The following is a 113,531-nucleotide window of genomic DNA, read 5'->3' on the forward strand; positions in this document are numbered from 1 at the left end:
CGCTGTCCGAGCTGGGGATACTCGGAGCCGTCCGGAGCCGCGGAGCCATGATCAAAGCAGGCGCCCTTCGCAGGCCCTCCGGAGAACCCCTGCTGTCCATGGAAGGCAAGGGACTGCTAGGAGTATCCCGGCCCGAACTCCTGCGGCTCCTGGATATGGCGGTACCTCGCTCAGTCCGCCGGGAAATGGGCAGAGTGGATCACCTCCCAGGTGCTGCCGGATTGACCGTGGGCGCAGATGGAGTCAACAGCATTGTTCGGCGAAACATCCGGGGTCGGCAAAGCTCAGCAAAGCCCACCCCGTTCCTGGCCGTCCGGGGAGTCATTCCCGGAACCCCGCTCCCACAGGACATCGGCGAATACTGGGGCCGTGGTCAGATATTCGGTCTGGCACCGGCCGGAGGCGGAAGCAACTGGTACGCCTCCTTCCGCTCAGACCTGGGGTCGGAAAGGATAGAAGTGGCGGAGGCCCTTGAAGTGACACGAAGCCGGTATGCAAACCACTCGCGCGCTGTACAGGATGTACTCGCTACTGCCACCCCGGAAAACTCACTTGCCCAGCGCATCTGGATCTCTCCGCCCCTGGCCCGATACGCGCAAGGAAACGCAGTGCTGGTAGGGGACGCCGCCCACGCCATGACCCCCAACCTGGGGCGGGGTGCCTGCGAAGCGCTGATCGATGCAGTGACACTGGGCAAACTGCTGAACGAGCTGCCTAAGGAAAAGGCGCTTGCCGCCTATGGCAGGAAGAGGGTCATGCGCACACAACTACTTCGGATAGCTTCATCCCTCATGGGGAGTGTCGCACTTGCGCAGGGTGCGCAACCCCTGCGCGACGTCTTGCTCAAACAGGTGGGAAAGCGTGTGTCGGGAGCCCGGGAAAGGGCTGAAACTTCGAAGTAGGTTTTGTCGGAGCGTCGGCGTAAACTGGGTTTATTCGAACATACTTTCGAATATGGTTTCCCGGCGTAAGAGGTGAAGATGTGGGGCTGTTCAGTGAATCAGTAAGTGTTAGCTGCACGGACACAGGCCAGCCGCAGGAAGTCCAATGGAAAGGCACGCAGTACACAGTCACCAACGAACCCGTGCGCTGGTACGAGCGACGCCAATGGTGGCTTGAAGAAAGCCGCGCACCCCTGGGGCACGGAGCGGGCCTGGTTGACCACGAGATCTGGCGGGTACAACTCCTACCCACAGCTGAGCCGGAACCCAACCGCTCCATCACCCTGGACCTCGTCCGGCACCTGGGCAGCGGACGCTGGAGACTCCTGCGAATCCACGACGCCGCACCATCACGCGCCGTAGAACCCGAAGAAGCAGCGTGAACCTTGAGCTTTACCCACCTGCACGTCTCCACAGCCTTTAGCGCACACTACGGGGTCTCCTGGCCTGAAGAACTTGCCCAAACAGCAGCAGCAGACGGAGCCACAGCGCTCGCCTGCACAGACCGTGACGGCCTGTACGGCACCATCAAACACCTCAAAGCATGCATGGACGCAGGAATCGACCCCATCATAGGGGTAGACCTGGCAGTGTTCGACGACGACGGCGACCACCGCACCCAAGTCGCGGGCCGCGTCGTCGTACTCGCCCACGGAAACAACAACGGCGCCGGATACAGGGCACTGTGCCGCCTCATATCCGACGCCCACGCCCGCACGTCAGGGAAAGCCGGGGGAGCGGTCCCCGCTGCAGTAACACGCAGCGAACTCGCCTCAAGAACCCTTGACCCCAAAACCCTCAAACCAGTCCTGACCGTACTCATAGGACCCGACTCGGACGTAGGCCGAGCCTTGGGCGGCCGCAAATACCTCAGACCAAGAACCCTCTTCAAACAATGGATCGACGCCATGCCCGCCGGAACCATGGTGGCCGAAGTCGTCTCCCACCTCAGCGCCCCGGGAGAACCACTCAGCACAGCCCACGCAGTGCGCATGCTCAAACTCGCGCTCGAATACAACATCCCCGCAATCCTCAGCAACGCCGTCCGCTACTGCGCCCAGGACGGCGCCGCCACCGCAGACGTACTCGACTCCGCACGCACCCTAAAATCCCTTCCGGAACTCTCCGCAGAACCCCTTCTACAACCCACAGGGCAGGGCTGGCTGAAGACGCCGCAGCAAATGCTCCAACTCGGCAAAGAAATCATGAACGCGGCAGGCCAAGGAAAAGCCGACCTCACCAAACTCCTCTCAAACACCGAGGCGCTCGCCAACAAATGCCGCATCGATCCCATCCTCGACATGGGTTGGAAGAAGCCTGTAGTCCCTGAAGCTTCCATCATCGGCATCGACGCAGACCCCATGGTGGAACTCACCCAACGCTGCGAAGCAGGAATCAACAGACGGTTCCCAGGCATCAAAGCGGAGGCAGAAAAACAGCTGCGCTCGCGGTTGGAGCATGAGCTGGGAATCATCTGTCGGCTTCGCTTTGCCTCCTACTTCCTCACCGTGGCTGAAGTATCAAGGATGATCCTCGATATGGGTGTACGCGTAGCCGCCAGGGGATCCGGCGCATCAAGTCTGGTCAATTACCTGATAGATATCAGCCAGGTTGACCCGATACGCCACGACCTCATTTTCGAACGTTTTCTCTCCGGTCGGCGGTCGACCCTCCCTGACATCGACATTGATGTGGAAAGTGCTGAGAGGCACAACGTCTACCGAAAGATTTTTGACCGCTTCGGGGCAGAACGCGTCACCCTGATGAGCATGCAGAACGGGTACAGGGCTCGTGGTGCCGTGCGGGATGCAGGGATGGCCCTGGGGATGCCGGAGCAAGAAGTCGGTGAGATTGCCAAGCAACTGTGGAGATTCTCTGCACGCAAATTCCGTGAAGCTCTGGTGGAGAAGCCCGAGCTTCGGGATTTTGCCGGTCGGGTGGAACGGGGAGCCTTGGAGGAGAACCAGCAGCTGGACCTGTTGGTGGATCTTACCGAAAGGCTGGATCGGCTGCCCCGGCACATTTCAATGCATCCCTGCGGAGTGATTTTGGGAGATGCCACGCTCCTGGATAGAACCCCCGTTCAACCCAGCGGTTTGGGTCTGCCCATGAGCCAGTTCGATAAACACGACATGGATCCCATGGGAATGCTCAAGCTGGATGTTTTGGGAGTCCGGATGCAGAGCGCCATGGCATTTGCGGTCCGGGAAGTGATTCGGCTTCATCCTTCCAAAGCTGAAGTCGTCGCAGCAGGAAAGCACCCGGTGGAGCCGGGTGGAAATGGTCCTGACTACATTGCTCCTGACGGCAGGATTGACCTCAATGCCGTCCCCTTCGAAGATGAGCCCACCTATGAACTGATCCGCAGTACCCACACACTTGGTTGCTTCCAGATTGAATCACCGGGACAGCGTGAACTCATTGGCAAGATGGCTCCCCGGGAATTCAACGACCTCATCATCGACATCTCACTTTTCAGGCCTGGACCCATGAAGTCGGACATGGTGAGGCCCTTCCTGGAGCATCGGCACGGCTTTGCTCCTGAGATTTATCCCCACGCGGACCTCAAACCAGTCCTCCAGGAAACCCACGGGGTGACGGTTTTCCATGAGCAGATCCTGAGGACCTTCCACGTCATGACCGATTGCGGTTTGGACAGGGCTGACGAGTTTCGTCGCGCCTTGGGCGACGAAGTGCATGAACCAGGAGTAGAGAAGTACTTCCGACGTGAAGCAATTAAGAAATACTCCCCCGAAGTGGTGGATAAAGTCTGGGGGACCCTGAAGGCTTTCGGCAGTTTTGGCTTCTGTAAAGCCCACGGCGCTGCTTTTGCCGTACCTACCTATCAGTCGGCCTGGCTCAAGGCCCATCATCCCGAGGCCTTCCTGGCCGGGTTGTGGGAACACGATCCCGGGATGTATCCCAAGCGACTCTTGGTCGCTGAAGCGCGCCGGCTGGGCATCCCCATCCTGCCTTTGGATATCAACAGGAGCCAGGCTGAATACCGGGTAGAGAAGATCCAGCATGGCCCGGATCAGGGCAAGTTGGGCATCCGGTTAAGCCTGACAGGCATTTATGGGCTTTCCGGAGCAGAACTGAAGCGGATCGTTGCCGGGCAACCTTACGATTCCCTGGCAGACTTGCGGGCGCGGGCCAGGGTAAGCAAGCCGAACATCAAGAGACTGGCCCAGCTGGGCGCCTTTGATGCTCTGCATAAGGATTCCGGTGGAAAAGCGAACCGTGCTGACCTGGTGCACCATTTGCAGGCACTCCAAAGCAGCCCCTCCAAGAAAGCTCCCGATGTCATTGAAGGGCAGCTGTCATTTGCCCTGGGGGATGTTGAACTGAGGAACCTTTCTCCAGATCTTCCCGAGCCAACCATGGTGGACAACGTCAGGGCAGAACTTGACCTTATGGCGGTGGATGTCAGCGAACACTTGATGGAAAGCCATCGCCCGCTCTTGGACAAACTGGGTGTCACCACAGCCAATAAACTCCTGGGCTTACGCAACGGAACCGAAGTCCTGGTGGCAGGGGTCCGGATTGCCACCCAAACCCCACCAATGCGAGGCGGACGGCGCGTGGTCTTCATCAGTATCGATGACGGCACCGGTTGCGTGGACTCAGTCTTCTTCCATGAGGCCCAGGAAGAATCCGGGCCTCTGCTGTTTGGCACCCGCCTGCTGCTGATCCGGGGAACCACCAGAAGGACCGGGCCCAAAGGAATCAGCCTCAGTGCCAGCAAAGCCTGGGACCTCAGCCGCTCCGAAGCGCTGCCTTATGCCGAACTACTTCCTGCCGAAGTGGGACTACCTGATGAATACACCCACCGTGGGCCGCTTCACGGTATCTCCAGGCACCTTGCCATCACTGGTCTGGGAAGCTGAACCCGGAGCAGAAACCTGCCTTGACCAGCCCTATCCGGCCACGGCGCGCTGCTTTGGCCGCCTTCGCTGAAGCGGATACGATTGACGGTGGCTGGCTGTGGTCCCCGTACGCCACAAGCTATGAAGCCTTAACTATGAATAGGAGACACCCGTGTCAGATGCCCAACAGATCACCCTCATCGTCGATGGCGAAGAGACCAAGGTGACGGAAGGGACTACCGGCGCGGAACTCTTCTTCGAGCGCCGCGACGTCGTTGTAGCCCGTGTCAACGGCGTGCTTAAGGACCTTGACCAGGTTCTCACCGAGGGCGCCGACGTCCAGGGTGTCACCATCGATTCCCCTGATGGACTCAACGTTCTCCGCCACTCCACAGCCCACGTCATGGCGCAGGCTGTGCAGCAGTTGCGCCCCGACGCCAAACTCGGCATCGGCCCCTACATCACTGACGGCTTCTACTTCGACTTCGACGTCGCTGAGCCGTTCACCCCGGAAGACCTGCGCACGCTGGAAAAGATGATGCAAAAAATCATCAACCAGAACCAGAAATTCGTGCGTCGTGTCGTCACCGAGGACGAAGCCCGCCAAGCCATGGCCAACGAGCCCTACAAGCTGGAGCTGTTGGGCAAGAAGAACGACGCTGGCGACGCAGCCGAAGGCGTCAACGTCGAGGTCGGCGCAGGAGACATCACGATCTACGACAATGTGGATCGCAAGAGCGGCGAGAGCATCTGGTGCGATCTTTGCCGCGGCCCCCACCTGCAAAACACCAAAATCATCTCCAACGCCTTCGCCCTGACACGCTCCTCCGCGGCATACTGGCTCGGCAACCAGAACAACCAGCAGCTGCAGCGCATTTACGGCACGGCGTGGCCCACCAAGGAAGCCCTCAAGGCGTACCAGGAACGCATTGCTGAAGCCGAGCGTCGCGATCACCGCAAGCTCGGCGTGGAACTTGATCTCTTCTCCTTCCCCGATGAACTGGGCTCGGGCCTTCCTGTGTTCCACCCCAAGGGCGGCATCATTCGAAAGGCCATGGAGGACTATTCCCGCCAGCGGCACGTGGACGCCGGTTACGAGTTCGTCTACACCCCCCACATCACCAAGGGGCACCTCTACGAAGTTTCCGGGCACCTTGACTGGTACAAGGACGGTATGTTCCCCGCGATGCAGGTGGACGCCGAATTCAACGAGGACGGCACCGTGCGGAAGCCGGCTCAGGATTACTACCTGAAGCCGATGAACTGCCCCATGCACAACCTGATTTTCCGCTCCCGGGGCCGGTCCTACCGTGAACTTCCGCTGCGCCTGTTCGAATTCGGTGCTGTGTACCGGTACGAGAAGTCCGGCGTAGTGCACGGGCTGACTCGCGTCCGCGGCATGACACAGGATGATGCCCACATCTACTGCACCCGCGAGCAGATGAAGGACGAGCTCACCACCACACTGAACTTTGTGCTGGGCCTTCTCAAGGACTACGGCTTGGATGACTTCTACCTGGAGCTCTCCACAAAGAACGAAGAGAAGTTCGTTGGTGACGACGCCGCCTGGGAGGAAGCCACGCGCACTCTTTCCGAGGTGGCCGCGGCCTCCGGTCTGGAACTCGTTCCGGATCCGGGCGGAGCAGCATTCTATGGCCCCAAGATCTCCGTCCAGGCAAAGGATGCCCTGGGCAGGACCTGGCAGATGTCCACCATTCAACTGGACTTCAACCTGCCGGAGCGTTTTGAACTGGAGTACCAGGCTGCCGACGGCACGCGCCAGCGTCCTGTCATGATCCACCGGGCACTGTTCGGTTCAGTGGAACGCTTCATGGGCGTGCTCACCGAGCACTACGCCGGAGCTTTTCCGGCATGGCTCGCACCTGTCCAGGTAGTGGGCATTCCTGTGGCCGAAACCTTCAACGACTACATGTTCGACGTCGTGGGCCAGCTCAAGGCAGCGGGCATCCGTGCCGAGGTGGACATTTCCTCGGACCGGTTCCCCAAGAAAATCCGCACAGCCAGCAAGGACAAGATCCCGTTCGTCCTGATTGCGGGTGGTGAGGATGCCGAGGCCGGTGCAGTGTCGTTCCGTTTCCGGGATGGCAGCCAGGACAACGGCGTGCCCGTGGCCGAGGCGGTCCGCAGGATCGTTGACGCCGTCAAGAACCGCGAGAGCTGACGGAACGGACACATTGACGGTGCAGGAGAACACAGGTGCGGCGAATGGCCTTCCAGGTGACGCCGACGTAACCGATGACTTCGGATTGGCGGGCGTGCCGGACGCGTTTCAGCGCCTGTGGACTCCGCACCGGATGGCCTACATCAAGGGCGGGCAGGATCAATTCAAGAACAAGGATGACTGCCCGTTCTGTGTAGGACCCACCCGATCAGATGAGGAATCCCTGATCGTCTACCGGGGACGGACTTGTTATGTCGTCCTCAACCTGTTCCCCTACAATCCCGGTCACCTGCTGATCTGCCCTTACCGGCACGTCCCCGACTACACGGACATCACCGTGGAGGAAACGGCCGAGTTCGCCGAACTTACACAGACAGCCATGCGCGTGCTACGGAAGGTTTCGAATCCGAGCGGCTTCAACCTGGGCATGAACCAAGGCGTCACCGGCGGTGCCGGCATTGCCGCGCATCTCCACCAGCACGTGGTTCCGCGCTGGGGCGGGGACGGAAACTTCTTCCCCATCATCGCCCAGACCAAGGCCATAACGCAGACACTCGATGAGGTCCGAAAGCTTGTGGCTGAAGCCTGGCCGGGGGAGTCGAATGCTCAATAGGCATGCGCGCGGCTTCTTCACTTCACTCTTTACTCCTTTAGCGCGTTGGCTCCTCAGGATCGGGGTGTCTCCGGACGCCGTGACCATTGCAGGAACGGCAGGGGTGATATTGGGCGGGCTCGTCCTCTACCCGCTGGGTTTCTTATGGTGGGGCTCAGTGGTGGTCGCATTCTTCGCCTTCTCGGACGTAGTGGACGGAATCATGGCGAGGCTGCAGGGCCGCAGCGGTGGCTGGGGTAACTTCCTGGATTCCACCCTGGACAGGCTCGCCGATGGCGCGATCTTCGCAGGCCTCACCATCTGGTTTTTCACTGGAGGCGAGGATCCTGCAATTGCTACTGCCGCCGTCGTCTGTTTGGTCCTTGGCATGGTCGTTTCGTATGCTCGGGCCAAGGCGGAGTCCCTGGGCTACCAAGCCAGTGTTGGGATTGCCGAACGCGCAGAACGGTTGGCGTCCGTGCTGCTCATAACCGCGCTCACGGGATTAGGCCTCCCACCCGTAGTGTTATTCGGGACCTTGATCCTCCTGGCGCTGGCGAGTGTGATAACCATCGTCCAGCGGATGTCCACCGTACGGCGGCAAGCAATGGCCGAAGCCGGCGGCCCAGCTGCAGCGTAACGCTTGAGAGTCATAGCTCCCAGGGGAACTGGCAACCGACCAAAGTCACTCCTGCGCAGTTGTGCACCTGACCTACCACAGCCTGCTTTGGTGCGCTCCAAGGCAGTAATGAATGTACTGCCGGCAGGCAAGGTGCGACTACTATTACTAGTACTTGGTCACCTTGACCTGAAACCCGGTGTGCGCTGATTGCGGTCGTGTGGCTGCGCGCGCTTCCGGCAAGAAGGTCGTTTATCTACCCATAGGGGTTTTTGTGTCTACACCAGATGTAAGCAACGAAGCCGGTTCGTCCGCGAACAGCGTCACGGGCAGCAGCCGCGTCAAGCGGGGCATGGCGGAGATGCTCAAGGGCGGCGTCATCATGGACGTCGTCAACGTCGAGCAGGCCCGCATCGCCGAGGATGCCGGTGCCGTCGCTGTCATGGCGCTCGAGCGCGTCCCGGCCGATATCCGCGCCCAGGGCGGCGTCTCCCGCATGTCCGATCCTGACATGATCGATGCGATCATCGCCGCCGTGTCCATCCCGGTCATGGCCAAAGCCCGCATCGGCCACTTCGTTGAGGCCCAGGTCCTGCAGTCCCTCGGTGTGGACTACATCGACGAGTCCGAGGTCCTGACCCCGGCCGACTACATCAACCACATCGACAAGTGGAACTTCACGGTTCCCTTTGTTTGTGGTGCCACCAACCTCGGTGAGGCCCTGCGCCGCATCAACGAGGGCGCGGCCATGATCCGGTCCAAGGGTGAAGCCGGTACCGGCGATGTTTCCAACGCCACCGGCCACATGCGCAAGATCCGCTCGGAGATCGCCAAGCTCGCAGCCCTTCCCGAGGACGAGCTCTACGTTGCGGCCAAAGAGTTGCAGGCCCCGTACGAGTTGGTCAAGGAAGTTGCCGCTACCGGCAAGCTTCCCGTGGTGTTGTTCACTGCCGGTGGCATCGCGACCCCGGCCGACGCTGCAATGATGATGCAGCTCGGCGCCGACGGTGTGTTCGTTGGTTCGGGTATCTTCAAGTCCGGTAACCCCGCAGAGCGTGCTGCCGCCGTCGTGAAGGCAACTACGTTCCACGACGACCCGGATGTCATTGCCAAGGTCTCCCGGGGCCTGGGCGAAGCCATGGTGGGCATCAACGTGGACGATATCCCGCAGCCGCACCGCCTCGCAGAGCGCGGCTGGTAAACAGCAAGAGAATTACGACGTCGGGCCGGTCACCTCCAAGGTGACCGGCCCGACGTCGTTCTAGTCCAATCCTCGGCGCTTCAAAAGGGGCTCCAGCTCTGCCTCGCGGCCTCGGAAGGCGCGGAACGACTCCAAGGGGTCTCGGCTGTTGCCCCGTGAGAGCAGCTCGGAACGGAAGTGATCGCCGTTCGCTCGTGTCAGGCCACCGTTTTCCCTGAACCACTCCACGGTGTCGGCGTCCAGCACCTCGCTCCAAATGTAGGAGTAATATCCCGCTGCGTAACCCGCGCCGGCGAAGATGTGCTGGAAATAGCCCGTCCGGTACCTCGGAGGAATCAGAGGATGAGCGATGGCTGCGTCCGCCAAGGCTTTGGCCTCGAACGCGAGAACATCGTCCGGTACCTCCGACTCGGAAATCACGTGCCATGCCAGGTCAAGGAGCGCAGCCCCCAGATATTCGGTCGTGGCGAATCCCTCTCCCCACAGCAGTGACTCGTTTAGTTTGTCCACTGTGTCCTGGGGGAGGACTTCGCCCGTGGAGTGATGGCGCGCGTAATTGGCCAGTACCTCGGGCCACATGATCCACATCTCGTTGACCTGGGATGGGTACTCCACAAAATCCCGCGGTACGGACGTTCCGGAGAACCGGGGGTAAGTAACATCCGAAAACAGGCCGTGCAGTGCGTGGCCGAACTCATGGAAAACGGTACGGACCTCGTCCAGGGACAACAGTGCGGGCTCACCCGGAGCCGGTTTGGTGATGTTGAGGTTGTTGATCACCACGGACCGCGTTCCCAGTAGGCCGGACTGTTCCACCAGGGAATTCATCCAGGCACCTCCGCGCTTTGATTCACGAGTGTAGTAGTCGCCCAGGAACAGGCCGAGCCCGGAGCCGTCCTCATCATGGACCTCCCAAATGCGGACATCCGGGTGATAGCCTTCCACGTCGCTCCGCTCATGGAAAGTCACACCGAAGAGCTGCGTTGCCGCATGGAAGACGCCGTCGTTGAGGACAGTTTCTAGGCTGAAATAGGGGCGGAGGGCCTGCTCGTCCACCTGGAATCTCTCCTTGCGAACCCGGGCAGAATAATATGCCCAATCCCAAGGCTCCAGTTCATGACCCGCGGCTTCCGCTAACGCTTTCGCCTCCGATTGGGCATTTCGCACAGCGGCCGGCGCCAGTCGGCCCAGCATCGCCTGTACTTCACTGAAACCGGGAGCAGTCTGCTGGTCAACCACCAGCTCAGCGAAGTTGGCAAAACCCAAGAGAGCTGCTTTCTCTGCCCGCAACCGGACCGTAGCCTTCACCAAGTCACGAACGTCCAAGGCTCCGCCATCAGTGCCGCGTGCCAGGGACGCTTCGTAAAGCCGACGGCGGATGGCCCGGTTCTCCAAGGAGGCCAGGGCGGGCTGGTTGCCGGGCTGGATCAGGGTCAGCAAGTACTTGCCGTCATGACCGGCAATTTTCGCTGCTTCAGCGGCGCCGGTGATCAATTCAGGTTGCAGACCGGCGAGCTCATCAGCCTCGGTAAGCAGCAAAGCAGCGGACTTCATGGCTTCCTTGACGCGCTGACCAAACTCGGTCCCCAATCGGGACAGCTCGGCGTTCACTTCGCGCAGGCGTTGTTGCCCCGCGTCATCGAGCTGTATTCCGGACTGCCGGAACTCCTTCAGGTACTCCTGCACTAAGCGGGACGACTCCGTATCAAGGCCGGCGGTTTCGATCGCGGCGAATCGCTCGTAGAGCCCGCGGTTCATGTAAACAGCGTCTTGATGTGCTGTGAACTTGGGGGACAACTGTGTCTCCAAGGCTTTGATGGCATCGGAAGCATCGGCAGAAACCAGGGTGAAGAACGCTGCCGCGGCCCTATTGAGGAGAAGTCCGGACCGCTCCATGGCCACGGCTGTGTTTTCCAAGGTGGCCAGCTCAGAATTGTCCACAATCCTGGAAATTTCGCTGAGATGCTCGGACAAACCTGCCTCTACGGCCTCGGCGTAGTGCTCTGCCGAGATGCCGGCGAAGGGAGGAAGCCCGTAGGGCAGAGCGCTGGGGCTCAAGAGTGGGTTGGTCATGAAGTGACTCTTTCACGTAAGAATCGTGTCCTCAAGAGCGGCACGCCCGGATCCCCAAGGCTTCCGCCGTATGATGAAATTCATGGGCAAAATCACATTTTCCGTGGGACGGTTCCGTCCTCACAAAGCGGCACTCTTGCTGAGCGGCATGGCTTTGGCCTTGTCTCTGAGCGCCTGCGGTGCTCTTGCAGAAAACAATGACGCTGACGACCCCAGCAGCGCTGCTCCGGCCCCGGCCGCCGAGTCGCCAAGCCCAACCCGCACCCCCGCACCAAACCCCACCCCGGGCAAGGGGCCCGCTTGTCCGGAACTCCGCTGTACTTCCATCACGGTGACAGGGGACATGTTGGTTCACACCCAGCTCTGGCAACAAGCGAGAGCTGACGCAGCGGCGTCGGGACAGACTGGATATACCTTCGTTCCTCTTCTCGAAGGGCAGCGACGCTATATCCGCAACAGCGACCTCGCCATCTGCCATCAGGAAACCCCCGTTGCTACACCGGAAGGGCCCTTCTCTGCCTACCCGTCTTTCAACGTGCCGCCGCAGATCATCACGGCTTCCAAGGATGTGGGTTACAAGGCTTGCACCACGGCCAGCAATCACACCATTGACCGTGGAACCGAAGGTTTGCTCCGGACTCTGGACGCCCTGGACGCAGCGGGCCTGAAGCACACAGGTTCGTACCGGACGGAGGCGGCATCCAAGGAGATACTCATGCTCCAGACGGACGCTGCCAAAGTGGCCGTCATCATTGGAACCTATGGCCACAATGGTCAGATCCCCGAATACCCTTGGCTGGTTGACGAGCTGGATCCGGCGGCCATGATCGCGAAGGCAAAACAGGCCAAGACACTTGGGGCTGACATCGTGCTGGGCGTCATGCACGCCGGCGACGAGTACGCCAGTGAAGCCAACGCCCAGCAGCAGGAGGTTGCGCACGCGTTGGTGGACAGTGGCCAGTTCAGTATGATCTACGGGCACCACACGCACTCGGTGTTGCCGATCGAAAATTACAAGGGCACGTGGATTGTCTACGGTCTGGGCAACGGCGTCACTGAATTGTCGCCGTGGTACGTCCTGAACAACGAAGGGCTGTTGGTGAGGGCGCAATTCAGCCAAAACAGTTCGGGGATATGGACTGCTTCGGACCTCGCCTGGGCTCCGTCAGTAATCGTTAGGGATCCGTACCGTTGGTGCTCCGTGGCCAGCGACGCACCGCAGGGAGTCTGCGCCACCCCTGCGGCGGACGCTGAGACTCATCAGCGAACCAAAGAAGTGGTTGAGTCCATGGGCGCAGCCACCGCAGGCGCACATGAACTGCTGATCACCAAGGAAAAGTAGCGCCTACCGCGGCCGGCGGGCGGCGTGTTCGCGCGCAAGTCGGGCATAACCGTCGTCGGGCGTTCCCGGCACGAAACTGCCGAACTTGCGTTCGGCCGCCGTGCGAATCAGGAAGTCGGCAATGGCCGGGTTCTTTGGGAGCAGGGAACCATGCAGGTAGCTCGCTACAACGTTGTTGTAGCGGGCGCCCTCGTGCCCGTCCTTGCTGTTGTTGCCGGCGCCCTTGGTCACGGTCCCCAGTGGCTCGACGCCGGGGCCCAAAGTAGTCTGCCCGCTGTGGTTCTCGTAGCCAAGGATGTCGCCAAACTCGGTGGACTTCATGGTCACGTTGCCGATGAGTCGCTCATCAGTACCGTGGGTTTCGACGTCAAGGATGCCGATGCCAGGAATGACCGGACCCGTGCTGGTCTTGAAGAACTTCCCGAAAAGCTGGTAAAGCCCACAGATCACCAGCATGGGAGCGCCTTCGTCCGCCAGCTGCTTTAACTGGCCGGCGCGCGATTGGAGGTCGTTCTGAATGACCAGCTGGCCGCTGTCCTGCCCGCCTCCGCCCACAATGATGTCGACGTCGTCCGGGAACTCGTCACCCACGTTGTACTCGAGCAACTCCGGCGTGTAGCCATGCCACTTGATCCGTTGCTTGAGGACCAGGGCGTTGCCCCAGTCACCGTAGATGTTCATTTCGCGCGGGTAGAGCTGGAGCACGCGGATTGTTCCCTTGCTGGACTGTTTGTCCGGCGTGGGATGGCTGTCCGCCGTGGGCTGTGCTTCCGAAGTCATGAGACCACCTCAACTATGGTGATTTTGGCCAGCTCGCGACGAATGGCGAGCATGGAAGTGTACGTGCAGAAGACGCGCTTGGGCTTGCCCCGCGAACCGTCGATGAAGGCCCGCAGTGCTGCGGTGATGTCCGGTTCAACCACTCCGAAGTGAACATCGTCGTACTGAAGTCGGAGCGCCATGTCGTAGGCGCGCACGCCCGTAAGAACTTCCACGCCGTCTTCGCGCAGGGAATCAAACTCAACATCCCACAGCCAGGACATGTCCCTGCCATCGGCGTAGTTGTCGTTGATGGCGATCATGGTGGCGTACCCGCCGGCGGGGAAGGACTTCAGCCCGAGCCGGAAACCGCTGGGGTTCTTCACGAGCACCAACTCCAGGGGCTGTCCATCCACTGTGAGGCTTTCGCCCCGGCCGAAAGCGGGAGCAACTTCCCCCAACGCCTTCACGAGCTTGGGTGTATCAACGGGGCCGGTTCCCAGTATGGACCTCGCCAGCGACAAAGCCGCCGCTGCATTGAAGATGTTATAGACGCCGCGCAGCTTCATCGATGTGGTGACGGTCTCCCCGTCGAACTCAAAGTCGGCGTCCTGGGCACCTACCCGTCGGAGCACGACGTCGGCAGCCGGCAGGTCTACATCCTCACCGGTCTCTGCGGCAACAGAGGTCCCTGACGGGGACGGGCCGATAGCCGTGGTGCGCATTTCGTCGTCGTTGGGGAACGTGCTCCGCAAGGATTCGTCGAGGCCGAAGTACCGGACTTCAGGGTGGTGAACGGCCTCAAGGGTGTTGATGGCGGTGGCAATCCGGGCGACGCGGGGGTCTTCCCGGTTGAGGACAACGGTGGCGGTGGTCTTGGAGGCGATGTGTTCCAGCAGCCGGGCGGTCTTGTCAATTTCACCGAAGCGGTCCAACTGGTCCCGCAGGACGTTCAACAGGAGGCTGAATCGCGGCTCCACTTTGTTGACGAAATGCACAGCGTGGGCTTCGTCCAATTCCAAAATGGCGATGTCCGCATCGAGCTTTCCACGCCAATCCACATCCCCCAGAAGGGAAGCAGCCACACCACGGGTGAAGTTGCTGCCGCTGCGGTTGGTGAAGACTTTCAGGCCCTGGCTTTCAAGGAGTTCCACCACCATCTTTGTGGTGGTGGTCTTGCCGTTGGTGCCGCTGACCACGGCAACGCCAAGGGGGAGCGAAGCCAGCGTTCGCTGCATGAAGCCGGGATCGATTTTCTCAACCACCAAGCCGGGAAAAGCTGAGCCTCCGCCCCGGAGTCGGGACAGTGTGCGGACCAGCTTGCCGAGGGGAACGCTGAAGGAAAGCATGCTCTGTAATATATCCCAGTCAGGGCATGGAACCCCGACCGGGCGTGTGGGCTTGGTAACCGCGGGCAGCGTCACGACGGCCTTGGGCCACTATGATGGTCGAATGACCAACCCCCTTTCTGACGCTCCGTCACGCGTGGGTTCAGGACTCCGGATCGGCGTGCTGGCTCTCCAGGGCGACTTCCGCGAGCATATTCACGCTGTAGAGGCCGCTGGCGCCACCGGCGTGGGCATACGCCGCCCTTCAGAGCTCGACGACATCGACGGCCTGATCATCCCCGGCGGCGAATCCACCACCATTGACAAACTCTCCCGGATCTTCGAAGTCCGTGATCCCCTCCAAAAGCGCATCGCCGAGGGCCTGCCGGTTTACGGCTCCTGTGCCGGCATGATCCTGTTGGCCAACGAAATCGCAGACCCTGCAACTGACCTGGACGGAAATCCGCAGCAGACTTTTGGTGGGCTGGATATCACTGTCCGCAGGAATGCTTTTGGACGGCAACGGGAGTCCTTCGAAACCGACCTCGATTTCAAAAGTCTCGATTTCAGTGCAGGGGAATCCGGCGTGGATCCCGTTCACGCAGTGTTCATTAGAGGTCCTTGGGTGGAGCGTGTAGGTCCGGGTGTGGAAGTCCTTGCCCAGGTTGACCCCGACCACGCCAGCCACACGGCTACTTTGCATGGAGTGGCTAGAATTGTTGCAGTGCGTTCCGGCCAGCTGCTGGCCACCTCCTTCCACCCGGAAGTGACGGGAGAGAAACGTGTGCATGAACTCTTTATTCGAATGATCAGAGGAGAAGCGTAAAGCATGTCAGGCCACTCCAAATGGGCGACCACCAAGCACAAGAAAGCCATCATTGACGGCAGGCGTGCAAAGTCGTTCGCGAAACTGATCAAGAACATCGAAGTTGCTGCCCGCATGGGTGGTCCGGACCTCGCCGGCAACCCTGGACTTGAACTTGCCGTCACCAAGGCCAAGAAAACTTCGGTTCCCAATGACAACATCGACCGCGCCATCAAACGTGGGGCAGGCCTCACCGGTGAAGTGGTGGACTACACCGAGATCATGTACGAGGCCCGCGGTCCCCAGGGTTCGGCCTTGTTGATCGAATGTCTGACCGACAATAAGAACCGCGCTGCATCCGAGGTGCGCCTTGCAATCTCCCGCAACGGAGGCACTATTGCCGATCCCGGTTCCGTGAGCTATCTTTTCGCCCGCAAGGGTGTTGTTGTCCTGCCCAAGAATGGCCTCAGCGAAGACGACATCCTGATGGCGGTGCTGGAAGCCGGAGCCGAAGAAGTCAAGGACAGCAGTGAGAACTGGGAAATCCACTCCGAGCCCTCTGATCTTCAGGCCATCCGCGACGCCCTGAAAGAAGCGGGCATCGACTACGACACCGATGAAGCCGAATTCGTTCCCTCCATGCAGGTTGACCTGGATGTTGACGGCGCCAAGAAGTTCATGAAGCTCGTGGATGCCTTGGAAGACCTGGACGACGTCCAGAACGTCTACAGCAATGCGGACCTCAGCGAGGAAGTTCAGGCTGCCCTCGACGCCGAATAGTCGGCCACGGCGCAGCGCGTCATTTTGACACTCAGCAGCTTCACAGCCACCAGGAAGGCCCGGACTTGACTCTTCGCGTATTGGGAGTCGATCCGGGCCTTACCCGTTGCGGCATAGGTGTGGTGGATATAGAAAAGAACCGCAGGGCCACCATGGTGGCCGTTGGGGTGGTGGGCACCTCTGCTGAACTGACTTTGGACAAACGCCTGCTGGTCATTGCCCAAGCCATCGACGAATGGCTGGACCTGCACAAGCCGGACGTCGTCGCCGTCGAACGTGTCTTCTCACAGATGAACGTCAGCACGGTGATGGGTGTAGCCCAGGCGTCCGGCGTGGTGATCGTGGCGGCCGCACGGCGCGGCATCCCCGTCGCGTTGCACACACCTTCGGAGGTCAAGGCGGCTGTCACAGGCAGCGGCACAGCCAACAAGGACGCCGTGACCAAGCTGGTGACCAAGATTCTGCGCCTGGATGCGCCGCCCAAGCCGGCTGATGCCGCGGACGCTCTTGCGCTTGCCCTGACCCACGCATGGCGCGTGGGCAGTGGAATGGGCTCAGCTGGTGGCGCCAGCAGCAACGGCGGTCCCACTCCCGCCCAAAAAGCATGGGCCGAAGCCGAAGCGAAAGCGCGCCGGAAACGGTGATTGTCAGCTCCCCTTGCTAGGGTATTCGTAGATATGTTCGGATAGTCCGCTTTAGCCGCAGTATTACGGCTACGGAGCAGACAGTATTTCAGGAGCCGGGTCTTGATCAGTTTTCTCCGTGGAACCGTAGCCCACGTTGGTTTGTCCACCGCTGTAATCGACCTCAACGGTGCGGGAATGAGCGTTTTCGCCACGCCGCAGACCTTGAGCCACCTCAAAACAGGAACTGAAGCCAAGCTCTTCACGTCCATGATCGTCCGCGAAGATTCCCTGACGCTGTTCGGTTTCGCGGACGACGACGAACGCGAAGTCTTCGACGTCCTGCTCAGCGTCAGCGGGGTAGGGCCACGTCTGGCCTTGGCCGTCCTGGCCGTGCATGAACCGGAAGCCATTCGGGTGGCGGCGCACACCGGTGACAGCAAGACGTTCACCAAGGTGCCGGGGATCGGTCCCAAGGTAGCCGGCCGGATTGTCCTTGAACTGGCCGGAAAGTTGGTTCCCCACGGAACCGGTGCCGGCGCTGCTCCCGCTGCAGCCCCGAACGCCGAATGGAAGCCGCAGGTTGTCGCAGCCATGACCAGCCTGGGCTGGTCCGAGAAGGACGCCAACGGCAGCATCGACAAAGCCATGGCCGACTCACCGGACCTTGTGGACGCTGGTAACGTGGCTCAAATTCTCCGGGCCACTCTTCGCTGGCTTGGCCAGGACGGGGCGCGCGCAGGTAACCGTGTAGGCAGCCGTGGCTGAGCAGTCACTCGTCAGCGGGGGAGAGGAACCGGAAGAGCGGGTCATTGAAGCTGCTCTCCGTCCCAAGAACCTGCATGATTTCGTGGGGCAGCACCGGGTCCGCAAGCAACTTGCCCTGGTGCTTGAGGCTTCAAAAATGCGTGGTCGCAGCGCCGATCACGTGCTGATGTCCGGGCCTCCAGGTCTCGGTAAGACCACCCTTGCCATGATCATTGCAGCGGAAATGAACGCGCCACTGCGTATCAGCAGCGGGCCGGCCATCCAGCACGCGGGGGATCTGGCCGCCATCCTCTCCTCGCTCTCGGAGGGCGAGGTCCTCTTCCTTGATGAAATACACCGCATGTCCAGGCCGGCGGAAGAAATGCTGTACATGGCCATGGAGGACTTCCGCGTGGACATCGTGGTGGGAAAAGGCGCTGGTGCAACTGCCATTCCTTTGGAACTGCCCCCTTTCACGCTGGTGGGAGCCACAACCCGCGCCGGACTTCTTCCGGGTCCGTTGCGGGACCGGTTCGGCTTCACCGGGCACCTTGAGTTCTATTCAGTGACAGAACTCGAACTTGTCCTCCGGCGCTCTGCTGGTCTTCTGGACCTGAAGGTCAATTCTGCGGGCTTCACGGAGATAGCCGGCCGGTCCAGGGGAACGCCGCGTATTGCCAACAGGCTCCTGCGTCGTGTCCGTGACTGGGCTCTGGTTCATGGCATTGATCAAATCGATGCACGTTCGGCCTCAGCGGCCCTGGATATGTATGAAGTAGACGAACGCGGCCTGGACAGGCTTGACCGCTCCGTTCTTGAAGCCCTCATCACTAAGTTCAACGGCGGCCCGGTGGGCTTGTCCACGTTGGCCATTGCCGTGGGTGAGGAACCCGAAACGGTGGAGACCGTCGCTGAGCCGTTTTTGGTCCGCGAAGGACTACTGGGACGCACACCGCGGGGGCGGATCGCCATGGCATCCGCTTGGACCCACCTTGGCTATGCGGTCCCGGCCGGAGTCTTCGGTCAGGAGACACTGGCCCTGTTCGGTGAGGACGAAAACCACGCCGAAAGTGTGGATACCGTCGGTTAACACCCTCTGTTCAGCTTTTCCCACTAGACTGGTATGACGCTCGGCACGTTCGAGTCCTTGATCCATGCCCGCTCTGCGGATCTGCCAGGGACGTTGCCGTGAACCAAAACGTAAGTACAGAACGGAACTTCCCTGTGGATCCAATGACCATATTGCTGTTCGTCATGCTTGGACTCTTTGTCTTCATGATGTTCCGCCGCAACAAGAAGACCCAGAAGCAGCAGGCTGAAATGCAGTCAAAGTTCGCTCCGGGCGTCGACGTCATGACCAGCTTCGGTCTCTTTGGCCGCATCGTGTCCATCGACGAAGCCGAGAACAAAGTCGTCATTGAACTTTCGCCGGGTAACCAGGCAACGGTTCACCGTCAGGCTGTCACCAAGGTGGTCGAGACCACCCCCGAGGAAGCACCGGTTGTTCCGGACGACGCATCTTCCCTGACCGCCGCGCAGACCGAAGCTCCTGCCGCCGTCGAGACCCCGGAAGAAACCATCGCGCGCCTCAACAAAGAGGACAAGAAGGACATCTAGCACCGTCAGTCGCGGCGACACCGCGCAAGGCAACTTCTACGGCAGCGGAAAGCCGCCGGCAGACGCTTACCAGCGTCGGCCGGCGGCTGTCCGGCGATAACAGGAAGATCGATAATGGCAAGGACCGGCCCCAAAAACTCAGCCCGCAGGGTGCTGACCTGGCTTGGAGCAATTTTCGTTGTATTAACCGCTGTCTTGGCTGGCGGAGTGGTAACTGGCCACGCCAGTTGGGCTCCCAAGCTTGCTCTGGACCTTGAAGGCGGAACCCAGATGATCCTGGCTCCCCGGGTAGAGGGCTCCAGCGAGATCAATGAGGAGCAACTCAACCAGGCTGTCGCCATCATCCGGCAGCGTGTGGATGGCTCCGGTGTTGCCGAAGCCGAAATCAGCACTCAGTCGGGCCGGAACGTTGTGGTCAGCCTTCCGGGAACGCCTTCCAAGGAGACCCGCGACCTCATTCAGGCCTCGGCCGACATGAACTTCCGCCCCGTCATCACTTATGGTGACCCGGCAGCTGTACCGGCCGAGCAGCGCACCCCTGAGGATCAGCTCCCCAAGCCCACCGCGCAGCCCACAAACGCCAGCGACATCAACTGGGTCACCGCGGACATCGTCAAGGAATTCGAAGCGCTCGACTGTGTGAATCCGTCGCCGGAAAAGCGCGATCGTTCGGATCCCGCCAAACCGTTGGTGACCTGCGAGGCGGCCACGGACAAGACCCCGGCCATCAAGTACATCCTCGGGCCTGTTGAGGTCAAGGGCCAGGACATCAGCGATTCCACCTTCACCCAGGTTCAGGGTGCCCAGGGGTCAGTGACCAATACCTGGGGCGTGAACATCGTTTTCAACTCGGATGCCACGGCAAAGTTCAAGGCCGTAACCGAACGCCTTAACCAGTTCTACGCTGCGGCTCAGGCCCAAGGTACTGATGATCCCAAGTCGCAGTTCGCTATCGTGCTGGACGACAAAGTGCTTTCCGCCCCGCGCGCGCTGGCTGTCATTACTGATGGCAAGCCCCAGATCACGGGTAACTTCACCCAGGCGTCTGCGAAGGCCCTCTCCGATCAGCTCCGATACGGCGCACTGCCCATCAGCTTTGAGATCCAATCACAAGAGCAGATTTCCGCGACGCTTGGTGGCGACCAACTTCGCCTCGGGCTGCTGGCAGGCATGATCGGCTTGTTGCTCGTAGTTGTCTACTCACTCTTCCAATACCGTGCCCTTGGCCTGGTGACCATCGCATCCCTTGTAGTTGCTGGTGTGCTGACCTATTTGGCGATTGCCATCCTCGGGTGGACGGAAAACTACCGTCTCTCCCTGGCTGGTGTGGCCGGTCTGATTGTGGCCATCGGCCAGACTGCGGACTCGTTCATTGTTTACTTCGAACGCATCAGGGATGAGCTGCGAGAGGGGCGTGGACTGGTTTCTGCCGTGGAGAACGGCTGGAAGCGGGCCAAGCGTACAGTGCTGGCCTCGAAGGCCGTCAACCTTCTGGCGGCGCTTGTCCTTTACTTCGTGGCTGTTGGCAACGTCCGCGGTTTTGCCTTCACCCTCGGCCTGACCGCCTTGGCTGACCTCCTGGTGGTGTTCATGTTTACGCACCCCATGCTGCAGGTTTTGGGGCGCACCAAGTTCTTCGGCGAAGGACACCGCTTCTCGGGGCTTTCCCCTGACCGTCTAGGCGCGGTTCCGCTTTACCGTGGCGCTGGCCGGCTTCGCACGCCCGCCGAAAAGCCCGCAGTGGTTCGCCCTCGGAACACTGGTGCGGCTGCCGAAGCCGAACGTCGCATGACCATCGCCGAGAGGCGCCTCGCCGAGAAGGGCCAGCTCACTGGTCCTTCGAACGGCACCAAGGAGGAGAAGTAATGACCACGAGCTTCGCAACCTTCGGCCATGAGCTCTACACGGGCAAGCGATCGTACAACTTCGTAAAGTCGAAGAAGATCTGGTTCATCATCGCGGCGGTCGCCGTGGCGCTCTCCATCCTGGTTCCCGTCGCCAAGGGCGGCTTCAACCTCGGTATTGAGTTCCGTGGCGGTTCGGAATTCACTGTTTCAAACGTGAGCACCACTGATGCCGCCCTCGGTGAAAAGGCCGTGCATGATGTGGTGCCGGGAGCCATCCCGCGTGTAGCAAACGTGGCAGGCAACACCATGCGCATTCAAACGGACCAGTTGACCGATGACGAGACGAACCGCATCAAGGATGGCCTCACCAGCGCCTATGGGGTGACGGAGAACGAGGTGACGTCCAACTTCGTGGGACCAACCTGGGGCCAGGATGTCACCCGTCAAGCCCTCATTGGCCTGGTGGTCTTTGTAGGGTTGGCAGCTGTCCTGATGGCGCTGTACTTCCGAACCTGGAAAATGTCGTTGTCGGCACTTGTTGGCATGCTCGTCACCATGTTCACCACGGCGGGTGTCTACGCCCTGAGCGATTTTGAAGTCACGCCGTCGGCGATCATCGGCTTCCTGACCGTGCTCAGCTACTCGCTGTATGACACCGTGGTGGTTTTCGACAAGATCCGTGAAAATACCTCGGACATTTCCACGTCCACACGCCGCACGTTCGGCGAAGAAGTCAACCTTGCTGTCAACCAAACCCTGGTCCGCTCCATCAACACCATGATGGTAGCCATCCTCCCGGTTGCAGCAATCCTCTTCATTGGTGCCGGTCTCTTGGGTGCTGGAACGCTGCGGGATCTTTCCCTGGCTCTGTTCGTGGGCATCCTCATTGGCACTGCAGCCACGATTTTCATCGCGGCACCGCTGTACGCATGGTTGCGACAGAGCGAACCTGACCTGGTGAAGCAAGCCAAGAGGGTTGCCCATCGCAGGACTGAAGCCGCAGTTCAGGGCTGAGCAGCCCCGCAATTTTGCCTTGAGCCGGCCTCCGCACCTGTGCGGAGGCCGGCTCTTTGACTTGCCTGTGTCATCGTCATGTGCTGCCCGGTTGCAGAAGCATTCACCTGCGGGAATAGACTGGGAGAATTAAATCGGTTGTGAGGGGTACTTCTGTGGAAGAACGTGCGACGTCGGCACCACCGGCGGGCGGGGATGACAGCCCCAAGGCTGTGGCAGGTCCGGCAACGAGTGTGCCCGGACGGACTGCAGCTGCGGTTCCGGTCGATGCTCCCGGCGTGCGTCCCACCTTCCCCGGACGGAGGGAACGCACCCGTTCCCGCCTTGCCCGCCTGACGGGCCGGGGCATTGCTCCGTACTCTCCCATTCTGGAACCACTGCTGCGTACAGTGAGGGCGAACAATCCCAAAGAGGACTTCGATCTGATTCAGCGCGCCTTCGCGGTGGCAGAGCAGAGCCACCAGGGGCAAAAGCGCAAGAGCGGTGATCCTTACATCACCCACCCGGTGGCAGTGGCCACCATCCTGGCTGAACTCGGCATGACCGGGACAACGCTGGCGGCCGCCCTGCTGCACGACACCGTGGAGGATACCCCGTACACCCTGGCTGACCTGACGCGGGATTTCGGCCCCGAAGTTGCCATGTTGGTGGATGGCGTCACCAAGTTGGACAAGGTCAGTTTCGGTGAGGCTGCCCAGTCGGAGACAGTTCGCAAGATGGTCGTCGCGATGGCCAAGGACATCCGCGTACTGATGATCAAGCTGGCGGACCGCCTTCATAACGCGCGCACCTGGCGCTTCGTTTCTGCGGAGTCTTCATCGCGCAAGGCCCGCGAAACGCTGGAGATCTTCGCACCACTGGCCCATCGCTTGGGTATGAACACCATCAAGTGGGAACTGGAAGACCTTTCCTTTGCAGCGCTCTACCCCAAGGTGTACGAGGAAATCGTGCGCATGGTGGGAGACCGCACGCCTGAGCGGGAAAAGAGCCTCAGCGTTATCCGCAACCAGATCGCGGATGACCTTCGGACGGCTCGAATCAAGGCGACCATCACAGGTCGGCCCAAGCACTATTACTCGATTTATCAGAAGATGATTGTCCGCGATAAGGACTTCGACGACATCAACGACCTCATGGGCGTGCGGGTGCTGGTGGATTCGGTGCGTGACTGTTATGCAGCACTGGGGACCCTGCATTCGCGGTGGAACCCGCTTCCGGGCCGGTTCAAAGATTACATCGCCATGCCCAAGTTCAACATGTATCAATCCCTGCATACCACCGTGATTGGCCCCGGCGGCAAGCCCGTGGAGATCCAGATCCGCACCCATGAGATGCACCGCCGGGCCGAGTACGGCGTGGCCGCCCACTGGAAGTACAAGGACCAGCCCAACCGGACCGCGCAAGGTCCGGGCAGCCCGCGTGACGGGGACATGGGGTGGCTGCGGTCGCTGGTTGACTGGCAACAGGAGACCTCCGATCCCGGAGAGTTCCTGGACTCACTTCGCTACGAGATCAACGCCCGGGAAGTCTTTGTTTTCACCCCGAAGGGCGAGGTCATGGCCCTTCCGGCAGGGTCAACGCCTGTGGACTTCGCGTACGCCGTGCACACTGAGGTGGGCCACAGAACCATTGGCGCCCGGGTCAACGGCAAGCTGGTTCCGCTCAACAGCGAACTGAACCATGGCGACTGGGTTGAAATTTTCACCTCCAAGGCAGAAGGCGCAGGCCCAAGCCAGGACTGGCAACACTTCGTCAAATCGGCCCGTGCGCGCAATAAGATCCGCCAGTGGTTCACCAAGGAACGCCGCGAAGAAGCGATTGAGCGCGGCAAGGACATGCTGACCAGGGCCATGCGCAAGCAGAACCTGCCACTGCAGCGCCTGATGACCCACGACGCCTTGTCAGCCGTGGCAGAGGACTTCCATTACGTTGACATCTCCGGGCTGTATGCAGGTGTCGGTGACGGGCACACGTCAGCCCAATCCGTCATGGAAAAGCTCGTTGAACACTTGGGCGGCCATGAAACGCCCGACGATGACCTCGATGAAGTCAGTATCCCCACCCAGGTTGCGAAGTCGAAGTTCTCGGATTCCGGCGTCATCGTCCGGGGCGTGGGTGACGTCTGGGTCAAGCTGGCGCGGTGCTGCACACCGGTACCGCCGGACCCCATTCTGGGCTTCGTCACCCGCGGTTCTGGAGTTTCCGTCCACCGGACGGACTGCACCAACGTCGCGGGTCTGCGTGACCAGCCGGACAGAATTGTTGACGTTGAGTGGGCGCCTACCCAGTCCAGTGTCTTCCTGGTGGAAATTCAGGTGGAAGCGTTGGACCGGAAGTCCCTGCTTTCCGACGTGACCCGTATTTTGTCCGAAAACCATGTCAACATCCTTGCCGCATCTGTTCACACGTCCAGTGACAGGGTTGCGATCTCGAAATTTGCCTTCGAGATGGGTGATCCCAAGTACCTGCACCACGTCTTGAATGCGGTCCGGCGGATCGACGGTGTGTTCGACGTCTACCGCACTACTGGAAACCGCCGGCGCAGCTAACAAGGGACTCAGCTAAGAAGGGTCTCATCTAGAGCTCTGATGAGACCAGCTGCGCCAAGGTGGCCAAGGCGCGTCTCTTGTGAGGGACCCGTGGGGCGGCTTCGACGGCCAGAACGAGCAACCGGAGCTTGATGCCGAGCTCCTCCCGTGCCAAGAGACGCCTTAGCGCCGGCAGAGCGCGATTAGTTTCAACGTGGAGAGCGATGTCAGCTGCGGTACGGAGCGGGCTGCTGACCAGCATTCCTCCGAGGCTGACAACGTCCATTTGACCTAGCCGGACTTCGTGCAGGCTGCACGGCGTGGTTCCCCGCAGGCTGGAGATGCGGTGTTTCGCATCAACCAGCAGCGACAAGTGCTCGGGTGGTTTGGCGCAACCGTAGATCCATGCTGCCGTGAGCCGTCCGGCGACCACCTTGGTCCGGATTCGTTCCGGGACTGTCAGGGCCGCTGCGCGGGCTCTAAGGCGGTGGGTGATAGCCATACCGGGTGAGGCGTAACTCTTCCCGTACAGGGGCAGCAGGATGCCATCGAATGCCATGCCCTGCAGTTCGTTCCACGAAAAGACGCGGCTGGGGGAGTAGAGCTCGGATATGACCGGCTCCTGCAAGTGGGGGGCGGTGACAGCGGGGACCATTCATCGATCATTCCGTGTGGCCGCCCTACGAGTACAGGCCCCGCCGGGTTATGTGGATAACCCGGACGGAGCCTGTAGGAAACTGCTTACTCAGAAACCCTAAGCGAGGTCACTGGCGGAGCGTTGGATCTGGTCGAGCCATGCTTGACGCGCTTCCAGGGCTTCACGGGCGGCCTTAATGCGGCGCTGGTCACCAGCCTTTTCAGCCTTCTCCAGGTCTTCCTTGAGGCCTGCGATTGCGGACTCGAGCTGTGACAAGGCACTGTTGGTGCGGGCCTTGGTTTCCGGATTGCTCCGGCGCCACTTCTCTTCCTCAGCTTCACGGACCGCATCTTCAACCTTGCGAAGCCCGGCTTCGATCCTGCCCATATCGGCCCGGGGAACCTTGCCGGCATCTTCCCAACGATCCCTGATGGACTGGAGGGCCTTCTTTGCGGCGTTGAGATCGTTGATGGGCAGGAGCGCCTGTGCCTCAGCCACCAGCTGTTCCTTCACGGCCAGGTTCGCCGTGTATTCCTGGTCGATCTGGTCGTTGGCAACCTGACGGTTGCTGAAGAAGACGTCTTGGGCAGCGCGGAAGCGGCCCCACAGTGCATCATCATCCTTGCGGCTCGCACGCGGAGTGGTCTTCCACTGGTCCATCAGCCTGCGGTACTCACCCGCAGCGAACCCCCAGTCCGTGGAGGTGGAGAGCGCTTCAGCTTCAGCAATCAGGGCTTCCTTGGCGGACTTTGCAGCGGAGTTGTTGCTGTCCAGCTGGGAGAAGTAGGCGCGGCGGTGACGATCAAATACCGTCCGAGCCGAACGGAAACGCTTCCACAGCGCGTCTTCGTTGCTACGACCGAGCCTGACCCCGCTCTTTTGCGCGGCCTTCCATGTTTCAAACAGCTCGTTCATTCGTGCGCTGGAGGTCTTCCACTGGATCTGAGCGGGGTCCTGGCCGGCAATGGTCTCAGCTTCGGCAACAATCGCTTCGCGTGCCGCAAGTTCGTTGGCGCGCACCGCCTCATGGGCGGCCTTCTCCGACTTTTCCAGCTCAACGATCTGGGTTGACAGGGCGTCCAGGCGGGCCTCGGCAGCACGGATGTCGCCCACCATGTTGCGCTCCGAGAGCTGCTCACGCAGGTGGGTTACTGTCTTTTGCATGTCCGTGGCAGGAGCCTTGGACTCCACACGGTGTTCCAGGAGAACTACCTGCGCGATGACGTCGTCGAACTTGCGGGCAAAGTAGCCAAGTGCCTCGTCGGCGCTGACGCCCGGGTACTGACCAACAGCGATCTCTTCACCGTCCAGCGTCAGGAAGACATGGCCATCACCTTCGGCGCGTCCCCATTTGGCTGCCTCGGCGAGTGAAGCCGCCGAAACCGCAGGTGCGGCAGGAACGACGGCGGCGGGAGCCTTGGGGCGGGCCGCGAAGGCTGCGGGTGAAGGCGCTGCTGACGGCGTCGGACGCGGCGCAACCGGTGATGCGGGCTCTGCGGCCGTTTCCTCCCTGACTTCCCCTGCAGCAGGCGAGGCCTCTTCTGCCTGAGCTGCCCCGTTTGCTGGCGTTGCATCGTTGGCTGGTGCTGCCTCGTGGGCCGGAGCATTCTCCTCCGGAGCCGGCGCGCCGGAACCGTTGTTGCCGGTTGCCTCGACTGCTTCTTCGTTGGCCACTACTACTGTTTCGTCGGATTTCTGACTGTCTGTCACCGCTAAAAGTCTTTCGCTTGGAGGGAACTGCTCAGGTAATGCACCCCGGGCCGGGCCTGGAGCTGGTTACTTCAGAGAAAACGAGTCTATCGTGACAGGTGCCACAGGGGCGCCGTCGCTGGTGTTTTCACCGGGTTTAAGGCCTGCTGCCGCAATGTTGGCAACGACGTCCAAGCCACTGGTCACCTTACCCACCACGGTGTACCCGCCGGCCGTATCAGCCGGAATGGTGGTGTCCTTGTAGACGATGAAGAATTGGTGCCCGTTGCCGTAAGCGTTGTTGCCGGTACGTGCCACGGCAATCGTCCCTGCAGCGTACTTGTTGTCCGCGGGAGTATTTTCCAGCGGCCCCCACCGGTAATTTGCGTCATCGGCTCCGTCTTCGGACTTGGCGCCGCATTGGAGGAGGCCGAAAGTTTCGGAAGTGGTCAACCGGTGGCAGGTCGCGCCGTTGTAGTAGCCGGCGTCGCTGAGGGACTTGAACACGGCGGCGGCCTGCGGTGCTGCGGTTCCGTTCAGTTCAATGCCGAGAACGCCGCTGTTCAATGCGAGCTCGCCAGTGAAAGTTTTACCGGCAGCCGTTTCAGGACCGGGTATGTCGGCGCTGTTCGATGCGGCCGGAGAAGCGGAAGGCGAACTGAGCCCTGCTTCGGCAGCGGCGAACTCCGCCTCGGTGGGATTGGAGCTGAAAACGGTCAATTGCAGCACTACGGCCAGGACCACTGCCACACCGGCTGCACTCGCGGCGATGGTGTTGTCCCTTTTGCGTCGCTTGCCCTGTTCCTGCCGCAGGGCACGCTTGGCTTCCATTTGCCTGATGCGCCGTTTCGCTTCGCGGTCATCCCGCGACCTTGTTGCCAAGAGTCCTCCTGATTGTGTCCACTTTCGAAGGCTGCCGACAGGAACCCGGCATGCTGCATTAGATGTGCACGCGCGGAAAGCATAAACTGGCTGCCGCACATAGTTTATGCATGACCGGCTGGACGCCCGCCCTGTAAACGCCGAAAGGGCGTTTAAAGCTGCGGTGCGATGCCAGCGTCAGCTTTCTTCGAGGAGACTTTCCACCATGGCACGTACCGCCTCCCTGTCCGGATTCCCCGAGTGGCTTCCCCAGGAGCGGTTGGTGGAGCTCCATGTGCTGGATACGCTCCGGAAGACGTTTGAACTGCACGGCTTCTCTTCCATCGAGACACGTGCTGTTGAAACCGTGGGCCAACTGCTGCGCAAAGGCGAGATCGACAAAGAGGTCTATGGTCTCAGCAGGCTCCAGGACGACGAAGGTGAGGACGCAAAATCGGACAAGTCCGACCCCAACGCCTTGGCCCTCCACTTCGACCTGACTGTTCCTTTCGCCCGCTATGTGGTGGAGAACGCCGGCTACCTGGCGTTTCCGTTCCGCCGGTATCAGATTCAGAAGGTATGGCGGGGTGAGCGACCGCAGGAAGGCCGGGCACGTGAGTTCACCCAGGCGGACATCGATGTTGTGGGCGACGGCGAACTGCCGTTCCGTTACGACGTCGAAATCGCGTTGGTCATCGCCGAGGCCCTCAGTGCCTTGCCCATCCCGGACTTCCGGCTTCGGATCAATAACCGCAAGCTGGCCGAAGGCTTCTACCGCGGCATTGGGCTTAGCGACACAGCCGGGGTGCTGCGCAGCATCGATAAATTGGAGAAGATCGGCCCCGCGAAGGTAGCCGAACTGCTTAAGAGCGAGCTCGCGGCCACGGACGAACAGGCCGGTCTTGCCCTTGAACTTGCATCGATCCGTACCGAGGACGCCTCGTTTGTGGACCGGGTCCGCGCACTTGGAGTGAAGGATGATCTCCTGGAAGAAGGCCTGAACGAACTTGAGCAGGTCATCCAAGCCGCAGTTCTGCGCGCTCCCGGCAAGGTCATCGCGGACCTCAGCATCGCCCGCGGCCTGGACTACTACACCGGGACCGTGGTTGAAACGGTGCTCGTGGGCCACGAGCAGCTGGGTTCCATTTGTTCTGGAGGCCGCTATGACGCGCTGGCGAGCAAGGGCAACCGCAAGTTCCCCGGCGTCGGCCTTTCCATTGGCGTAACCCGCCTTGTGTCCCGCATCCTCAGCCAGGAACTGGCCGCCGCATCGCGTTCAGTGCCCACGGCGGTATTGATCGCCCTGAACTCGGACGACAGTTGGTCTGCCGCGCAGGACATTGCAGCCCAGTTGCGCGGCCGGGGTGTTGCCACGGAAGTTGCAGCCAAAGCCGAGAAATTCGGAAAACAGATTAAGTTTGCCGATCGTCGCGGTATCCCTTTTGTGTGGTTTACCGATGACGATGGCAAGCACCAGGTCAAGGACATTCGTTCAGGCGTACAAGTTGATGCCGATCCCGCCAGCTGGATGCCTGCTGACGAGGATTTGCACGTCCGGGTCACCACCACCGGCTAGGGTCCAACGATTGATCCCTGGTTGTGGCGGGAGCCGTGGCCGGGGCAGGTAAACTCGGACGGGATCGTCTTTGCAACGATCCCTCTATATTTCATGCTGAAAGGAATGCTGTGCTGCGCACACATGACCTCGGATCTCTTCGCTCCGAGCACATTGGACAAACCGTTACCCTGGCCGGCTGGGTGGGCCGCCGCCGTGATCACGGTGGCGTTGCATTCGTTGACCTGCGGGATGCGTCCGGTGTAGCCCAGGTGGTGGTCCGTGAAGAAGAGGTCTTCCACGGCCTGCGGAACGAGTACGTCCTGCAGGTGACGGGAACGGTCAACAAGCGTCCCGAAGGCAACGAGAACCCCGCACTGGCCACCGGTGAGATTGAAGTCATGGCGGACAAGGTGGTCATCCTCAACACCTCCGACCCCCTGCCGTTCCAGATTGACGAACACGTGGAGGTTGGCGAGGAAGCCCGTCTCAAGCATCGCTACCTTGACCTCCGCCGCCCCGGCCCCGCCCGCAACATGCGTTTGCGGTCGGAGGCAAACCGCGTGGCACGCGAACTCCTTCACCAGCGTGGCTACGTCGAAATCGAGACTCCCACGCTCACACGTTCGACGCCGGAAGGCGCCCGGGACTTCGTTGTTCCGGCACGTCTTGCCCCGGGTTCCTGGTACGCGCTCCCGCAGTCGCCGCAGCTTTTCAAGCAGCTCCTTCAGGTGGGCGGCTTTGAGAAGTACTACCAGATTGCCCGTTGCTACCGCGATGAGGATTTCCGCGCGGACCGCCAGCCGGAATTCACTCAGCTGGACATCGAAGCCAGCTTCGTCGATCAGGACGATGTCATTGAGCTCGGCGAGGCAATCGTCAAGGCGCTGTGGCAGCTGATCGACGTCGAGATCCCCACGCCGATCCGCCGCATGACGTACCTGGATGCAATGGCAAAGTACGGCTCGGACAAACCGGACCTGCGTTTCGGTGTTGAACTCACCGAACTCACGGAGTTCTTCAAGGACACCAACTTCGGTGTGTTCAAGGCGCCGTACGTTGGCGCCGTTGTGATGCCCGGTGGTGCTTCCCAGCCGCGCCGTACCTTGGACGGCTGGCAGGAGTTTGCCAAGCAGCGCGGACACAAGGGCCTGGCTTATGTCCTCTTCAAGGAAGATGGCGAGCTCGCTGGCCCCGTTGCCAAGAACCTCACGGATGAAGAGCGCGCTGGCCTTGCTGACGCTGTCGGCGCCAAGCCCGGCGATTGCATCTTCTTCGCCGCTGGGGAGAAGTCCGCGGCGCGCGCCCTGCTGGGTGCTGCCCGTGTTGAAATCGGCCACCGTACCGGCCTGATCGATCCCAAGGACTGGGCGTTCGTCTGGATCGTGGACGCTCCCATGTTCGAGCCCGCAGCCGCAGCTGTCGCCTCCGGTGACGTTGCAGTGGGCGCCGGGCAGTGGACGGCAGTGCACCACGCCTTCACCTCACCCAAGCCTGAGTTTATGGACACGTTCGATCAGGACCCCGAATCGGCATTGTCTTACGCTTACGACATCGTGTGCAACGGCAACGAGATCGGCGGCGGCTCCATCCGTATCCATGAGCGCGAGGTACAGGAACGTGTCTTCCAGCTCATGGGCCTGGACAAGGAAGACGCCGAAACGAAGTTCGGCTTCCTGCTGGAAGGCTTCAAGTACGGCGCGCCCCCGCACGGCGGAATGGCCCTGGGCTGGGATCGCGTGGTTGCACTGCTTGCCGGCGTGGAGTCCATCCGCGACGTCATTGCTTTCCCGAAGTCGGGCAACGGCTACGACCCCCTGACGGCTGCACCGGCACCGATCACGCCCCAGCAGCGCAAGGAAGCAGGCGTCGACTTCAAACCGGAGTCCAAGCCCGCAGGCAAGCCGGAAACCAAGTCCGAATAAAGCAGTAAGCGGCAGTCAAAGGCTCTTCACCACAGTGGAGGGCCTTTGGCGTCCCCGCTGTCGAACCCTCCTGTCAATGAAAGGTGCTGCTGAATGGTGGAGCAGGCATTCCTGGAATCGCTCATGGACAACGCCTGGCCTGCGCTTGAGCGTAAGGATGTAGGGGAGTGGGTCCTGCGTGCTTCGGGCGGAGTGACCCAGAGGGCTAATTCCGTATGGCCCCGCAACCCGACCGGCTCTCTGGAGGGTAGCCAGGGCATCATGCGAGCTGTGCGTACAGCAGCGGAGTGGTATCGGCTTCGCCGGCTTCCGCTGATCTTCCAAGTCTTCGACGACCCCCGCAGCACGGCCCTCAATGCCGTGCTTGATGAGCAGGGCTTCACGAGGCAGTCGGCAACAAAGATCATGGTCCGTGGCGGGGAGGGCCTGCCGGTTGGCACCTCAGGCCGAGATGTTGAAGTAGCCGATGAACCGTCTGAGGAATGGCTACGCGTGTGGTGGTCCGTCGACGGCCGTGGAGGCGACGCTGAACTGTCGGTCGCTCACAATATGCTCTCCGCCTGCCCATCGCTGTACGCGATGGTGAGGGACGACGACGGCGTCCCGGCCGCCGTCGGGCGCCTCGCTTTGGTGGATGGCTGGGGCGGAATCTACACCATGGCGACGTCGACAGAGCACCGAAGGCGCGGATACGGGACCGAGGTTCTGGCGGCGTTGTTGAATGCCGGTGCCCATCAAGGTCTTGAGGGATTCTGGCTGCTGGTTACCGAGGCCAATCACGGGGCGCAGCAACTCTACTCGCGAGCTGGTTTCACCGACCACGGCAGCTACCTGTACCGGCAGGCATCCCTGAGGCGTGCGCCCAGCGGCTGTTAGCCCAGAACTGCCGAACCACGGTTCGCAGGCCAAGGACTACTGGTCCAGCCGGCTGTCAGGCGGGCGGATCAGTCACCGTGATGCGTACGGCGCAGGCATCGGCAGCGGCCTTCGCCAGCACTGCAGTCTTTGGAGCTTGAACGTCCAGGAAGGCCAAGCGCGCCCGCCCGGACAAAGCCCTCAGCACCGGTTGGGCAAGAACCTGATCCACCAGCACGCGGTCGCCGCCCGGGACGATGTACTCAACGCGGTGGTCATTGAAGATCCGCGCAGCGTGCTCTGCTGTGGCCTTGGCTTCGAGGAATCGATTGCCGCTCTTCGAAGCGAGGATCGTGCTGCCGCTGGCAGCGGCTACGGCGTAACCGCCCTTGCGAACCAGCAGCAGGCCAAGCCCTCTTTCCTGGTTTGCCAGGGAAGCCAAGCGGTCCACTCCAGTCCTTCCCCCGCCAGGACGTCCATCGGCCGGCCACGGTGCTTTCAAGAGGGCGGTTGCTCCATTGGCTGCCCGCAAAAGAAGCCCGTCGTGGTCGAAGTCTTCCCGAACCGGTCCATGGCTTAACGCAAACCGGTCCACCCAACCTTGCAACCTGGCCGCGGGTACCAAAGCGGTCCGGTTGCCGGAACTCTGATGAGGGGCAGATGCTCGGCGATCCACGTCGATGTCTCCTTTGCTGGAACTATGAGTAGCCTATCCATGTGGAAGATCTCTTTGGTGCCGGTGCAGTTGATGACGACGAGTCCGAGGATCTGCCCGCGTCAGGGGGTCCTTCCGATGCCCACTGGATGGCTTCCCAGCGGAGTCCGCTCGCCGTAAGAATGCGACCCCGGTCCTTGGACGAGGTAGTGGGGCAGCAGCACCTGCTGGGGCAGGGTTCGCCGTTGAGGCAGCTGGCTGCCGGTGCTGAAGCTGCCGGCCCCGCGGGCCCAAGTTCGGTTATCCTTTGGGGTCCGCCCGGCACCGGAAAGACGACGCTCGCCCATGTCATCGCTCGCGGGCCGGGACGTAAGTTCGTTGAATTGTCGGCAATTACCGCCGGCGTCAAGGATGTTCGTCGCGTCATGGACGAGGCTTTGACTGCCCGCGACCTGTACAAGAAGACCACCGTCCTTTTCCTCGACGAGATCCATCGCTTCAACAAGGCCCAACAGGACGCCCTGCTCCCTGGTGTGGAGAACCGCTGGGTGGTGCTGGTGGCTGCCACCACGGAGAACCCGTCCTTCTCCGTGGTGTCGCCACTCCTGTCCCGCTCGCTCCTGCTCACCCTGAAGCCGCTCACCGATGACGACATTTCGGGTCTGCTTCAGCGGGCGGTGGCCGACGCGCGTGGTCTCGCCGGCCGTGTGGAGCTGAGCCCTGAGGCGTTGGACCATCTGGTCCGGCTATCCGGAGGAGACGCCCGGAGGGCTCTTACAGCATTGGAAGCCGCTGCCGGCGTCGCCTTCGGTGACTCCGCCGCCGTCGATATTATCGACGCCGATGCCGTAGAGCCCGTAGAGGACGGTGAACCCGAGGACGGCGAAACCGGACTTGCGAATGACGGCCTTCCTGACGCTCCCGTAGTGGTGGAACTCCGCCATACTGAGCGTGCGTTGGATGCTGCGGCCGTCCGCTACGACCGCGCCGGCGACCAGCACTACGATGTGGCCAGTGCGTTCATCAAGTCCATTCGGGGCTCTGACGTGGATGCGGCCCTGCATTATTTGGCGCGGATGCTTGAGGCCGGGGAGGACCCAAGGTTCGTTGCGCGGCGGATCGTGATCTCCGCTGCGGAAGATATTGGAATGGCCGATCCCACGGCGTTGCAGACCGCGGTGGCAGCTGCCCAGGCAGTGCAATTGATCGGCATGCCGGAGGGGCGGATCGTGCTGGCCGAAGCTGTGGTCCACCTGGCCACCGCGCCCAAGTCCAACGCGGCGTACATGGGTTTGAACAAAGCCGTGGCAGATGTTCGTGCCGGATTCGGGGGCGGCATCCCCATGCACCTCCGTGACGCGCACTACCCGGGCGCAAAGCAACTGGGTCACGGGAAGAGCTATAAGTACGCCCATGATGAACCGCACGGTGTGGCAACCCAGCAGTATCCCCCGGATGACCTGGTGGGTAAGGACTATTACCAGCCCACTAATAACGGAGCTGAACGTGATATTGCCGCCAGGCTGGAACGGCTCCGCAAGATCGTGCGGGGGGAGTAGCACCCCGATCACGCCGGCTGCGGATGCCAGCCCTGCCCATGGTAGGATTGATCCTTGTCTGGCATGGCCTGACGCACAATCCCACTGAAGATTCCTTCAATAGTGCTGTGCGCCTGGGCTAGTAGCAAGAGGTAGCGGTTGGCCGATGCTCTCCCTGATGGAGGCCAGTAACACTGACACACCGCAGTAATTGGAAGGACACAAGTGGCTAACAACACTCGTGCTCGCCGTACCGCACGCCTTTCGCGTGCACTCGGCATTGCTCTGACCCCCAAGGCCGCCAAGTACATGGAGCGCCGCCCGTACGGCCCCGGCGAGCATGGCCGTGCCCGCAAGAAGCAGGACTCCGACTACGCCGTACGTCTGCGCGAAAAGCAGCGTCTGCGCGCCCAGTACGGCATCCGCGAAGCCCAGATGACCCGTGCCTTCGAAGAAGCACGCCGCACCAAGGGCCTGACCGGTGAAAACCTGGTTGAGCTCCTCGAAATGCGTTTGGACGCCCTCGTGCTCCGTGCAGGCTTCGCCCGCACCATCGCACAGGCCCGCCAGCTGGTTGTGCACCGCCACATCATGGTTGACGGCATCCGCGTGGACCGCCCGTCCTTCCGCGTTGGCGAAGGCCAGCTGATCCACGTTCACAGCCGCTCCGAGGTTATGCCCCCGTTCCAGGTGGCTGCCGCTGGTGCACACGCGCTCAACAACGTGCCGGCATACCTGGACGTCAAGATTGACGCCCTCCAGGCCCGCCTGGTTCGTCGCCCGAAGCGCTCCGAGGTCCCCGTGATCTGTGAAGAGCAGCTCGTCGTCGAATTCTACGCTCGCTAAATTTCAGCAGCGCATACAAAGAAGCCCGTGGCACACGCCGCGGGCTTCTTTGTATGTAAGGTACCGGTCCAATATAGGTAAGGTACTTGGGGAGGCCTTGCCCAGAGCCGGGAACCGGCTGGTGCGGGGCAGCAAAACGATCCAAGGAGAAGAGTTCTATGTCTGGTGGCGACATCGCCGGCCTCATCGCAGCAGGAGTGTTCGCGCTCCTCGTCCTGCTTTTGGCCGTGCCCATTTTGAAGCTGGGCGGCGTTTTTGACGAGGTGCGGACCTCCATCCGTTCCATCAGCGATGGCGCCACGCCCCTGATGGATGAAGTGACTGCAACAGTCACCACCACCAACCAGCAGCTGAAGAAGGTTGACGGCATCGCCTCCAACGTCTCCGACGCGTCGGCCAACATCTCCGCGTTGTCCTCGCTTGTTGCAGCCACGGTGGGCTCGCCGTTGATCAAGGTGGCCGCCTTCAGCTACGGCGTCCGTTCTGCGTTCGCTGGACGCCGCACACCCTCCTCCGGCCGCCGCAGCCGCTGACCCATCCAGCCGCTGACCCAACCTGCCGCTGAACTACAGGGAGACCTCATGAAAAGAATTGTGTGGATGGGCATTGGCGTCGCCATCGGCGTCATTGCCTTCCGTAAGATCACCGAAGCCCAAGCAAATTTTGGACCGGAAGGGCTGAACCGAGCTGTTGGCCGGATGGCTGATGGTCTGTTCGACTTTGCCGACGCCGTGCGTACGGGAACACACCAACGCGAAGAGGAATTGCGGGCGGCGTTGGGTATCGACGACGCCGTAGCCTCACGGCGCTAGCGGGAACGGTTCGCCCCCGCGCCCTCAACAGGGCAGAATGGAAAGCTGCGGAACGGCACCAGCCGGTACCGCGCACATCGTGTGCAGTGAATTGAGAAGGGTAAGTAATCAGCTAATGAAGTCGCAGGAGATCACCAAACGCTGGGTGGACTTTTTTGTCAACAAGGGCCACACCGCCGTTCCCTCCGCGTCGCTCGTTTCCAGCGACCCGTCACTTCTCTTCACTGTGGCCGGAATGGTGCCTTTCATTCCCTACCTCACCGCGCGCGAAGAGCCTCCCTACAGCCGTGCTACGAGCGTCCAGAAGTGCATCCGCACCGGAGACATCGAAGAAGTAGGCAAGACTGCCCGCCATGGCACGTTCTTCCAGATGTGCGGCAACTTTTCCTTTGGAGACTACTTCAAGGAAGACGCCATCAAGTTTGCTTTCGAGCTGCTCACCACAAGCGTTGACGACGGCGGTTACGGACTTCCGGCCGAGCGCCTCTGGGTGACGGTCTACGAAGAGGACGACGAAGCCAAAGAGCTGTGGCTCAAGAACACCGGCATTCCCGCTGAGCGAATTCAGCGCATGGGCAAGGCTGACAACTACTGGTCCACCGGTCAGCCCGGCCCTGCAGGTCCCTGCTCCGAGATCTATTATGACCGCGGCCCTGCCTACGGCATTGAAGGCGGCCCCCTGGCCGACGAGACCCGCTACATCGAAATCTGGAACCTCGTGTTCATGCAGTACCAGATCGAGAACGTTCGCTCCAAGGTGGACTTTGACATCGTGGGTGAACTGCCGCAGAAGAACATCGACACCGGCCTTGGCATGGAGCGTCTTGCGATGATCCTCCAAGGTGTTGAAAACATGTACGAGACCGATCAGGTCCGTCCTGTGATCGACAAAGCAGCTGAACTGTCCGGACGCGAGTACACCTCGGCTGAGTCACCGGAAGATCCGCATCACACGGACGATGTCCGCATGCGTGTTGTTGGCGACCACATTCGTTCTGCCTTGATGCTCATTGCCGATGGCGTGGCACCGTCCAACGAAGGCCGTGGCTATGTGCTGCGCCGCCTGATCCGACGCGCTGTCCGCGCCATGCGCCTGCTCGGCGTCGAAAAAGCCTGCCTGCCTGACCTGCTACCCGCCTCCCGCGACGCCATGAAGGGCGTCTATCCGGTGGTGGAGACCGACTTTGCCCGCATCAGCCGTATTGCCTACGCCGAAGAAAAGGCGTTCCTGCGCACTATTGCTTCCGGTACGGCCCGTCTGGAAGATGCTGTAGCCGAGTCGAAGGCTGCCGGCGTTCCACTTTCCGGTGCGGACGCCTTTGCCCTGCACGACACGTACGGCTTCCCGATCGATCTCACCTTGGAAATGGCTGAAGAAGCCGGCCTCAAAGTGGACGAGGCAGGCTTCCGCGCTCTCATGCTCGAGCAGCGCCAGCGTGCCCAGGCCGATGCGAAGGGCAAGAAGGGCGGCCACGCCGACCTCAGCGCATACCAGGAGCTCCTGGGTAAGGGCGAAACAGTCTTCACCGGATACAGCGAACTTGAGGGCGAAGCAAAGGTCCGGGGCATCGTCAGCGGCGGCCGGCCGGTGGCGCACGCGTCCACCGGCGACGAAATTGAATTGGTCCTCAACGAAACTCCGTTCTATGCAGAAGCCGGCGGCCAGTCCGCTGATACCGGCCTCATCACCGGCGACGGCTTCGTCGTGGAAGTTCTGGACGTACAGCGCCCCATCAAGGGCCTTAGCGTTCACAAGGCGATTGTCCGTGAAGGTGAGATCGCAACCGAAGCGTTGGTGCGCGCCGCCGTCGACCGTGAACGCCGTCATGCCGCCGAGCAGGCCCACACGGGCACTCACATTGTGCATGCTGCGTTGCACCAGATCCTGGGCCCGGAAGCTACACAGCGCGGTTCGTACAACAAGGCCGGATATCTTCGCTTTGACTTTGCCTGGGGCGAAGGCCTCAGCACGGCTACGCGCTCCGAAATCGAAGAGGTCTCCAACATCGCCATCCGGAACAACTTCCGGGTGGACACCAAGGTCATGGGGCTCGCTGAGGCCAAGGCGTTGGGCGCCATGGCACTCTTCGGCGAAAACTACGGCAGCGAAGTACGTGTGGTGGAGATCGACGGCGCGTGGTCCCGTGAATTGTGCGGTGGCACCCACGTGGCCAACACGTCCCTGATCGGCAGTCTCTCCTTGTTGGGCGAACAGTCTGTTGGCTCGGGAAACCGCCGTGTTGAGGCCTTTGTTGGCTTGGACGCATTCCGTCACCTGGCAGCCGAACGAGCCCTGGTTTCGGAGCTCACGGATCTTTTGAAGGTTCCGTCCGGACAACTTGCCGACCGTATTTCCAGCACCCTGAACAAGCTCAAGGCCACGGAGAAGGAGCTTGATCGACTCCGCAAAGAGCAGCTCGCAGCAGCGGCCGCCACCCTGGTGGGTACTGCCAGGGATGCTGCCGGTGTGCGGGTTGTAGCCCACGACGCCGGTCAGGTGGGGGGAGCTGATGATCTTCGCAACCTTGCACTCGATCTCCGCAACCGCCTGGGATCGGAAGCTTCTGCGGTGGCCGTTGCAGGTGTCAGCAATGACCGTCCCGTCATCCTGATCGCCACCAACGAGGCTGCCCGCGAAGCAGGCGTAAAGGCCGGAGCGCTGGTGCGTTTGGCTGCAGGAATCCTCGGCGGCGGCGGTGGCGGCAAGGACGACGTTGCCCAAGGTGGCGGCACCGACGCTGGGAAGGTCTCTGAGGCCCTCACAGCGGTGGTGGATGCGATTGCCAAGCGCTGACGGTGAATTCCAGTTCTGACAATGACGTCTACCCCCGCGGCATCAAGCTGGGGGTAGACGTCGGTACCGTTCGGGTGGGTCTGGCCATCTGCGATCCGGACGGGATCCTGGCCACACCGTTCAAGACCGTGGGGCGTGACAGCAAGAAAAACTCCGATGTGCGGGTAGTGGTCAAGCACGCTGTTGAACTGCCGGCGGTACAGATTTTTGTGGGTCTTCCCCGCACCATGAAGGGCGAGGAAAGAGCGTCCGCGCAAATGGCCATGGACTACGCGGACCTTCTTACCAGCGAGCTTCAACGCGTAGGTTTGGACGTTCCCGTAAACCTCGTCGATGAACGACTTTCAACTGTTACGGCACACCGCAACCTGCACGAAGCTGGCATGAGCAGCAGGAACCACCGTAAAGTAGTTGATCAGGTTGCCGCTGCTGGAATACTGCAGCACGCAATCGACATGCAAAAAGCCAGAGGAACGGATGTTGGCCGCCGAGTGCAGGCACCGGCGCAGTCCGAAAAACCCAGCAGTGCCCCAACGCTGCGGGCTGCCTCCGGCCGTGAATCCGATTCTTCTAAGAGGGGACTGCAATTGTGAGCCCGGTCAACAACGACCCCTCCAGCGGTACCGCCGGCGGCGGTATGCCGCTCACCCGCAAAGAGCTGCGGGCGCGTGAACGATTCCTTGCCACGCAGAACCACAACGTGGTGCCCGTTCCCGAAGCCACTCCGGGGGAGGCAGCTCCCTCCGAAACTGGTGAGCCGGAATTGCCCCGACCGGTCCCGGCGGTTCAGCAAGCGGCATCGGTCCAACCTGCCGGGCGTCCTGCGCCCGTAGCGCCGCCGACGCCCGTGGCACCCCCGACGCCCGTGGCACCCCCAACACCCGTGGCACCCCCAACACCTGTCGCGTCCCCAACGTCCGCAGCCACCAAGACGCAACCCGAGGTACCGGCCGATGAGGCTGATGAGGCCTCGGTTTCCGCGACAGAAGCGCATGGAGAGCCGGAGGGCCACCATCGGGGCCCGCATGAACATGAAGAGCATGAGCATGAGCGTGAGGGCCACTCCCACGCGGCCAATGAGCACGCCGCCAGTGAGCATCCTGTTGTTGAGCACGGCGAGGTTGATCACGGAGATACTCCGGACGGTCATATCCGCCCCGATGATCTCCATCATGGTGAGATGGAGCACGAATCTGTTTCCGCAGTTCATCCCGAGGCGCCCGCCGACGGTCATGAGTACGCGGAGCACGATGTTCACTACCAACTCGGCATCCATGACGAACTCCACAATGACGTTCTTCTTCATGATGAGCATCCTCACCACCTCATTGCCCCTGCAGCCAGTCCGGCGTCCAAGGCCGCCGCTAAGAAGGCCCGCCGCCGTCGTCGAGTCCTGGCCCTTCTGATCACACTGGGCGTCTTCGTCGCCGCCATCGCCATCGGTGCCCAGTTCCTCAAGCCCCTGTTGGGCATGGACAAAATTTCCGACTACCCCGGTCCGGGGACGGGGTCGGTGACCATCACGGTGCCCGAGGGGTCCGGCCCCAAGGCCGTAGCCAACGATCTTGTTGCGAACCGTGTGGTGGCTGATTCCGATACTTTCGTTAAGGAGTTCGTCAACGAAGGCGGTGAACTGTCGCCAGGCTCCTTCACTTTCCGCACCGAGATGAAGACTTCAGATGCTGTGGCTGTCCTTGTGAACAAGGATGCATCCAAGGTGATGTACTTTGCGCTGAGCGCCGGGCTGCGTATCAATGAATCGTTGGAGGCCATCTCCAAGGGTTCGGGTATTCCGATGCAAGAGCTCAACGCCCTGAACCAGGCACCGGGTCAGTTCGGTGTTCCGGCCAAGGCCAAGAACCTCGAAGGCTTCCTGGCCCCGGGCGAGTATCGGTTCGAGCTCGGTACGTCCGCCAAGGCCATCATTCAGAAGTTGGTGACCACCACCCTTGATGAACTCAAGGCCCAAGGAGTTACTGACCCCGCAAAGCAGTACGACACCGTAACCATCGCCAGTATTGTTCAGGCTGAAGGTGGCCAGGCAGACTACGGAAACGTAGCTGGAGCAATCTACAACAGGCTTAAGCCGAACAACGTGGAGACCAGCGGACTGATCCAGTCCGACGCCACGGTGACGTACGGCCTGGGCAAGAAGTCGTTCCACCTCACTGAGGAAGAAAAGGCCGATAAGTCCAACCCCTACAACACCTACGCCAACGTGGGGCTGCCGGTGGGGCCCATTGGCTCGCCGGGCAAGACGGCGATTGATGCTGCTGCCAAACCCACACAGAACGAGTACCTCTACTGGGTGACCATCAATCTGGATACCAAGGAGACCAAGTTCTCCAAGACGCTGGCTGAGCACAACACTTACGTTGAGCAGTACAACGCGTGGTGCCTGGCCAATGCGGGACGGTGTGTGTGAGTCGTCGTGCCGCAGTCCTGGGGCACCCGATTTCACATTCGAAGTCTCCGGCACTGCACTCTGCTGCTTACGCCAAGTTGGGCGTGGATATCGACTACTCCGCGATCGACGTCACTGTGGACCGGCTTCCTGCCTTCATGGATTCCCTCCGTGGTGACGACGCCTGGTGCGGCCTTTCGGTTACCATGCCGTTGAAGTCGGCCATGGTCAAGGAAGTCGATGATGTACGCGGCGCGGGCGCCCACCTTGGCGTCATCAACACGGTGGTATTCGAGCACGACGCCGGGCAGGTTCGTCGGGTGGGTTACAACACCGATGTTGCAGGCATCGTGGAGGCAGTGCGGTACGCAGGTGTGGTTGCCGCACCCCACGCGGCCATCCTCGGCGGAGGCGGCACCTCGGCTGCGGCTGTCGCCGCAGCACAGGAACTCGGTGCCCGCCACGTTGACGTTTTCGTTCGCGACGCCGGACGTGCCGGTGATGCGCAAGCCGCAGCTGCCGCCGTCGGAATTTCCCTCACCGTCCGGCCTTTGACGGAAGCTGCAACCGCTGTGGCCGGGACGGATCTGGTGATTTCCACGTTTCCACCTCGTGCCGCCGATTCCCTGGCGGAGGAGCTGGCATCGCTGCCGCGCACCGGCGCCGGTGTGCTATTGGATGTCGCCTACGATCCTTGGCCCAGCCGCCTGGCGGAAGTCTGGCACGGTCAAGGGGGAGCCGTGGTCCCGGGCTTGGAGATGCTGATGTACCAGGCGGCCGAGCAGATCAGGCGCTTTAGCGGCTGTGATGTCGACGCCGCCGTCATAGATGTGATGTGCGACTCAGTCGGGCTTCCCCGGCGAGTGTTCTAGACGCCCTACATGGCAGGATTGGTTATATGTTGCGTTGGTTGACTGCCGGTGAATCCCATGGTCCGGCCCTGATCGGAATTGTTGAAGGCGTGCCTGCCGGTGTTGAACTCACCAGCGGGCAGATTCGTGATGCGCTGGCGCGTCGCCGCCTTGGCTATGGACGTGGTGCCCGCATGAAGTTTGAGCAGGACGAAGTCACCATCATGGGTGGCGTACGCCATGGGCTTACCCAAGGCGGCCCTGTGGCCATTCAGGTTGGAAACACGGAGTGGCCCAAGTGGGAGCAGATTATGTCTGCTGACCCCGTAGATCCTGAAGTCCTTGCCGATCAAGCCCGCAATGCACCCTTGACCCGTCCGCGTCCGGGGCACGCCGATTTCACGGGCATGCAGAAATACGGGTTCGACGAAGCCCGTCCGGTTCTCGAACGTGCCAGTGCACGTGAAACGGCCACACGCGTGGCTCTTGGTACCGTTGCCGCCCAGTTCCTTAAGCAACTGGGCATCGAGTTGGTAAGCCATACTGTTTCCATTGCCAGCGTGACCGTCCCCGAGGGCAGGCCGTTGCCGATGCCCCGGGATGTCATAGCCCTCGACGCCGACCCCTTGCGTTGCTTCGACCGTGAGACCTCGAACGCGATGGTGGCCGAGGTGGATGCCGCCCACAAAGAAGGCGAAACGCTGGGTGGCGTGGTAGAGGTACTGGCTTACGGGCTTCCGCCGGGACTGGGCAGCTACGTCCACTGGGATCGTCGTCTCGACTCCCGCCTGGCGGCCGCGCTCATGGGTATCCAGGCCATCAAGGGCGTAGAAGTAGGCGATGGCTTCCTTACGGCGGCTCGCCGTGGATCTGCGGCCCATGACGAGATCCTCAAGGATGAGAACGGCAAGATCGTTCGCCAGACCAACCGGGCCGGTGGCATCGAAGGCGGCATGAGCATTGGTGAAGTCCTTCGTGTCCGGGCTGCAATGAAGCCCATTGCCACAGTTCCGCGTGCGTTGCGCACTATCGACGTAAGTACCGGTGAGCCTGCCAAGGCACACCACCAGCGCTCAGACGTTTGTGCGGTTCCCGCAGCCGGTGTGGTGGCTGAAGCCATGGTCGCGTTGGTTCTGGCAGAGGCTGTCGCCGAGAAGTTTGGCGGGGACTCGGTGGCCGAGACCCAGCGCAACCTGCAGGCCTACCTTGAAAGCATCCCGGCCACCTTGGACTCGGTCGGCCGGTAGTGGTCCGCGCTATCCCGGATGGCCGGCCCGTTGTTCTGGTTGGCCCCATGGCCGTCGGGAAATCGGCCATAGGCCAGCAGTTGGCCCACCAGCTCCATCTGCCCTTTGTGGACACTGATGCAGTGGTGGTTGCTGCCCACGGCAGCATTGCCGATATTTTTGCCGGCAGGGGTGAACACGCCTTCCGCGAGATTGAGGCGCGGGCTGTAGCCAAGGCCATTGAGTCTGCGAAGGTCGACCCGGCCATTATTTCCCTCGGTGGAGGAGCGGTGCTTGACTCCGGCACCCAGCAATTGTTGGGGGAGTGCACTGTGGTCTACCTGGAGTGCGATGCAGAAACCGTCGCGGACAGAATTGCGCGGAACACCGGGCGGCCCTTGCTGCAGGGTGACGCCATGACCCGCTGGGGGGCGTTGTTTGCCACCCGGCGTCCGGTCTATGAGCGACTTGCGGACATTGTCATGGACGTCCGTTCCGGATCCGTGGCGGAAATCGGCCTCCATTTGGAGGAGCGGCTGCTCCAGCATGCAGCCTTGAAAGAGGAAGTTGAAAAGTGAGCAACGAAGCAACTGTCATCAAGGTGACCGGCCAGTCCGTTAATGAAGACTACGACGTCGTTGTGGGCCGCGGCCTGTTGGACACCCTGCCGACCAGGCTTGGCGAACGTGTCCGACGCGTTCTGGTGATCCACCCGCGGGCTCTTCGCCTGACTGGCGATACTGTGCGCGACGAGCTCGAAGCTGCAGGCTTCACGGCGCTCACGGCGGAAATTCCGGATGCGGAAGAAGGCAAGCACATTCAGGTGGCAGCCTTCTGCTGGCAGGTGCTTGGCCAGAACGATTTCACGCGATCCGATGCCATCGTGGCAGTCGGCGGCGGGGCAGTAACGGATCTCGCCGGCTTTGTGGCAGCTACATGGCTTCGCGGGGTCAAAGTCATCCACATGCCCACAAGCCTGCTGGGCATGGTGGATGCATCTGTAGGTGGAAAGACCGGCATCAATACTGCCGAGGGCAAGAACCTGGTGGGCTCCTTCCACCCGCCGGCCGCTGTCCTGGCTGACCTTGACACGCTTCAGACCCTGCCTAAGAACGAGCTCATTTCCGGAATGGCTGAGGTCATCAAGTGCGGTTTCATCGCTGATCCGGCCATCCTGGATCTCGTCGAAAAGAACACCGACGCCGTGATGGACCCGGGATCGGATGTTGTCCGCGAGCTCATTGAACGCGCCATTTCCGTGAAGGCTGATGTCGTCTCCCAGGACCTCAAGGAATCAGGCCTCCGCGAAATCCTGAACTACGGGCATACTCTGGGCCATGCCATTGAACTCGTGGAACGTTACTCCTGGCGTCACGGTGCCGCAGTTTCTGTGGGAATGATGTTTGCTGCCGAGTTGTCCCGAAGCGTGGGCCGTTTGTCCGATGCTGACGCGGACCGGCACCGCACCATTCTGGAAGGCCTCGGTTTGCCCACCACATACCGCAAGGATCGCTGGCAGGGCCTTCTCGACGGGATGCGCCGGGACAAGAAGTCACGCGGTGATCTCCTTCGGTTTGTTGTCCTGGACGGGGTGGCCAAGCCGGGAATCCTCGAAGTCCCTGACACCTCGCTCCTGTTTGCTGCCTACCAGGAGATCGCATCATGACCGTCACTCTTCGTGAAGGCGTCAGCGACTGGCCCACCGCCGGGTTCCCGGGAGTCCGGATGAACCCGGACACTTTGCTTCCCGTGGTTGTCAACGAGGAAGTCATGGAGTCCGCACTTGCGGCATCCGAAGACCCGGCGGATCGGATCATGGCGCTCTTGCTGGACAACCAACCCAAAGAGGCGGCTGAGCTCCTGGCCGAGGCCCGTTATAAAGATCCGGAGTCTTTCCGGTTGAGGATTTTCGAGGCCGAAGTCCATCGGGCAACCAACCGCTTGGATCGTGCTGTCCAGTTGTTCAAGCACCTGCTGCAGGATGTCCAGGGCAGCCCTAAGGAAGCAATTGTTCACCAATACCTGGGCCGGGCATACTTCGTCAGCGGTAACGCCCTAGCCGCGTCCGAGGAATTCGCCAGAGCCTTGGACCTGCGCGTGGCCATGGCTGCTGATGCTGCGCTGATCTACTCCTCCGCTGTTGCCCTCCAAAGGGCCCGGAACGTCCTGGAACTCGCTTCCTGAGGCCCTGTGGAACATTCCCCGCAAGCCTTTGAAGTATTTGCCGGTAGAATGGTTCTTGGATTTTTGATAAATACGCGCTGGCGGGCCGATTGGTACGCCTGCTTGGCATAGATAGCTGGCAGCCAGCACCAGTGCGATAACCAGAGGATACGAGTGGCAACCACAAACGACATCAAGAACGGGACCGTACTGAAGCTCGAGGGCCAGCTCTGGAACATCATCGAGTTCCAGCACGTCAAGCCTGGCAAGGGCGGTGCCTTCGTCCGCACCAAGATGCGCAACGTCATGTCCGGCAAGGTGGTCGACAAGACCTTCAACGCCGGCCTGAAGATTGAAACCGCTACGGTTGACCGCCGCGATTACCAGTACCTGTACCAGGACGGCGAAGACTTTGTCTTCATGGACACCCAGGACTACGACCAAATCACTGTGTCCGGTGCCACCGTGGGCGATGCCACCAACTTCATGCTCGAGAACCAGATGGTCAACATTGCCATCCACGAGGGCACGCCGCTGTACATCGAATTGCCCCCGAGCGTTGTCCTCGAAATCACCTACACGGAGCCGGGCCTTCAGGGCGACCGCTCTTCGGCAGGCACCAAGCCGGCAACCGTTGAGACCGGCTACGAAATCCAGGTTCCGCTGTTCGTTGAGCAGGGCACCAGGGTCAAGGTTGACACCCGGGATGGCAGCTACTTGGGTCGGGTCAACGACTAGTGAGCGCACGCGGTAAAGCCCGTAGCAGGGCGCTTGAAGTACTTTTCGAGGCGGAGCAACGTTCCGTTTCGGCTTTCGACGCGATGACAGCGCGCCGGGAGAAGACCGATCTTGTTATCAATCCCTACACGGTGGAAATCGTCGAGGGTGTTGTTTCCATGCAGGCAACCATCGACGAGTTCCTGCAGACGTATGCCCAAAGCTGGACGCTGGAGCGGATGCCTTCGGTTGACCGCATCATTCTCCGCATCGGTGCGTGGGAACTTCTCTACAATGACGAAGTTCCGGACGGCGTAGCTGTCAGCGAAGCTGTAGCTCTCGCAAAGACCATGTCTACGGACGAATCGCCCGCCTTCATCAATGGGCTGCTTGGCCGCCTGCAGAAGCTCAAGCCGTCGCTCCTGGCTTAGGCATGTTTTGCCGCCGGATGTAGCCGCCTGAAATTAAGAAGGACCCGTATCCACTGGATGCGGGTCCTTCTACGTTATTGGAGCACTGCTGCCCTGAGTGAGGGGATGCTCCTGAGAAGTTCGAGCTCGTCATGCTGATGGACGTGGACGTCGCGGCCGCTGAGAATCCGTTGCCGGGTAAATGCCAGTGTGGTGGCCCCTTTGATGAAGGATTTCATGTTGCTGCCTCGCCCGCGGGAAGATGCCCAGCGAATAGCGTGTCGTCGGCCTCGCGAGGTAGCCAACATCTCCACTTCTGCCGGAGTGAACCAGCCTGCGCGGGCATATTCGAGGAGTCGTTGCCGGGTGAGTTTTCCTTCAGCGACCCTGAGGAGGATGATTCCCACCGCTGCCACGAGGAAGATCGGGACCTGGACCACGAAGTATTCCACCAGGAAGTTCTGACCCATGCTGTTCCATCGGTTATGCAGGAAAATTGCGGGCAGCAAGCCGATGAAAAAGGCCAGGAGTGCATAGCCCGTGTGCCATTTTCGGGCGGCGAAGCCCATGATCAGTCCGGTTGTCCCCGTGAAAATTGCATGCGCGAATGGCGACATCACACCACGGAGGATGAAGATCCGGACCAAGTCAGTGCCTGGATCAGTGGACGAGGCTATTTCCCTTCCGAAGTAGAGAATGTTCTCCGTAAAGGCGAAGCCTGCGGCGATGGTGAAGGCGAACACCACCCCATCAACGGGTCCGTCAAAGTACTTGCGTGCTGCCAGTATCAGGACCAACAGTCCGAGCGACTTGGTGAATTCCTCCACGATGGGGGCTTGGACCGTTGCCATGAAGTAAGTGAAGGCTTCTTCGCTGGAGGTGGGGGCGGCGAGGGCGAAGAGCGGCTGGATGAGCAGTGTCCCGGCAATGGAAACCGCGGCACCCCACGTGAAAGCGAACCACAGGAGCCTCTTTGGTTCGGGTTCCCAGCGGTCGATCAGGCGTACCGTCAGGAGCACCACGGAGAGCGGAATCAAGGAGGCAATGAAGCCGATCACAAAACCGGTGATGCCGGTGTTGCCCAGCAGAAACGGCACCACCAGGAACATGCTGCCGAGAACCAGCACTGTTGCCCCGACGAGCAGGGGAAGCGTCCCCCAGGTTCGGCGTGCTTGCGGCGCTGGTGGCATGGCCCAGGTTTGGCGGGGGAGAGTTGCAGGATTGCCCGGGGCCGGCTGGTAGTTCCCGGGCTGGACGCGGCCGATCCACGTGGGGTTGGCGCCAGGCTCCAGGTAAGGCCGCGGATATGGTTGCCCGCCGGGTTGGCCGTGGTGGTTCATGGTCATGGGCAAGAGCCTATTCCACGGCACGGACTGTGAGCTTAAACTCACCAGCTGCGGCTGCCTCGGATGAGTTGGGAAAGGGGTGCTGTGGTAGCTTTGAAAAGCAAATATTCCTTTTTTAATTCCGTCCCGTGAGGCGGGGAAAGGGGAGACGAGCGATGACTGAAGTCACTTCAGGGCACGTGCCGTCGCGGGTTGTTCTCAATCAGGCGGACATTGATCGTGCGCTCACTCGTATCGCCCACGAGATCCTTGAAGCCAACAAAGGATCCCAGGATTTGGTCCTGTTGGGCATTCCCAGCCGCGGCTATCCATTGGCCGTGCGGCTTGCCAGGAAGATCGCAGCAGCCGACCCCACGGTTAACGCCGAAGCCATGGTGGGCCAACTGGACGTCACCATGTTCCGTGACGATCTTTCCCACCAGCCCACGCGGCCCCCGCGACACACCCGGCTCCCGTTGTCAGGCATCGATAACAAAGTTGTTGTCCTGATTGACGACGTCCTGTATTCGGGGCGGACCATTCGCGCTGCTCTGGATGCCCTGGTTGATCTTGGCCGCCCGCGGATTGTCCGCCTTGCTGTGCTTGTGGACAGGGGACACCGCGAGCTTCCCATCCGGGCAGATCACGTGGGAAAGAACCTGCCCACTTCCTCATCGGAAAAGGTCCGGGTCCACCTCGAGGAGATCGACTCCGTGGACGGCGTCCCCGTCAACGAGGTAGTTATTGAGGCTGGCAAGTGAAACATCTCCTTTCCACCGAAAACCTCAGTCTTTTCGATGCCATCCGTGTGCTGGACACGGCCGAGGAAATGTCCGTGGTCGGCGAGCGTGAGGTAAAGAAACTCCCGGCGCTGCGCGGCCGGACCGTGGTGAACCTCTTCTTCGAGGACTCCACCCGTACCCGCATCTCCTTCGAGGCAGCAGCCAAGCGACTCTCAGCTGATGTCATCAACTTTGCCGCCAAAGGATCCTCGGTATCCAAGGGAGAGTCCCTCAAGGACACGGCGCAAACACTGGCAGCCATGGGCGCGGACGCTGTCGTGATCCGGCACTGGGCCTCCGGCGCGCCGCACCGGCTTGCTGCTACGGACTGGATAGACGCAGCGGTCATCAACGCCGGCGACGGGACCCATGAGCACCCCACCCAGGCCCTGCTGGACGCTTTCACCATGCGTAGGCATTGGTCGCAGGTCAACGGCACTGAGTCCACGGGGGCAGACCTCAAAGGCATGCGGGTAGCGATTGCCGGCGATGTCCTGCACTCGCGCGTTGCCCGTTCCAATGTCTGGCTGCTCAAGACCCTTGGCGCCGAGGTCACGCTCGTGGCGCCACCCACGCTGCTGCCCATCGGCGTCGAGCGCTGGCCTTGCAAGGTCAGTTACAACCTGGATGAGACGCTGGAAGCCGGCACCGACGCCATGATGATGCTGCGCGTCCAGGGTGAGCGCATGAACGCCTCGTTCTTCCCTTCAACCCGCGAGTATTCGCGCCGGTGGGGTTTCGACGACGCACGGCTCCGCGCGCTGGATGACCTCGGCATGAAGGACACCATCATCATGCACCCAGGCCCCATGAACCGGGGCTTGGAGATTTCATCGGCAGCCGCCGATTCGCCGCGTTCAACTGTTCTCGCTCAGGTGCGAAACGGTGTCTCGGTCCGCATGGCGGCCCTGTACCTGCTGCTCTCCGGTGATTCCCGTGAAGCCGCCCCCAACGTAAGCCTGTCCAGCAAGGAGACCAACTGATGGCCGAGAACACCTACCTGATTCGTGGGGCCGCCATCCTCGGCGGCGAAGCTGAAGACCTCTTGATCCGTGACGGCGTCATTGAAGCACGCGGCAAGGACCTTTCCGCGGACGACGCAACTGTGATCGACGCCCAGGGCCTCGTTGCACTGCCAGGCATGGTGGACGTTCACACGCACTTGCGCGAACCCGGCCGCGAAGACGCCGAAACGGTGGAGACCGGCACCCGCGCGGCTGCCCTGGGTGGTTTCACCGCTGTCCACGCCATGGCCAACAGCAACCCGGTGGCTGACACAGCCGGAGTCGTCGAGCAGGTTCACAGCCTGGGTCGTGCATCCGGGTGGGTGGATGTCCGGCCAGTGGGTGCCGTCACCGTGGGTTTGGCGGGACAGCAGCTGGCAGAACTGGGCGCAATGGCGGACTCCCGCGCCCAAGTCCGGATGTTCTCCGATGACGGCATCTGCGTCCACGATCCCGTCCTGATGCGCCGTGCCTTGGAATACGTCAAAGCGTTCGACGGCGTGGTGGCCCAGCACGCGCAGGAGCCCCGCCTTACCGCCGGTGCGCAGATGAATGAAGGCGCAGTGTCCGCAGTACTTGGACTCACCGGCTGGCCGGCTGTTGCCGAGGAAAGCATCATTGCCCGCGATGTTCTGCTGGCCCAGCACGTGGGTTCCCGCCTTCACGTTTGCCACGTCTCCACGGCAGGATCCGTGGAAATCGTGCGATGGGCCAAGGCGCGGGGGATCAACGTTACTGCCGAGGTCACTCCGCATCACCTCCTGCTCACTGATGAACTGGTCCGCAGCTACGACCCCGTCTACAAGGTCAACCCCCCGCTGCGCACCGATGCCGACGTTCAGGCGCTGAGGGAGGGCCTGGCCGATGGCACCATCGACGTCGTGGGAACCGACCACGCCCCGCACCCCAGCGAACACAAGGAATGTGAATGGGCGCAGGCTGCCATGGGCATGACCGGTCTTGAAACCGCACTGTCCGTGGTGCAGGAGACCATGATCGAAACCGGCCTCATGACCTGGGCTGATTTCGCCAGGGTGACCTCGTTCACGCCTGCAGTCATTGGGCGCGTCGTTGATCAGGGCCGCCCGCTGGAGGTTGGCGAACCTGCCAATGTCATCTTGGTGGACCCGGCTGCGCGTTGGACCGTTGACCCGCATAAAATGGCAACCATGGGCCGCAATTCACCGTTCAAGGGCAAGGAGCTGCCCGGATCCGTGGTGGCAACCTTCTTCAAAGGCCACCCCACGGTCCTCGACGGTCAGCTCAACACGCCTTACAGGTACCCGGCAGTCAGCAGCAACTAATGGACAACCAAACTCTGACCGTGCTCATCACGGTGCCGCTGATCGTCGTCGTCCTCGCGATGATCTGGCTGGGCTGGCGGAACCGGCTGAGGCGACAAGCCGACGTCGAACGCCTCCCGGAGGTGCCCGAACAGCTGACGCCGGCCGCAGTGGTCGCAGATGGCCAGTACGTGGCCACCACCACGGCGGGCGACTGGCTGGACCGGATAGCAGTCCAAGGCCTCGGTATCCGGACCAACGCGGAATTGAGCATTCACGCTGAAGGCGCACTGTTCGACCGTTCCGGTGCAGCCCCGGTATTCATCCCGCGCTCCGCACTGGTCGATAGCCGCGAAACCAACGGCATGGCCGGAAAATTCGTCGAAAAGGACGGACTCCTGGTTATCAACTGGAAGCTGGGCTCCCGTGAACTCGACACCGGATTCCGCTCCAGGCACGCAACCGACAAGCAGCTCCTCCTCGATGCCCTCCAAGAATTGATCTCCGCAGCCCCTCAGGCAGATGCCGATAGTGGAAAGTAATAAAGTGACGGATAGTAACGCAGCCACCACCCCCGCCCCCTCAGCAGCAGTACTCGTGCTCGAAGACGGCCGCATGTTCCGCGGCCGTAGCTATGGAGCCCAGGGAACCGCCCTGGGTGAGGCAGTCTTCGCCACCGGCATGACCGGCTACCAGGAGACCATCACCGATCCCTCCTACGCCCGCCAGCTGGTGGTCCAAACTGCTCCGCACATCGGGAACACAGGCGTCAACAGCGAAGACGCTGAATCCCGCCGAATCTGGGTGGCCGGGTACATTGTGCGCGACGCCGCGCGCCGACCCTCCAACTGGCGCTCCGAGCGCAGCCTCGATGAAGAATTGGTGGAGCAGGGAATCGTCGGCATCCAAGGCGTAGACACCCGTGCCATCACCCGCCACCTTCGCGAGCACAAGACCATGCGTGCAGGTATTTTCTCCGGTGAGGCCGCACAGGCCACCGACAAGGAACTCCTGAACGCTGTCCTGGCTAGTGCCCCCATGGAAGGCGCAGCGCTGGCTGAGGAAGTCTCCATTGACCAGGCCTACGTCGTGGAACCCAAGGACCACGGCTGGGAAGGCGAGCCGCGCTTCTCCATCGCGGCCGTTGACCTGGGCATCAAGGCGATGACACCCGTCCGCTTTGCAGAGCGTGGGGTGCGCGTGCACGTCCTGCCCGCAACCTCCACCCTGGAGGACGTCAACGCAGTCAAGCCGGACGGCTTCTTCATGTCCAACGGACCCGGTGACCCCGCCACGGCAGACCACCAGGTCTCGTTGCTGCGCTCGGTATTGGACGAGAAACTTCCGTACTTCGGCATCTGCTTCGGTAACCAGATCCTGGGCCGCGCCTTGGGCTTCGGCACCTACAAGCTCCGTTACGGCCACCGTGGCATCAATCAGCCCGTCATGGACCGCCGGACCGGCAAGGTGGAAATTACCTCGCAGAACCACGGCTTCGCCGTTGACGCGCCGCTGAACGGTTCCACCGTGGCGCCGGAGGAGCGCTTCGGCCGTGTTGAAGTCAGCCACGTTTCGTTGAACGACGACGTCGTCGAAGGACTCGCCTGCCTCGACATCCCCGCTTTCTCGGTCCAGTACCACCCTGAAGCCGCGGCCGGACCCCACGATGCCGCTTACCTCTTCGACCGCTTCATCGACCTCATGGCCGACACCAAGTCCAAGGCCACAGGCGCCAACTCCACCGATTCCAAGACTGAGGACAAGAAGTAATGCCCAAGCGTACAGATCTCAAGAGCGTCCTTGTCATCGGTTCCGGCCCCATTGTGATCGGCCAGGCGGCCGAATTCGACTACTCCGGTACACAGGCGCTTCGCGTCCTGAAGGAGGAGGGCCTGCGGGTCATCCTCGTGAACTCCAACCCGGCCACCATCATGACGGACCCCGAGTTCGCTGATGCCACCTACGTTGAGCCCATCACTCCCGAGGTGGTGGAAAAGATCATCGCCAAGGAGCGTCCGGACGCCATCCTGCCCACCTTGGGTGGCCAGACCGCGCTCAACACGGCTATCGCACTGGACAAGAACGGTGTGCTGGAGAAGTACAACGTGGAACTCATCGGCGCCAACATTGCCGCGATCGAACTCGGTGAAGACCGCGAGAAGTTCAAGGGCGTGGTGGAGCGTTGTGGCGCAGAATCTGCACGCAGCCACATCATCCACACCATGGACGAGGCCTTCGCTGCTGCGGAGGACCTCGGCTACCCGATGGTGGTCCGCCCGTCCTTCACCATGGGCGGCCTGGGCTCGGGCCTGGCGTACAACGAGGAAGACCTCCGCCGCATCGTCGGCCAAGGCCTCCAGTACAGCCCCACCACCGAGGTCCTGCTCGAAGAGAGCATCCTGGGCTGGAAGGAATACGAGCTGGAGATGATGCGCGACAAGAACGACAACGTCGTTGTGGTGTGCTCCATCGAGAACTTCGACCCCGTGGGTGTCCACACCGGTGACTCCATTACGGTTGCTCCGGCGTTGACCCTGACGGACCGCGAGTACCAGAAGCTGCGCGATGTTTCCATCGCCGTAATCCGCGAAGTCGGTGTGGACACCGGCGGCTGCAACATCCAGTTCGCCATTGATCCCGCCACAGGCCGTGTAGTGGTCATCGAGATGAACCCGCGCGTATCCCGGTCCTCCGCGCTGGCGTCCAAGGCAACCGGCTTTGCTATTGCCAAGATCGCCACGAAGCTGTCCCTGGGTTACACCTTGGACGAAATCCCGAACGACATCACGCAGAAGACGCCCGCCTCGTTCGAGCCCACCTTGGACTACGTGGTGGTGAAGGTTCCGCGCTTTGCTTTCGAAAAGTTCCCGGCAGCGGATAACACCCTGACTACCACCATGAAGTCCGTTGGCGAAGCCATGGCCATGGGCCGCAACTTTACCGAAGCCCTGCAGAAGGCTCTCCGTTCCTTGGAGCAGAAGGGCTCGCAGCTCGACTTCAGCTCCGTGCCGGAGTACGAGGTTGCCGAGCTCATCGAGAAGGCCAAGCGCCCCACAACGGACCGCCTGCACCAGGTGCAGCGGGCAATGCTGGGCGGTGCCACGGTGGAAGACCTTTTCGAAGCAACAAAGATCGATCCTTGGTTCCTGGACCAGCTGCAGCTCCTCAACGAGACCGCGCAGGAGATCCGCAAGGCCGGCGTGCTCACGGAGGAAATGCTGCGGAACGCCAAGCGCCATGGTTTCTCCGATGAGCAGATCGGTGCGCTGACGCACAACAACGAAGCTGTCGTCCGCGGCGTCCGCCAGGCCCTGGGCATCCGTCCGGTCTACAAGACAGTGGATACCTGTGCCGCCGAGTTCGCCGCCTACACTCCGTACCACTACTCGTCCTATGACGAGGAAGATGAGGTAGGCCTGCACGCCAAGCCCTCCGTCATCATCCTTGGCTCGGGGCCGAACCGCATTGGCCAGGGCATCGAGTTCGACTACTCCTGCGTCCATGCCTCCATGGCGCTGCGCAAGGCCGGCTACGAGACCGTCATGGTCAACTGCAACCCGGAGACCGTCTCCACGGACTACGACGTCTCCACGCGCCTCTATTTCGAGCCGCTGACCCTTGAGGACGTCCTCGAGGTCATCGCCGCTGAAGAGCGCACCGGTGGCGTCATGGGCGTCTTCGTGCAGCTTGGCGGTCAGACCCCGTTGAAGCTGGCGCAGCAGCTGGCCGACGCCGGCGTTCCGATTTTGGGCACTTCGCCAGAAGCGATCGATCTGGCGGAGCACCGCGGCGCGTTCGCCCGTGTCCTGGATGAAGCCGGACTGACCTCCCCGAAGAACGGCACCGCCGTATCCTTCGAGGACGCCAAGAAGATCGCCGACGAAATCGGCTACCCGGTGCTGGTCCGTCCGTCTTACGTCCTCGGCGGCCGCGGCATGGAAATCGTCTACGACGAAGCAAACCTCTCCCGTTATATCGCCAACGCCACGGAAATCACCACGGACCACCCGGTGCTGATCGACCGCTTCCTTGAGGACGCCGTCGAAATTGACGTTGATGCTCTCTTCGACGGCACTGACATGTACCTCGGTGGCATCATGGAGCACATCGAAGAAGCCGGGATCCATTCCGGTGACTCTGCTTGCGTGCTTCCCCCGATCACCCTGGGCAACAACGTGATAGAGCGGGTGCGCACGGCGACCCGAGCCATTGCCGAAGGTGTGGGCGTCCGGGGCCTCATCAACATCCAGTTCGCACTGGCCTCTGATGTCCTGTACGTCCTTGAAGCCAACCCGCGTGCTTCGCGCACCGTTCCGTTCGTCTCCAAGGCAACGGGTGTGCAAATGGCCAAGGCGGCAGCGCTCATCGGCACGGGGGTGACCATTAACCAGCTCCGCGGCGCCTACAAGATGCTGCCGGAAACCGGTGACGGCTCCACCCTGCCGCTGGACGCCCCGGTTGCTGTCAAGGAGGCAGTCCTTCCGTTCAGCCGCTTCCGTACTCCTGAAGGCAAGGTTGTGGACTCCCTGCTCGGCCCGGAAATGCGCTCCACCGGTGAAGTCATGGGCATCGACAAGCACTTTGACACGGCGTTCGCCAAGAGCCAGGCAGCGGCAAACAACGCCCTGCCCACCGAAGGCAAGATTTTCGTCTCAGTAGCCAACCGCGACAAGCGCTCGGTGATCATGGGCGTCAAGCGCCTCTCGGACCTGGGCTTCGAGATCGTCTCCACCGGAGGCACGGCTGACGTGCTGCGCCGCAACGGCATCCAGGCGACTCCGGTACGCAAGGTTGCCGAGGGCAGCAGCGCAGAGGGCGAAGGCACCATTGCTGATCTGGTCATCGCGGGCGAGATCGACATGGTCTTCAACACGCCCTCCGGTGGCGAGGCCCGCAGCGACGGATACGAACTCCGTGCCGCTGCCACGTCCATCGGCATTCCCTGCATCACCACCGTTGCCGAGTTCAACGCCGCCGTGCAGGCCATTGAGGCCTTGCGCACCTACGAATGGTCTGTGACCAGCCTGCAGGAGCATGCGGCCAACCTCGCGGCAGCAAAGGAAGCAGCCAGTGCCTGAGTCTGCTTCACCACAGCAGGAGCAGCAGCCGGCCCGGGAGTCTTTTGGCTCCCGGCTGGCTGCGGCCATGGCGGCCCGCGGTCCGCTCTGTGTCGGTATCGACCCCCACCCGCAGCTCTTGGCTGAATGGGGTTTAAACGACGACGTCGCCGGCCTGGAGCGCTTCTCGCTGACAGTGGTGGAGGCCGTGGCTTCACTCGCTGCCGCGGTCAAGCCGCAGGTGGCGCTCTACGAGCGACACGGCTCGGCCGGAATGGCTGTTCTGGAACGCACCCTCGCCGCCTCCGCGGAGGCGGGCGTGCTCAGCATCGCCGACGCCAAGCGTGGGGATATCGGCTCCACCATGGCGGCTTACGCGGATGCATGGCTGCGGGATGGTTCGTCCTTGGCTGCGGACTCGGTGACCCTGAGCCCGTACCTTGGCTTTGAGTCCCTGCGCCCGGCTTTGGATCTTGCTGCGCAGTACGGCAGGGGAGTGTTCGTGCTTGCACTGACATCGAATCCGGAAGGAAAGTCTGTCCAGCACGTCGGCGGAAGCGATTCCGTTGCGCGCAGGATTGTGGCCGCAACTGCAGCTGAAAACCAGCGGTACCAGGGCACTCTTGGTTCTGTGGGTTTGGTTGTTGGCGCCACCATCGGTTCCGCGCTGGAGGATCTTGGCATCGACCTTGCCCCGGTCCGTGGAGCTATCCTGGCCCCGGGCCTCGGCGCCCAGGGCGCTACTCCTGCTGATCTTCGAGCGACTTTCGGCGCCGCCTACCCCAGCGTCCTGGCGACCTCCAGCCGTAGGATCCTGGCTGCTGGTCCGTCTTTGGCGGGCCTGCGTGCCGCTACAGAAGAGACGCTGGGCGGGCTTCGCTCGGAGTAAGTTGCCCACCCTCATTGCGCAACCGGGCCCCCTGCCGGTAGGTTCAGGATCAGTCCGCGTGATCTGGATCACAATCGCGATCTGACAGGGGTTTGGCAGTGGGCCTTAAAGAGCTGACACCGCAGGAGCGTTCCGATGCGCTTGAGAAGGCTGCCAAGGCGCGGGCCGTGCGTGCCGCCGCCAAGGAAAGACTCAAGCGCGGGGAGGTTAGCGTAGCGGAGCTCATTTCTTCCGGTACCACCGATGAAGCCATTGCGCGCATGAGGGTAGTGGAGTTGTTGGAGGCCCTGCCCGGCATCGGGCCCGTCAGGGCTGCCGGGATCATGGCGGAGATCGGCATTGCGGGATCCCGGCGCATCAGGGGGTTGGGAATTCACCAGGCCCGGGCGCTGGTAGATTTTATGGATACCCAGCAAAGCGTTTGACGCATCTCCCCGAAGGAATCCGTGAGCAAGAAACCCGGACTGACTGTCCTTGCAGGCCCCACTGCCGTTGGCAAGGGAACCGTATCCACCTACATCAGGGACAACTATCCGGAGGTTTGGCTCTCAGTCTCGGCAACAACCCGGGCTGCGCGTCCGGGCGAAAAGGACGGGGTTCACTACTTCTTCAAGTCCGCCGAGGAGTTTGACTCCCTTGTAGCTGAGGGTGAGCTGCTGGAGTGGGCCGTGGTACATGGCCGAAACCGCTACGGGACCCTCCGCAGCACCGTGGATGCCGCTATCGCCGACGGAAAGTCGGTACTTCTTGAGATTGACCTCCAAGGTGCGCGACAGGTCAAAGCTGCCGTCCCGGACGCGAATTTCGTGTTCCTGGCACCACCCAGCTGGGACGAAATGGTGCGCCGCCTGGTGGGTCGCGGCACCGAAACTCCCGAGGAACAGCAGCGCAGGCTGGGAACCGCTAAACTGGAACTTGCTGCTGAACCGGAGTTTGACCACACCGTCATCAATGACGACGTTCGCCGGGCAGCGGACGAGCTTGTTTCACTCATGGGGCTTACCCCGCACCAGCGCTAAAGCGCTTGCATTTGTTGGCCCGCTAAAATTTGGAGAATTCGTGTCCACGAACCTTGAAGGCATCATCAACCCGCCGATCGATTCGCTGCTTGAGGCTGCTGATTCCAAGTACGGCCTGGTCATCTTCGGCGCCAAGCGCGCCCGCCAGATCAATGCCTACTACGCACAGCTGCACGAGGGCCTGTTCGAGTACGTTGGCCCGTTGGTTGACACCAAGCTGAATGAGAAGTCGTTGTCCATCGCGCTGCGCGAGATCAACGAAGGCCTGCTGGTTTCCACGCCGATCGAGCCCGCAGAATAACAAAGACTGCCTGTTGACGGAGGTCACGTGCGCATAGTCCTCGGAGTCGGGGGAGGGATCGCAGCCTATAAGGTTGCATCGCTCCTCCGGCTTTTTACTGAAGCCGGTCACAAGGTGTCGGTCATCCCCACGGATGCCGCTACCCGATTCGTCGGTGTGGCCACCTGGGAAGCCCTTTCCGGCAACCCTGTGAGCAACAGCGTCTTCGACGACGTCGAGAAGGTCAACCATGTCCGCCTGGGGCATGAGGCGGACCTGATCGTGGTTGCTCCTGCCACCGCCGATCTCCTGGCCAAGGCAGCTACCGGACAAGCAGGCGACCTCCTCACCAACACGCTCCTCATGGCCAACGGGCCGGTTCTGTTTGCTCCTGCCATGCACACGGAAATGTGGCAGCACGCCGCAACCCAAACCAACGTTGAGACGTTGCGGAGCCGTGGCGTGACGGTGCTCGAGCCTGCTTCCGGTCGCCTGACGGGAGCCGACTCGGGTCCGGGCCGTCTGCCCGAACCGGAAGCCATTTTTGCTGCCGCCATGGCTTTGGCTGAGGCTTCTACGGATGACGAACCGGACGCAGCACCAGCCGCGCACACATCCTTGGCTGGACGTACGGTCAGCATCTCCGCCGGTGGCACCCGGGAAGCGTTGGACCCGGTCCGGTTCCTGGGCAACCGCTCCTCCGGCAAACAGGGCGCAGCTTTGGCCGCGGCGGCTTTGGCTGCCGGAGCAACAGTTCGGTTCCTTGCTGCGCACATGGACGTCCAGCCGCCTGCCGGCGTCGAGCTTGTCCGCGTTGAATCAGCCTTGGAACTGCGCGAGGCTGCGCTAAAAGCTGCAGTGGACTCCGACGTCGTTATTATGGCTGCTGCCGTCGCGGACTTCCGTCCGGCAGAGGTCTCGGACACCAAGATCAAGAAGGTCGACGGCGAGGACGCACCTGTGGTGCGGTTGATCCGGAACCCGGACATTCTGCACGAGCTGGTGGAGCGTCGCAATGCCGGCGGTGGCCAGCAGTTGATTGTCGGTTTCGCAGCCGAAACGGGCGACGCCCAAGGCGACGTCCTGGAACATGCAGCGGCCAAGCTCAAGCGCAAGGGCTGCGACCTCCTGGTGGTGAACCAAGTGGGCATTGGCCGTGTTTTCGGCCTAGATGAGAACTCAGTGGTCATTCTCTCCGGTCACGGAGCCGCAGCTGAATCGGCCGCCGGCTCAAAGGCCGACGTCGCGGCTGCTGTGATTGATCGGGTGGGCGCCGAACTCACGCGGGTCTTCCCGGCCACGTAACTGAGCCCACACACCCGAATTCTTAGCAAAGGGACACACGGCAGATGCCGCCGTCCCGCAACCCAGTAAGGTGGTCGAGTGACTTTACCGCTGCACCATGAACACCATGGCACCCCGTCCAAGCTCCGGCTCTTCACCTCCGAATCGGTCACTGAAGGGCACCCGGACAAGATCTGCGACCAAATCAGCGACGCCATTTTGGACGCTCTGCTGGCTGCTGATCCTGAATCCCGGGTCGCTGTTGAAACCATGGCCACTACGGGCTTGGTGCACGTGGCTGGTGAGGTTACTACCGATGCCTACGTGGAGATTCCGCAGATTGTCCGCGAGACGATCCTGGGCATTGGCTATGACTCGTCCGCAAATGGATTCGACGGCGCCCGCTGTGGTGTGTCGGTGTCCATCGGCCAACAGTCCAACGACATCGCCGGTGGCGTATTCAACTCACTTGAGGCCCGTGAAGGCCGGCAAGAGGACGACTACGACCTCCAGGGCGCCGGCGATCAGGGAATCATGTTTGGCTATGCCAGCGATGAGACGGCGTCTTACATGCCTACCCCCATCTGGCTCGCCCACCGTTTGTCCGAACGCCTTACTGAGGTCCGCAAGAACGGCGAGTTGGCTTACCTTCGCCCGGACGGCAAGACACAGGTCACCGTAGGTTACGACGGCGATCGGCCGGTTTCCGTGGAAACTGTGGTCATCTCCAGCCAGCACGCTGAAGAGGCCAGCCTTGAGCAGCTTCGCGCGGACTTGGCCAGCTACGTGATCGACCCCGTCATGTCAGCCTCCAACCTGGATATCTCACACACCGCAAACATCCTCAACCCTGCAGGCGCCTTCGTCATCGGCGGTCCCGTAGGGGACGCCGGGCTCACAGGACGCAAGATCATCGTGGACACTTACGGGGGATTTTCCCGCCACGGCGGTGGCGCATTCTCCGGTAAGGATCCGTCCAAGGTGGACCGTTCAGCGGCTTATGCCATGCGCTGGGTCGCCAAGAACGTGGTGGCCGCCGGACTGGCCAAGCGGGCTGAGATTCAAATTGCCTACGCCATCGGCCAGGCACGCCCGGTTGGAACGTACGTTGAGACCTTCGGCACGGAAACCGTTGATCCGGCCCGCATTAGCGAAGCCATCGATGAACTGTTCGACCTTCGTCCGCGCGCCATCATTGATGCGCTTGATCTCAAACGGCCCATTTACGCAAAGACGGCGGCCCACGGTCACTTTGGTCGCGACGACCCCGATTTCACGTGGGAACGCCTGGACCGGGTGGCCGACCTGAAGGAATACTTCAACGCCTGACCCTTGGACACCGGTTGGGCGGCGGACGCATCAACCCTGCGTTGTTGTAATGTCAGTGGCCCATGATTGGCTGGTGCCAGAGAGATGCCCGCGGCGGGTCAATCCCGCTGCGGGCATTCCAGGTTAAGAATGCGTGGTGCTTTTCCGCGCCAGAGGTGGAGGTGAAGTGCTTGGCAGGTCACGATGCCCAGCCGTCGTTGCTGCAGGGCTTTCCGGATCGCGCGCCGATCAACGGTCCGCCACTTGCGGCTGAAAATCCGGTGGCGAGGGTGGTGCTCGAGTCGTCCCTGCCCCATTTGGACCGGCCATTCGACTACAGCGTTCCAGCTGAACTCGCGGAGGTGGCTGCGCCCGGCGTCCGGGTTAAGGTCAAATTCAACGGCCAGGAGCTCAACGGCTACATCATTGAAAGGCGCGCAGACTCGGATGCTGCGGCACCGCTGAGCACCCTGCACAAAGTGGTCTCACCGGTTGCGGTCCTCACCCCGGCCGCTATGGAGTTGGCCGGTACCGTAGCTGCCCGGTACGCCGGAACCCTCAGCGATGTCCTTCGAACGGCAATTCCTCCGCGGGTGGCCAAGGTGGAGAAGGAGCTGCTGGCCGGAGAGTTGGACGCGGGTGTTGTTGACCTGAAACCGGACACGGATGCCCGCGCGTGGGCTTCTTACGGCAATGGCGAGCCGTATCTGCAGCACCTCGCTAACGGCGGTTCCCCCAAAGCTGTCCTCACTGCTCTCCAGGGATTCGGCCCTGATGGTTGGCCGGCCCTGGTAGCTTCGGCCGTTGCCACGGTTCGTTCTTCGGGACGCGGCGCGGTGGTGGTGGTGCCGGACTATCGTGATCTTGAGCAGTTGGAAAGGGCGCTGGGCAATGTCCTGCCCGCATCCGACGTTGCCCGGCTAACGGCCGATGACGGACAAACTCCCCGCTACAGGAACTTTCTCAGGCTTCTTAGCGGTGCGGCGGGAGTAGCGATCGGCACTCGCTCGGCGGCCTATGCTCCGGTTCGCGATCTTGGTCTGGTGATCTGCTGGGACGACGGCGACGACCTCCACATCGAGCAACGGGCTCCTTATGCGCACACCAGGGAAGTCCTGCTGTTGCGCGCCGAGCAGGAGAACGCTGCTTGTCTCATGGCCTCGCACAACCGAAGCACCGAACTCCAACGCCTTGTTGAGATGCAGTGGGCAGTTCCGATTGAAGCACCGCGAAGTACTGTCCGCGCCACAACGCCCAGGCTTCTCAACACCGCCGACAGTTTCGAACAAGAACGTGACCCACTGGCGCGTATTGCGCGTTTGCCGGGTGCGGCGTGGCGGGCAGCCAAAGAGGGCCTGGAGCGGGGTCCTGTCCTGGTCCAGGTGGCCCGGGCCGGATATGCCCCGTCTTTAGTGTGCGAGACATGCCGCGAATTGGCGCGCTGCAACGCCTGCCAGGGGCCTCTGGCCGTGTCCAGCAGTTCGGCCATGCCCGCTTGCCGGTGGTGCTCCACGCCCGCGCCGCAATGGCGCTGCGCTCACTGCAGCGGAACACGACTGCGCCGGGGAGCGGCAGGCGTCATGCGGACGGCAGAGGAGTTGGGGCGGGCTTTCCCGGGCAAAGCGGTGGTGACCTCTTCCGGTGAACACATCAAGGCAACTGTTTCTGATGCTCCCGCCCTGGTGGTCGCTACGGTGGGCGCTGAGCCTGTTGCACCAAACGGTTACGCGGCAGCCCTGTTACTGGACGGCAACTCGTTGCTCCGGCGCGAGAACCTGCGCGCAGGGGAGGACACTGTCCGCCGGTGGTTCAACGCCGCATCCCTCGTGAAGCCGGCCAGCCAAGGTGGACTCGTGGTCATTACAGCCGACGATACCGCGGCTACGGGAGCACTGTTGCGGTGGGATGCTGCCGGCTTCGCCTCACGTGAACTGGCGCTTCGAAAGGAATTGCAGCTGCCCCCGGCAGTCCGCGTGGCTTCCGTGACCGGTTCCAGGGCCGACGTCGTGCATTTCAGCGACGCTCTGGAGGCCAGCGCCGCGCTGGGCTCGGTAGCAAAGCTCCGCAAAGCCGGGCCCGCGCCGGTTCAGTTGTTCGGCGGTGCCCAATCGTCAGCCGCTGATATCGATGCAGAGGTCAGGACGCTCTACTTCATTCCTTACGCAGACGCTGCGGAGACCACCCGTGCCATGCGGGCTGTGAAGGTGGCCAGTGCCGCCAAGCGCACGTCGGGCCCGGTGCAGTTGCGGATGGACGGAGTAGACGTCCTCTGACCCTGGCTGTGCCCTCGGCTACGCCTTTCGTCGACGCTGAGACACCACTTCTTCGGCTGCGGCAAGGAGCTGCCGTGCCGATTCGTCCCAGTTGAATTTTGCAGCGCGTTCCACAGATGTTCGGGAGCGCTCCCGCCAGAGGGAATCCTCGCCCAGTGCAGTCACAGCCGCCGCGAATTCCGCCGGCGATTCAGGGTGAACGTAGCTGACGGCTTCGCCTCCGACCTCACGGAAGATGGGAATGTCACTTGCGATTACGGGCGTACCCAAGGCCATGGCCTCAACAAGCGGCAATCCATATCCCTCAGCACGTGAAAGGCTGACCAGTGCGGTGGCCCTCAGCAGGAGTTCGTCGTATTCCGCATCAGTGACACCGTTGTGAAACACCACCTTGGCTCGGTCGGGAACCAAGGCCTCCAATTCAGCTTTGCGTTGGGGGGTGATCCGGCTGAGCAAGTGCAGGGTGTATTCGTGCAGGCCGGACATGCCCCGGATCATGGTTTCGACGTTCTTGTAGGGCATGAACGAACCCATGTAGAGGATGGACTTGTCTGCGCCTGCTTCAGGGTCTCGAGGTGTTTGACCGGGTTGGGGTGCGTTCCCCACAATTCGAACGGGACGCTTCGTCAGTGCGTACTTGGCCATGAGGGCTTCAGTGGTGTGGCTGATGGTAGCCACGATGTCGGCGCGGTTGAGCAGGAGCCGCTGTGGCCAGAACGCCTTGTGGTAGAGCCTCCACAGCAGGCGGACGGGGGCGGGCAGGAAGCCCGGGGGTGTCGGGTGTTCGTAGTAAATGAGGTCATGAAGGGTGAGAACCAGCCCGTATTTGCGGCCGAAGGTGCCCATGGTCTGCATGGGGCAGACCACCACGTCAGCACCAACGGGGTTGACCTTGCGGGCCACGAACAATTCCAAAGGTGACAGCGGGCTGTTGACCATGACGTGCGGGACGTCAGGGAGAAGGGCCAGTTGGCGCTTGTCGCTGATCAGCATGGTGACGTCGGCGATTTTTGACGTTGCGGCTATGAGGCTGGAACCGTAGCGGCTGATGCCATCGTGATGGTCCGTTCGGGTAAAGCGGGCGTCGATGACGATTTTCACGCGGGATGTTCCTCCAGGAAGGTACGGATTGCTTCTGCGGCCGGAACCGGCGTCTCGTAGTGGATGAGATGCCCGACGTCGGGAATCACTTCCAGCTTTGCCTCGGGTAGGCGTTTCATGAGTTTGTGCTGGTTGGGAAGGGTGGCGATCTCATCTTTTTCGCCGGCAATGAGCAACACGGGGAGCGCTAATTGCTCAGCGACTTCAGCTACGTTGCCCGAGACGGAAGCCTTGAACGATTCGAGCAGGCTCTTCCTGTCTGCGAAGGCACTGAAATAGGCGTCGTGCTGGCCGTGGATGAAACGGCGCAGGTTTTTGTCCTTGGTCTTGGCCATGGTGATGCTCATGATGCGAACGATCACCCGGTTGCGAAGGACCGCCAGTCCCAGCGCGCGGGGAAGTTTGGCGGACACTTGGTAATACAGCACCGCAAGCTTTGTCATGATGCCCTTGGGACCCTCCAGAGCCGGGGCGGCGATCGGGTTGATGAGGACCAGCGGGTAGACGGCTCCCGGATTCGCGGCGGCAAAGTGGCTGGTAACGATTGAGCCAAAGGAGTGACCCAGAAGGACAGTCTTGTTATCCAAACCGAGCGCGGCCATGAAACCGGAGATGAACTTCCCATAGCGTTCAACGGTGTGTTCGTCCTCGACGAAGGGTTCCGAGCTCCCGAAGGCGGGCAGGTCCGGCATGATGATGCGCATTTCCGGAAGGTGATCGGCGACGCGCAGCAATCCATGGTGGTCTCCCCGGAAGCCATGGATGACCAGAACGGTGCGGGTCATGGGAGTGACGCTGACAGGCCGGTACGTCCAGTAGGCTACGTTGCTGCCGTCCACATCGACGTCGGAGGCGCTCGTCCGCCCCCGCAGCCCCGTGCTGAAGAAGTCGTTGGTGGCCTCTACACCCTTGGTGGAGTGTTCGGTGTCCACGTTGTCCATACGTTGGTCCCTACTTCACGTTGTCCGGGTGTGATCCCGTCCGATGATGGCGTTCGAGTGCTGCGATGCCGTCCATGTCCGCGCCCTCCAGGTCGAAATCGAAGACGGCGAAGTTTTCCTTGATCCGTCCCGCTGTGCTCGCTTTGGGGATGACCAGATTTCCCAACTGAAGATGCCACCGCAGAATGATCTGGGCCGGAGTCCGGCTGTACTTTTCGGACAGCGAGAGGATTGCCGGGTCCTCCAGCACCTGCCCGCGGCCAAGGGGGCTCCATGCCTCGGTGCGGATTCCGAGTTGCTCGTGCAAAGTCCGCAATCTGGTCTGCTGCAGCCAAGGGTGCAGTTCAATCTGGTTGACCGCAGGAACAACCTCGGCCTTTTGCATCAGCTGGTCGAGATGGTCGGGCTGGAAGTTGGAAACGCCGATGGCCCGCACCTTTCCCTCCCTGTAAAGGGTTTCCATGGCCTTATAGCTTTCGGCGAACAATCCCCGTCCGGCACACGGCCAATGAATCAGGTAGAGGTCCACGTAGTCGAGTCCAAGGTTTGCCATGGATGTGTCAAAGGCTCGCAGCGTTGCATCGTAGCCCTGGTCATCGTTCCAGACCTTGGTGGTTACGAAGACGTCCTCACGTGCGAGTGCGTGCACAGATTCGCCGGAGCCGCCGGTGCCTCTGTTGGCTTCGGCGGCGTCGCCGATTGCGCCGCCCAATGCCCGGCCCACACCTACCTCGTTGCCGTACATAGCTGCTGTATCGAATCTCCGGTAGCCTTCGCCGAGTGCCGTGGCGACCAATGCTTCTGCGTCCTTGGCGGGAACTTTATAGAGTCCGTATCCCATGCGGTCCATCTGTACGCCATTGTTCAGCGCCAACGTGTTTGATGTCAGCTCGGAAGGGGATCTCATAGCAACGACTCTACCCATTCCTTGCACGATTGCTTCAGGAATGGCCGTTGAAACTCACCAGGCGTCGGGCTGAGGCTTCGTCCAGAATAAGGTCTGTTGCCAGTCCCGCTGCCAGAGCTCCCTGGAGGCCGTTGATCTTGGACGCTCCTGATACCACGCAGATCCGGCGCCTGACTTGACGCAACTGTTCATGGCTGGGACCGGTTGACCTTGCATTCAGGGTGATGCCGTCCGAGGACCCGTCACTCCGGAAGAAGACCGTTGCAACGTCACCCACGACGTCGTCGGCCGCCAGCATGGTGAGGTCATGTTCATCGAGGTAACCACCGGCGTAGACATGGCTCGGGTAGTCCGAATCCACCGATCCGACGCCGAAGATGGCGATGCTCATCCGATCCTGCAAGTCCAGTATGCGTTGAACGCTGCGCTCATTCCACATTGCCGTCTTGGTGGAGGCATGATCAAAAAACGCCGGAACGGGGAACTGCTCCACGCGCGCACCGTAGGCGCTCCCGAAGCGCCGCATGATGTCACTGGCATAGGTAATGCCGGTGGTTTGCATGTTTCCGGCGCCGTTGAGCTGAACCACAATGCTGTCGTGGGTCACCTTGCGGGTGAGGTGCCGGCTGACCGCGCTGAGTGTCGCGCCCCAGGCCACGCCGATGATGGCATTCGAGTCCACCAAGGGCCCGATTGTTCGTGCAGCCTGCATGGCTACGCGGTCCAAGGTCTCGGCCTCGTTGAGAGTATCCAGAACCGGAACCACGTGGACGTCCACGCCGTACTGGTTCCGGATCTGGCTTTCCAGCTCAGGGCCGGTATCAAAGGGACTTCGAATCTGGATCTGAACCAAGCCTGTTTCCCTTGCGGAAGACAACAGCCTGGACACCGTGGACCTGGACGTCCGGAGTTCCCGGGCAATCGCATCCATGGTCAGGTCCTGCAGGTAATACATCTGTGCAGCCCGGAGCGCATCCGAGTGACGTGATCGTGCCATCTCATTTCCTTACTGCACGTTTGTGCATATAGCTTGACTCCATTTTCCACCTTCGCAAGATTAGTGGTGAACGGTGCAGCAGCGAGTGGCGCGGCGCACGAACCAAGCCCAAGGGAGCAGTTTTGGGACACAACAAGATTTCCGGTACCTCACAGCAAACTCAGCGCGACTCCGTGGTTGCCCTGCAGGAGAGGCCTTCGGCCAAGGTACTCATCATCGGCGGGGGCATCAATGGTGTGGGAACGTTCCGCGATCTCGCCCTGCAAGGCGTGGACGTGGCACTTGTTGAACGCGGTGACTACTGCCAAGGCGCCAGCGGAGCGTCGTCCCACATGATTCATGGCGGCATCCGATACCTGGAGAACGGTGAGTTCCGCCTGGTTCAGGAATCCGTGGTTGAGCGCAACAGGCTCCTGCGGATCGCTCCGCACTACGTGAAGCCACTGCAGACCACCATTCCGATCTTCAGCACGTTCTCCGGCATCCTCTCCGCACCCATGCGCTTCCTCACCCACAAACAGGGCAAGCCCAAGGAACGCGGCGCGTTTCTCATCAAGGTCGGTTTGAGCATGTACGACTTCTTCTCCCGCGACGGCGGCAGCGTACCCCGCCACCAATTCCGGGGCCGTACCAGGGCCCTGGCCGAGCTTCCCAAGCTTCACTCCGGAATCAAGTACGCGGCTACCTATTTTGATGCTTCCGTTCACAACCCGGAACGCCTCACCCTCGACGTCCTGCAGGATGGTGAGAAAGCAGGCCGCGGCGGTGGACTGCCGGGAGGGAGCGCCCGAGCCAGCAATTACGTGTCGCTCGTGTCCATGGGCTCGGACGGAGTCCGGCTCCGCGATGAACTGACCGGCAAGGAATTCGACTTCCAGGCTGACGTCATCGTCAACACCACCGGTGCCTGGGTAGACCTCACCAACCAGGCCATGGGAGCGGTCAGCAAGTTCATGGGCGGCACCAAGGGATCGCACATCGTCCTGGACCACCCTGAACTGCTTGCTGCCTGCAACGGCCGGGAAATCTTCTTCGAGCACACTGATGGCCGCATCGTCCTGATCTACCCCATGGGAGACCGTGTGCTGGTTGGAACCACGGACGTGGACGCTGACATGTCACAAGACGCCGTCTGCACAGAGGAAGAAATCGACTACTTCTTCGATCTCGTTGGCCATGTCTTCCCCACCATCAAGGTGGAACGCGAACAGATCGTCTACAGCTTCGCCGGTGTTCGGCCCCTGCCGCGCCACGACGAGACCCAGCCCGGATTCGTCTCACGCGACTACCGCATCGAACGCAGCGTCCGTACCGGCAGCGACTCGGTGGCGACGCCAGGCGGCAAGGCCGCCGTCGTCCTCAGCTTGGTGGGTGGTAAATGGACCACGTTCCGCGCCTTGGCCGAGCACATGACCAACGACGTCCTCGGCGAACTGGGGCTGGAACGCAAAGTCTCGACGGCGAAACTCGCCATTGGCGGTGGCGCCGGCTTCCCTGCCACTGAACAAGGGGAACAGGAATGGATCAAGAAGCACATGGGGCCGGGCCTGGACGCTGACCGGGTAGCTGTCCTGCTGACCCGGTACGGAACCAGGGCAGAGGACGTCATCAACTACCTCAACGCCGGACACGACGCTCCGCTGCGCTCCACCCGCGAACTGAGCGTCCGGGAATTGGCTTTCATGGCCGAGCACGAGCAAATCGGGCATTTGGTGGATGTCCTCATCCGCAGGACCTCGCTCGCGTTCCGTGGCCTGGTTACCGGCGAGTTGCTCAATGAGATTGCCGCGGCGTTGGCAGAACCGCTGGGTTGGGACGCTGCTGCCCGCGAGGCAGAAATCCGCCACGCCCAAGAAGTGTTGCAGCGCTTCCACAAGGTTGACGTGCACAGTCTCGTAGCCTGAGCTCAAGCAGCGGAAAACAGCTTGACCGTCCCAGCGTGCGGTAGGGACGGAATGGGGTAGGTGGGCCCGCCAGGGGCCCACCACACCGGGACGGTTCCGGGGTACATCGGAACCGTCCCAACAGCCTCTTCACCCGCGAGGAGGCTGACAACAGAAAAATGAGGAGTCAAAGATGTCTCTTGGAATTGTTTTCCTTTCCGAAGTATTCGGAACCATGATGCTGACCCTGTTGGGCTGCGGTGTCGTGGCAAACGTTGCGCTCAAAGGCACCAAGGGCAACAACGGTGGATTCTTGATGGTGACGTGGGGCTGGGGTATTGCGGTCTTCGCGGGCGTTTTCGTGGCTGCAAAGTCCGGTGCGCACCTCAACCCGGCCGTCACTTTAGGCCTGTTGGTCAATCAGAAAGCAGAATACGCCCCAGGCGTTCCCGTGGATTTCGCGTCCACCCTGACGTACTTCGGCGCTGAATTGCTCGGCGCATTCCTGGGTGCTGTTGTTTGCTGGCTCGCTTACAAGCAGCACTTCGATGAGGAGCCCGTTGCGGCAAATAAGTTGGGCACCTTCTCCACCGGTCCGGCCATCCGTTCCACCCCGTGGAACCTCATCACCGAAATCATCGGCACGTTCGTCCTGGTCTTCGTCATCCTGACCTTCGGCGGCACCCCCTCAGGCCTCGGCCCGCTGGCAGTTGCACTGCTTGTTGTCGGTATCGGCGTTTCCCTCGGTGGCCCCACCGGTTACGCCATCAACCCCGCACGTGACCTTGGCCCCCGCATCGCCCACGCCCTCCTTCCCATCAAGGGCAAGGGCAGCAGCGACTGGGCATACTCCTGGATTCCGGTCGTCGGACCGCTGGCTGGCGGTGCCCTCGCAGGGCTTGTGGCCATCTGGGTGCCGGACATCATGCCCGCACTCGCAGGCTAGTAATGCACTCACTCGCAACACCCATCCGCACGTTGTAGATCACCACCTGAGCAGCTAACAAAAACAGACAAGGACGTCACCATGAATCAATACGTCATCGCCATCGATCAGGGCACCACCAGCTCCCGTGCCATCGTCTTCGACCACACGGGCAACATCGTCTCCACAGGCCAGATGGAGCACGAGCAGATCTTCCCGCAGGCCGGCTGGGTGGAGCACAACCCCGCCGAAATCTGGAACAACACCCGCGAAGTCATTGCCTCAGCCCTGTCCAAGGCGAACCTGACACGGCACGACATCGCCGCCGTCGGCATTACCAACCAGCGCGAAACCGCTGTCGTCTGGGATAAGAACACCGGCGAGGCCGTCTACAACGCCATCGTCTGGCAGGACACCCGCACCCAGCCGATCGTCGATGAACTGGCACAGGACGGGGGAGTGGAGCGCTTCAAACAGAAGGTCGGCCTTCCGCTGGCAACGTACTTCTCCGGCACCAAGATCAAATGGATCCTGGACAACGTCGAAGGCGCCCGTGAGAAAGCCGAAGCCGGCGACCTCCTCTTCGGCAACACCGATGCCTGGGTTCTTTGGAACCTGACAGGCGGTGTGGACGGCGGTGTGCACGTTACTGACGTCACCAACGCCTCCCGCACCCTGTTCATGGACCTTGAGACACTGCAGTGGGACCAGGAAATCCTGGACGTCTTCGGTGTCCCGGCCTCCATGATGCCTGCCATCAAGTCCTCCTCCGAGGTGTACGGCCACGTCCACACCTCGCAGTTGCTTCGCGAAACGCCGGTAGCCGGCATCCTCGGCGACCAGCAAGCAGCAACCTTCGGTCAGGCCGCATTCCAACCAGGGGAAGCCAAAAACACCTACGGCACCGGCTGCTTCCTGATCTTCAACACCGGCGAAGAGATCGTCCACTCCAAGAACGGCCTCCTCACCACCCTCGGCTACAAACTGGGCGACGCCAAGCCGCACTACGCCCTCGAAGGATCCATCGCCGTCACCGGGTCCTTGATCCAGTGGCTCCGCGACAACCTCGGCATGATCAGCTCCGCCCCGGAGGTCGAGGAACTCGCCGCCGGTGTTAAGGACAACGGCGGCGTTTACATCGTCCCGGCGTTCTCAGGCTTGTTTGCACCGTACTGGCGTGCAGACGCACGCGGCGCGATCGTCGGCCTCACGCGGTTCGCCAACAAGGGCCACATCGCCCGGGCGGCACTGGAAGCAACTGCTTTCCAGACACGCGAGGTACTCGACGCCGTCAACGCCGATTCAGGTGTCCCGCTCACCGAACTGAAGGTCGACGGCGGCATGGTCGCCAACGAAGCCCTCATGCAGTTCCAAGCAGACATCCTGGGAGTACCCGTAGTCCGTCCGAAGGTGGTCGAAACCACGGCCCTTGGCGCTGCCTACGCCGCTGGCCTCGCGGTCGGATTCTGGAAGGACCTGGGCGAGCTCAGCGCTAACTGGAACGAAGACAAGCGCTGGGAACCGCAGCTGCCGGCAGAAGAGCAGGAGCGCCAGCTGCGCCTCTGGAAGAAGGCTGTAACAAAGTCGATGGACTGGGTCGACGAAGATGTGAAGTAGTCATCTCACGACAGAGGTTCCGGGGACTCCCGCCCGCCCGCTTCGCGGTGCCCACCACACCATGGCGGGGAGTCCCCGGAACCTCTTTTGGCGCACGGCCGTCTTACACCCAGCCCATGGGTTTGGTGGGGTAAGGTATTGGTATGCGTGCGATCCTTCTGCTTAGCTAGCCGCTCGGCTTTACTAGCCGTGCGGCCGCCCCTCCATTGTTGAGGGGCTTTTGTGTGTCCGGGACATTCCGGTGCCAAGCAGGAGTCAAAACCGCCATCGAAGAACAGAAGAGGGCAGCAGTGAGCGTTCAGCCGGAGACAGAGACCGGAACAGCACCAACAGCCGCAGCCGAAGTGCCTGAAGAGGGCGTCTACAGCTTCGCTGCGATGGAAGCCAAGTGGCCGCAGGTGTGGGAGGACCTCAAAGTCTTCACCCCTGCCGACGACGGTTCCAAGGAACGCCGCTACGTGCTGGACATGTTCCCCTACCCCTCCGGCGACCTCCACATGGGCCACGCAGAAGCGTTCGCCATGGGCGACGTCGTAGCGCGCTACCTGCGCCAGAAGGGCTTCGACGTCCTGCACCCCATCGGGTGGGATTCTTTCGGGTTGCCTGCTGAGAACGCTGCGATCAAGCGCAACGCTCACCCCAGCGAGTGGACGTACGCCAACATTGACACCCAGGCGGCGTCGTTTAAGCGTTACGCCATCTCTGCCGACTGGTCCCGCCGCATCCACACGTCAGACCCGGAGTACTACCGGTGGACCCAGTGGCTGTTCAAACGCTTCTACGAGCGTGGCCTGGCTTACCGCAAGGACTCACCCGTTAACTGGTGCCCCAAGGACCTCACCGTCCTGGCGAACGAGCAAGTAGTCAACGGTGCTTGTGAGCGTTGCGGCACGCCTGTCACCAAGAAATCCCTGAATCAGTGGTACTTCAAGATCACCGATTACGCTGACCGCCTCCTCGAAGACATGGACCAGCTGAAAGGCCACTGGCCTGAGCGCGTTCTGGCCATGCAACGCAACTGGATCGGCCGTTCAGAAGGAGCCCACGTACGCTTCGTCATCGAAGCCACGCAAGACCGTGCCGAGCGCGAAGTTACGGTGTTCACCACGCGGCCGGACACCCTCTACGGTGCAACGTTCTTCGTTGTCGCAGCGGATGCGCACCTGGCCCTGGACCTGGTGACTCCGGAACAGCACGATGAATTGATGGCCTACCGCGAGAAGGTCAAGGCCCTCTCCGAAATCGAGCGCCAGTCCGCCGAACGCGAGAAGACCGGCGTCTTCACCGGCCGCTACGCCATTAACCCGCTCAACGGCGAGAAGCTCCCCGTGTGGGCCGCTGACTACGTCCTGGCCGACTACGGCACAGGTGCCATCATGGCCGTGCCGGCCCACGACCAGCGCGACCTCGACTTCGCCAATGCCTTCAACCTGCCTGTCCGGGAAGTGTTGGAGACCGGCGCCGAAGACCCGGCAGAGACCGGTATTGCCACTGCCGGCGAAGGTAAGCTGAAGAACTCCGGTGACCTGGATGGCTTGTCCAAGTCCGAAGGCATACCCGCAGCAATTGAGATTCTGGAGAAGCTGGGAACCGGTGAGAAGTTCGTCAACTTCCGGCTGCGTGACTGGCTGCTGAGCCGCCAGCGTTTCTGGGGCACCCCTATCCCCATCATCCACTGCGGTGAATGTGGCGAAGTGCCCGTCCCCGACGACCAGCTCCCGGTCAGGTTGCCGGACAACCTGCGCGGTGAGGCGTTGTCACCCAAGGGAACTTCACCTCTGGCCGCCGCTGTCGAGTGGGTCAACGTCCAATGCCCCAACTGCGGCCGTGCTGCGCAACGTGACACGGACACCATGGACACGTTTGTGGACTCGTCCTGGTACTTCCTGCGGTTCGTCTCGCCCGACTACACCGAAGGCCCGTTTGATCCCGAAAAGATCAACAATTGGATGCCCGTTGGACAGTACGTAGGAGGCGTGGAGCACGCCATCCTGCATCTGCTCTACGCACGTTTCTTCACCAAAGTCATCAAAGACATTGGCCTGATTGAGGCCAACGAACCGTTCTCGGCACTGCTCAACCAGGGCCAAGTACTCAACGGCGGCAAGGCCATGAGCAAGTCCCTGGGCAATGGTGTGGATTTGGGCGAGCAGTTGGACAAGTTCGGCGTCGACGCCGTCCGCCTCACCATGGTCTTCGCCTCCCCACCGGAGGACGACGTCGACTGGGCGGACGTTTCGCCGTCGGGTTCGGCCAAGTTCCTGGCCCGTGCCTGGCGCCTTGGCCAGGACGTCAGCAGCGAACCCGGTGTCGATCCTGCCACCGGTGACCGTGCTCTGCGAACAGTCACGCACAAGACCATCGCCGACGCCGCCGAACTGTTGGACAACAACAAGTTCAACGTGGTGGTTGCCCGTCTGATGGAGCTGGTTAATGCCACGCGCAAGACCATCGACTCGGGTGCAGGTGCCGCAGATCCCGCCGTTCGTGAAGCCGTGGAAGCCGTAGCAGTGATCCTGAGCCTCTTTGCGCCATACACCGCTGAAGATCTCTGGAACACCCTCGGCCACCCTGCTTCCGTGGCCAATGCGGGCTGGCCTCAGCACGACGACGCACTGCTGGTTCAGGATACGGTCACCGCAGTGGTCCAGGTTCAAGGCAAGGTTCGCGACCGCTTGGAAGTCTCGCCGGACATCACCGAGGACGAGCTGCGTGAACTCGCCCTGGCCTCGGACAACGTCCAGCGGGCCCTGGACGGCCGCGGCATCCGGACGGTTATCGTGAGGGCACCTAAACTGGTGAACATCGTCCCTGCCTAGCAGGTATTGAACGGCCGCCGGCAGTCTGCCGGCGGCCGGCCATCATCTTTGGAGGTCGCGTGCCTGAGCGAGAACCACCCGCATGGATATGGCTCAAGGAAAGAGTGGCGCGTCTCCGGCAGCCAACCGCGCCGGTTGTGGTCGCGGACGTGCCGTTGGCCGCCGTCGTCAAGACTGCGATCGTCACTGATTCCGCAGCTGCCCTGCCTCCGGATTGGGTGTCCGCCTTCACGGCCGACGGGCGTCTGGCAGTTGTTCCCATGCCGGTTATGGTTGGGACCGAAATCTACGGCGAGGGTGAAGACGATATTACCCAAACCCTCTCTTTGGCTCTCGCTTCGGGCGCCTCGGTGAAAACTTCACGGCCATCACCCGGGCAGTTTGAGCAGGCTTACCTCGCTGCGCAACGCCACGGCTTCGAGTCTGTGGTGTCCATCCACATTTCGTCCGAACTCTCCGGAACCGCTGACGCCGCCAGGCTGGCCGCGGCAAGGGTAACCATTCCGGTCGAAATAGTGGACTCGCGCACAGTGGGAATGGCACAGGGAATGGGCGTGCAGAGTGCCGTCGTAGCAGCAGCCGATGGCCAAGGAGCCGCAGAAGTCCGCGGTTTCGCCGAAAAGCGCATGGAGCGCACCAAAGTCTATTTTTACGTACCCAGCCTCGAACAATTGAGGCGGGGTGGCCGCATCGGTGCGGCAGCATCCCTGTTCGGGACCGTCCTTGCCATCAAGCCCATCCTGGCGGTCGACGGCGGCAGGATCGTTCCGCTGGAAAAGGTCCGTTCCGCTGCGCGCGCCATAGCTCGCCTTGAGGAAATCGTTACCGCGGACGTGGCCTCCCGCCCCGCCGGCCAGCAACGATTGGCCGTTCACCACTTTGGCAATCAGTTGGAAGCCGAAGCCCTGGCCGCACGCCTGAACGAGAAATGTCCGGACTGCCCGGTACCGCAAATCAGTGCGCTCCCGGCTGTGCTGGCAGCACATGCAGGCTTGGGAGTTCTTGCGGTCATCGTGGGTGAGAGCAGTACGCCTACGGACTGATCCTTGGGTCCTTTTATCCACATAGAGCACCTGGGCCCCGTCGTTCCCGCAGTAGGAGCCATAGGCTCGAAATATGCCACGCCGGAACCGGGATGCCTCCCCAGATGCCGCAACGCAGGCAGCCCGACAGCGTTTTGCATCGCGTCTGGGTACCGGGACCCAAGCTCTTCCGCTGCTGCAGCTGCCACTCGAGGCCGGGCCGGCCTTTGATGAGTCAGAGCAGGAAGCCCAGCTGCATCACGCAGGGACCCGGTGGCGGACCCCGTGGCGGGTTGCTGCCCTCCTGGCCATCCTGGCAGTTGGCATAATTGCTTGGCACCTATGGCAGTCTGCTGTGGGACAGCCAAGTTCCGAACCGCTCAGTCCTTCATTTTCTTCCAGCCCTGCACTGCCGGAGTTGTTGGAAACTCCGCGGGCAGGAGCCTCGGGGCCTGGCGGGAGTGTGGTTGTGCACGTGGCCGGTGCCGTGCAGAAGCCCGGTGTCGTGGCATTGCCCCAGGGCAGCAGGGTCTTTGAGGCAATAGACGCAGCCGGGGGTGCTGCCTCCAACGCGGAACTCAATGGGCTCAACCTTGCTGAGGTGGTCATCGACGGAGCCAAGGTCGTCGTTCCATTGGTGGGTGAGATACCGCCCCCCGCGTCGTCCCCACTTGCCGGAGGTTCCGGCAGCCCCAGCGGAAGCACGGCCCCTGCGGCTCAAGGGGCGAAAGTCAACATCAACACAGCCTCATTGGAGGAATTGGGCACCCTGCCCAGAGTTGGTCCCGTGACTGCGCAAGGAATCATTGACTGGCGAAAAGAGCATGGACCTTTTGCTTCCATAGATGAACTCGACGCCGTTGACGGCATTGGACCTAAGCTCATGGAGTCCCTCAAAGATCTGGTAACGGTGCAGGGTGGCTGAGTCAGCGGGGGTGGCCGGTCCCCCTCTGCTCACTCGTACTCAGGGCAGCGCTGGGTCACCGAAGCGCACGGACTTGAGGCTGATCCCTGCCGTGCTGGTCACCTGGTCTGTTGCTTTTGCAGGATCCCTGATCGACGCAGCGTGGTCCGCAGCACTGGCGGGAGTCATGGCGCTGGTGGGGACACTGCTGCTGGTCAGGACACGGCGGCATCGGCGGGCCGTGCCACGGGCTAGAACGATTTCTGCAACCCTTGCCTTGGCAGGCGTCCTGGGTGCAGCCGTGGCTGTTAGTTGTGCTGTCACAGCCAACACACGCGAAGGAGGGCCACTGGCAGAAGCTGTGGCAGAGGGAAGCGGTGTCCTTATCGAAGTGCGCATCACCGGAGTTCCCGCGGAGGTCCCTGCGCCGGGCCACTCCGGTGGCAACCGATGGTCGGTGGAGGCGGGTCTGGTTGAAGTCACCTCCAAGGGTTCAGTGACACAAGGCTCCGCAGACGTGATGGTGGTCGGTGGAAATGGCTGGCAGGACGTACGGCCCGGGCAGCACGTCAGAACCTCAGGAACGTTGAAGCCTGTGCGGGAGGGACAAGCGCAGGCGGCTCTCTTGGCCGCAGCCTCCGCCCCCGTTGTCCTCACGTCTGCTTTTGATGTCCGGCACTCGGCCTTCGATCTGAGGCGACAGTTCGTCGCAGCATCGGGGTGGTTACCTCCGGACCCCGCCGGGCTGTTGCCCGGAATGGTGACCGGAGACACCAGCGCGCTGCCGGAAAGTCTCAAGGCAGATATGAAGACAACAGGAATGACACATCTGACTGCGGTCAGCGGCGCCAATTGTAGTTTGGTGCTGGGTGGCTTCATTCTGATAGCGAGATGCCTCAGGTTGACCCGCCCGCTAGCCGGGATTTTTGCTGCATGCGGTTTGCTGGCCTTTGTTGTCATGGTAGGGCCGGACCCCAGTGTTCTACGAGCTGCTGTGATGGGGACCGTGGGGCTGGCTGCCTTGGTTGGAGGCCTGCGGGGTCGGTCCCTAACCTTCCTGTGCCTGGCCACCATCATTCTGTTGCTGCTGGATCCGAGCATGGCGTCAAATGTCGGGTTCCTCCTGTCCGTTCTGGCAACCCTGGGTATCATTCTGCTGGCAACCCGGATTGCGTCGTGGATTCCTTCCACGGTGCCGCGCTGGCTGGCCGCCGGTATTGCGGTGCCGCTATCCGCCCAATTGCTGTGCGGTCCGGTCATCGCGGCCCTTCAACCACAGTTCACTCCTTACGCCCTGGTCGCCAACGTGGTGGCTGGTCCATTGGTAGCGCCAATAACCATCTTCGGAACCTTTGCCGTTCCGCTGGCCGCCGTCCTTCCGTGGTTGGCTGCGGCGCCCGTAGCTGTGGCCGGGGTCTGCGCAGGAGTGGTGGCAGGCTTGGCCCGGTTCTTCGCCCATCTGCCCGGGGCGGCCCTGCCATGGGCCGAAGGTCCGGCCGGAGTCTCGGCGATGGTGGCCCTATCGGTCGTTTCCGTGCTGGTGTTCTGGATGATGCTGCACCCGACAGGAGTGGTGCACCAGGTCATGATGCTGCATCGCGCGGTGATGCTGACGATAGAGCGCGGTGCAAGACGCAAACATGGCAGACTTGAAGCCTGCAAAAAATCGTCCGGAAGGAATCACCTGTGGCTGCTGCCCAAAACACCCGGGCCAAGAGCATCGCGGCGAGCACCGTCACCTGGCGCGATGCGGCGCCGGCCGCCGTAGTCCTGATCATGGGCCCGGAAGAGTATCTGGGTATCCGCGCCATGGATGGCATCCGTAGCCATGTGCGTACCACTACTCCGGATGTGGAACTCAGCCGGCTGAACGCGGGCTCCTACGAGGCCGGTTCGTTGGCTATGACCGTCACGCCGTCCCTCTTCGGAGAGGGGAAGCTCATTGAGGTTGAGGGACTGGAAGCCATGAACGACGCTTTCCTGGCCGACGGATTGGCTTACCTCCAGCATCCGGACCAGGACGTAGTCCTTGTCTTACGTCATGCCGGGGGAGTCCGCGGCAAGAAGCTGCTCGACGCCGTGAAGTCCGCCGGCTGGCCCGTCATTGATTGCCAACCGCTGAAGAAGGACTCGGACAAGACCGCATTTGTCGTCTCCGAGTTCAGGGCCGGGGGGCGCCGCATTGAGGGCGAGGCCGTCCAGGCGTTGGTGAATGCGGTGGGTGCCAATCTCTCAGAACTGGCTGCTGCCTGCAACCAGCTCATTGCCGACGCCACCACCGCTGTCACAGCTGAAACCGTTGAACGCTACTACGGAGGCCGGGTGGAAGCTACAGCCTTCAAAGTTGCCGACGCCGCCATGGCCGGCAACGGACCGGTGGCACTATCAACATTGCGGCATGCCTTGGCCACCGGAGTTGACCCGGTCCCCTTGGTTGCGGCTCTGGCGGCCAAGCTGCGGACGTTGGCCAAAGTTGCCGGCGCCAATGGTTCTCCGGCCACCATCGCTAAGAACCTGGGAATGCAGCCGTGGCTCGTGGAGCAGGCGCAGCGTGATGTCCGGCGCTGGACCCCCGAAGGGCTGATCCGTTCAATCCAGGTGATCGCAGAAGCAGACGCCCAGGTGAAGGGTGAGTCGCGGGACCCTGTCTACGCAGTGGAGCATGCGGTTACGGTGATTGCAACGTCAGCCAGCCGCCGCTGAAGCTTCCGCTTTCGTTGAAGCTCCGGCCTCCAATTAAACCCAAAGGCCGGCGCCCAAGGGGCGCCGGCCTTTTGATCAGCTCAGTCGAACTGGAAAACCTTAGAGTGCGTTGACCTTCTTGGAGATCGCCGACTTGCGGTTTGCAGCGTTGTTCTTGTGAATAACGCCCTTGCTGACAGCCTTGTCCAGCTTGCGGCTGGCAGCAACAAGTGCAGTTCCAGCAGCATCCTTGTCGGCAGACTCAACGGCGGTGCTGACGGCGCGAATGGCCGTCTTCAGCTCAGACTTGACGGCGTTGTTACGCAGGCGAGCCTTCTCGTTGGTGAGGATGCGCTTCTTCTGGGACTTGATATTAGCCACGTATGAACTCTCTTTTTAATGCGGAAATGGTCTAGAGGGTTTTCAGGTTGGCCATCGACTGAGCGGCGTGGGGATGCCTATGGCAGCCAACCATGCGTGGCCGTCGACCTGCACGGACACACAGCTATAAAGGATAGCAGAAAGTCAGGGCTCACGCAGACTCAGGGGCTCAGTCCTGCTATGGCCTTGCTTGGAGGGCCTGGACTACCTGTTGGAACTGCGATTTTCCCAAGACCGCGCCCTCGCGACGAATGGCTTGAGGATCCAGGCGGATGATGCGGCCCACGTTGATCTCACTTGGCCTGCCTTGCCGATCCCAGGAACCGGTACCAATATCAACGTAGTCACCGGCCCTGAGGCCGTTGTCGTGGTCCTTTGAGGTCAGCATCAGCCCCAGGAGCCACTGTCCATCCCGCCCGATAAGGAGCACGGGGCGGTCCTTTCCCTGCGTGTGGTCTTCTTCGTAGGGAACCCAGCTCCACACGATCTCGCCGGGATCCGGTTGGCCATCCGGCTTGGGGGAGTAGTGGACGGAAGCTCTTCCTCGAAAGTCGCCCGGGTAGGAACCCGGTTGACGCTCGACGGCGGTCCGCCGGTTTCGCGCTTTGGAGGCGCCTTGCCCGGACGTGCCGGACCGGGTGTCCGCATTCGTGGTGCTGCCCCCGAGTGCCTTGAGTGATCGCAGGAGAAGTTTGCCCAAGGGGCGCAAGTCGAAAGCCATGTGTCAACGCTACAGGCGGACGCTGCAAGGCTGGATGCGCAATGTACGGCGAAGCGCCGGTTCATGGGAGACTAGAGGATCAGATGCGCGGCGTGTTCCGGCTGGCCTTGTGCCCGGTTCCAGGAAATGCCGCGCGAGTGTCGACAGTAAGGATCCTGCGTGTCTCCCATGGCCCGCACCGCACCGGTGCCCGCCGCAACAGATCCGGCCATCATCCGGAACTTCTGCATCATTGCCCACATTGACCACGGTAAGTCCACCTTGGCCGACCGCATGCTGCAGTACACCGGCGTCGTTAAGCAACGCGACATGAAGGCCCAGTATCTGGACCGTATGGATATCGAACGTGAGCGCGGCATCACCATCAAGTCCCAGGCTGTACGCATGCCGTGGGAACTCGATGGCAATAGCTACGCGCTGAACATGATCGATACCCCAGGCCACGTCGACTTCACCTATGAGGTTTCCCGCTCTCTCGCCGCTTGTGAGGGCGCCGTGCTGCTGGTGGATGCCGCCCAAGGTATCGAGGCGCAGACTCTTGCCAACCTGTATTTGGCAATGGAAAACAACCTCACCATCATTCCTGTGCTGAATAAGATCGACCTCCCGGCCGCCCAGCCTGAGAAGTACGCGGCGGAGCTTGCCAACCTCATTGGCGGGGACCCCGAGGACGTCCTCAAGGTTTCCGGAAAAACCGGAGTAGGCGTGGAGGCGCTGCTGGACAAGATTGTCCGCGATCTTCCTGCCCCTGTTGGCGACCCCAACGCTCCGGCCCGGGCCATGATCTTCGACTCTGTCTATGACACCTACCGTGGTGTCGTTACCTACGTACGCGTCGTGGACGGAATGCTCCACCCGCGCGAACGAATTCAGATGATGTCCACCCGGGCAACGCACGAGCTCCTGGAGATTGGTGTCAGCTCCCCGGAGCCCACGCCGTCCAAGGGACTTGGCGTGGGCGAAGTGGGTTACCTGATTACAGGTGTGAAGGATGTCCGCCAGTCCAAGGTTGGCGATACTGTTACCAACCTGGCCAAGCCGGCTTCGGAGTCGCTGAGCGGTTATGCCGACGCCAAACCGATGGTCTTCTCCGGTCTTTACCCGTTGGACGGCACGGACTACCCGGTACTCCGTGATGCCCTCGAAAAGCTGATGCTCAACGACGCCGCACTGGTCTATGAGCCCGAGACATCTGCCGCGCTGGGCTTTGGGTTCCGCGTAGGATTCCTGGGTTTGCTTCACTTGGAGATCACGCGTGAGCGCCTCGAGCGCGAATACAACCTGGACCTTATCTCCACCGCTCCCAACGTGGAGTACGAGGTGACCCTCGAGGACAAGAAGGTTATCCACGTCACCAACCCCAGCGAGTACCCCACGGGCAAGATCTCCGAGGTCCGCGAGCCGATGGTTTCCGCGACTATCCTGGCGCCCAACGAGTTTGTTGGATCCATCATGGAACTCTGCCAGGGCCGCCGCGGCCAGATGCGCGGCATGGACTACCTGTCCGAGGACCGTGTTGAACTCCGCTACTGGATCCCGCTGGCAGAGATTGTGTTCGACTTCTTCGACCTCCTGAAGTCCAAGACCCGCGGCTATGCCTCGCTGGACTGGAAGGCCGATGGGGAGCAGGTGGCTGACCTCGTAAAGGTGGACATCCTGCTGCAAGGTGAACAGGTGGACGCCTTCAGCGCCATCACCCACCGCGATAAGGCCTACGCCTACGGCGTGATGATGACCGGCAAGCTCCGTGAGCTTATTCCAAGGCAGCAGTTCGAGGTGCCCATTCAGGCCGCCATCGGATCCCGCATCATTGCCCGTGAGAGCATCCGGGCCATCCGTAAGGACGTTCTTGCCAAGTGCTACGGCGGTGACATCACCCGTAAACGCAAGCTGCTCGAGAAGCAGAAAGAGGGCAAGAAGCGCATGAAGATGGTGGGTCGCGTGGAGGTGCCCCAGGAAGCATTCATCGCCGCCCTGACCACTGATGAGTCCAAGGACAAGGCTAAGAAGTAAATGCCCAGCGTCCTACCTTTGGGCGACCCGGCACCTGCGGATGGCATCTTGCCTCCGCAGGTGTTGGCCGGCGTCGAGCGCCGTAAGTTCGGGCTCTATGTCCACATACCGTTCTGTGCTGTTCGTTGTGGCTACTGCGATTTCAACACCTACACTGCCACGGAGCTCGGCGGGGGCGCCTCTCAGGACGCCTACGCTTCTACGGCCGTCTCTGAGCTGAACTTCGCCTCGTCGGCTCTGGATGCGTCCGGTTTGCCTCGACGTCCGCTCAGTACTGTCTTCTTTGGTGGTGGCACCCCCACCCTTCTGCCGGCAGAAGATCTGGCGCGGATCCTGGAAGCCGCCGTCGGCCACTGGGGGCTTGCCGCCGGCGCCGAGGTCACTACCGAGGCCAATCCGGATTCCGTAACTCCTGAATCCCTGAAGGTACTGGCTGACGCCGGATTCACCAGGGTCTCTTTCGGCATGCAGTCAGCGGTGCCTCACGTTCTGAAGGTCCTGGACCGCACGCACACGCCCAGCCGTGTGCCGCTCGTGGTGCAATGGGCGCGTGAAGCCGGCCTAGCAGTCAGCCTGGACCTCATCTACGGCACGCCGGGAGAGTCCATGGCCGACTGGCAGTTGTCACTCGAAACTGCGCTCTCGTACCAGCCTGATCACATCAGTGCCTATGCGTTGATCGTGGAGGACGGCACCAAACTTGCCGCCCAGATACGTCGCGGTGAGGTACCCGGCATTGATGACGACGACCACGCCTCCAAATACGAGCTGGCAGACAAAATGATCTCCGAAGCGGGCTTGAACTGGTACGAGGTCAGCAATTGGTCGCGAACGCCGGAACAGGCTTGCCGGCACAATCTTGCCTACTGGCGGGGAGACGACTGGTGGGGCATCGGTCCCGGCGCCCACTCCCACGTGGGAGGCGTCCGGTGGTGGAACGTCAAGCACCCCACGGCATACGCCTCAAGGCTCGGGAGTGCGAGCTCTCCGGCTGCCGGACGGGAAACCCTGGATGCCGAAACCCGGGAAGTGGAGCGCATCATGCTTGAAGCCCGGCTCGGCACAGGATTGTCAGTGGATGCTTTGGATGCAATTGGACGGCACGCGATGGCCGGGCTGATTGCTGACGAACTGGTGGACCCTGTGCAGGCGTTCAAGGGCCGGCTGGTCCTTACCCTGAAGGGTCGTCTCCTGGCAGACGCAGTAGTGAGAAGGATCCTGCCCGACTGACCGGAAGGCTCCTCCCCGGCAGACGCATCAGCCGCCATGCGCGGCGGAGGGGCGCTACGGCGAAGGGGACGCTACTTAATCCAGCGCAGGTTGACCTTGTAACGGTGAGGCTGGCCGTGGTTTACCCGGATGCCCGCCGAGACGGAGAAACACGTTAGTGCCACCCATATGGCCGTGGCGATGACTGCGAAGATGTTGCCAACTACAGGCAGCAAAACCAGGATGTTGGCCAGAACGGCAGCGATGGTGGGAGGCAGCGTGAAGTTCAGCGCTTCTTTGGATTCCTGTGCGGTGAAGGGTCCACGATCCCGGAAAATCAAGTAGATCAGAAGAGACGGCAGGCATCCCAGGATGCCGCCGAAGTGAGCCAATGTAGCCCATTGCCTATCCTCGCTGGCCGTCAACGGGAGTGCGTTGGCAGGCGCGCCATGGTACTGGGGCCGGCCTGCGGCGCTGCCCGGTTCTTCAGGAGCGTTATCTGCCACGGTGTCTTCCCTTTGCTGTAAAGATGGTGCGGTGTTGCTGTCCAAGAATACCGGCCCCGGCGCACTTCCCGGGACAAACGCCCTGTTGACACGGAAGTTGCGGACACCTGAGGGACCTCACCTCAAGGAACGGTCAGAAAATCAATGACTTCTTCGACGCGACCCAGGAGCGAGGCCTCGAGGTCGGCATAAGTGCGGACTGCACTTAGGAGCCGTTGCCAACCCAAGCCTATGTCCTCTGCGGTCTCATGCGGCCAGCCGAAGGCGCTGAGGATTCCCGTCTTCCAATCGGTCCCGCGGGGTACGGCCGGCCATGCCTCGATGCCGAGCACCTTTGGCCGGATGGCTTGCCAGACATCCACGTAGGGGTGTCCAACTATGAGGACGTTTCCCGCAGCGCCCGGCACTGTCATGGCATCGGCGGCGATCCGGGATTCTTTGGAGCCGGGGACAAGGTGGTCCACGAGGATGCCAAGCCTGCGGCCTGAGCCGGGATTGAAATCTGCGATGGCGGACTTCAAGTCATCTATGCCGTGGAGTGGTTCCACGACGATGCCCTCTACCCGGAGATCGTCACCCCAGACCTTCTCGACGAGCTCGGCGTCGTGCTTTCCTTCCACCCAGATCCGGCTGGCCTTGGCTACCTGGGCCCGTTGACCTTGCACCCTGACGGAGCCTGAGGCTGTCCGGCCAGAGGGAACGGCGGGCGTGGCAGCACGCGGGGCCGGAGGCATCAACCGTATGGCCTGCCCTTCGAGCAGGAAGCCAAATCCCAGCTGGAAGGACTTGGTCTTACCGCGGCGGTCCTCCAGGGAGACCACATGCATGCCGCCCGCTTTCTCAACACGCGTGACTTCTCCCACCCAGCCCGACTGCACGTCCTCAAGGACCATTCCCCGTTGGACGGCTACTTCCGGCAGTTGCTTTTTGGCTGGAGCGGACAGATCCTGCGGACCCCAATTGTTCAAAGCCAAGGGATTCCTACCTTTTGTGCTGGTTTATGGTGCGGGCCGAAGCCGCCCGCGGCAGGTTTCAATGCTAACAACGGGGTGGCTCATACTAGACTTGTTAGCACTTGGGCATGTTGAGTGCTAAGTTCGGAGGTCCAGTTGAGACCCCGCGTTGACCGGTCGTAGAGACCATGGCAGTCGTCAGGAGGTGGAGTAATGAGTGAGCCGCGCAAGCTTGAAGTGCTGCGTGCCATCGTTGAAGATTACGTGCATTCCAGGGAACCTGTCGGGTCGAAGGCCCTCGTGGAGCGGCACCATCTTGGCGTTTCCAGTGCCACTATCCGGAATGACATGGCTGTCCTGGAAGAGGAAGGCCTTATTGCAGCGCCCCATACAAGCGCTGGCCGCATCCCCACGGACAAGGGCTATCGCTTGTTCGTTGACCGCATTTCGCAGGTCAAACCACTATCGGCGGCCGAACGCAGGGCCATCCATTCGTTGCTCGAAGGCCCCGATGATGTTGATGACATCCTGGAGCGCACCGTTAGGCTTCTGTCGCAGCTGACCAACCAGGTCGCCGTCGTGCAGTACCCGCATTCGAATCGCGCGTTGGTCCGTCACGTGGAATTCGTTCTGCTGGCTCCGCAACAGGTGCTCGTGGTCTTGATCGCGGACACCGGTAGCGTGGGGCAGAAGGTCATCGACGCCGGTACTGATGTGAGCAATGAGGCATTGATGCTCCTGAGGTCGCGGTTCCTCGGCAACATTGCAGGCACACAGCTGGCTCTTTTGCCGCAAGTGCTCCCGTCGGTAGTTGCATTGTGTCCTCCGGAGCTGCGCGGCCTGGCGCAAACGTTGGCCCAGGGCCTGCAATCACTGAGCGACACCAGCCGCGAAGAGCGCATCCTGATGGCTGGAACGGCAAACCTTGCCCGCTCCAACGTGGACTTCCCCTTGAGCATCGGACCTGTGCTGGAAGCACTCGAGGAACAAGTTGTCATGCTCCGGTTGTTATCCGACATGGGGGATGATCCCCGCGGCGTTACCGTGAGCATTGGACGTGAGAATCCCTACGACGGTTTGGCGGAGGCGTCCGTCGTGGCTACGGGTTACGGCTCCGGTGCCAAGGTAGGGATTCTTGGTCCCACGCGCATGGACTACCCCACCACCATGGCAGCCGTTCGCGCCGTGGCCCGTTACCTTTCCCGCATTCTCGGCGCCTGAACACCGGTCCGAGGAAATATCCGCAGTACAACAAGGAAGAGATACCGACTTTGAGCAGCCACTATGACGTTTTGGGAGTCTCGCCGGAAGCCACCGGGGAAGAGATCAAAAAGGCGTACCGCAAGTTGGCGCGGAAACTGCACCCCGACGTAAACCCCGGTGAAGATGTCGCGGAGCAGTTCAAGGCCGTGACCCACGCCTACGAAGTGTTGTCGGATCCCCAGAAGCGACGCGTATACGACGCCACGGGTAATGAAAACGGCACTGACAACGGCTTCGGTGGCGGCTATGCCGGCCAGGGATTCGCGTTCCAGGACATCTTTGACACCTTCTTTGGGGGAGGCGGCGGCCACGGTGGACCAGCGTCCCGCGTCCGTCGCGGACAGGACGCGCTCATCAGCGTACGCATCGACTTGAAGGATGCCGTATTCGGCGTCAATAAGAAGCTCGAAGTGGACACCGCGGTCATCTGCCCCACCTGTGATGGCAGCTGCTGCCGCCCGGGCACCCACCCGGAACGCTGCGACATTTGCGGTGGCAGCGGCCAGGTCCAACGGGCCGTCCGTTCCATCCTCGGCCAGGTCATGACCACCGCCCCTTGCGGTTCCTGCGAGGGCTTCGGCACCGTCATCAAGGACCCCTGCAACGAGTGCAACGGGCAGGGCCGCATCCGCAGCCGCCGTTCACTCACCATCAAGGTCCCGGCCGGTGTCGCCACCGGTACACGCATCCAGCTGTCCGGGCAGGGTGAAGCGGGCCCGGCGGGTGGACCCGCCGGTGATCTCTATGTGGAGATCCGGGTCAACAACGATTCCATGTTCATGCGTGAAGGCGACGACCTCCACGCAACACTGAGCGTGCCCATGACGGCGGCGGCACTTGGCACCTCATTGCAGCTGGACACCTTCGACGGCGCACAGGACATTGACGTCAAGGCCGGAACCCAATCCGGAGAAGTCATCACCCTCCGCGGCCTGGGTGTTACACACCTCCGCGGCTATGGCCGTGGCGACCTCAAGGTTCACTTGCACGTGGAGACACCAACCAAGCTCGACCCCGCTCAAGAGGAACTCCTGCAGCAGCTCGCCAAGCTGCGCGGTGAGCAGTTTACCGAGGGAAAGCTAGTAGCCAGCGGCGGGATGTTCGCGAAGCTTCGTGACAAGCTCGGTAACCTGTAGCAGTGAGCAATGCGGTCTTCTTTGCACCGGCCGGTAGCCTCGGTCAGCTGAATCCCGGGTCCACCTTCGTTTTGGAAGGTGCTGAAGCCCGCCATGCTGTCACGGTCAAGCGACTAGCTGTGGGTGAGCCCGTGGACATAGCGGACGGTTTCGGCGTGCGGTTGACCGGCACCGTAGTTGACGCCGGTTCCAGCACCCTGACCGTGAAGGCATCCGGGGTCCTCGTCGAGCCCCAGCCGGAGGTTCGGCTGGTGCTGGTTCAGGCCCTGGCAAAAGGGGACCGGGATGAACTGGCCATCGAGACTGCCACGGAACTCGGAATAGACGCCGTCATTCCGTGGCAGTCTGAGCGGGCAATCGTACGTTGGAAGGGTGACCGGGCCGCCAAAGCGCACGCCAAGTGGCAGTCAGTGGTCACTGCGGCAGCCAAACAGGCGCGGCGTGCTTGGATTCCTGAGGTGCGGTCCATCGTGGACTCAGGCGCTTTGGCGAAGGCCGTGGCCGCCGCTGATGTGGCCATCATCCTCCATGAAGACGCCAAGAACCCACTGCGTACTGTCCTTGAAGAGGCACATGCGGTCCTGAATGGAGAAGCGGGGACGCCTCGCGAGGTGCTCTTGATCGTTGGGCCGGAGGGTGGAATCTCGCCGCGTGAGGTAACGCGTCTCAGTGACGCGGGAGCCGTGACGGCACTTTTGGGTCACCACGTCCTGAGGTCATCGACGGCGGGACCCGCCGCCGTCGTTCTTGCCAGTGACGTTCTGGGCCGCTGGTAGTGGCCCGCGGGGCCAGCGGACCCGGCTGCTAGCCCACCCCACAGCTATCCGATGTTGAACAAGCGGGTGTCAGTGCTCGTTTCGATGGTTGCGCCGGCCTCGTCCACTTGAGAAACCCGCAGCTCATACTTTCCGGCCTTCAACGTGGCGCTGAAGGTGAAAACTCCGTATTGACCCGGCTCACCGGTTGCTTGGGTTTTTCCCGTGAACAGGCTGGTCTTTTCGCCCTTGCCGTTCTCCTGCAGTATCTGCCAGCTGACGGGCCTTGAATTGTCGGTGCTGCGGCCATTGAACTTGACCACACCCGGAGGCAATGTTGTTTCCTCCTGCGGATCGATAATCCACAAAGGCGCCACCAAGGACGCGTTGCGTTCCATGGGCTGGCCGAGCTTCACCTGCCCGAAGGCCATGTAGTCCTTGTGCCCGTCAACCAGGATGACAACTTGGATTTGCTGACCGGAGTTTATGAGTCCGGACGACGAGGCTGCTGCCGTCGCTGTGTAGACCAACTGCTGGACAGCACGCTGCGCCATTCCGGCGTCGAGGTTTGAATTGAAGGCATCCCGCGAAACATCAACCGTAATGACATTCTTGCCGGAGATGGACGTGGCCAGACTTTCGGGGGCCTGCCAGGGAGTGAAAAAGTCGTGGTCCAGGGGCTTTTCAGACATCATGATCCGGAGAGCTGTGGTGACGGGGTTTCCATCGCTGGAGATGTCCCTGAACTCGCGGTAGAGGTAAACCTCTTCCTTGCTGCGCCCAATCCAGTACACCGGGATTTTGGTGGAAGCCTGCGTAGTCTCCAGCGGTGCGTGGCTGGCCGGGGCGTCCTGGATGGTGACGGGTGGCGAACTTGTGGTGGCTTGGGTGCCCCCGCCATTGGCTATGCAACCGGTCAACAAGAGGACGGCAAGCATCGCCGGCACGGCGATGACGGACTTCGTCCGTCTGCGCGCGCCATCTCCGATGCTTACTGGCTCTGTAATGGGTATCCTGCCTTACCGTGTGTCTCATGGCAGCCCCAGCCGCCTGGGTCGGGCCGCAGGGCGCTGATGTCACCCGCTATGCCAGCTTGGCACATCGTCGACGGCGGTCGGCCGGGTTTGGGCGGACCGGTACCAACTGAAACATGATTGATACCCGCTTGATGCCGAGTTGAGACAAAATGTCTGACGTGACGGCGGGGCCCTGATGTCGCCACAGGTTTCGGTTCATCGGACGCCGGGCTGGCGTAGGATTGAAGACATTCCGGCATCCGGATGGCGGCTCTCAGCGGTCACGAATGTCGAATCGATGGCGTTAATACGACCAACCGGAGGAGAAAAGGCCTAAGGCCAGCACTATGAGTGAATCTTTGAACGGGCGGCTCAGGACCGGAAACGGCAACCAGCCGCCCACCGAGTTCCCGCACACACTACCGGGTACGCGCACGGAAGTTGTTACTTTCGACAACTCCGACCAGATGGTTCACTCGTTGGGCAGCCACGACGAAGCCTTGCGCTACATCGAGGAACAGTTCCAGGACGTCAATTTCCATGTCCGGGGCAACGAACTCTCCATGACAGGTCCTTCCACCGTCATTCCGCGTGTCATGCGTCTTCTGGAAGAAGTCCGCGGGCTCGTGGCGAAAGGGACGGCTGTCACTCCGGACACCCTTCAGCAACTCGTGTCTCTTCTCAGGGCACAGTCCGTGCAGAATCCGGCCGATGTCCTCACGCACAACATCCTCTCCAGCAGGGGTAAGACCATACGGCCCAAAACGCTGAACCAGAAGAACTATGTTGACGCCATTGACGACAACACGGTGATTTTTGGTATCGGTCCTGCAGGTACAGGTAAAACCTATTTGGCGATGGCCAAAGCGGTGCAGGCCCTGCAGACAAAGGAAGTCAGCCGAATCATCCTGACCCGGCCTGCGGTGGAAGCGGGGGAGAGGCTGGGCTTCCTCCCCGGCACGCTGAGCGACAAGATCGACCCCTACCTTCGCCCGCTTTATGACGCGTTGCACGACATGATGGATCCCGAATCCATTCCCCGCCTCATGGCTGCCGGGACCATCGAGGTAGCCCCCTTGGCCTACATGCGGGGACGCACGCTGAACGACGCCTTCATCATCCTCGACGAAGCACAGAACACCACTCCGGAGCAGATGAAAATGTTCCTCACTCGTCTGGGGTTCGGGTCAAAAATGGTGGTTACCGGTGACGTCACGCAGATAGACCTGCCATCCGGTTCGACGTCGGGCCTGAGGATCGTCAGGGAAATCCTGAAGGGAATCGACGACGTCAACTTCTCAATCCTGGAAGCGGCCGACGTCGTGCGGCACCGTTTGGTTGCCGACATCGTCTCCGCATACAGCACCTGGGATGACGCACATAGCAGCGACGCCGCGAGCACACAGTACAGACCCGGAGCGCAGTACAAACGTGGAGAACGTAAATGAGCATTGAAGTAAACAACGAGTCCGGCGTAGCGGTGGACGAGGCCCAACTGGTGACGTTGTCCCGCTTCATCTTTGAGCGATTGTTCATCCACCCCCAAGCGGAACTGTCCATCCTTCTTGTTGATGAACCGGCCATGGAGAAACTCCACATCGAACTGATGGACGAGCCCGGGGCCACGGACGTTTTGTCCGTACCCATGGACGAACTTACGCCGGGGACTCCGGACAAGCCCACGCCGCAAGGCATGCTGGGCGACATCGCCATCTGCCCTCAGGTGGCAGAGGTGCAGGCACGCAACGCCGGTCACGCCACGAAGGATGAGATGCTGCTTCTGACCACTCATGGCATTCTCCACCTGCTTGGCTTCGACCATGCCGAGACGGAAGAAAAAGAAGAGATGTTCGGTTTGCAGCGGGAACTGCTGTCTGAATTCCTGGGCAAGGATGCCCCCATGGAGACCATGCAGTGACCTCGATCATTCTGGTCGGCATGGCTCTGGTTTTCCTCAGCTTCGTTGCACTGCTAACCGCAGCCGAGGCTGCGTTCAACTTCCTGCCCCGGCACGAGGCCGAACAATCCATAGTACGGAGCAAGGGCAAGGCGTTGGGGGGTATCCTCAAGAACCCGATCGCGCACATGCGCGCCCTACGTTTTTGGCGCGTGTGGTTCGAAATGGCGGCAGCGGTCGCCGTCGCGGTGGTCCTGCACAGTCTGCTGGACAACGTATGGCTCGCAGGCCTTGCCGCCACGGGCATCATGGCGGTGATCGGCTTTGTGTTGGTGGGTGTTTCGCCCAGGCAGCTGGGCCGGGCGCACTCTGGACCCGTCGTTCGCTTCACTGCACCGCTCATCCGATTCCTCTGCTGGATACTGGGCCCCATCCCCGGCTGGCTGGTGGCGTTGGGACAGGCAGTGGCACCAGGAGCCCCAAGCGGTGACGATGCTTTTGTCAGTGAAGAAGAGTTCCGCGAATTCGTCGATCGTGCTGCGGAATCGGACATGATCGAAGACAATGAGGCAGAACTCATTCATTCAGTTTTTGATTTCGGTGACACTTTGGTGCGTTCGGTCATGGTTCCCCGCACCGACATCGTCAGCATCGGCACGGATTCGAATCTCGAGACCGCGATGGGCCTTTTCCTGCGGTCCGGTTACTCAAGGATCCCTGTTATCGGGGAGAACACTGACCAGATCCGTGGAATTCTTTACCTCAAGGATGTGGCTGCCGCCATGCATCGGAGGGAACCCGGACTACAAGCCCATGATGTTGACTCGCTCGCACGGGACGTGAGGTATGTCCCGGAGTCGAAGCCGGTGAGCGATCTTCTCAGGGAACTCCAGAAGGAGTCCACCCACGTAGCGATAGTCATCGACGAATATGGTGGCACCGCAGGGTTGGTCACCCTTGAGGACCTCATCGAGGAGATTGTTGGTGAGATCGTGGATGAATACGACGCCGCCGCCGAAGAGGCGGTTGACCTTGGCGATGGCACTTACCGCGTCAGCGCCCGCATGAGCATCGATGACCTTGGCGAACTTTTCGACATCGATCTGGACGATGACGAAGTGGATACAGTGGGCGGTCTGCTTGCTAAGGCCCTTGGTCAGGTTCCCATTGTGGGGAGCGCCGTTGAAGTGAACGGAATATCGCTTCGGGCCGATAGGCTGGAGGGTCGCCGAAACAGGGTCAGCCACATCGTTGCGGCAGCCATGCCAAAGGAAGACACTGACTTTGAAGACCTACTCGATGACGCCGACTCAACGCAACAGGGAGTTCCACGTGAGCAAGCAAGATAAGAAATTCGACGCCGACGCAGATTTCGGTGGCTTCCACGCGGGCTTCTCGGTGCTTGTGGGCCGGCCCAACGCGGGAAAGTCAACACTAACCAATGCCTTGGTGGGGCAGAAGGTGGCCATCACCTCGGCTAAACCGCAAACAACACGGCACACCATCCGCGGTATCGTCCACCGCGAGGATGCCCAATTGATCCTTGTGGATACACCGGGCCTTCACCGGCCCCGTACTCTGCTGGGGAAGCGTCTGAACGAGCTTGTAGCCGATACCCTGGCGGAAGTGGACGCTATTGGTTTCTGCCTGCCGGCCAACGAAAAGATCGGCCCCGGCGACAAATACATTGCGGCTCAACTGGCCGCCGTCGGACGCAAGCCCATCGTGGCGCTGGTGACCAAGACGGACCTTGTGGATCGGCAGGCGTTGACGGAACAATTGCTCGCCGTCGCCGCATTGGGCCGCGACGTTCTGGGGGAGCAGGGGTGGGCCGACATCGTGCCTGTTTCTGCCGCCGATGGTTTCCAGGTTTCTACTGTTGCCGATGTTCTGATCAGCCATATGCCGTCGTCACCGCCGCTGTATCCCGACGGCGAGCTGACTGACGAGCCTGAGGCGGTAATGATCGCTGAGCTCATTCGCGAAGCAGCCCTGGAGGGCGTCCGCGACGAGCTTCCCCACTCACTGGCAGTGGTGGTGGAGGAGATCGTTCCCCGCGAAGGCCGTACCGAGGACAACCCGCTGTTGGATGTTCGGGTGAATCTTTATGTCGAGCGACCCTCACAGAAGGCCATCATTATCGGCAAGGGCGGAAGCCGGCTGCGTGAGGTGGGAACCAACGCCCGGAAGGGGATTGAAACGCTGCTGGGCACCCGAATCTACCTTGATCTCCACGTTAAGGTTGCCAAGGATTGGCAGCGCGATCCCAAGCAATTGGTCAAACTCGGCTTCTGATTGGCCTCTCTGGATCCGGCGTGGCTTGGGGTCCGATAAGGAACTTCCCAGAAACGGCAACTATGATTGCGGGGATCCAGCTGTTTGATGAAAGGTAAACCGAATAGTGCGACGTCGTGACGCCCGCCCGCAGGGCACCGGCACCGCTGGCCCCTCCGGGGCACGCCATGGCGAGGATACCGACGGTACCCCTCGCCATATGAAGGCGCCCAAAGGGCTGCCGCTTTGGTTGAAGATTGTTACCGGCGTAGTTTCCGTTGCGCTGGTTGCAGGCGTCGCCTTTGCCGCCTTTTGGTTTATCCGGCTGCAGACCAATATCACCAAGGCGCCGTTGAGCGCCGGGGAAACCCGTAATGCCGGTGACCCCCTGGCCGATGACAAGACAGACCGCTTGCAGATCCTGATCCTCGGTTCCGATACCCGTGACGGCAAAAACGCGGAATACGGCAGTACCGAAGATTCCACCGGTTATGGGCACTCCGATGTCATGATGCTGCTGGACATTTCGGCGGACAACAAACGCGTCAATGTCTTGAGTTTTCCGCGAGACCTGCTGGTGGACGTGCCGCAATGTACCGACCGCACCAACAACCAGACTTTCCCTGCCCGCAGTGGCGTCATGATCAATGAGGCCATGGCTGAAGCTGGAATTGGTTGTGCCGTGGACACGATCAACAAACTCACTGGCTTGGAAATCGATCACTTCATGATGGCGGACTTCAACGCTGTCAAGGAGCTCTCCCACGCTGTTGGCGGCGTGAACGTCTGCGTCAGCGATCCTGTCTTTGACCCCGATTCCCGGCTCCGCCTGGCCAAGGGTGATTCCCTGGTTGAAGGAGAACAGGCCCTTGCATTCCTCAGGACCAGGCACGCTTTCGGCGACGGAGGCGACCTCGGCCGGATCAAGGGCCAGCAAGCGTTCCTCTCGTCCCTTACGAGGAAGCTTAAAGACGAGGGAACTCTGGGCAACCCGCAGAGGCTGTTGCAGATAGCAGATGTGGTCACCCAGAATCTGACAGTGGACGAGGGACTGGCGTCAGTTCCTTCGCTGCTCACCATTGGTGGGCGACTCAAGGATATTGACGTTTCCAAGGTAGCTTTCGTGGCTGTGCCCACGCAGCAGGCAGCGGCTGACCTCAACCGGTTGGAACTCGTCGAGCCCCAGGCGTCACAGCTGTTTGCCGCACTTCGTGCGGATCTTGACCTCACAACGCCAGGTGCGACGTCTACACCTGCACCCAGCGAAAGCCCTGCCCCACAGCCGACGGCTACCACGCCGGCCCCGCCCGCTTACGACAAGGCGATTCAGCCGGTCGCTGTAGCCAACGGCAGCGGAGTTCCTACCAGGGCACAGGAACTCATGACCGTGCTCACCGGCAGCGGCTTTACCCAGGCGGTGTCCTACTTGGCCAACCCGGTGGATCAGACGGTGCTCTACTACGGCCCTGGGTTCGCGGACGTTGCTGCGGACATCGCTACACTTTTCGGTATCCCGGCCGCGCAGGTTCAGGAATCTCCGGGTGTAGCGGGGGTGCAGCTTTACGTGGGAACCGATTTCGGCACCGGAACTGCTTACGGAGCAGCCTCTGTGCCCTCCGACGTTGTCAACCAAACGGCCAACGATGCCGTGTGTCAACAGGTGAATCCCCTGTACATCGACCAGTAAGCGGAAACATCGACCAATATCTTAGCGTCGCCGCGAGATGTGTAAATTGTGAAGGCCGGGCCAGTCATCCAACTGGCCCGGCCTTCACGTTTTCAGGAACTACCAGATAGTGACGCGTTCCCTTGGTTCCAACCACATGCCGTCGGTTTCCCGCACATCGAACGCTTCGTGGAACGTGTCGAGGTTGCGGGCGATGGCGTTGGTTCGGAACTCGTTGGGGGAGTGGGGGTCGGTAGCGAGTCTTCGGATCGCTTCTTCGGTGCGGATCACTTGTCGCCAACCCGCGGCCCAGGACATGAAGAAGCGTTGGAACCCGGTAATTCCGTCAAGTACCTCTGGCTCGGCTCCGTTCAAGCTCAAGAGGTAAGCCTTGTACGCGATGGTCAGGCCTCCGAGGTCGCCGATGTTCTCACCCAAGGTCAGCTTGCCGTTGACTTTATGGTCCGGCGCTGCGTAAGGGGACAAGGCGTCGTACTGGGCAACCAATTTGGCCGTCAGGGCTTCGAAGGCCGTACGGTCATCCTCTGTCCACCAATTGCGAAGCGCGCCGCTGCCATCGAACTGGGATCCTTGGTCGTCGAAGCCATGGCCGATCTCGTGGCCGATCACCGCACCGATACCACCGTAGTTCACAGCGTCATCGGCATCCGCAGTGAAGAACGGAGGCTGAAGAATTGCCGCAGGGAAGACGATCTCGTTGAGCATTGGATGGTAGTAGGCGTTTACCGTCTGTGGGGTCATGAGCCACTTGGTCAGGTCAACCGGCTTCCCGATTTCATCCAGGTGCCGGTCCACATCCGCATCATGGGCACGCTCCACATTGCCCAGAAGATCCGTGGGGTCGATCTCCACGGCGGAGTAATCGATCCACTTCTCCGGGAACCCGATCTTTGGACGGAAGGCGTCCAGCTTCTTCAATGCCTCTTTCTTGGTTTCCTCGCCCATCCATCCCAAGGAGGAGATACTTTCCCGGTAAGCCTCGATCAGGTTTGAGACGAGTGTCTCCATCCTGGCCTTGTGTCCGGCAGGGAAATGCCGATCAACATAGATTTGACCCACTGCTTCACCCAGGGCTGCTTCGACCACTGCCACCCCGCGCTTCCACCGTTCTTTGTTTTGCGGCGTACCGCTGAGTGTTGTGCCGTAGAAGTCGAAGTTCGTGGAGACAAAGCCGGACGACAGATACGGTGCGGCCGAGCTGAGAACCCGGAGTGTCAGCCATTCTTTCCAGGCTTCCAGTGGCTCGGATTTCAGCAAGGCCGCAGCGCCCGTAAAGAAGTCCGGAGTGCTCACCACTATTTCACTCCGCTTTGCTGGTTCCACCCGTGCCGCCTGGAACCAAGTGTCCAGAAGGGGGAAGATCGCCACGGCTTCATCGGCAGTCTTGAGGTTGTAGGTCTTTTGGGGATCCCGCAGCGTTACGTTGTCCCAGTGGTGGGATGCCAGGGCGGTTTCAAGTGCGACGATGCGCCCTGAGGCAGCTTGCGCGTCCGGGATACCCGCGAGGTTGAACAACTTGGCAATGTAATCGCCGTACGCAGCCACAATGGCCGCGAACTTTTCCTCACGGTAGTAGGACTCGTCCGGCAAACCCAGGCCACCTTGTCCGATGTACAGGAGAATACGTTCGGGGTTGCCGGCGTCGGGCGCGGGGTAGATCGAAAAGAGGCCGGAGACGTCCGAGCGGAACAAACGTCCCAAGAGGGCAGCCAGTTCTTCGGCAGAGCCCACCGCCCGTACCTCATCAAGGCGGCTTCGCACGGGGTCCATGCCTTTAGCTTCGGCCGCTTCTTCGTCCATGAAGCTGGCGTAAAGACCGCCGACTTTTTGTTCTATTCCGGTAGCCGACTGTCCCTTGGCGGCTGCTTCTTCGATGATGGCCTTGACGGCCAACTCGGCGCCATCCCGTAAAGCCGTAAAAGTACCTTCAAGCGGCCGGTCGTCCGGGATGGTTGTGCTGTTGAGCCACGCGCCGTTGACGTGCTGATAGAGGTCGTCCTGGGGCCGGACGCTGTGATCGATGTTGGAAAGAGAGATCCCCGACTGTGGCACTGTGGCTCCTTGTGTGGACACTGCAGCCGGCGTTGCCACCGTCGCGGCGTCTGCATAGTGGACGTTGCATGAGGTGTTGCACTGTCATCATACGCATCGTGTTACTGTGAATTTGTGCGTGCGGCGATGCTTCTTCTTAGCTGCCGCGGCGAGGCCTGAAAGCTATTTGAAGCTGGGCCATCCTCGCCGCGGAGTTCCGTGGTGTCCGGCTAAGCTTTCACTTAGTTATTAGAGAAAAGGCCACACGTCATGCGTAATGCACAAAAGCCCTCCGGTATGCCGATTCACCGCTACCTGCCGTTCCAGGACCAGATTTCCGTCGAGGTTCCGGACCGCACCTGGCCGGACAAGGTCATCACCAAGGCTCCGCGTTGGTGCGCAGTTGATCTGCGAGACGGCAACCAGGCGCTGATCGATCCGATGAGTCCGGCCCGCAAGCTGAAGATGTTCCAGCTGCTCGTCAAGATGGGTTACAAGGAGATCGAGGTTGGGTTCCCCTCGGCCTCCCAGACCGACTTCGATTTCGTTCGCCAACTCATTGAGGGCGGCCACATTCCGGACGATGTCAGCATCCAGGTTCTGACCCAGGCGCGTGAGCATCTGATTGAACGCACCTACGAGTCTTTGGTGGGCGCCAAGCAGGCTATTGTGCACCTGTATAACTCCACCTCCGTACTGCAGCGTCGCGTTGTGTTCAACCAGGACGAGGACGGCATTCTGGACATTGCGCTGCAGGGTGCACGACTGTGCAAGAAGTATGAAGAGACCCTCACGGACACGCACATCACGTATGAATACTCGCCCGAGTCCTTCACAGGAACCGAGCTCGAGTACGCCGCCCGGGTGTGCAATGCCATTGCGGACGTCTTCGAGGCATCTGCTGACAAGCAGGTCATCATCAACCTGCCGGCCACCGTTGAAATGGCAACTCCCAACGTCTACGCCGACTCCATCGAGTGGATGCACCGAAACCTGCACCCTCGCGAGGGAATCATCATTTCCCTCCACCCTCACAATGACCGCGGAACAGGTGTAGCTGCTGCTGAACTTGGTTACCTGGCAGGTGCTGATCGCATTGAAGGCTGCCTGTTCGGCAACGGCGAACGTACCGGCAACGTGGACTTGGTAACGCTGGGCTTGAACATGTTCGTGCAGGGTGTAGACCCAATGATTGATTTCTCTGATATTGATGAAATCCGTCGCACCGTGGAATACTGCAACCAGTTGCCGGTTCCGGAGCGTTCACCCTATGGCGGTGACCTCGTCTTTACCGCCTTTTCCGGCTCACACCAGGATGCCATCAAGAAGGGCTTCGAAGCGTTGGAGAAGGACGCTGCTGCTGCCGGGAGATCGGTTGACGACTTTACCTGGCAGGTGCCGTACCTGCCCATCGATCCCAAGGATCTGGGCCGCAGCTATGAAGCCGTTATCCGGGTCAACTCGCAGTCCGGCAAGGGCGGCGTTGCGTACCTGCTGAAGAACGAGCACAACCTGGATCTGCCTCGCCGGGCCCAGATCGAGTTCTCCGGAGTCATCCAGCGTCGCACCGACGCCGTAGGCGGCGAGGTCAGTGGTGCCCAGTTGTGGCAAATCTTCCAGGACGAGTACTTGCCGTCTGACGAAGAGCAAGCCCAGTGGGGCCGCTACGGGTTGGGCAGCGTGAGCACCGAGACGGACGAATCCGGTGCAATGACCATGAATGCGAATCTAAGGATTGACGGCGTCGAAGTCCGCCGGACTGGCCACGGCAACGGTCCTATTGCCGCCCTGTTGGACATTTTGCACCACGACGGCGTTGATGTGCGGGTGCTGGATTACAGCGAGCACGCCCTGTCCGAAGGCGGCAGCGCAAGCGCGGCAGCATACGTTGAATGTGCTGTCGGAGAGCGCGTTTTGTGGGGTGTGGGAATTGATCCCAGCACCACCACGTCATCCCTCAAAGCCCTGATTTCGGCAGTCAACCGGGCCGTCCGGGACTCCCAGGCCTAAGCATGCGCCGTGTGGTGACGGGAAATACCGTCACCACACGGTCCGGCGAACACTGCCGGACCTTGGCATAGTGCGAAGATTAGTTGTGGCCAATCCGTCGTTTGCAGCTCGGTCCTATCGGGACGATGCCGTGGTGCTCCGCACCCACAAGTTGGGCGAGGCCGATCGAATCATTACGTTGCTGACCAAGCACCATGGCCAGGTTCGTGCTGTTGCCAAGGGCATCCGTAGGACCAGCAGCCGCTTCGGAGCCCGCCTGGAGCCTTTTATGGTGGCGGACCTGCAACTTGTCCAAGGCCGTACCCTGGACATTGTTACCCAGGCCGTGGCTAAGGGCGCGTATGGAAGCAGCATCGCCGCCGATTACGGGCGCTTTACCGTGGCCGCAGCCATGACGGAGACTGCCGAGAAGCTTACGGACGCAGATACTGAATCAGGGACCGCCCATTACAATCTGCTGGTTGGTGCGTTGGCTGCCCTGAGCCGTTCGGACCATCCGCCGGAACTCATTCTCGATTCTTACCTATTGCGGGCGTTGGCCACCGGTGGCTGGGCGCCGAGCTTCACCGATTGTGCACGTTGTGGGCGTCCTGGTCCTCACACAGCATTTGCCGCCCCCGTGGGCGGGATGGTGTGCAGCGACTGCAGGCCCCCGGGTTCTCCGGCTCCGGCGCCGGAGACTGTGGTACTGCTCGGTGCCTTGCTGACTGGTACCTGGAGCGTGGCCGATGCTTCAGACCCGCGGCACAGGCGGGAGGCAGCCGGCTTGGTGGCAAGCTACCTTCAATGGCATCTTGAACGGGCCTTGAAATCACTCAAACACGTGGAGCGAAGCTGACAGTGGTACTTGGAAAGAAAAGCAAAACGACCGTGGCAAGGACGTCTCCTGTAATTGCCCCTTACGGACATCCTTCCGGGGTTGTGCCGCCGAGCATCCCCAGCGAGTTCATCCCTCAGCACGTGGCCATAGTCATGGATGGCAACGGGCGGTGGGCGAATCAGCGTGGCCTCCCGAGGATAGAGGGGCACAAAGCAGGGGAGCCCGCACTCCTGGATGTCATGGCCGGGGCAATTGAACTCGGAATCAAGTACGTCAGCGTTTATGCGTTCTCCACCGAGAACTGGCGCCGGTCGCCCGAGGAAGTTCGATTCCTCATGGGATTTAACAAGGATGTACTACGCCGCCAGCGCAACCAACTGGATGAGTGGGGCGTCCGCATCCGCTGGGCTGGGCGCCGCCCGCGGCTTTGGGGTTCGGTGATCAGGGAGTTGGAAGAGGCCGAGGACTATACCCGCGCCAATGACACCTGCACCTTGACCATGTGTGTTAATTACGGTGGCCGCGCAGAAATCGCCGACGCCGTTTCAGCAATCGCACACGACGTCGCCGCCGGCCGCTTGAAACCGGGATCGGTGTCAGAGAAGACAATCCAGAAGTATCTGGATGAGCCGGACCTCCCTGATGTGGATCTCTTTCTCCGCAGCTCGGGAGAGCAGCGGTTGTCCAACTTCCTGCTATGGCAATCGGCCTACGCGGAGTTCGTCTTTATGGACACCTTGTGGCCGGACGTGGACAGGCGGACCCTTTGGGACGCCGTCGAGATTTATGCGAAACGCGACCGTCGCTATGGCGGGGCCGTAGACGCAGCGCCCGCTACGAACTAACACGCCAGCCAAATAGCACGCGCTTGTTAAATCAGTAGGGATATGCCGCCAGCCACACGGCCACGTCACGGTATGCCTGTTGACGGACGGTGCGCCTTGAGAGGAATACGTCGTGCAGGGCGCCGGGGTAGCGGAACACCGCTGTCCGACGAGCGAGGCCGAGTGCCCTCCGTGAGGTTTCCTCGACGTCGATCACCGCATCGGCGCGCATAAGGTCCGCAGTCCATTCGGCTTGGATCCGCGTCCTACCGGACAGGAGCACCAACACGGGGGCGTCAATGTTGAGCTTGTGTTCTACTGCCGCGTGGCCCGCCAGAACTGCTTTTGTCCATCCGGCCCGGATGGGAAACGAAGCCCGCGGCCGCCACACGGGATCCAGGATCCATTCGCCATGTCCCTCATTGCTGACGCTTTCCCAGTACGCAGGCATTTCCGGGAATCTGAAGGGGCGCTTTGGATCGGTCCGGGCAAAAGGTTCCACCAGATGCATGGCGATGCTTCGGACCAGACTGCTTCCCTGGAGTTCAAGCCAGGGCGAATTCAGGACGAGTGTGCCCACCCTGCCGGGATTGCGGTCGGCCCATAGGGCCGCGATCAACCCGCCCAGGGAATGGGCGAGCAAGTGGATGGTGGGCGGGGTAGCGTTGCCGGTTCTTAGAGCAACGTCCCGTTCTATTTCACGTAAGGCCGCGGCGAGGTCTTCGTCGTAAACGCCGAGATCCGACGTGTATCCGGGCGTCTGTCCCGGCAACAGGCTGCGGCCGAACTTCCGCAGGTCCAGAGCATAGAAGTGAAAGCCCGAAGCCGTCAGGTACTCTGCCAGTTCGGTCTGCAGGAAGTAGTCCGCCCAGCCGTGCAAATAGAGAACTACTCTCGGAGCTCCACCGGGGTCAGCCGGTGTGCGGCGGCGTTTGCGTTTGGTAAAGGACCCCAGGAAGTCCAGCATGCTCTGCGGGGACGGGTGGGCCGCCGGCGGTGCATACCTGATGAGGGTCGCTTTGACCGGTCCCTCTTCATCGGCTTTCATGGGCAGGTCCATGCACTCGTAGCCGTGGCCCAGAACGTCGGGTTGCCACAGTGAAACCGACTCCTCCGTGGTGGTCATGTGTCTCCTTCCCGCCGATGCTCCGGCTTGTTGGTATCCATGAATCCTCTAACCCACCGGGCGAGCCGTGCGTAAGCGTCTTTCCGCACGGCAGGTGCCGAAAGAAAGACGTCGTGGAGGGCTCCATCAATGCGTTCCAAGGTAACCGTCCGCCCTAAAGCCATGGCCCGCAGGGCGATGACGCCCACATCCAGCACGGCATCCGAACGGCGCATCGACTCCCGCCACACCATGCCGTTTGCACTGGTGGTGGAGGTCAGCACAAGGACCGGCATTTCCAGCTTCAAACCCCGGGCCACCTGTGAATGGCCGGCGAAGACTGCACTTAGCCAGCCTGCGCGGACCGGGAACGCCAACGGAGGCCGATAGTTCTCATTTAGGGTCCATTCCCCTTCGGCGGTGCTGCTGATACTTCGGAAGTAGAAGCCGCGTTCCGGCAACCTCAAGACAGTTTCGGGGCGGAGCTTTGCAAGAGGGGACACCATGGCTTGCGCGGCGCGCCGCACCAGTGAACTGCCGTGCATCTCCAACCACGGGCTGTCCAGAATCAGGTATTGGACAAGCTCCGGATGACGGCTGGCCCATAGCGCGGCCACCAATCCTCCGGTTGAATGGCCCATCAGGGTCAGGCTCCCGCTGGGGGAGGCAGTACGATCTCCGTGAATAATGTGGATGGCATTTTCAATCTCGGCGTCGTAGTCGGTCAGGTTGGCTACATAGCCGCCCGGCATGTCAGCCTGGAGGCTTCGGCCGTGGTTGTGCATGTCCAGCGCGTAAAAGTCGTAGCCTTGGTCTGCCCAGAAACCGGCCAGCTCGGTGTTGAAGAAGTAGTCACTCCAACCGTGAAGGAAAAGTACGGCGCCGTAGCTCTTGGGCGGTGACTGGCCGTCGTCGTTGGACTGGCTCTCAGGCTGGACCCTGTGCCGGACCAAGGTGGCATGCCGGATCACGCCATCGAGGCCTGTGGCGTCAAGGCCGCAGGATTGGAAGTCGGTTCCCAATATGTCAGCGGTCCATTCCATGGCTTCAGCTTAGACACTGGCGGCTGCGTGCCGGCCCGCAGCCCTGCCGGTGAAGAGGCAACCTCCCAGGAATGTCCCTTCCAACGCCCGGTACCCGTGGATACCTCCGCCTCCAAAGCCGGCTGCTTCACCGCCAGCATAGAGGCCCGGGACGGCCACGCCATTGCCATCCAGCACCCGTGAGTGCAGATCCGTGGCGATTCCGCCCAAGCTCTTCCTCGTCAACACGGAAAGGCGGATGGCCATCAGGGGTCCATGATCCGGGTCGGTCAACCGGTGCGGGGGAGCCACCCGCATGAGCTTGTCCGTAGCGAATCGACGCGCCGCCCTGATGGCGGCCAGTTGGGGGTCCTTGCCCAGGCCACTGGCAACCTGGCTGTCCCGTGCACGTATCACTGCCTCAAGTACAGAGGCTTCAATCAAGGAGGTTCCGGCGAGCTGGTTCATGCGCACTGCAAGACCTGCAGGCGTTGACGCCTGGAGAAAGTCAACCCCCCTATCCATGAAACGTTGTATGGGCGCGTCCGCTGTGGGCCGAAGTCGTGATGCGAGCAGCCCTACATCCTTACCCGTAAGATCCGGGTTCTGCTCGGACCCGGAAAGGGCCAGTTCCTTCAGGGCAATGGTGCGGTTGAGGACAAACCACGAGTACCCGTGTCCCGTCCCCACGATGTGCCGAAGTGCTCCCTGCGAGTCAAAGCCCGGGAAGAGCGGGGCGGGCAGCTGTCGGCCTTCCGCGTCCAGCCAAAGCGAGGAAGGCCCGGGCAGGATCCGGATGCCGTGGTTGGGCCACACGGGATCGTAGTTGTGGATTCCTTCGGGGTAGTGCCACATCCGGCCGCCGTTGATCAGGGAAGCGCCGGCTGACTCTACGGCGGATAGGAATTCGCCGTCAACTGACGCCGGTACTCCGCTGAGCATATAGTCGGGTGCAGTGTTCCCCGGCCATTGTCTGCGCACTGTTGCGTGGTTACCACCGATGCCGCCGGTGGTCACCACCACTGCGTCTGCCCTTGCCTCAAAGCTCCCGACGGCGGTGCGCCCGGACGCCTGGCCCCTCACCGCCGTCGAGCCTTCCAGTATCTCGCCTGAAATACCGGTGACATTGCCCGCAGTTGTGGTCAAAGACGATGCCCGGTGCCTGAAGTAGAGGCTGACCCTGCCGGAACCGATGCCTTCGCGCACCTTGGCGAGGAACGGTTCCACAAGCGCAGGACCGGTTCCCCACGTGACGTGAAATCGGGGCACGGTGTTGCCGTGGCCTTGCGGTCCATAGCCACCGCGTTCAGCCCATTGCACCAGAGGAAAGATGCCAACGCCCAGGCTCCGCAGCCATGCCCGCTTTTCGCCCGCGGCGAAGTGGACATAGGCCTCCGCCCACTCCCGGGCATTGTGATCCCACGATCGATCAAATGCTGCCGAAGCGAGCCAATCGGACAGGGCGAGCTCAGCGTTGTCCTTCACGCCCAATCGCCGTTGTTCCGGCGTGTTGACCATAAAAAGGCCGCCGAAGGACCAGTGGGCCTGACCGCCAACAGATGCCTCCGGCTCTTGGTCCAGGACAGCCACCGTCTTGCCCGCGGCGTACGCTGTGGCTGCGGCAACAAGTCCGGACAAGCCCGCACCGATCACCAGGATGTCGGCAGTGATCTTGTGGTTCCCATGATCTGCGTCACGATTTTCCAGCGGCATGCCTACATGCTAGCGGCAGGACAGGTCACGGGTTTGGTGAGTGGTGAGTAAGCGGGAAAACTAGGACCATGCGTGTTTACCCCACATTCTTCAAGTTGGCCTTCTCCTGGATGGATGCCGAGAAGGCCCACAAGATCGGCTTCCAAGGAATCCGGGCTGCTCACAGTTCCGGCGTCGGGAGGATTCTTGCCAGGATCACCACCCCTGACGCTTCCCTTCGCACAGAGGCGCTGGGGCTTACGTTTCCCTCCCCGTTCGGCCTGGCGGCAGGCTTCGATAAGGAGGGCCACGGCATCGAAGCCTTGTCCGAGCTTGGCTTCGGGCACATAGAAGTGGGGACTATCACCGGCCAGGCACAGCCTGGCAATGAAAAGCCGCGTCTGTTCCGCTTGATTGAGGACAAAGCGGTCATCAACCGCATGGGATTCAACAACGACGGGGCCGCAGCAGTGGCGCCAAGACTCAAGTCAGCACGGGCTGCTTTGCGGCGGCGGCACCCGGACGTGCGGCCGATTATCGGAGTCAACATCGGCAAAACCAAGCTGGTTGAGCTCGACGACGCTACCGAGGATTACCTGATGAGTGCCCGTAGCCTGGCGCCTGCGGCTGACTATCTGGTGGTCAACGTGAGCTCTCCCAATACCCCGGGGCTGCGATTGCTGCAGAACGTGGAAACTCTTCGTCCCCTCCTGCGGGCTGTTGGCGACGCTGCCGACGAAGCCGCCGGACGGCACATCCCCCTGCTGGTCAAGATTGCTCCTGACCTCTCAGATGAGGATATCGACGACGTCGCCCGGCTTGCGCTGGACCTGAGACTTGACGGAATCATAGCCACCAACACCACCGTTTCCCGCGACGGGCTCCTCTCAAACGCCGCGAAAGTAGAGTCTCTTGGCGCTGGCGGCTTGTCGGGCGCGCCCCTCAAGCAGCGATCCTTGGACGTGTTGCGCAGGCTCAAGGGCTCGGTAGGGGACCAGCTTGTACTCATTGCGGTGGGTGGTGTTGCCACCCCGAAGGATGTTCAGGACCGCCTGGACGCCGGGGCAACGTTGGTGCAGGGCTACACAGCTTTCCTCTACGAGGGCCCTTTCTGGGCTTCGCGGATCAATAAGGGCCTTGTGAAACTTCGTCGGCGGGCAGCCCGCTGAGGGTGGCCGGATGAGTGGTGCCCCTTTTCGGAACAGCCCGGAACAGAGAAGACCCCGGACCATTGGTCCGGGGTCTTCTTGATTCTTCAGTGTGTGAAGCCTAAGCGGGGTACTGTCCGCGCTTTACCTGAGGCTTGGGAAGGCGGAGCTTGCGGAACTGAAGGGCGCGCATGCAGCCGTACCAGATTGAGCCGCGCTCCACTTCGCCGAATTTCTCCGTAAGGCGCTTCCGAAGTTTGCGGGAGAGGATGAAGACGTCCACGAAGACGGCAAGGAACATGATCCAGAAGCCAATAAGGACGTAGCTGATGCCTGCGCTGGTGGGCGGAATGATCAACGAGACCACCACGAACAGCAATGCTCCGAACATGAGGTATTCACCCAGGCTGAACCGTGCGTCGACGTAGTCACGCGTGTACCGCTTCTGGGGACCCTTGTCCCGGAGGGGAAGGAACTTCTCATCTCCAGTATCCAAGGCCTGCCGCATTTTCTGCCGCTGATCTTGGATGGCCACCCTTTCCGCTGCCTTTGAGGCCTTACGGTCGGTGGGAACCAACGGGCGCTTGCGGGCCGCTTCCTGGTCCTTCCGCTTGGGCGTTGGTGCGCCCTTTCCTGCACCGGACTCCGGTGCGATGGCGTAGGCCTGATCTACTACTGATTGAGCGCTGGGCTCTTCCTTTTTGCGTCCGAACACCCATACAGAATACCCCTCAAGAAGGTGGTGCACGTTACGTGTCCGGTTGCCGGCGCCCTTTGACTTGCGTGAAGCCCGCTGTTCCGGCTGTGCCTGCATCGGAGGGAGAATCCCCGGCGGTAAAGTGTGGCCCATGACTTCAGCACATGCGGAGATCCCGCAGAACAAGCAAGGACACTCCGGCTCCACCCCCGTCGAGGCACTGACCACGGCGGTCAACGAATCCTTTGAGGCCACTCTCGCGTCACTGGAAGACCTGGTGGCTATTCCCGGGATTGCGTGGGCAAGCTTCGATCCGAAGGAACTGGATCGAAGTGCCGACGCCGTTGCCGCCTTAGTTAAGGAAGCCGGCATGGAGGACGTCCGGATTCTTCGCTGCGACAAGGCCGACGGAACGCCCGGTGGTCCTGCCGTCGTCGCGCGCCGACCTGCCGCCGAGGGCAAACCGACCATCCTGCTCTACGCGCACCATGACGTTCAGCCCCCCGGGGACCGGAGCCTGTGGAACTCGGAACCCTTTGTCGCCGAAGAGCGGAATGGCCGGTTGTACGGCCGGGGTGCCGCCGACGACAAAGCCGGCATCATGGCCCACCTTGCCGCTTACAGTGCCGTGACCGAGGTCCTTGGGGAGGACTTCGGGCTTGGTGTGACCTTCTTCTTCGAAGGCGAGGAAGAAGCGGGGTCGCCGACTTTCCGGACCTTCCTTGAGGAGCATCAGGAACTTCTCCGGGCCGATGTAATCGTTGTTGCCGACTCCAGCAACTGGAAGGTGGGCGTGCCGGCCCTCACCACCAGCCTTCGTGGCCTGGTGGATGGAACTTTCGAAGTACACGTCCTGGAACATGCGGTTCATTCGGGCATGTTCGGGGGGCCTGTGCTCGATGCCCCTACCCTATTGTCACGGCTCATCGCCACCCTTCACGACGACGCCGGCAACGTGGCCGTGGCCGGCCTTGTTGGTCGGGACGACGTGGCGGTGGATCTCACCGAGGCGGATTACCGCGCCGATGCATCAGTGCTCGACGGCGTGAGGCTGGCCGGCAGCGGAACGATCGCCTCGCGTTTGTGGACCAAGCCTGCACTCTCCATCATTGGAATGGATGTCCCGGCCGTAGACGTCGCATCCAACACGCTTATACCGGCTGCCCGCGCAAAGTTCAGCATGAGGTTGGCGCCGGGCCAGGATCCTGAAGCCGCAATGGCTGCCCTGAAACAGCACATTGAGTCACATGCGCCTTTCGGTGCAAAGGTGACGTTTACTCCGGGGGAGAGGGGCAACGCCTTCTCCACGGATACAACTTCCGCCGCAGCCCGGGTTGCGCTGTGGGCGCTGGGGGAATCGTGGGGCGTCAAGCCGGTGGAAATGGGAATAGGCGGCTCCATTCCCTTCATTGCTGATCTCTTGGAAATGTATCCGGATGTCCAGATCCTGGTTACGGGAGTGGAGGATCCCGACTCACGCGCGCATAGCGCCAACGAATCCTTGCACATCGGAGACTTCCGGCACGCGGTCCTGGCCGAGTCCCTGATGCTGGCCCGGCTCAACACCGACGGCTTGGCCGGGTAAACTCCCACGGCGCGCCGGGAACAACCCAATGCTGTCTGTGGTTACGTCAGGAGTTACAGCTAAGCGTCTGCGCGACGTAGCATTAGCTATAACCCGTACGTAATTGGGTAAGGGCAGGCAGCGTTCCGGCGCCGCCGCCAAGAGCTTCATAAGAAGGTAGGCCAATGAGCACTGCAACCAACGAAAACAGCACCGGAGCACAGCTCGTCACCAACGACGACGAACTGGCCACGCACGAGGTCAATCTGACCGACGTCGCCGCAGGCAAGGTCCGCAGCCTCCTCGAGCAGGAAGGGCGCACAGACCTTCGACTGCGCGTTGCAGTCCAGCCTGGAGGATGCTCGGGCCTGATCTACCAGCTTTACTTCGATGAGCGCCTGCTCGACGGAGATGCTGTGCGCGACTACGACGGCGTTGAGGTCGTAGTCGACAAGATGAGTGTTCCTTACCTCAGCGGCGCAAGCATCGACTTCGAAGACACCATTTCGAAGCAGGGCTTCACCATCGATAACCCGAACGCCGGCGGGTCTTGCGCCTGCGGCGATTCGTTCCACTGATGTGAGCCATCGCCGCATGTCGGCGCCCCTTCGAGCGAGTTTGAAATCGTTTGGAGCCACGGCGCTGACATGTGCGCGAAAACCGCGTGATAGCGGTAAGCTCTACATCGGGTAGTAAAACTTTTAGTGTGCCCGGTGAGCCTTCGGCCTGCCGGGAGACAGCAACAAGAGGAAGGGCCGTCTGTGAGTTCGCAGGACCGAACCGGCAGCCGACGCATAAAGATCACATCGATCACTGGCTTGGCACTAGCCGGCGCGTTGGTTTTAACCGGATGTTCACCAGAGGTAGAGAAGGGTTGGCTGCCTACAGAGCGCGGCACGACCAACCACACTGACCGGATCATGGACCTCTGGGTCAACTCATGGATCGCCGCCTTGGCAGTCGGTATCATCACGTGGGGCCTCTTGGTCTGGTGCATCATCGCTTACCGTCGCCGCAAGGGCACCACGGGTTTCCCCAAGCAGCTCAGCTACAACCTGCCGCTCGAGGTCTTCTACTTGACCATCCCGCTGTTCATGGTGCTGGTGTTCTTCTACTTCACTGACCAGGACCAGCGCGCGATTGATGACCGCTCCCAGCCTGCCGACGTCGTTGTTGACGTCCGTGGCAAGCAGTGGGCGTGGGACTTCAATTACAAGCAGGGCGAGGTCATCAATGAAGATCTCCACGAGGCCGGCGTTCAGGCCCACCTGACCGGCAATGAGGTCAACAAGGAACTGCTCCCCACCCTGTACTTGCCTGTCGGCAAGTCCGTGGATCTGGAGCTGAACTCCCGCGACGTCATCCACTCATTCTGGGTACCCGCCTTCCTTCAGAAGCGCGACATGATCCCGGGCAAAACGAACTACATCAGGTTCACCCCCACCAAGGAGGGCACCTTCGATGGCAAGTGTGCCGAACTCTGCGGTGAATACCACTCCGAAATGCTTTTCCGCGTCAAGGTTGTCTCCGAGTCTGAATTCCAGGCCCACATGGACAAGCTTCGCCAGGAAGGCAACACGGGCCTCCTCGGTGCGGAATATGACCGCAACCCGAACCTGAACGAATCCAAGTAAGGGAAGCGACGTGGCTACGTACACTCAATCCGCACCGGGGGTTCTCGAAGCTCCGGTAGTTCCTAAGTCCAAGGGGCGCATCGTCGTCAACTGGATCACCTCCACCGACCACAAGACCATCGGGTACATGTACCTGATTGCATCCTTCGTGTTCTTCTGCCTTGGTGGCGTCATGGCGCTGTTGATCCGCGCCGAACTGTTTGAACCCGGCATGCAGATCCTGCAGACCAAAGAGCAGTACAACCAGATGTTCACCATGCACGGCACTGTGATGCTGCTGATGTTCGCAACACCGCTTTTTGCCGGCTTCGCGAACGTCATCATGCCGTTGCAGATTGGCGCCCCCGACGTCGCCTTCCCGCGTCTGAATGCCCTGGCTTTCTGGTTCTTCCTCTTCGGTTCCACCATCGCCGTGTCCGGCTTCATCACCCCCCAGGGTGCTGCATCCTTCGGCTGGTTCGCTTATGCCCCGCTGTCCAACACGACGTTCAGCCCAGGTGTGGGTGGTGACCTCTGGGTCTTTGGCCTTGCGCTGTCCGGTTTCGGAACCATTCTTGGTGCGGTCAACTTCATCACCACCGTCATCTGCATGCGTGCACCGGGCATGACCATGTGGCGTATGCCGATCTTCACCTGGAACATTCTTGTTACGGCAATCCTGGTCCTCATGGCCTTCCCGCCACTGGCAGCTGCCCTCTTCGCACTCGGTGCCGACCGCCGCTTTGGCGCCCACATCTTCGACCCCGAGAACGGCGGTGCGGTCCTCTGGCAGCACCTGTTCTGGTTCTTCGGACACCCCGAGGTTTACATCATCGCCCTGCCGTTCTTCGGTATCGTGTCGGAGATCTTCCCGGTCTTCAGCCGCAAGCCGATCTTTGGCTACAAGGGCCTTGTCTACGCAACGATCGCCATTGCCGCCCTGTCCGTTACTGTGTGGGCCCACCACATGTACGTCACCGGATCTGTGCTGCTGCCGTTCTTCGCCTTCATGACCATGCTCATCGCAGTACCAACAGGCGTGAAGTTCTTCAACTGGATCGGTACCCTGTGGCAGGGGTCCATCACGTTTGAAACGCCCATGCTCTGGAGCATTGGCTTCCTGGTGACATTCCTCTTCGGTGGTCTGACCGGCATCATCCTGGCCTCGCCGCCGCTTGACTTCCACGTTTCCGACTCGTACTTCGTGGTGGCACACTTCCACTACGTGGTGTTCGGTACCGTTGTGTTTGCCATGTTCGCAGGATTCTACTTCTGGTGGCCCAAGTGGACAGGCAAGATGCTCAACGAGCGCCTTGGCAAGATCCACTTCTGGCTCCTGTTCCTCGGCTTCCACGGCACCTTCCTGATCCAGCACTGGTTGGGCGTTGAGGGTATGCCGCGTCGTTACGCCGACTACATGCCGCAGGATAACTTCACGTGGATGAACCAGTTCTCCACCATCTCCTCCTTTGTCCTGGGTGCTTCGCTCCTGCCGTTCTTCTGGAATGTCTACATCACCTGGCGCAGCAACAAGAAGGTGGAAGTGGATGACCCGTGGGGCTTCGGCGCTTCGCTCGAATGGGCAACGTCCTGCCCGCCGCCGCGCCACAACTTCACTTCCTTGCCCCGCATCCGCTCCGAGCGCCCGGCCCTGGACCTCCACCACCCGGAGTTGGCCCAGGTTCACACTGCCGAGGCTCCGTCACCCGCAGCAGCCGTTTTGGGTAATGCCGACCAAAGGGACGTCAGCAAATGAAAATTGAATCGTGGCTCTTCGGAGCCGGAGTCTTCTTCTTCGTCCCCGTAGCCATCGCCTATGGCTTCCTGACGGGATGGAACGAGTGGGTGGGTGTTCTGGGCATCCTCCTCGTCGGTGGCCTTGCAGGCATGATCGGTGCCTACCTCGGGTTCACGGGTAAGCGAATCGGGTTGCGGCCCGAGGATCGCCCCGACGCAGAGGTTCACGAAGGCGCCGGCGAGCAGGGGCACTTCAGCCCCTGGAGCTGGTGGCCCTTGGTTCTTGGCTTGGCTTGTGCCGGTGGATTCCTCGGCTTGGCGATCGGCTTCTGGGTGACCTACGTCGCCGGTGGCCTCGCACTAGTGGCGCTCGTGGGCTGGGTTTTCGAATACAGCCGTGGCGATCACGCCCACTGACTGACTGGTAACAACGATGGGCCCCACCTTTTGGTGGGGCCCATCGTCGTTAAGTCCGGCCTGACGGTTAGTTGCCCCGACAAGGCGCCCGCCGCCGCGGACACTCTGGAGGCAGCTCTAGCAGGGCTGGGTGCCCTCCAGGACAGCCGAAAGCTTCACGAGTGCAGAGTGGAGCGCCCGACAGGGTTTGCTCGTCACTGAGAGCCTCTGGGGCTACTTCCAGGACCACTACGCAACCGTGTTCGAAGTCCTCGGTCATGACTTCGAGTAAAGAGCGGGCGTCAACAGGCGCACGGTCGTGCTTGCGGATAGTTACGGGAAGACCTGTCTCAGTGACAGCACGAACGAATACCGCAGCCGCCCGGGCGTGCAAACCAATTTCGGCGGCAACGAAGGTCTTCTGCTCCGGCAACCCAGCTCCTCTGATACGCGACGGATTCCGTCTGAAAAATGTTCCGTACCAGCGTAGCCGCCGGGCCCGACCGCATTCCACCTCTGGTCGTGCTGGTCTAGACCTCCGGGCCGACTGATTTATCCTTGGAATATGACTCAATTGCTGGATGTCTGCCGTGGCTGAGGCAGCAAGCATAGCCGGTGAGATCGACCGAGCCAGTGGCACACCCATCTATGTTCAGCTCCGCGAGATCCTGCGAACCTTCATTGCCCAGTCCTGTCCACCCGGTTCCGCGCTCCCATCGGAACGGGATCTATCCGAACGGTTCGGACTGGCGCGAATGACCGTCCGCCAAGCCATTGACGCCTTGGTTGGCGAGGAAGTTATTGAGCGCGTTGTTGGCCTTGGAACCTTCGTCAGGAAACCAAAGCTGGATCTACAAGTGAAATTGACCTCCTATAGCGAGGAGATGCAGCGTCGCGGTATGGTGCCCGCCGCCAAGGTTCTGAGCTTTGAACAAATCGCCGCCAGCGCGTTCCTTGCCAGGGAACTGCAATTGGACGAAGGCACGCCTCTGGTACGGTTCCGGCGTCTGCTGCTGGCGGACAACGAACCCATGAGCGTGGATGAGAACTTCATTCCTGCGCATCGAGTGCCCGGTTTGCTCGATGAGGCACCTCCGACCTCGCTATACAACGTTCTGAGCGAACGGTTCGGCTTGGTTATGGAGTGGGGCGAGGACATGATTGAGGCCACTGCGGCGTCTCCCTCCACTGCCAGGCTTCTCAATGTTGACGTTGGTGCCCCGCTGCTCAAGATTCAACGCCATGCCTTCGTAGCCCGTGCAATGGTTGACTACTCTGTCTCTTACTACCGGGCTGACCGCTACAAGCTCTGGGTGCCGTTGCAGCGCCCCGGCATTCGCTCTACACGGAACTATTCCTCGGGGTACCGTACACAGTAGCCCTGCTGGGTTTTGAAAGTTCTGGAGGCCCGCGGGATTATCTGATGGCACACAGGAAGGGCCCGGTCCATAGCGGTTTCTAGGGGTCGTTGCAATGCCTGTTGGTTAGGTGGTTAGTAGTAAATCACGTAAACGCTCGGCTGGAGTTTTCCAGCCGAGCGTTTTGCGTGGACGGCCGTTGAGTTCCTGGGCGACGTGTTCGAGGTCTTCGGGGCCGAAGACGGACAGGTCGGTTCCTTTGGGGAAGTACTGGCGCAGCAGTCCGTTGGTGTTCTCGTTCGAGCCGCGCTGCCATGGGCTGGCGGGGTCGCAGAAATAGACCTGCATGTCGGTGGCGAGGGTGAAGGATTTGTGGCCAGCCATTTCCGCACCCTGGTCCCAGGTCAGGGATCCGCGCAGGTGCGCCGGCAGGGTGGCCATGGTTTTGATGAGGCCGTCCCGGACGGTTTCGGCGGTATGGTCGCCTGGGAGGTGTACGAGCATCACGTAGCGGGTGGTGCGTTCGACCAGGGTCGCGATCGCGGACTGGTTATTGGTTCCGGTGATGAGGTCGCCCTCCTTACGGTGTTGTTGTGGGT

Annotated in this window: 99 protein-coding genes and 1 pseudogene (1 of these 100 only partly in view); 76 read left to right on the top strand and 24 right to left on the bottom strand. The window is 61.2% G+C overall.

What is annotated here, in order from left to right:
• The 7 genes from J7I86_RS00580 to pdxS all read left to right on the top strand — a co-directional run.
• Positions 1-902 carry the 3' portion of an FAD-dependent monooxygenase gene (locus J7I86_RS00580; protein ID WP_214814857.1) on the top strand. 154 nt of this gene lie to the left of the window's left edge, so the window shows 902 of its 1,056 coding nt (coding positions 155-1,056); its start codon lies beyond the left edge, outside the window; it ends in the stop codon at positions 900-902.
• Positions 903-982: 80 nt separating this feature from the next.
• A complete protein-coding gene (locus tag J7I86_RS00585; protein ID WP_214814858.1) occupies positions 983-1,324 on the top strand; it encodes a DUF6504 family protein in 342 nt (113 codons plus the stop codon).
• 3 nt (positions 1,325-1,327) lie between these two features.
• Entirely contained in the window at positions 1,328-4,828 is a 3,501-nt protein-coding gene (locus J7I86_RS00590; RefSeq protein WP_214814859.1) for a DNA polymerase III subunit alpha, read from the top strand.
• A 151-nt stretch (positions 4,829-4,979) separates the two neighbouring features.
• Positions 4,980-6,989, top strand: a complete 2,010-nt coding sequence (gene thrS, locus J7I86_RS00595; RefSeq protein WP_214814860.1) for a threonine--tRNA ligase — start codon at positions 4,980-4,982, stop codon at positions 6,987-6,989.
• Between the two features lie 19 nt (positions 6,990-7,008).
• Positions 7,009-7,602 (top strand): HIT domain-containing protein, encoded by a 594-nt coding sequence (locus J7I86_RS00600; RefSeq protein ID WP_214814861.1) that lies wholly within the window; start codon positions 7,009-7,011, stop codon positions 7,600-7,602.
• Positions 7,592-8,221: a phosphatidylinositol phosphate synthase gene (gene pgsA / locus J7I86_RS00605; protein WP_214814862.1), complete on the top strand. Its 630-nt coding sequence runs from the start codon at positions 7,592-7,594 to the stop codon at positions 8,219-8,221. Before J7I86_RS00600 ends, pgsA begins: the two co-directional genes overlap by 11 nt.
• Positions 8,222-8,474: 253 nt before the next feature.
• Positions 8,475-9,401 carry a pyridoxal 5'-phosphate synthase lyase subunit PdxS gene (gene pdxS, locus J7I86_RS00610; RefSeq protein ID WP_017197521.1) on the top strand — a complete coding sequence of 309 codons (927 nt, stop codon included), beginning with the start codon at positions 8,475-8,477 and terminating at the stop codon, positions 9,399-9,401.
• Positions 9,402-9,461: 60 nt separating this feature from the next.
• Here pdxS and J7I86_RS00615 read toward each other — a convergent pair whose 3' ends face one another.
• Positions 9,462-11,474, bottom strand: coding sequence for a M3 family metallopeptidase (locus tag J7I86_RS00615; protein WP_214814863.1), 2,013 nt, complete (start codon positions 11,472-11,474; stop codon positions 9,462-9,464).
• A 73-nt stretch (positions 11,475-11,547) separates the two neighbouring features.
• On the opposite strand from J7I86_RS00615, the gene J7I86_RS00620 reads away from it, so the two are divergent.
• Positions 11,548-12,816 carry a CapA family protein gene (locus tag J7I86_RS00620; protein WP_214814949.1) on the top strand — a complete coding sequence of 423 codons (1,269 nt, stop codon included), beginning with the start codon at positions 11,548-11,550 and terminating at the stop codon, positions 12,814-12,816.
• 3 nt (positions 12,817-12,819) lie between these two features.
• On the opposite strand, the gene J7I86_RS00625 is transcribed toward J7I86_RS00620, so the two are convergent.
• On the bottom strand, positions 12,820-13,596 hold the full coding sequence (locus J7I86_RS00625; protein WP_214814864.1) for a type 1 glutamine amidotransferase: 777 nt from the start codon (positions 13,594-13,596) through the stop codon (positions 12,820-12,822).
• Positions 13,593-14,924: a Mur ligase family protein gene (locus tag J7I86_RS00630; protein ID WP_214814865.1), complete on the bottom strand. Its 1,332-nt coding sequence runs from the start codon at positions 14,922-14,924 to the stop codon at positions 13,593-13,595. The genes J7I86_RS00625 and J7I86_RS00630 overlap by 4 nt, the downstream gene beginning before the upstream one ends.
• 103 nt (positions 14,925-15,027) lie before the next feature.
• Between J7I86_RS00630 and pdxT the strand changes: the two genes are divergently transcribed.
• The 9 genes from pdxT (at position 15,028) to J7I86_RS00675 (ending at position 24,885) form a co-directional block, all read left to right on the top strand.
• Entirely contained in the window at positions 15,028-15,729 is a 702-nt protein-coding gene (pdxT, locus tag J7I86_RS00635; protein ID WP_214814866.1) for a pyridoxal 5'-phosphate synthase glutaminase subunit PdxT, read from the top strand.
• Positions 15,730-15,732: 3 nt separating this feature from the next.
• Positions 15,733-16,488, top strand: a complete 756-nt coding sequence (locus J7I86_RS00640; protein WP_214814867.1) for a YebC/PmpR family DNA-binding transcriptional regulator — start codon at positions 15,733-15,735, stop codon at positions 16,486-16,488.
• A gap of 65 nt (positions 16,489-16,553) precedes the next feature.
• The gene (gene ruvC / locus J7I86_RS00645; protein WP_214814868.1) at positions 16,554-17,132 is read left to right on the top strand and encodes a crossover junction endodeoxyribonuclease RuvC; all 579 of its coding nucleotides are present in this window, start codon (positions 16,554-16,556) and stop codon (positions 17,130-17,132) included.
• A gap of 102 nt (positions 17,133-17,234) precedes the next feature.
• Positions 17,235-17,879, top strand: coding sequence for a Holliday junction branch migration protein RuvA (gene ruvA / locus J7I86_RS00650; protein ID WP_214814869.1), 645 nt, complete (start codon positions 17,235-17,237; stop codon positions 17,877-17,879).
• The gene (gene ruvB, locus J7I86_RS00655) at positions 17,872-18,948 is read left to right on the top strand and encodes a Holliday junction branch migration DNA helicase RuvB (protein ID WP_214814870.1); all 1,077 of its coding nucleotides are present in this window, start codon (positions 17,872-17,874) and stop codon (positions 18,946-18,948) included. Before ruvA ends, ruvB begins: the two co-directional genes overlap by 8 nt.
• A 98-nt stretch (positions 18,949-19,046) precedes the next feature.
• On the top strand, positions 19,047-19,475 hold the full coding sequence (gene yajC, locus J7I86_RS00660) for a preprotein translocase subunit YajC (RefSeq protein WP_396019834.1): 429 nt from the start codon (positions 19,047-19,049) through the stop codon (positions 19,473-19,475).
• A gap of 114 nt (positions 19,476-19,589) precedes the next feature.
• Positions 19,590-21,341 carry a protein translocase subunit SecD gene (gene secD, locus J7I86_RS00665; RefSeq protein ID WP_214814871.1) on the top strand — a complete coding sequence of 584 codons (1,752 nt, stop codon included), beginning with the start codon at positions 19,590-19,592 and terminating at the stop codon, positions 21,339-21,341.
• On the top strand, positions 21,341-22,336 hold the full coding sequence (gene secF / locus J7I86_RS00670; protein ID WP_214814872.1) for a protein translocase subunit SecF: 996 nt from the start codon (positions 21,341-21,343) through the stop codon (positions 22,334-22,336). The genes secD and secF overlap by 1 nt, the downstream gene beginning before the upstream one ends.
• A 155-nt stretch (positions 22,337-22,491) precedes the next feature.
• Positions 22,492-24,885 (top strand): bifunctional (p)ppGpp synthetase/guanosine-3',5'-bis(diphosphate) 3'-pyrophosphohydrolase, encoded by a 2,394-nt coding sequence (locus tag J7I86_RS00675; protein ID WP_214814873.1) that lies wholly within the window; start codon positions 22,492-22,494, stop codon positions 24,883-24,885.
• 28 nt (positions 24,886-24,913) lie between these two features.
• Here the strand turns inward: J7I86_RS00675 and J7I86_RS00680 are convergent, their stop codons facing one another.
• From J7I86_RS00680 to J7I86_RS00690, 3 genes are all read right to left on the bottom strand, one after another.
• On the bottom strand, positions 24,914-25,519 hold the full coding sequence (locus J7I86_RS00680) for a hypothetical protein (RefSeq protein ID WP_214814874.1): 606 nt from the start codon (positions 25,517-25,519) through the stop codon (positions 24,914-24,916).
• A gap of 99 nt (positions 25,520-25,618) precedes the next feature.
• The gene (locus tag J7I86_RS00685) at positions 25,619-27,211 is read right to left on the bottom strand and encodes a DUF349 domain-containing protein (protein WP_214814875.1); all 1,593 of its coding nucleotides are present in this window, start codon (positions 27,209-27,211) and stop codon (positions 25,619-25,621) included.
• Positions 27,212-27,277: 66 nt separating this feature from the next.
• Positions 27,278-28,072 (bottom strand): peptidylprolyl isomerase, encoded by a 795-nt coding sequence (locus J7I86_RS00690; RefSeq protein WP_214814876.1) that lies wholly within the window; start codon positions 28,070-28,072, stop codon positions 27,278-27,280.
• Positions 28,073-28,277: 205 nt separating this feature from the next.
• On the opposite strand from J7I86_RS00690, the gene hisS reads away from it, so the two are divergent.
• The 3 genes from hisS to J7I86_RS00705 all read left to right on the top strand — a co-directional run bounded on the left by hisS (position 28,278) and on the right by J7I86_RS00705 (position 32,407).
• Positions 28,278-29,627, top strand: coding sequence for a histidine--tRNA ligase (hisS, locus tag J7I86_RS00695; RefSeq protein ID WP_214814877.1), 1,350 nt, complete (start codon positions 28,278-28,280; stop codon positions 29,625-29,627).
• 110 nt (positions 29,628-29,737) lie between these two features.
• On the top strand, positions 29,738-31,531 hold the full coding sequence (gene aspS, locus J7I86_RS00700; protein WP_214814878.1) for an aspartate--tRNA ligase: 1,794 nt from the start codon (positions 29,738-29,740) through the stop codon (positions 31,529-31,531).
• 93 nt (positions 31,532-31,624) lie between these two features.
• Entirely contained in the window at positions 31,625-32,407 is a 783-nt protein-coding gene (locus tag J7I86_RS00705; RefSeq protein ID WP_214814879.1) for a GNAT family N-acetyltransferase, read from the top strand.
• Between the two features lie 55 nt (positions 32,408-32,462).
• On the opposite strand, the gene J7I86_RS00710 is transcribed toward J7I86_RS00705, so the two are convergent.
• Positions 32,463-33,062: a Vms1/Ankzf1 family peptidyl-tRNA hydrolase gene (locus J7I86_RS00710; RefSeq protein ID WP_214814880.1), complete on the bottom strand. Its 600-nt coding sequence runs from the start codon at positions 33,060-33,062 to the stop codon at positions 32,463-32,465.
• 41 nt (positions 33,063-33,103) lie between these two features.
• Between J7I86_RS00710 and J7I86_RS00715 the strand changes: the two genes are divergently transcribed.
• From J7I86_RS00715 to nusB, 14 genes are all read left to right on the top strand, one after another.
• A complete protein-coding gene (locus tag J7I86_RS00715) occupies positions 33,104-34,600 on the top strand; it encodes a replication-associated recombination protein A (protein WP_214814881.1) in 1,497 nt (498 codons plus the stop codon).
• 204 nt (positions 34,601-34,804) lie between these two features.
• Positions 34,805-35,425: a 30S ribosomal protein S4 gene (gene rpsD / locus J7I86_RS00720; RefSeq protein ID WP_214814882.1), complete on the top strand. Its 621-nt coding sequence runs from the start codon at positions 34,805-34,807 to the stop codon at positions 35,423-35,425.
• Between the two features lie 158 nt (positions 35,426-35,583).
• Positions 35,584-35,958 carry a DUF948 domain-containing protein gene (locus tag J7I86_RS00725; protein WP_017197541.1) on the top strand — a complete coding sequence of 125 codons (375 nt, stop codon included), beginning with the start codon at positions 35,584-35,586 and terminating at the stop codon, positions 35,956-35,958.
• 48 nt (positions 35,959-36,006) lie between these two features.
• Positions 36,007-36,237: a hypothetical protein gene (locus tag J7I86_RS00730; protein WP_214814883.1), complete on the top strand. Its 231-nt coding sequence runs from the start codon at positions 36,007-36,009 to the stop codon at positions 36,235-36,237.
• A gap of 115 nt (positions 36,238-36,352) precedes the next feature.
• Entirely contained in the window at positions 36,353-39,031 is a 2,679-nt protein-coding gene (alaS, locus tag J7I86_RS00735; protein WP_214814884.1) for an alanine--tRNA ligase, read from the top strand.
• Positions 39,032-39,033: 2 nt separating this feature from the next.
• Positions 39,034-39,624, top strand: coding sequence for a Holliday junction resolvase RuvX (gene ruvX / locus J7I86_RS00740; RefSeq protein WP_214814885.1), 591 nt, complete (start codon positions 39,034-39,036; stop codon positions 39,622-39,624).
• Complete coding sequence (gene mltG, locus J7I86_RS00745) at positions 39,621-41,456, top strand: endolytic transglycosylase MltG (RefSeq protein WP_214814886.1); 1,836 nt, start codon at positions 39,621-39,623, stop codon at positions 41,454-41,456. Before ruvX ends, mltG begins: the two co-directional genes overlap by 4 nt.
• Complete coding sequence (locus J7I86_RS00750) at positions 41,453-42,307, top strand: shikimate dehydrogenase (RefSeq protein ID WP_214814887.1); 855 nt, start codon at positions 41,453-41,455, stop codon at positions 42,305-42,307. The genes mltG and J7I86_RS00750 overlap by 4 nt, the downstream gene beginning before the upstream one ends.
• Before the next feature lie 26 nt (positions 42,308-42,333).
• Positions 42,334-43,533 carry a chorismate synthase gene (aroC, locus tag J7I86_RS00755; protein ID WP_214814888.1) on the top strand — a complete coding sequence of 400 codons (1,200 nt, stop codon included), beginning with the start codon at positions 42,334-42,336 and terminating at the stop codon, positions 43,531-43,533.
• The gene (locus tag J7I86_RS00760; RefSeq protein ID WP_214814889.1) at positions 43,533-44,090 is read left to right on the top strand and encodes a shikimate kinase; all 558 of its coding nucleotides are present in this window, start codon (positions 43,533-43,535) and stop codon (positions 44,088-44,090) included. Before aroC ends, J7I86_RS00760 begins: the two co-directional genes overlap by 1 nt.
• Positions 44,087-45,178, top strand: a complete 1,092-nt coding sequence (gene aroB, locus J7I86_RS00765; protein WP_214814890.1) for a 3-dehydroquinate synthase — start codon at positions 44,087-44,089, stop codon at positions 45,176-45,178. The genes J7I86_RS00760 and aroB overlap by 4 nt, the downstream gene beginning before the upstream one ends.
• On the top strand, positions 45,175-45,696 hold the full coding sequence (locus tag J7I86_RS00770; protein WP_159734054.1) for a lipopolysaccharide assembly protein LapB: 522 nt from the start codon (positions 45,175-45,177) through the stop codon (positions 45,694-45,696). The genes aroB and J7I86_RS00770 overlap by 4 nt, the downstream gene beginning before the upstream one ends.
• Before the next feature lie 153 nt (positions 45,697-45,849).
• Positions 45,850-46,413, top strand: a complete 564-nt coding sequence (gene efp / locus J7I86_RS00775) for an elongation factor P (protein ID WP_214814891.1) — start codon at positions 45,850-45,852, stop codon at positions 46,411-46,413.
• A complete protein-coding gene (nusB, locus tag J7I86_RS00780; RefSeq protein WP_214814892.1) occupies positions 46,413-46,823 on the top strand; it encodes a transcription antitermination factor NusB in 411 nt (136 codons plus the stop codon). Before efp ends, nusB begins: the two co-directional genes overlap by 1 nt.
• 74 nt (positions 46,824-46,897) lie before the next feature.
• Here the strand turns inward: nusB and J7I86_RS00785 are convergent, their stop codons facing one another.
• Positions 46,898-48,193: a PrsW family intramembrane metalloprotease gene (locus J7I86_RS00785; RefSeq protein WP_214814893.1), complete on the bottom strand. Its 1,296-nt coding sequence runs from the start codon at positions 48,191-48,193 to the stop codon at positions 46,898-46,900.
• Between the two features lie 110 nt (positions 48,194-48,303).
• Between J7I86_RS00785 and pyrR the strand changes: the two genes are divergently transcribed.
• The 13 genes from pyrR to J7I86_RS00850 all read left to right on the top strand — a co-directional run bounded on the left by pyrR (position 48,304) and on the right by J7I86_RS00850 (position 63,306).
• Positions 48,304-48,888 carry a bifunctional pyr operon transcriptional regulator/uracil phosphoribosyltransferase PyrR gene (pyrR, locus tag J7I86_RS00790; protein ID WP_214814894.1) on the top strand — a complete coding sequence of 195 codons (585 nt, stop codon included), beginning with the start codon at positions 48,304-48,306 and terminating at the stop codon, positions 48,886-48,888.
• Positions 48,885-49,892, top strand: a complete 1,008-nt coding sequence (locus tag J7I86_RS00795; RefSeq protein WP_214814895.1) for an aspartate carbamoyltransferase catalytic subunit — start codon at positions 48,885-48,887, stop codon at positions 49,890-49,892. Before pyrR ends, J7I86_RS00795 begins: the two co-directional genes overlap by 4 nt.
• The gene (locus tag J7I86_RS00800; protein WP_214814896.1) at positions 49,892-51,217 is read left to right on the top strand and encodes a dihydroorotase; all 1,326 of its coding nucleotides are present in this window, start codon (positions 49,892-49,894) and stop codon (positions 51,215-51,217) included. The genes J7I86_RS00795 and J7I86_RS00800 overlap by 1 nt, the downstream gene beginning before the upstream one ends.
• Positions 51,217-51,738, top strand: a complete 522-nt coding sequence (locus tag J7I86_RS00805) for a hypothetical protein (protein ID WP_214814897.1) — start codon at positions 51,217-51,219, stop codon at positions 51,736-51,738. The genes J7I86_RS00800 and J7I86_RS00805 overlap by 1 nt, the downstream gene beginning before the upstream one ends.
• Positions 51,719-52,966, top strand: coding sequence for a glutamine-hydrolyzing carbamoyl-phosphate synthase small subunit (carA, locus tag J7I86_RS00810; protein WP_214814898.1), 1,248 nt, complete (start codon positions 51,719-51,721; stop codon positions 52,964-52,966). Before J7I86_RS00805 ends, carA begins: the two co-directional genes overlap by 20 nt.
• Positions 52,966-56,274, top strand: a complete 3,309-nt coding sequence (gene carB, locus J7I86_RS00815; protein ID WP_214814899.1) for a carbamoyl-phosphate synthase large subunit — start codon at positions 52,966-52,968, stop codon at positions 56,272-56,274. The genes carA and carB overlap by 1 nt, the downstream gene beginning before the upstream one ends.
• Positions 56,267-57,142, top strand: a complete 876-nt coding sequence (pyrF, locus tag J7I86_RS00820; RefSeq protein ID WP_214814900.1) for an orotidine-5'-phosphate decarboxylase — start codon at positions 56,267-56,269, stop codon at positions 57,140-57,142. Before carB ends, pyrF begins: the two co-directional genes overlap by 8 nt.
• A 98-nt stretch (positions 57,143-57,240) precedes the next feature.
• The gene (gene mihF / locus J7I86_RS00825) at positions 57,241-57,567 is read left to right on the top strand and encodes an integration host factor, actinobacterial type (protein WP_214814901.1); all 327 of its coding nucleotides are present in this window, start codon (positions 57,241-57,243) and stop codon (positions 57,565-57,567) included.
• A gap of 21 nt (positions 57,568-57,588) precedes the next feature.
• Positions 57,589-58,161 carry a guanylate kinase gene (gene gmk, locus J7I86_RS00830; RefSeq protein ID WP_214814902.1) on the top strand — a complete coding sequence of 191 codons (573 nt, stop codon included), beginning with the start codon at positions 57,589-57,591 and terminating at the stop codon, positions 58,159-58,161.
• A gap of 40 nt (positions 58,162-58,201) precedes the next feature.
• The gene (gene rpoZ / locus J7I86_RS00835) at positions 58,202-58,462 is read left to right on the top strand and encodes a DNA-directed RNA polymerase subunit omega (protein ID WP_017197559.1); all 261 of its coding nucleotides are present in this window, start codon (positions 58,202-58,204) and stop codon (positions 58,460-58,462) included.
• A gap of 27 nt (positions 58,463-58,489) precedes the next feature.
• Positions 58,490-59,746 carry a bifunctional phosphopantothenoylcysteine decarboxylase/phosphopantothenate--cysteine ligase CoaBC gene (coaBC, locus tag J7I86_RS00840; protein WP_214814903.1) on the top strand — a complete coding sequence of 419 codons (1,257 nt, stop codon included), beginning with the start codon at positions 58,490-58,492 and terminating at the stop codon, positions 59,744-59,746.
• Between the two features lie 78 nt (positions 59,747-59,824).
• On the top strand, positions 59,825-61,054 hold the full coding sequence (gene metK, locus J7I86_RS00845) for a methionine adenosyltransferase (RefSeq protein WP_214814904.1): 1,230 nt from the start codon (positions 59,825-59,827) through the stop codon (positions 61,052-61,054).
• A 161-nt stretch (positions 61,055-61,215) separates the two neighbouring features.
• On the top strand, positions 61,216-63,306 hold the full coding sequence (locus J7I86_RS00850; RefSeq protein ID WP_396019837.1) for a primosomal protein N': 2,091 nt from the start codon (positions 61,216-61,218) through the stop codon (positions 63,304-63,306).
• An 18-nt stretch (positions 63,307-63,324) separates the two neighbouring features.
• Here J7I86_RS00850 and J7I86_RS00855 read toward each other — a convergent pair whose 3' ends face one another.
• Genes J7I86_RS00855 through J7I86_RS00870 form a run of 4 tightly spaced genes read right to left on the bottom strand, consistent with a single transcriptional unit; the run spans position 63,325 to position 67,252 of the window.
• Positions 63,325-64,407 (bottom strand): glycosyltransferase family 1 protein, encoded by a 1,083-nt coding sequence (locus tag J7I86_RS00855; protein ID WP_214814906.1) that lies wholly within the window; start codon positions 64,405-64,407, stop codon positions 63,325-63,327.
• Positions 64,404-65,348 (bottom strand): alpha/beta fold hydrolase, encoded by a 945-nt coding sequence (locus J7I86_RS00860; protein ID WP_214814907.1) that lies wholly within the window; start codon positions 65,346-65,348, stop codon positions 64,404-64,406. Before J7I86_RS00860 ends, J7I86_RS00855 begins: the two co-directional genes overlap by 4 nt.
• Positions 65,349-65,358: 10 nt before the next feature.
• Positions 65,359-66,255 carry an aldo/keto reductase gene (locus J7I86_RS00865; RefSeq protein WP_286179091.1) on the bottom strand — a complete coding sequence of 299 codons (897 nt, stop codon included), beginning with the start codon at positions 66,253-66,255 and terminating at the stop codon, positions 65,359-65,361.
• A gap of 34 nt (positions 66,256-66,289) precedes the next feature.
• Positions 66,290-67,252, bottom strand: a complete 963-nt coding sequence (locus tag J7I86_RS00870; RefSeq protein WP_214814908.1) for a sugar-binding transcriptional regulator — start codon at positions 67,250-67,252, stop codon at positions 66,290-66,292.
• 122 nt (positions 67,253-67,374) lie between these two features.
• Here J7I86_RS00870 and J7I86_RS00875 point away from each other — a divergent pair, with 122 nt between their 5' ends.
• The 8 genes from J7I86_RS00875 to holA all read left to right on the top strand — a co-directional run bounded on the left by J7I86_RS00875 (position 67,375) and on the right by holA (position 79,125).
• Entirely contained in the window at positions 67,375-69,156 is a 1,782-nt protein-coding gene (locus J7I86_RS00875) for a glycerol-3-phosphate dehydrogenase/oxidase (RefSeq protein WP_214814909.1), read from the top strand.
• A 172-nt stretch (positions 69,157-69,328) separates the two neighbouring features.
• A complete protein-coding gene (locus J7I86_RS00880; protein ID WP_214814910.1) occupies positions 69,329-70,081 on the top strand; it encodes an MIP/aquaporin family protein in 753 nt (250 codons plus the stop codon).
• A gap of 81 nt (positions 70,082-70,162) precedes the next feature.
• Complete coding sequence (glpK, locus tag J7I86_RS00885; RefSeq protein WP_214814911.1) at positions 70,163-71,677, top strand: glycerol kinase GlpK; 1,515 nt, start codon at positions 70,163-70,165, stop codon at positions 71,675-71,677.
• Between the two features lie 290 nt (positions 71,678-71,967).
• Complete coding sequence (leuS, locus tag J7I86_RS00890; protein WP_214814912.1) at positions 71,968-74,496, top strand: leucine--tRNA ligase; 2,529 nt, start codon at positions 71,968-71,970, stop codon at positions 74,494-74,496.
• A 59-nt stretch (positions 74,497-74,555) separates the two neighbouring features.
• Positions 74,556-75,539, top strand: a complete 984-nt coding sequence (locus J7I86_RS00895; RefSeq protein ID WP_214814913.1) for a DegV family protein — start codon at positions 74,556-74,558, stop codon at positions 75,537-75,539.
• A gap of 73 nt (positions 75,540-75,612) precedes the next feature.
• The gene (locus J7I86_RS00900) at positions 75,613-76,443 is read left to right on the top strand and encodes a helix-hairpin-helix domain-containing protein (RefSeq protein ID WP_214814914.1); all 831 of its coding nucleotides are present in this window, start codon (positions 75,613-75,615) and stop codon (positions 76,441-76,443) included.
• Between the two features lie 73 nt (positions 76,444-76,516).
• Positions 76,517-78,190, top strand: coding sequence for a ComEC/Rec2 family competence protein (locus tag J7I86_RS00905; protein WP_286179092.1), 1,674 nt, complete (start codon positions 76,517-76,519; stop codon positions 78,188-78,190).
• Positions 78,109-79,125, top strand: coding sequence for a DNA polymerase III subunit delta (holA, locus tag J7I86_RS00910; RefSeq protein WP_214814915.1), 1,017 nt, complete (start codon positions 78,109-78,111; stop codon positions 79,123-79,125). The genes J7I86_RS00905 and holA overlap by 82 nt, the downstream gene beginning before the upstream one ends.
• 99 nt (positions 79,126-79,224) lie before the next feature.
• Here holA and rpsT read toward each other — a convergent pair whose 3' ends face one another.
• The gene (gene rpsT / locus J7I86_RS00915) at positions 79,225-79,485 is read right to left on the bottom strand and encodes a 30S ribosomal protein S20 (RefSeq protein ID WP_024816801.1); all 261 of its coding nucleotides are present in this window, start codon (positions 79,483-79,485) and stop codon (positions 79,225-79,227) included.
• Between the two features lie 178 nt (positions 79,486-79,663).
• Entirely contained in the window at positions 79,664-80,206 is a 543-nt protein-coding gene (locus tag J7I86_RS00920; protein ID WP_214814916.1) for a type II toxin-antitoxin system PemK/MazF family toxin, read from the bottom strand.
• 159 nt (positions 80,207-80,365) lie between these two features.
• Here J7I86_RS00920 and lepA point away from each other — a divergent pair, with 159 nt between their 5' ends.
• Together lepA and hemW are read left to right on the top strand one after the other, a co-directional pair.
• Positions 80,366-82,219: a translation elongation factor 4 gene (lepA, locus tag J7I86_RS00925; protein WP_214814917.1), complete on the top strand. Its 1,854-nt coding sequence runs from the start codon at positions 80,366-80,368 to the stop codon at positions 82,217-82,219.
• Positions 82,220-83,449 (top strand): radical SAM family heme chaperone HemW, encoded by a 1,230-nt coding sequence (gene hemW, locus J7I86_RS00930; RefSeq protein WP_214814918.1) that lies wholly within the window; start codon positions 82,220-82,222, stop codon positions 83,447-83,449.
• A 71-nt stretch (positions 83,450-83,520) separates the two neighbouring features.
• On the opposite strand, the gene J7I86_RS00935 is transcribed toward hemW, so the two are convergent.
• Both J7I86_RS00935 and J7I86_RS00940 read right to left on the bottom strand, forming a co-directional pair.
• On the bottom strand, positions 83,521-83,934 hold the full coding sequence (locus J7I86_RS00935; RefSeq protein ID WP_026005318.1) for a DUF4870 domain-containing protein: 414 nt from the start codon (positions 83,932-83,934) through the stop codon (positions 83,521-83,523).
• 122 nt (positions 83,935-84,056) lie between these two features.
• Positions 84,057-84,908, bottom strand: coding sequence for a DUF3097 domain-containing protein (locus J7I86_RS00940; RefSeq protein WP_214814919.1), 852 nt, complete (start codon positions 84,906-84,908; stop codon positions 84,057-84,059).
• A 192-nt stretch (positions 84,909-85,100) separates the two neighbouring features.
• Here J7I86_RS00940 and hrcA point away from each other — a divergent pair, with 192 nt between their 5' ends.
• The 3 genes from hrcA to J7I86_RS00955 are packed head-to-tail and all read left to right on the top strand — an operon-like array spanning position 85,101 to position 88,062.
• The gene (hrcA, locus tag J7I86_RS00945) at positions 85,101-86,108 is read left to right on the top strand and encodes a heat-inducible transcriptional repressor HrcA (RefSeq protein ID WP_214814920.1); all 1,008 of its coding nucleotides are present in this window, start codon (positions 85,101-85,103) and stop codon (positions 86,106-86,108) included.
• A 50-nt stretch (positions 86,109-86,158) separates the two neighbouring features.
• Positions 86,159-87,286 (top strand): molecular chaperone DnaJ, encoded by a 1,128-nt coding sequence (gene dnaJ, locus J7I86_RS00950; RefSeq protein WP_214814921.1) that lies wholly within the window; start codon positions 86,159-86,161, stop codon positions 87,284-87,286.
• A gap of 2 nt (positions 87,287-87,288) precedes the next feature.
• Positions 87,289-88,062, top strand: coding sequence for a 16S rRNA (uracil(1498)-N(3))-methyltransferase (locus tag J7I86_RS00955; RefSeq protein WP_214814922.1), 774 nt, complete (start codon positions 87,289-87,291; stop codon positions 88,060-88,062).
• 44 nt (positions 88,063-88,106) lie between these two features.
• Here J7I86_RS00955 and J7I86_RS00960 read toward each other — a convergent pair whose 3' ends face one another.
• Positions 88,107-88,979 (bottom strand): GerMN domain-containing protein, encoded by an 873-nt coding sequence (locus J7I86_RS00960; RefSeq protein ID WP_214814923.1) that lies wholly within the window; start codon positions 88,977-88,979, stop codon positions 88,107-88,109.
• Positions 88,980-89,404: 425 nt separating this feature from the next.
• On the opposite strand from J7I86_RS00960, the gene J7I86_RS00965 reads away from it, so the two are divergent.
• From J7I86_RS00965 to J7I86_RS00985, 5 genes are all read left to right on the top strand, one after another.
• Entirely contained in the window at positions 89,405-90,505 is a 1,101-nt protein-coding gene (locus J7I86_RS00965; protein WP_214814924.1) for a PhoH family protein, read from the top strand.
• Positions 90,502-90,975, top strand: coding sequence for an rRNA maturation RNase YbeY (gene ybeY, locus J7I86_RS00970; RefSeq protein ID WP_214814925.1), 474 nt, complete (start codon positions 90,502-90,504; stop codon positions 90,973-90,975). The genes J7I86_RS00965 and ybeY overlap by 4 nt, the downstream gene beginning before the upstream one ends.
• Complete coding sequence (locus tag J7I86_RS00975) at positions 90,972-92,303, top strand: hemolysin family protein (protein ID WP_214814926.1); 1,332 nt, start codon at positions 90,972-90,974, stop codon at positions 92,301-92,303. Before ybeY ends, J7I86_RS00975 begins: the two co-directional genes overlap by 4 nt.
• Positions 92,287-93,249 carry a GTPase Era gene (gene era, locus J7I86_RS00980; RefSeq protein ID WP_062069579.1) on the top strand — a complete coding sequence of 321 codons (963 nt, stop codon included), beginning with the start codon at positions 92,287-92,289 and terminating at the stop codon, positions 93,247-93,249. Before J7I86_RS00975 ends, era begins: the two co-directional genes overlap by 17 nt.
• A 106-nt stretch (positions 93,250-93,355) precedes the next feature.
• Complete coding sequence (locus J7I86_RS00985) at positions 93,356-94,915, top strand: LCP family protein (RefSeq protein ID WP_214814927.1); 1,560 nt, start codon at positions 93,356-93,358, stop codon at positions 94,913-94,915.
• A gap of 99 nt (positions 94,916-95,014) precedes the next feature.
• Here J7I86_RS00985 and J7I86_RS00990 read toward each other — a convergent pair whose 3' ends face one another.
• On the bottom strand, positions 95,015-96,967 hold the full coding sequence (locus J7I86_RS00990; protein WP_214814928.1) for a M13-type metalloendopeptidase: 1,953 nt from the start codon (positions 96,965-96,967) through the stop codon (positions 95,015-95,017).
• Between the two features lie 249 nt (positions 96,968-97,216).
• Here J7I86_RS00990 and leuA point away from each other — a divergent pair, with 249 nt between their 5' ends.
• The 3 genes from leuA to J7I86_RS01005 all read left to right on the top strand — a co-directional run bounded on the left by leuA (position 97,217) and on the right by J7I86_RS01005 (position 100,621).
• Positions 97,217-98,956 carry a 2-isopropylmalate synthase gene (gene leuA, locus J7I86_RS00995; RefSeq protein WP_214814929.1) on the top strand — a complete coding sequence of 580 codons (1,740 nt, stop codon included), beginning with the start codon at positions 97,217-97,219 and terminating at the stop codon, positions 98,954-98,956.
• 85 nt (positions 98,957-99,041) lie between these two features.
• On the top strand, positions 99,042-99,794 hold the full coding sequence (recO, locus tag J7I86_RS01000; RefSeq protein WP_214814953.1) for a DNA repair protein RecO: 753 nt from the start codon (positions 99,042-99,044) through the stop codon (positions 99,792-99,794).
• Positions 99,795-99,796: 2 nt separating this feature from the next.
• Positions 99,797-100,621, top strand: a complete 825-nt coding sequence (locus J7I86_RS01005; protein WP_214814930.1) for an isoprenyl transferase — start codon at positions 99,797-99,799, stop codon at positions 100,619-100,621.
• Between the two features lie 31 nt (positions 100,622-100,652).
• Here J7I86_RS01005 and J7I86_RS01010 read toward each other — a convergent pair whose 3' ends face one another.
• Genes J7I86_RS01010 through J7I86_RS01020 form a run of 3 tightly spaced genes read right to left on the bottom strand, consistent with a single transcriptional unit; the run spans position 100,653 to position 104,440 of the window.
• Positions 100,653-101,726: an alpha/beta hydrolase gene (locus tag J7I86_RS01010; protein ID WP_214814931.1), complete on the bottom strand. Its 1,074-nt coding sequence runs from the start codon at positions 101,724-101,726 to the stop codon at positions 100,653-100,655.
• Positions 101,723-102,748, bottom strand: a complete 1,026-nt coding sequence (locus J7I86_RS01015) for an alpha/beta hydrolase (protein WP_214814932.1) — start codon at positions 102,746-102,748, stop codon at positions 101,723-101,725. Before J7I86_RS01015 ends, J7I86_RS01010 begins: the two co-directional genes overlap by 4 nt.
• A gap of 9 nt (positions 102,749-102,757) precedes the next feature.
• Entirely contained in the window at positions 102,758-104,440 is a 1,683-nt protein-coding gene (locus J7I86_RS01020) for an FAD-binding dehydrogenase (protein ID WP_214814933.1), read from the bottom strand.
• Positions 104,441-104,508: 68 nt separating this feature from the next.
• On the opposite strand from J7I86_RS01020, the gene J7I86_RS01025 reads away from it, so the two are divergent.
• Positions 104,509-105,588, top strand: a complete 1,080-nt coding sequence (locus J7I86_RS01025; protein ID WP_214814934.1) for a quinone-dependent dihydroorotate dehydrogenase — start codon at positions 104,509-104,511, stop codon at positions 105,586-105,588.
• Between the two features lie 100 nt (positions 105,589-105,688).
• Here the strand turns inward: J7I86_RS01025 and J7I86_RS01030 are convergent, their stop codons facing one another.
• The gene (locus J7I86_RS01030; protein WP_214814935.1) at positions 105,689-106,282 is read right to left on the bottom strand and encodes a DUF3043 domain-containing protein; all 594 of its coding nucleotides are present in this window, start codon (positions 106,280-106,282) and stop codon (positions 105,689-105,691) included.
• Positions 106,283-106,415: 133 nt separating this feature from the next.
• On the opposite strand from J7I86_RS01030, the gene J7I86_RS01035 reads away from it, so the two are divergent.
• The 6 genes from J7I86_RS01035 (at position 106,416) to J7I86_RS23220 (ending at position 111,866) form a co-directional block, all read left to right on the top strand.
• Positions 106,416-107,849, top strand: a complete 1,434-nt coding sequence (locus tag J7I86_RS01035) for a dipeptidase (protein WP_214814936.1) — start codon at positions 106,416-106,418, stop codon at positions 107,847-107,849.
• A 164-nt stretch (positions 107,850-108,013) separates the two neighbouring features.
• Complete coding sequence (locus J7I86_RS01040; RefSeq protein WP_011774901.1) at positions 108,014-108,406, top strand: iron-sulfur cluster assembly accessory protein; 393 nt, start codon at positions 108,014-108,016, stop codon at positions 108,404-108,406.
• Between the two features lie 183 nt (positions 108,407-108,589).
• Positions 108,590-109,462, top strand: a complete 873-nt coding sequence (gene coxB, locus J7I86_RS01045) for a cytochrome c oxidase subunit II (protein WP_214814937.1) — start codon at positions 108,590-108,592, stop codon at positions 109,460-109,462.
• Between the two features lie 10 nt (positions 109,463-109,472).
• Positions 109,473-111,197 (top strand): cytochrome c oxidase subunit I, encoded by a 1,725-nt coding sequence (gene ctaD, locus J7I86_RS01050; protein WP_214814938.1) that lies wholly within the window; start codon positions 109,473-109,475, stop codon positions 111,195-111,197.
• Positions 111,194-111,595 (top strand): cytochrome c oxidase subunit 4, encoded by a 402-nt coding sequence (locus J7I86_RS01055; protein ID WP_214814939.1) that lies wholly within the window; start codon positions 111,194-111,196, stop codon positions 111,593-111,595. Before ctaD ends, J7I86_RS01055 begins: the two co-directional genes overlap by 4 nt.
• Before the next feature lie 130 nt (positions 111,596-111,725).
• Positions 111,726-111,866: a hypothetical protein gene (locus J7I86_RS23220; RefSeq protein WP_396019840.1), complete on the top strand. Its 141-nt coding sequence runs from the start codon at positions 111,726-111,728 to the stop codon at positions 111,864-111,866.
• Here J7I86_RS23220 and J7I86_RS23225 read toward each other — a convergent pair.
• Positions 111,867-112,220, bottom strand: a pseudogene (locus J7I86_RS23225) (HPr family phosphocarrier protein); the annotation flags it as partial.
• Here J7I86_RS23225 and J7I86_RS01065 point away from each other — a divergent pair.
• The gene (locus J7I86_RS01065; protein ID WP_214814940.1) at positions 112,156-112,953 is read left to right on the top strand and encodes a GntR family transcriptional regulator; all 798 of its coding nucleotides are present in this window, start codon (positions 112,156-112,158) and stop codon (positions 112,951-112,953) included. The pseudogene J7I86_RS23225 and the gene J7I86_RS01065 overlap by 65 nt on opposite strands.
• Before the next feature lie 105 nt (positions 112,954-113,058).
• Here the strand turns inward: J7I86_RS01065 and J7I86_RS01070 are convergent.
• A partial coding sequence (locus J7I86_RS01070) for an IS30 family transposase (protein ID WP_214814941.1) occupies positions 113,059-113,531 on the bottom strand: 473 nt, incomplete at its 5' end.

Source organism: Arthrobacter sp. ISL-95 (assembly GCF_018613695.1).
Taxonomy (GTDB): domain Bacteria; phylum Actinomycetota; class Actinomycetes; order Actinomycetales; family Micrococcaceae; genus Arthrobacter.

Bases quoted from the DNA above. Each gene is read 5' to 3' on its own strand.
- carB (WP_214814899.1), top strand. From the start codon at position 52,966: ATGCCCAAGCGTACAGATCTCAAGAGCGTCCTTGTCATCGGTTCCGGC.
- J7I86_RS01035 (WP_214814936.1), top strand. From the start codon at position 106,416: ATGACTTCAGCACATGCGGAGATCCCGCAGAACAAGCAAGGACACTCC.
- hrcA (WP_214814920.1), top strand. From the start codon at position 85,101: ATGAGTGAGCCGCGCAAGCTTGAAGTGCTGCGTGCCATCGTTGAAGAT.
- J7I86_RS00880 (WP_214814910.1), top strand. From the start codon at position 69,329: ATGTCTCTTGGAATTGTTTTCCTTTCCGAAGTATTCGGAACCATGATG.
- hisS (WP_214814877.1), top strand. From the start codon at position 28,278: ATGGCACGTACCGCCTCCCTGTCCGGATTCCCCGAGTGGCTTCCCCAG.
- hemW (WP_214814918.1), top strand. From the start codon at position 82,220: ATGCCCAGCGTCCTACCTTTGGGCGACCCGGCACCTGCGGATGGCATC.
- alaS (WP_214814884.1), top strand. From the start codon at position 36,353: ATGAAGTCGCAGGAGATCACCAAACGCTGGGTGGACTTTTTTGTCAAC.
- pdxT (WP_214814866.1), top strand. From the start codon at position 15,028: ATGACCAACCCCCTTTCTGACGCTCCGTCACGCGTGGGTTCAGGACTC.
- J7I86_RS01025 (WP_214814934.1), top strand. From the start codon at position 104,509: ATGCGTGTTTACCCCACATTCTTCAAGTTGGCCTTCTCCTGGATGGAT.
- J7I86_RS00625 (WP_214814864.1), bottom strand. From the start codon at position 13,596: ATGACTTCGGAAGCACAGCCCACGGCGGACAGCCATCCCACGCCGGAC.
- J7I86_RS00800 (WP_214814896.1), top strand. From the start codon at position 49,892: ATGGCCGAGAACACCTACCTGATTCGTGGGGCCGCCATCCTCGGCGGC.
- J7I86_RS00770 (WP_159734054.1), top strand. From the start codon at position 45,175: ATGACCGTCACTCTTCGTGAAGGCGTCAGCGACTGGCCCACCGCCGGG.
- secD (WP_214814871.1), top strand. From the start codon at position 19,590: ATGGCAAGGACCGGCCCCAAAAACTCAGCCCGCAGGGTGCTGACCTGG.
- J7I86_RS01055 (WP_214814939.1), top strand. From the start codon at position 111,194: ATGAAAATTGAATCGTGGCTCTTCGGAGCCGGAGTCTTCTTCTTCGTC.
- J7I86_RS00730 (WP_214814883.1), top strand. From the start codon at position 36,007: ATGAAAAGAATTGTGTGGATGGGCATTGGCGTCGCCATCGGCGTCATT.
- J7I86_RS00860 (WP_214814907.1), bottom strand. From the start codon at position 65,348: ATGGACAACGTGGACACCGAACACTCCACCAAGGGTGTAGAGGCCACC.
- pyrR (WP_214814894.1), top strand. From the start codon at position 48,304: ATGACTGAAGTCACTTCAGGGCACGTGCCGTCGCGGGTTGTTCTCAAT.
- secF (WP_214814872.1), top strand. From the start codon at position 21,341: ATGACCACGAGCTTCGCAACCTTCGGCCATGAGCTCTACACGGGCAAG.
- J7I86_RS01065 (WP_214814940.1), top strand. From the start codon at position 112,156: ATGTCTGCCGTGGCTGAGGCAGCAAGCATAGCCGGTGAGATCGACCGA.
- J7I86_RS00870 (WP_214814908.1), bottom strand. From the start codon at position 67,252: ATGGCACGATCACGTCACTCGGATGCGCTCCGGGCTGCACAGATGTAT.
- J7I86_RS00640 (WP_214814867.1), top strand. From the start codon at position 15,733: ATGTCAGGCCACTCCAAATGGGCGACCACCAAGCACAAGAAAGCCATC.
- ybeY (WP_214814925.1), top strand. From the start codon at position 90,502: ATGAGCATTGAAGTAAACAACGAGTCCGGCGTAGCGGTGGACGAGGCC.
- J7I86_RS00920 (WP_214814916.1), bottom strand. From the start codon at position 80,206: ATGGCTTTCGACTTGCGCCCCTTGGGCAAACTTCTCCTGCGATCACTC.
- glpK (WP_214814911.1), top strand. From the start codon at position 70,163: ATGAATCAATACGTCATCGCCATCGATCAGGGCACCACCAGCTCCCGT.
- leuA (WP_214814929.1), top strand. From the start codon at position 97,217: ATGCGTAATGCACAAAAGCCCTCCGGTATGCCGATTCACCGCTACCTG.
- J7I86_RS00865 (WP_286179091.1), bottom strand. From the start codon at position 66,255: ATGAGATCCCCTTCCGAGCTGACATCAAACACGTTGGCGCTGAACAAT.
- J7I86_RS00900 (WP_214814914.1), top strand. From the start codon at position 75,613: ATGCCACGCCGGAACCGGGATGCCTCCCCAGATGCCGCAACGCAGGCA.
- J7I86_RS00615 (WP_214814863.1), bottom strand. From the start codon at position 11,474: ATGACCAACCCACTCTTGAGCCCCAGCGCTCTGCCCTACGGGCTTCCT.
- aroC (WP_214814888.1), top strand. From the start codon at position 42,334: ATGTTGCGTTGGTTGACTGCCGGTGAATCCCATGGTCCGGCCCTGATC.
- pgsA (WP_214814862.1), top strand. From the start codon at position 7,592: ATGCTCAATAGGCATGCGCGCGGCTTCTTCACTTCACTCTTTACTCCT.
- J7I86_RS00725 (WP_017197541.1), top strand. From the start codon at position 35,584: ATGTCTGGTGGCGACATCGCCGGCCTCATCGCAGCAGGAGTGTTCGCG.
- J7I86_RS01010 (WP_214814931.1), bottom strand. From the start codon at position 101,726: ATGACCACCACGGAGGAGTCGGTTTCACTGTGGCAACCCGACGTTCTG.
- J7I86_RS01020 (WP_214814933.1), bottom strand. From the start codon at position 104,440: ATGCCGCTGGAAAATCGTGACGCAGATCATGGGAACCACAAGATCACT.
- carA (WP_214814898.1), top strand. From the start codon at position 51,719: ATGCCGATAGTGGAAAGTAATAAAGTGACGGATAGTAACGCAGCCACC.
- J7I86_RS01040 (WP_011774901.1), top strand. From the start codon at position 108,014: ATGAGCACTGCAACCAACGAAAACAGCACCGGAGCACAGCTCGTCACC.
- J7I86_RS01015 (WP_214814932.1), bottom strand. From the start codon at position 102,748: ATGGAATGGACCGCTGACATATTGGGAACCGACTTCCAATCCTGCGGC.
- J7I86_RS00680 (WP_214814874.1), bottom strand. From the start codon at position 25,519: ATGGTCCCCGCTGTCACCGCCCCCCACTTGCAGGAGCCGGTCATATCC.
- J7I86_RS00960 (WP_214814923.1), bottom strand. From the start codon at position 88,979: ATGCTTGCCGTCCTCTTGTTGACCGGTTGCATAGCCAATGGCGGGGGC.
- J7I86_RS00630 (WP_214814865.1), bottom strand. From the start codon at position 14,924: ATGCTTTCCTTCAGCGTTCCCCTCGGCAAGCTGGTCCGCACACTGTCC.
- J7I86_RS00965 (WP_214814924.1), top strand. From the start codon at position 89,405: ATGAGTGAATCTTTGAACGGGCGGCTCAGGACCGGAAACGGCAACCAG.
- J7I86_RS00705 (WP_214814879.1), top strand. From the start codon at position 31,625: ATGGTGGAGCAGGCATTCCTGGAATCGCTCATGGACAACGCCTGGCCT.
- J7I86_RS00805 (WP_214814897.1), top strand. From the start codon at position 51,217: ATGGACAACCAAACTCTGACCGTGCTCATCACGGTGCCGCTGATCGTC.
- J7I86_RS00620 (WP_214814949.1), top strand. From the start codon at position 11,548: ATGAAATTCATGGGCAAAATCACATTTTCCGTGGGACGGTTCCGTCCT.